Raw genomic sequence first — 115,343 nt, forward strand, 5'->3', positions numbered from 1 at the left:
CCCGCGATCTTTAGTTGGTTCAGCCATAGCGACCACGGCAGACCCCGTTCTGCGATCAGCGGGACATTCAGCACGTCGGCAGGGCTCTTGATGCGATGGGCTTTTGCGAAATCCGGGCTACACCAGGGCTCGAGCGTGATGTCGCACAGTCGCTCGATCGACCAGCCGTCACCGGGCGGCGGGCCCAGCGAGATGACGAGGTTGCTCTCGTCGGTCGTCTCGGCGTTCAGCGCGGTGCGGACTTCGATCGTGATGTCAGGAAAAGCCGCCGACAGCCGGGGCAGGCGTGGCGAGAACCATAGCCTTCCGAAGGCGGGCGGCATGGCTATGACGAGACGATCCGCCGGTGGCAGTTTGGCGACCCGCTCGAGTGACCGGCTCAGCACCACCGCCGCGTCGGCATAGGCTTCGGCGAGCTGGAGCGCGGCGGAGGAAGGCTCCATCGCGCTTCCGCGTCGTTCGAAGAGTTTGGTGCCGAGCTCGCCTTCTAGCCGCTTGACCGCTTGGCTGATGGCGCTGTGCGTTATCGCTAATTCCTTCGCCGCCCAAGTATAGCTGCGATGCCGGACAGCGGCCTCGATCGCGCGCAGGGCGGTGAAAGGAGGGGTCGGCTTGGCACTCATGACGATTGTCGCGGGAACTCCGGTCGGGCGTGCGGCACCCTGCTTCCCGCCTATAGCACGGTGGCAGCATATTCCACCTGTTCCTTCCGCAATCACGCGGACTGTGAATCGTCATCGCATCGAAAGCATGTAACCCAGAGGCGGCTTCGTGATAATCGGGTCACCCACACCTAACGTTGCAAGGGCGCGGCGCAACAGGCGGACGTGTTTGTAGAGCGAGCGCGAAGTAGCGATTCGCGTGCTTCTCGCCAGCAGTTCGCTGCGCGAGAGAATCTGTTCGGGGCGTTCCAGGAAAGAGCGCAAAACTTGAAATGTTGTCGGCTGAAGGTCGAGTGTCGCCCCGCAGGCATGGACCTTATGTTCGTCGATCGACATTTCGATCGGGCCATAGCGCAGGATACGCGTTTCTCTCGTGCGGCTGAGCGGAGCCCCAAGCGCACGAATACGTGCCGTCAACAGATCGATGGGCATATCCTCGTCGAGGATGTCGTCGGCGCCGTCTTCCAGGCAGCGTATCCGGGTGAGCCGGGTCGCTTGCGGGGCCAGGACGATGATCGCGGTGCTGCTTGCCGGCGCGGCCCGGCGGAGAAGAGCGCACATTTCATGGCGAAAAATATCGGTCGGCAACCGCCCCACCAGGATAGTGGCAGGGCGGTTGAGCTTGACGAAATCCGAGACGAGTTCGCTCCGTTCGATATGGGTCACCGCATATCCGGCCTTCGCCAGGGCGGAGGAAAGGCCCACGCTATCCCGCGGGCGGCGATCGATCAGAAGGAGGCTCGGCATCAGATGCTCGTTAGAAGCGCAATTGGCCGAACAGGCCGATTTCGCTGTATTTGCCGCCGATGGTCGCGGCACCGATCGTGCCATTGCTCGTGCCGATCGCGCCGTTTCGGGCACGGTCATGCTTGTAGACAAGCGCGAGGTCTACGATCTTCACCGGCTCCCACTGGATGCCGAAGTTGAAATATTGGTCCTTCACTGTCGGGTTCAGGATCTTGCTGGGCTTCACCCAGTCGTAACGGCCGAAAGCGCTCCAGGTCTTGGCGAAGTTGATGCTTCCGAACACCGAATAGCCATCGGTCTTGTCGGTTGCGACGGTCGTTACATTGTTCCAGTTCTTAGCGTGAAAATATTCGCCGCCGACGGTGAACAGCTTGTTCTTATAACCAATCAGCCCGTCGATCCGGGATGCGGTGTGCAGGTCATTACCGTTCGAAAGGACTGCGCCCTGGACGTCGTTGGCACGCTTGCCGGCATAGCCGCCGCCCGCCGCATAAAAGCCCTTATACGCGACTGAAACGCGACCTTCGACGTCCACCGACTTGGTAAGCTTCACGTTGCGATAGCCGCCACCGTCGATCACCGAAATCTGGTAGCTGAACAGCCCGCCGGCAAGATCGCCCAGAACATGGACGCCCCAGTCGGATGAGGTGCCGAAGCTCAGGCGATCGGCGACCGTGTTCTCGATATGGCGGTACCCATATTGATTTTCGACGTAGGGAATCCAGGGCAGATCGGCCGCGCCGAAGCGGATGATGAGCGCCGGATTGATCTTCGCCTGGAGATAGGCCTTCTTAATATAGAAGCCCCGTCCGACCAGAGCGACGTTGTTGACATTGGTGGTGGCGCCGGCCGCCGCGCCAGTGGTCGCAGTCGGGGTCTGGAAATTGCTGTTTGCCGTCTGGCCGATGACGTTGTTCACATCCATCGTCACATTGCCCGAGAAGACGTCGCTGAATTTGTGATCGACGCCCAGGTAGAAGCGCTTGATGTTGAAGCCCGCGCCATTCAGCGAGCCGGCGCCGATGGTCTTCACGCCGCCATTCTTCGCGGAGATCGACGAGATGTTGAAATACATCCGTCCGCTGATCGACGTGCCGTCGAGACCGGGGAGCTTCGGCTTCCAGGAAGCGAGCTGCGATTTGACCTCGGCGGGGGCGGCCTTGGCGGCGGCATCGGCGGCAGCTTGTGCGGCGAGGGCGCGCTCGCTGGCCGCGGCGGCGGCGGCCTGCGCCTGTGCGGCCTGCTCGGTGGCATTGCGCTGAGCGCCATCCTGCGCGTCGAGGCGCGCGGTTAAACGGTCGACCTGCGCCTTAAGCGCCTCGAATTCCGCATCGGTATGATGGACCGGCTTCGCTTCAGCGGCCGTTCCGGCACCCAGCATCGCCAGCGCTGCCAGCCCCGCCCCGCCGAGGAAAGACATCTGCTTCTTCATTTGGTGAAAACCCCTTTCCGTCCCGGCGGTCATCACCGGGCCCGGCGTGCTGTTAGATTTAGTTTATGACACATTGATGTAAGTTTTAATTACATCAATGTGATCTATCGCCAGTGCGCCGAACATCATCACCCGCATCACAGTGATACCTAGTGGAACTGAAGCGGCGAGATCATCAGAGACATCAATCTCCTGTCACAATGATGTAATATGAACTTACTAATCCCCGGGTCTCGCCGGGGGTTCTTCCGGCATCTGGGAGATTCCAAAATGAAGAAGATGTTCGCGACCGCCCTTGGCGCGGTCGTTTGCTTTGCCAGTCAGGCCCAGGCGGCCGACATCTCAGGCGCGGGTGCGACCTTCCCGGCGCCGGTCTACGCGAAATGGGCGGAAACCTATAAGGCGACGACAGGCGTCGGCCTCAACTATCAGGCGATCGGCTCGGGTGGCGGCATCAAGCAGATCAAAGCCAAGACCGTTGACTTCGGTGCGTCGGACAAGCCGCTCAAGCCGGAGGAGCTCAATGCGGCAGGTCTATATCAGTTCCCGACCGTGATGGGCGGCGTCGTGCCGGTTGTGAACCTGCCGGGGATCAAGCCAGGGCAGATCAAGCTGAACGGCGCTCTACTGGCCGACATTTTCATGGGTACGGTTACCAAGTGGAATGATCCGCGCATTGCGGGGCTGAACAAGGGCGTCAAGCTGCCCAACCTGCCGATCACCGTCGTACATCGCTCGGACGGCTCGGGCACCTCGTTCCTCTTTACCTCCTACCTGTCGATGAAAAACCCGACCTGGGCGTCAAAGGTCGGCGCGTCGGACGCGGTGTCGTGGCCGACTGGCCTGGGCGGCAAGGGCAATGACGGCGTCTCGGCATTCGTCAAACAGACGATGGGGTCGATCGGTTATGTCGAATATGCCTATGCCAAACAGAACAAGGCCACCTATGTGATGGTCCAGAATAAGGCCGGCCACTATCCAGCCCCGAGCGCCGCTAACTTCGCCGCCGCCGCCGCGGGGGCGCAGTGGGCCAAGGCTCCGGGCAATTATATCTTGCTGCTCGACCAGCCCGGTGCCGCCGCTTGGCCGATCACCGGAGCCACCTTCATCCTCGTCTACAAGAATCAGGACAATGCCGCGACCGGCGCCAGCGTCCTGAAATTCTTCGACTGGGCCTACAAAGCGGGCGACGCCGCAGCTGCCGCACTCGACTATGTGCCGCTGCCAGCCGCGGTCAAAGGCTTGATGCGCAAGCAGTGGGTCATGAACGTCAAAGCCGGCGGCAAGCCCGTCTACGTTTCGAAGTGAGCGGGAAGCGGGGCCTGATGGCTTCGCTTCTCAACCTTGTCTTACCACTGCGCCGGCGGGAGCCTAACAGCTCCCGTCCACGCCGGATCCGATCCCATGGCCGACGCCGTCACCACGAACAATAGCCGTTTCGATTCACCCAGTTCGACCGGAGGCGCGATCTTTCGATCGGCCTGCTGCGCAGCGGCGACGTTGCTGCTGATCACGCTGGGTGGTGTGGTCATCAGCCTCGCGATCGGCGGATGGCCAGCGTTCGAGAGGTTCGGCCTCCGATTCCTGACCTCGACCGAATGGAACCCGGTCACCGATGTCTATGGCGCCGCCGGGCCGATAGTCGGAACCTTGGTTACTGCCTTTCTGTCACTGGCCATCGCGCTTCCCATGGCGGTCGGCGTTGCCGTATTCCTCGTCGAGTTCTGCCCCCGCGCGGTCGCGCGTCCCATCGCTATTGCGGTCGAGCTGCTCGCGGGCATCCCCTCAATTGTCTATGGCATGTGGGGACTGTTTGTGCTGGCGCCGTGGTTCGCCGAACATGTCCAGCTGCCGCTGATCATGAATGCCGAGCCGGATTCGTGGCAGGACAAGCTTTTCTCGGGCGTTCCGAACGGCGCGAACATCTTTACCGCATCGCTGATCCTTGCGGTGATGATCCTGCCCTATATGGCGGCCGTCTTCCGCGAACTGTTCCTTTCCGTGCCGCCCGCGCTCCGCGAGGCCGCCTATGGCCTCGGCTGCACGCCCTTCGAGGTGATCCGGTCAGTCGTCGTTCCCTATGTCCGACGAGGCATGGTGGGAGTCGTCATGCTCGGCCTGGGCCGTGCGCTCGGCGAAACGATGGCGGTCACCTTCATCATCGGCAACGCCCACGGCTTTCCCGATTCGTTGTTCGCTTCGGGATCGACGATCGCATCGACGATCGCGAACGAGTTCGCCGAGGCTACCAGCGACATGCACAGCGCCGCCCTGGTGGCGCTCGGCCTTGTCCTATTCGTCATAACCTTCGGGGTGCTCGCGATCGCCCGCCTGCTCCTTGGCGGGCAGAAATATTGAGGGTCCACGCCATGAACCGCGCGCTCTATCGCCGTCTCGCCAATCTGTTCTTTGTCGCGATAACGATCGTCGCGACACTGATCGCGCTCGGCGCGCTCGTGCTGATCCTCTGGTCGCTCGTCGGCAAAGGCTTTGGCGGGATCGATCTCCAGATCTTTACGATGAGCCAGCCCGCGCCCGGTTCGGAGGGCGGGCTGGCCAACGCGATCTCCGGCTCGATCGTCATGTGCGCGCTCGGCATGGCGATGGCGCTGGCCGTTGGCATCCTAGCCGGCACCTGGCTTTCGGAATATGGCCGCAACACGCCCTATGGCCATGTCGTCCGATTTCTCAACGACGTCCTGCTGTCGGCACCATCGATCCTGATCGGCCTGTTCGTCTACGAGTTGCTTGTGCGCCCGTTCCACGGCTTTTCCGCCTGGGCCGGCGCGGTCGCACTTGCGATCCTCGCGACGCCGATCGTTACCCGCACCACCGAGGACATATTGACGCTGCAACCGAGCGCGCTGCGCGAGGCGGGCATGGCGCTCGGCGCGAGCCAAGCCTTCGTCATCCGCAAGATCGTCTGGAAGGCGGCGCGCGCCGGCCTTGTCACCGGTGGCCTGCTGGGCTTCGCCCGGATCAGCGGCGAGACCGCGCCGCTGCTCTTCACCGCGCTCGGCAACCAGTTCTTCTCGACCAGTCTGACCCAGCCGATGGCCAGCCTTCCCACCACTATCTTCCAGTTCGCGCTGTCGGCTTATGACGACTGGCAGCGTCTCGCCTGGGTTGGCGCGCTGCTGATCGCTACCGCCGTCCTGACCATCAACATCATCGGGCGGATCATCGCCCGCGAGGCCCGATACTGATGAGCGACATGCAACATCTCGGCGAGCAGACTTATCTCGCCTTCCCGCCGCGCGACAATCTCGCAATCGAAGTGCGCAAGCTCGACTTCTTCTACGGCAAGGTCCAGGCGCTCCATGGCGTCGACCTGCCTGTCGAGCGTAACGCCATCACCGCACTGATCGGGCCTTCAGGCTGCGGTAAGTCGACACTCTTGCGCGCGCTCAACAGAATCTACAACCTTTATCCCAAGCAGCATGCGGTTGGCCGCATCCTGCTCGATGGGCATGACGTGCTCGCCGATCGCACGAGCGTCCAGCGGCTCAAAGAGCGCGACGGCGATAACGACACCGCGATGCTTCGTTCGCCGCTCGATCTGGCGGGGCTTCGCGCCCGGGTTGGCATGGTGTTTCAGAAGCCGACGCCCTTCCCCATGTCGATCTATGATAATGTCGCCTTCGGTGTCAGGCTCTACCAACGCAGGAGTCGGGCGGAGATGGACGACATTGTCGAGAAGGCGTTGCGTCGTGCCGCGCTGTGGGACGAGGTGAAGAGCAAGCTCCACACGTCAGGCCTCGGCCTGTCGGGTGGTCAGCAGCAGCGGCTATGTGTGGCCCGGGGCATCGCGGTGGAGCCCGACGTTCTGCTCCTCGACGAGCCTGCCTCGGCGCTCGACCCGGTATCGACGGCGAAGCTTGAGGAAACGCTAGTCGAACTGCGGCGCGACTTCACGATCGTCATCGTCACCCACAACCTTCAACAGGCAGCACGCATCTCGAACTATACGGGCTTCATGTATCTCGGGAAGATGATGGAGTTTCAGCCGACGGGCGACATTTTCTCGAACCCGCGCAGTCAGCGTACCACCGACTACATCACTGGCCGATTCGGCTGACACAGACGTTGCGGTCACCCTTGAGCATATAAGCATCGTTACATCGGTGGCAGTCGGCATACGCACTGCCCGCTGCAAAGCATAGCGCCCAGACAGGCTTACCACATTAGGCGACCGCATTCAGGACGCCTTCTTTGACGATCTGGGACTGCGTCCAACCCCTTGGACATGCGAGTCCCTTTATCTAACGGCTGACCGCCTGACATCGGGTAGAATCATCGGGCGGGACTGAAGCCTTGTTTGTGGGTAACGTAGGCCGATCTGCACGACGATATCCTGGTGACGTTGCCGGATGTGGTTGAGAAATAGGCTCTACGCTAGAAATGCTGCCCCAGGAGCAGGCTCGGATGGGCTCGAATCCCTGCTGGATCTTGCGCGATGACCGGCCCTTGGCGCGACGGACAAAATCGCTGGCCGAGACGAACGGCGGATTCCAACGAACATGTGAACGCGGTCGCTCGACAAGGTACCGTTCGTGATCGTCGCGCCCGTACCCGCGCATAGCTAGCGGATGATCTCGCGAGCTCGCAGGCGAACCTCGCTCGCGTGACATGACCTCCATCATCGAGCGGCTGCGCATAGGGCATTAGCGGCCTTATCCAGACTGCGGCCAGAGCGTGCGCAGGCGCTCGAACCTGCCATCGGTCTTCACCCAGTGGACAAGCGGGACATCAACCTTATCACTGCCGAACCAGAGCGGGTATGATCCTGACGATGCGCTATCTCCGCCATGACCGATCGGAAGAAATGAGACGAACTTGAATAGGCCAAGCTCCATTCAGCAAAGCGTCGTCGCTCGATCCTGCCGTCCCACAAGGTTTTGACGTCTGCGTGCCGAGCATCGGCCAAGATCCTTTGTTGGATCTTGATCACGCTCGCTTGCGGTCCCTCGATCACCTGCGCGAACGTGCGCTCGGCGAGCATCAGGGCACCCGAAAGATCTAACCGCGCATTATTCCTGCGCGACACTTCCACGATCGCGCGAATCTCCGCGTCCGTGTCAGATGGGCTGAGAAGGCTCCGGCTAATATATATCCAGCTGTAAAGCTGTGGTTCGGCACTGCGCTCGAACTTTATTTTATGTGCGTCGCCTTGTGCGAGAACGCGGGCGTCGAGCAGCAGGAGATCGAGGGCTGCGAGTAGCTCCGCTCTACAATGCGGCTTTTGCAAAACGATGCCCTCTGGCACCGCATGCGCGACGGCGAGCGCGGCGCTGTCTCCCGTCATATAGATTACCGGCAGCGCCGGGTTCAGCCCACGCGCCACCTTGGCGACCTGCCACCCGTCGGGGCCGTCACCCAACCTGATGTCGGTAATGACCGCATCGAATGACGAGGCCGACTGCTGGAGGATGGAAATTGCCTGAGATCCGCTCGCGGCCATCTCAACAGCATATCCCGCCTCCTCGAGGTCCTCGGCCACGAGCATTCTGATGAGAGGCTCATCCTCCACGTGAAGAACCCTCTGCGCACGATCCATCGCTGTTCCTTCATCGAAGCGCCCGCGAAGCGACGCCGGATCGACACATTCCCGAATCCTGGGCGGCGCTCATGCAGGCGAATGCATTACGTCGCATCGTGAACATTGGGAAGGATTTCGCTGGAACATAGTCGAATGTTCGGGCTTGCCGAGCGATGGCTAGCTGTTCACATCGGCCCAGGCTCGAAACCCGCTGACGCAGCTGGACGCTGATAAGCCGTGCCTCCTATGCTGATCTCGCTGCCATCATGAGCCTCTTCATCGGCGGGCTCTCATTTCGCGCCCGGTGTTCGTTGGAAATTCGAGACCGGTGCTGGATGGATCGCTGCTGTCGGGTCTTGCGGGATATATCGTCCCGCGGGCAACGGGCCGCCGCCGATTATCGCGCTGTGTTGCCCGGGTTATACGGAAGATGGTTAAACGGCTGCGTCGGGCCGGTCGGTCAGTCGACCCGGACCAAGGGCTCGTGGAACCGGCCAAAGTCTGGACCTGCGACGGCATCTAGCGCCACCAGCAGCAGGATCGCCAGCGCCAGCAGCAATATCTCGAGCAATATCCGTTGCTTTGGGCTGGCGTGTGCCCCTGTAAAAAGCAGGGCGAACATAGCAACCGCCCCGCCGCCGAAAATGGCGAAATCTCTTATACCCGACATCGAATCATCCTCTTTGCCGATTGATGATATCGGCTCGAACACCGCCCTTGGCCGGTCTTAACGAGACAGGGTCAGGCTGTTCTCATTGTCCTTATCGAGCGGCCCGGGCATCACCCGAGAGCAACCGAGAGCCTGCGAAGATCCTGAACGAAACAGTTTGCGCTCAGACGGCCAGCCATACACAGCACCGTTGATGCAGGCGATGCGAATGTCCGGATTAGGCATCCGAGCCTGGCGTGCCGGCTCCAACCGGACGTCCCATTCGTTCAGTTCGATGTCGGTGAGCACACCCGCCAGTCTCGTCGCCTCGCCGGCAGCACGCGCCATCACGGTTTGCGCCGTATCAGCTGTAAGCGAACGAAGGCCGCTTCCTTCCAATATATCTAGCCTAGGGATGGGTAGCTCGTGTTTCGCAACCAAGGATGGGCCTCACCGTTCTTGAAATCCGTTTGTTGTTACGAGCCCGTGTCAGACCGGGACTCGACACGCCCCCTTTTGATGGGCGCGCCGCTGCGAATAGCGAACGAGAGAAAATATCGTATTGCGATATATATGACAAGCCTTATGCTTGCTTTGCGCCTATCCACATTCGAGCAGGAGGTGGCATCCGTGATACGTCGGCGTGTCGGAAACCCTTTCCCCGACGCAATAGCCTCGCGCCTGCGCTCCGGCTGCACGCCCCGCCGAGACGAGTTGAGATCGTTCGCAGCGAGAATCGAATGCGAAGCTCGCCTCCGTTCGGTGCCGCGCGGAAGTTCCCAGGTGAAATATAGGCGTATTTTGCAAGCTGCGCACCGCGCTATCGATATATCCAGTGATTGCAGGACCCCATGACATTACGAACCTTCGTGATGATGGCAGCGGCCGCCGCCGTACTCCTCTATATCTGGTGGAGAGGCCATCGAATCCGACGGGACAGCGAAATCAGGGTGGGCACAGAGCTTCTCGACGAAGCAGCCAAGGCTGATAAAGACGTCGCAAACCACGTCATGTCGGCCAACAACGAAGCGGGCACGGATGGGCCTGCTCTACGTAGGGATGCGAATCCCAACCAAAATACAAGAGATACTTGACGCCGTCCCGGCGAAGGCGTTGATGCGCTCGTGGTTGGGAGCATCTGATGGTTCGCGGCAAGGACAGGGGCCCAGCGGTCAGCCAGGCCGATTACGAGACGCTCGCAGCGTTCCGCTATGAGCTGCGGCGCTTCCTGAACTTCAGCGCCCAGGCCGCCAAGGCGCTCGGCATGACGCCGCATCAACATCAGAGCCTGCTGGCCATCCGCGCCGCGCCCGATCGCACCATGACCATCGGCGACTTGGCAGAACAGCTTTTCATCCAGCCTCATACCGCGAGCGAACTCGCCGAACGCATGATCGCGCTAGGGTGGCTCGAACGTCGCGCCTCGCTGCAGGATCGGCGCCGGGTGATGCTCGCGCTGACACCGCAATCGGAAGATATCCTCGCGAAGATGTCCGAGACGCATCGCAACGAGGTACTGCGGATCCGGTCGACGCTGACGGGCTTGCTAGCGCGCCTCGGCAACAGCTGACCACCCCAATAGGGGGTGGGAAAGCCAGCGGCCGGCGATGTAGGCGGCGCCGACCACGGCTGTCGCTCCGCGAGCCCCCTGGACACAGGCTTTCGGGCGAATTCACCACCGCATCCAAGGCAACGCGGTTCCAGAATCCGGTCGACATCCTGACCTATGGTGCGCAGCGCTCGCGCGAAATCATCGTCGGCCAATCCCACCACACCGATCTCGACCACGCAGCCGCAGTTCTCGTTGCAAGGAACAGCTTCGAGAAAGAGCTACTGATCGGTCGCCAACGGTGTGGCGACGAGCGATCAGCCCGCCTCCTGACGTGCGCCTGGGTCGCCGGTAGGGCCCAGCGCGAAGCGCTTCGACAGCCCATGATACAGCCTTTCCTTGCAGACCAGCTGGCCGGCGAAGTCCGCGACGAGTGCAGACGCGAGTAACGGCATCATCAGTCCGCGGCTCGCGGTCGTTTCCGAGATGATGATCACAGCGGTGAGCGGCGCCCGCACTACACCTGTGAAATATGCGACCATGCCCAGCAGCACGATTGCGCCCGGCGGATAGTCGGGAAAGATACTGCGCAACATGTCACCGATACCCGCGCCGACCGAGAGCGAGGGCGCGAAAATACCACCTGGCAGGCCGGATACCGCCGTTGCCAGCGTTGAGACGAACTTTGCCGCGCCGAACCACAGAGGCACGTCGGCCCCCGCGATCACCGCATGAGCGGTCCGATAACCCGTGCCCCAGGTCAATCCCGTCACCGTGCCGAGGATCGCGATGACCATCCCGCACCCGCCGGCCAACAGGATCGGTCGCGCGCGCAGCCATTGAATCGGCGCGAAGGCCGTCGTCGCTATGCCGAGCATCATGCGCGCGAACAGGCCGCCTGCCATTCCTCCAAGCACTCCCGCGACCGGCGCCGCGATGAGCGCCTGTGACACGCCGAGCGTCTGCCGCATGACGCCGAAATAGACATAGTCGCCCGCCAGTCCCAGGCTGACCATGCCGGCGATCAGGACCGCCGCCATGACGAGCAGGGTCATGCGCTGTTCATAGGCTGAGGCGAGTTCCTCGATTGCGAAGGACACGCCCGCCAGCGGCGTGTTGAAGGCGGCGGCCACGCCGGCAGCGCCGCCCGCGATAAATACCGAGGCGCGCAGCGGGATCGCCATCCACCGATGCACATAACCCATTATCGATGCCGCGATCTGAACCGTCGGTCCCTCGCGCCCCACCGATGCCCCGCACAGCAGCGCGCCGATGGTCAGCATGAGCTTGGCGATCACGGTTCGTGCCGAGACCAACGCCGTCATCCCGCGCTCGGGATCGCGCGACGCTGCAATGACCTGTGGTATTCCGGAGCCGCTCGCGGCCGGGGCCATCCTGCGCGTCAGCCACACAAGGCTCGCAAAGCCAAGCGGTGTCGCGACCAACGGCATCCACCACCACTGACGGGCCATCTGCAGAAATAGCATACCCGCCCAGTCCGATAGTCTTGCGAATAGCAGCGCGATCAGTCCGATCACAATCGCGCCACCCAGGATCGCGATACGCCGCCGCCAGACCATAGCTTCGGGACCATGGCGGCGCAGCAGCGCCCGCAAGCGGATCGGCGTAAGGTTACGAAAACGCATCGTCATCGCTCGATCGGGACGCGAATAAGCATAGGGGTCAGACCGACCAATCCGACGATGACGAAGCCGCCCTTCTGGGCCGCGGTACCGACCAACATGCAACTCGCCATTGCAAGCGCAAGCGCGCGTCGCATCCCGCAAAAGAACATGGATGCGCCCGACAGCCGGACCTCGGCGCCGTTCGGAGCGGATTTAGCGGCCTGCATGGCGCGCTCGCCCGGCCTTCGGCGCACATTGGAGCCATCTGCGGACCGATAACGGATGGGGTAGGCCGAATGACGCCGCTGTCGCGCGACAGCCACCGACCAGGATACCGAGACCACCGAGTTCCCGCGCCGCCTTGAAGCCCGCTTCGTCGGTCAGGTCATCGCCGATGAAGATGGGACGCGAGCCACGCATATCCCCACTGTCCATGTAGCGGCGAACGGCTGATCCCTTATTGCCGCCGGGCGCGCGGACCTCGACCACGCTCTTTCCCATTTGGAGCGTCAGGCCAAGGGCCGTGGCCAGTCCGCTGGCGATGATCGGTGCGAGCCGCCTCAACCCTGGTGCCGACCTATAATGAAGTGCAACGCCCAAGCTCTTTTCCTCAACCAGAGCCCCGGCGTGGCTCGCTGCCGCGCAATGAAACGCCTCGGCGACGACGTCGAGCGACGCAGGTCGATCAGGCTGGACCAAATGCCCGTCGGTGCGATGTTCTATGCCGTGACTTGCGGATATCGCGATCTGGCCGGCGATGGGGCCGAGCAGGCTATCCAACTGAGCAAGCGAGCGGCCGCTGACGATCGCAAGCCGACCTTCGAAGGACCGCGCCAGTTCGCGAAGAAGGGCAGTCAACCCCGGTTCGACGATCACCGCCTCAGGTCGCATGGCGATGTCGACAAGCGTGCCATCAAAATCAAGAAAGAGGCTGGCGTCGGTGAGCAAGTCAACCGGCGGCTCGGGAAGGCAGGTAATGGGGCACTCCATCGATGTGAATCGCTGCCGGACAGGGACACCTCTCTGAAACAAAAGCGCGATTGTATCGTAACGCGATATATTTGAGTTCTTTCCGCGTCAACCGGATGACGCGAAGAAACAGGGAGCGGTCGGGGTGGACGACGCGTTGTGGAAATATGGATGCTGCTGCTTTCTCCCCGATGTATTTTAGCTGGCTGGACGTGCTTGCGCGCCTGGGGGCCGCAAGCTTGTTATCGCTTGCCATCGGCATCGAGCGCTTCGTGCGCCGCAAGCCAGTCGACTTCCGCCCGTTTTTGATCGTCTCGCTGGCGTCGAGCGCGCTCATTATCGGCCTCATCGAGGCGAGCTTCGCCATTCGGGATCCGCGGCTGTCGATCGATCCTGGCAGAGTTATGAGTGGCGTGATGACCGGGGTCGGCTTCCTTGGGGCGGGCGCGTTGTTTCGCGAAAAGCATATCGTCCAGGGCGCGGGATCAGCCGCCGCGTTCTGGGCGGCTGGTGCGATCGGGATCGTTTGCGGCCTTGGCCTGCTTTGGCTGGGGGCGCTTCTCGCCGGTGGCATCCTCCTACTGTTTCTCGCGGGACGGCCTTTCACGGAGACCTATGATGCCCGGATGAGCGATGAGGCGCGCGGTGATAACGGACATTGAGCGTGACGCGGGCGTTGCAACGCTCAGGAGCAGCAGCAATCCGCCGAGCCCGGATGTTTATCGAAGCCATGGCCTCCCGGCTGCCGTCGCGGTGAACGGCAAGCAGGCTGGACACGAAGTCAGAGGCGGATGTCGGCTGTGCTGGCCATGCCGCGCCAATTCGGCAAGCATCGCCACATGCATGGCCGCGATATCGCTTGCTGTCCCAACTTTGTGACCGCGCATGGAAATGCAAGGATCGATCTTTATGTTAGCGAACGATCACTTAGTTCTAATGCGATTGAACGCTCTCTTTTTCTGATTGCGATCGAACGGTAACATAGATAAAAAGTGATCGTTCGGTAGCGGGAGGGCATTGTGCAGGTTCGCACGGCGAAAGAGATCGGCACGTTCATTCGCGACCAGCGCAGGAGACAGCAGCTCGATCAGGCAACGCTGGCGTCGCGTATCGGCGTCAACCGCCGCTGGGTCATGGAAGTCGAACGCGGCAAGCCACGAGCCGAGATCGACCTGGTGTTGAAGGCGCTGGAGGCGTTGGGCCTCAGTTTGTCCGTTGATCGAACCAACCTACCCGGCCCGAGCGCGGACGCGCTCGATATCGTCGATATCGATGCGATCGTGCGCAAGGCGAAGGGGCCTGCAACATGAATACGGAACTCTTCGTTTTGCTTTCCGACCGCGTGATCGGCCGCGTGGTCCAGGACGACCGGGCCAAATTATCGTTCATCTATGACGAAGCCTGGCGCGATATTCGGGGCGCATATCCATTGTCGCTTTCGATGCCGCTTGCAGCGCTTGAGCACAGGCATAACGAAATCAGCGCCTATATCTGGGGCCTGCTCCCCGATAATGAACTCGTGCTCGATCGCTGGGCGAAGCGGTTCCAGGTCTCGGCCCGCAACCCGTTCGCGCTGATCGCCAATGTCGGTGAAGATTGCGCCGGCGCCGTGCAGTTCGTCCGCCCCGAGCGTCTCGACGCCATTCTCCAAAGCGGCGCCGGCGACGTCGCCTGGCTCGAAGAAGCGGAGATCGCAGCGCGCATCCGGCAGCTTCGTGAGGATCAGTCCGCCTGGCGCCGGCCCGGCGACACCGGGCAGTTCAGCCTGGCCGGCGCACAACCGAAAACCGCGCTTCTCCTTCAGAAGGATCGCTGGGGCGTGCCGTCCGGCCGCATTCCGACGACCCACATCCTCAAGCCACCGAGCGCCGATTTCGATGGCCATGCCGAGAACGAGCATTTCTGCCTGGTGCTCGCGCGCGCGCTTGGCCTCCCTGTGGCAACGTCGACCGTCATGCGGTTCGGCGACGAGGTGGTGTTCGTCGTGGAGCGCTACGATCGGCAAGCGACCGATCGCGGCGTCATCCGCATCCATCAGGAGGATATGTGCCAAGCGCTGGGCGTACTTCCAACGCACAAATATGAAAATGAAGGCGGTCCGGGCGTATCGATGATCGCCGGCCTGTTGAGAGAAAATTCTCGGACACCGGTGGAGGACGTCCAGACATTCCTCGATGCCATCGCGCTCAACTGGCTCATCGGTGGCACCGATGCCCATGCCAAGAATTATTCCATCTTAATCGGCGCCGCCGGCCGGGTCCGACTGGCACCGCTCTACGACGTGGCGAGCATCTTGCCCTATGACGACTTCGATCCGATGCGCGCCAAGCTCGCCATGAAGATCGGCGGAAAATACCGCCTCCGCGACATTTCCCCGCGCGGCTGGGACAAGGTCGCCGCCGAGCTGGAACTGGATCCAGCGGCCCTATCTGAACGCGTTCGCGCGATGGCCGATGCACTGCCGGCTGCAGCCGAAAGCGTTCAACGAGATATGCGCGATGCTGGGATGACACATGCCATCGTAACCCGGCTGGTGGAACGCTTGAAAGCACAGGCGGCAACGAGTTCGAAGCAGTTTGCGCTGGCAGAAAGCGTCACGGCGGCGACGGGCAATGCAGCTGGCGGCATCGCCGACGAATAGAAGTGTCAGGCTGACATATTTTTCTGCCCCCGCAGCCGGGCCTCACGCTCGCGGACGAAGACGCGGTCGCTTTCAAGGAAGGTGACAAGCATGGCCGGGATCAAGTCGGCGACCGGCTCGTCGCGCCCATAGGTTTGCGCATAGAGCGCGGCATAGTCGGTCAGCGCCTGGTGCAGATCGGGCATTACCGAGATACTGAGTTTGATCGGCGTTCGATCGGGCAACTGTGTAAGTTTGAGGCCCGCCATTCAATCTCTCCTGCCTGCCGGCGGCGCGAATATGAGATCCTTGTGCACCACGAGCCGAACCGGCGCGCCGGGACGTATGGCGATCGTCGGCTGGATGCCTAGATTGCGCTGGGTGATCTGATCGCCAGCTCGCGCGACGTTGTCCTGCGTCGACATCCGGATCGCCTGTACGAGGTCGCTCTGCCCGGAGAGCGCCAGTTCTGAGCTGACGCCGAGCAGCGTGGACAGGACAACACCCTTCAGAAGCTGCCAGGTGTGCAAGTCGACCTTGTCGGCGAGGCCGGCATAGCCGGACGGGTCGGTCGCCGGGACATTGTCGATGCGCAGCGAACTTCCGTCCGGCATGATGATGCGCTGCCAGACGATCAGCGCCCGCTTCTGACCGAACGCGACGACACTGTCATAGCTGCCCACCAACCGGGCGCCCTGCGGCACGAGCAGCAATCGGCCGGTGGCGCTGTCGTAAGTGTTCTCGGTCACCTGTGCCGTGACCAGTCCCGGCAGGTCGGACCGTAGGCCCGTGATCAGACTGGCCGAGATCACGCTGCCCGCCGACAGTGTGTAGGGCGACGGCAGTGCCGTGAGCGCATGCGGATTCACGTTGGCCTTCGGATCCAGCGCAGCCACGAACGCGGTCTTGCGCCCCTGGGCATTGGGATCGCTTGTCGGATCGAGAGTAACCTTACCAGGCTCGCTTGCGGGCGTTGCTGCGGGCGCGGCGATGGACGCTTCGCCGGTCGACTGGGTCTGACGGTTCTGCACCAGAACTCCAGACTCGCGGGCCGCTTTCAGTTCGGCGAGCCTGCGTTCCCGTTCTGCCGCTTCCGCCTTCTGAAACTGCTGGTCAGTCGGATTGATCGCCGTCGCAAGCTGCTGCTGCCGTTCTAGGATCGGCTTGCCAAGGTCACCCGGGAGCGGTGGGCCGAGACGTGGCACGTCGCCGTAGGTGGCCGGTGCGCCGCTCAAGTCATCACTCGTCGGTCGCACATTGGGTTGCGACAATTCCTGCTGGGTGTCCCCGCGCTGGAAGAACCGCGGTTTCAACGCCATCCAGGTCACGGCGATCAGGCTCACCGAGCCGATTGCCGCGATCGCGATGATCACGCCGCGCTTGAAGCGGATCGCGCGCGGCGGCCGCGCCCGGATCGCTAGCGTCTCCGGGTCAAGCTTGGCGCCCGACTGCGCTAGGGCTTCAGTCACGACGCCCTCCGCCGATTGTCGGCCTGGCCGGATCGGGTGATCCGCACGATGTCCTGACGCTTCAGCCCAAGTCGCAGCTCTGCGGTCTCGAACAGCCGGTCGACGACATAATAGCGCCCCTGCACCCGATAATTGACCAGCTGCGCAGCCCCCTTGCCATCGACAAGGAAGAGCGGCGGCGCTTCGCCGGTGCCCAGACTGGCCGGGAACTCGATAAAGGTCTGCCGACCATCGTCGAATGCGCGGAGTGGCCGCCACGCAGGCTGGTCGCCAGAGATGACATAGTCGAAATGGAGCTGGTCGACCGAGAGCCCGATCGCGATGGGCTGCACGGCGCGGGCTCGATCCTCCGCCGCCTTCAGCGCGATGATCTGGTCCTGCGGATAGGTCCATGACAGGGCCACCATCGCCGAGCGTTCGGCGCTCGAAAGCGCGAGATGGTAGGTTCGCCGGTCGGTGGTGATGATGATGTTGGTGACGAGCCCGGGGGCAAATGGCTTCACCAGGACATGCGTCCGCTTGGCGTCCCCGCTGCCGCTGGTCGTGTCGCCGATCGCCCATCGAACTGTATCGCCGGCGGCCACAGCGCCCAGCGCTTCTCCCGGCTGCAGCGCAATGTCAGTAACCTGCCCGGGTGCCGTGAGTACGCGGAAAACCGCGCCATCGCTGAACGGGTAGACCTGAACCGCGTTGATATATCCAGCCGCGACCGGTTCAAGCGTCGCCGCGCGGTTGGCGGCGCGGACGCGCAATTCCGCCGGCGAAGGTGGCACCCGCCGATGCAGTTTCGTCCGCGGCCTCGCCGTTGGGCTGGGCTGGGCGACGACCGGTGCGGCCACCACCGCTGGGGGCACCGGCGGCGACGGGAGGGGCGCGGTCTGGGCCGCCGCGATGCTGGCGCTGGCGAGAAGGCCGATGACGACAAGCGATTTCATTGGCGGGTCTCCGCTTGCGGTTGCTGGGGCTGGGCGAGGTTCGGATCGAGCGGCGATCCGAGCGGGAGGTTCGGATCCGGGGCCATGGCCGGCCTTGCGGAGGGCGATAGCGCTGCGGGCGCCGTCACCCCCGGTTCCAATTCCCGGCTCCAGTCGACGGCATCGACATAGAGTCCGAGCGGATTGCGGCGCAGCGCATCCGCGCTCGCTGGCGCCTTGAGGACGACGGTCAGGATACCGGTCCAATGTGCTGACCCGGCCTGCGCTCCGCGTTCGTAGCTGGTCTCGATCCATTTCACCTGAAACGACCGATCGGAGGCGCGGACGACGCTCGTGACCTGTACCGATACCGTTCGCTCTCCGACACGGCCAAACGGATCGGCCGCGCGGACATAGTCGCCAAGAAAGACCGCGCCGCGCTTGGTGGTGAAGTCATAGGCCGACAGCCAGTCCTGGCGCATGAGCACCGGATCGAGCGAAACCGACCGGACGCTGGTAACGAAGCGGCCGAGGAACCATGCGATCTGCGGATCGGTCGGATGATACCCGGCTTCGGCCTCCGTCACCGCGCGCGGCTCGCCGAGCCTGTCGACCTCGACGACGTAGGGAACGACCCGGCTCTGGACCGACTGCCAGAGCAGTCCGCCCGACAGTGCCGCTGTCAGTCCGAGGCATCCGAACGCCATCAGCCGCCAGTTCCGTGCCTGCACCCGGGCCGAGCCGATCCGGTCGTCCCAGAGCTGGCCGGCTCGCTGGAATGGGGTTTCGGGGACGGGCGACCGCCCATAGCGTTGCACGGCTCTCTTGAAGATCATCAGTCTTCCCTTTCTTTGATGTCGGGGGTGGCACCGGCGGCGCCGCGATCGCCTTGACCGATCGCGTGGATGGCCGCCTGGCGGTAGTGTCGGGCGGATGCCTGATCCTTCATCGCGCGCGCCCAGCCGGGCATGCCGCGGGCCTCGTCGGCCCCGGCGGCTCCGCCGGGCGACGTTCTGCCGACCATGGCGTTGAACGCGCCCTGCCGGCCGGCCTCGGCGGCCTCGCCAAGACCGAGCGCGGCAGACATGCGTGAGCGGGCCGCGCTCGAAGCAGCGGAGGCCACGCCCTTCATACCGGCGCCGACCGACGCCGAGCCACTCGCTTCCTGACCCAGCTTAAAGGCGGTCCCCGCGGCGGATCCCATCGTGGTGCCGGCGCGAACGGCACCGAGGCCGGCGGCTGCCAGGCCACGTGCGGCGTCGGCGGCCCCTGCTGCGCCGAGCACGACGATTCCACCGGCTCCCAGAGCCGTGCCGAAGGCCGATCCGGCGCCGAGCTGCGGCGCACCGGAGACGAGACCCGAAGCGATGCCGGGGCCGAAGATGCCGAGACCGAACAGTGCGAGGCTGGCAAGCACCAGGCTCAATGCCTGACCGATGTCGGGTTCCTGACTCTGTAGGGCGGTGGTAAACTGGGAAAAATAGTTGGAGCCGATACCGACGATCACGGCCAGCACCATCACCTTGATGCCCGAGCTGACCACATGGCCGAGCACGCGTTCGGCGAGGAAGCTCGTCCGGTTCCAGAGAGCGAACGGCACGAGAATGAAGCCGGCCAGCGAGCTCAGCTTGAACTCGAGGATCGTGACGAACATCTGCACGGCGAGGATGAAGAAGGCGAGGATGACGAGCAGCCAGGCGATGAGCAGGACCATGATCGTCAGGAAATTGTCGAAGAAGCTCGTGAACCCTATCATCTGAGATGCCTGCTCGAGCAGCGGCCAGGCAGCGGAAAATCCGGTTCCGGCGAGGCGGCCCGGCTTGAGCAGGTCGGCGGCGGCCAGGCCACCACCGCCGGCGGTCAGTCCGGCCTGCGCGAACGAACGGAAGATGATGTCGGCGAGCGTGGAGAAGCTGTTCAGGATGAACGCGAACGCGCCGATGTAGAGGATCTTGCGGATGAGGCGTCCGAGGACATTGTCCTCGCCGCCGAGCGCCCAGAACAGGCCGGCCAGTGTGATGTCGAGCGCGATCAGCGTGCGGCTGAGAAAGCTCACGTCGCCACCGAGGAGGCCGAACCCACTGTCGATGTATGTGATGAAGGCCTGCATGAACTGGTCGATGACGTTGAGGTCGTTCACGGTGTTGCTGTCCTGACGAGCTGAGACGGATGCCGCGGGGCGCGCCTGGGGGAGCTGCGACGCGCCCCGCGGCGACGTCGGCGGAAGGGCGAGGCCCGCCGACGCCGTGCGGCGCCTACCGGGGGGTGTAGGCTGTGCCGGAACCGAGGAATTTCTTGGTCGCGCCCTGCGCATCGGACTGGGCCTGTGCGCGACTGGCCCGTTCGATCGCGTCGGCGCGATACTGCGCCGCCATCAGCGTCTGGAGCTGGAACTGTTGCTTGGCGACGAGGGCGAGCAGCTGGTTCGTGGCCTGCTGCGCCTGCAGCGCGCCCTGCGCACCCTGGCTGCGCTGGACGATACCGTTGAGCGTGCTCGCATCGGCAGCGACGTTCTCGACGACCTGCGCCTGGACGGTCATCGCCTGCTTGTACGCATCCATCGCGGCATCGAGCCTGGCGCGAGCATCGATGACGTGCTGGTTGCCGGTCAGCGCCTGGTTGAAGCTCCTCGGGAACATCGACTGAAACTGCTGGTCGAGGCCGGCGACGCGGAACCGTATGGCCTGCGCCTGCCCCATCAGCTGGTCGATCTGCTGGATCGTCTGGGTGATCGCCTGCAGCTCGGGGAAAGTGATCGTGCTCAGGTTACGCGCCTGATTGATCAGGCTCTGCGCCTGGTTCTGCAGCATCTGGATTTGATTATTGATCTGCTGGAGCGTGCGCGCCGCGGTCAGGATGTTCTGGCTGTAGTTGCCCGGGTCGAACACCGTGAGCTGCGCCCTCGCCGGCGTGGTCGTCGTGGTCACCCCCATCACGATTGATCCGATGGCGCATGCGGTCAGCGCGCCGGGGATCATTTCTTTCCGTAGCTTAATCCGACTCCATCTACTCATCTCAGGCTCCTTATGATTGGGGAGCCTGCAGATTCTATCAGACGCGCTTCAGGCGGCAGAGCCTATCGGGAGACCCCGAGCGTCGTTTCGAGGACCGTTGGCTCAATCCCGACTGCCCTAGCCTGAGGGACCAACGATGCTTTTGCAGAGGGCGCTACAACCCAATGCTTCGGTGGATTGATGGGTAGCGCTTTTGAGTAGCGTCCCAAAACCGACGGAATGTCCGGTATTGAAGCGCGAAGCCGCGAGCACCTATCAGCGCGAGAGGATTGGTCACAACGCTTCCAAGTCCCACCGGTTCGTTTCAGACCGGTGGATCAATGACGAGGTAGAACGTGGCAAGCGCAACTGCGCCGAGCAGGAGTGTCGCTGAAACATTTCCAGCCCACACGGTGGAGCGGTCACGTATTGCTACTGCCCACCATATGAGAGCGCCAGATCCAGCACCAATGAGGCTATTTGCTAACGCGCTCGATACGATGCTCTGGGGCTCCATGGCCCAGTTTTGACCGGTCCACAGCCAATAGGCGAAGACAGCAAATATAGCCAAGGCTGGTTCCGGCCCACCATCTGGTTAGCCCGATCTTTCTCATCGTCCACCAAATTGGAAAGCAGATCGCGGCGACAGCGACCATTTCTACCATGATCAAAGCCGCGATAAATTCCATGGGAAACAGGAAAGTCGCCCCGGACCCGCGCGACGCGCTCCACCGCCAAGGCCACCGATCAAGCGCAGCTTTGCCTACCTGCAATAAAGTGGCTCCAACGACGCCCACCGAGAAAGCACGCAGCTGTACGAGGCCGGCCGCGATCACCGACGCTAGACTCGATTTCTGATTGATTGAATCGGAGGGGGATTCCCTTTTTGCCTGAGGTCTGATTCAACCTTGTAGTGGTTGAGGAGGGAGCGATGGCGAGGCCCTATTCGAATGATCTTCGTGACCGGGTGGCGGCGGCAGTGATTGCGGGCCGTTCGTGCCGCGAGGTGGCGCAGACCTTTGGCGTGAGCGTGGCGAGTGCAGTGAAATGGTCCCAGCGCTTGCGGGCGACGGGAACGGCCGCCTCCGGCAAGATGGGCGGCCATCGCAAGATGCTGCTTGAGCCGCATCGCGATCTTGTTCTGGCGCGGCTGGCGGCGTCACCTGACATGACGATGCGTATGCTGGTAGCCGATCTGGCGGAGCACGGGGTGGTGACGAGCACGGTGTCGGTATGGCGCCTGGTCCGTTCGGCCGGGATCACGTTCAAAAAAAACTCTGTTCGCCGTCGAGCAAGAGCGGCCTGCGATAGCGCGAAGGCGGGCGCAGTGGCGAAAATATCAAGGCCTGCTTGATCCCCGGCGCCTCGTCTTCATCGACGAAACATGGGCGAAGACCAACATGACCCCAATCCGGGGTTGGAGCGAGCGCGGCCAAAAGCTGGTTGGCAGCGCCCCCTTCGGGAAATGGTCGACCCTGACCTTCGTCGCCGCGCTTCGATCAGACCGCATCGATGCGCCCTGTGTGCTCGACGGCCCTATCAATGGCCAAAGCTTCACCGGCTGGATCGAACAGTTCCTCGTGCCGACACTCGCACCCGGCGATATCGTCATCATGGATAATCTGGGCAGCCACAAAGGACCCGGCGTCAGAAAAGCGATCCGGGCAGCAGGAGCAAAGCTTCTCTTCCTGCCGCCATACTCGCCGGACCTGAACCCCATCGAACAGGTCTTCGCCAAGCTCAAACTCATGCTCCGAAGGGCCGCCGAGCGGACCACCGACGATACCTGGAGACGCATCGGCTCCCTGCTCAACCACTTCCCGCCAAACGAATGCGCCAATTATCTCCGAAACTCCGGATACGCTTCCGCCTAAATGAAATCGACTCTAGAGAGCCTTTCCGGTGCTGCTCGCATGATCTTCTTCCTCCCAAGCGTGCTTCGTCACCAAGAGCAATCCTGAGGATTTGGTCAAGTTGAACGCCCAACGGGCGGCACCCAATGCGCGACCAATCGTTATCCAAAGCGGTGGCGGCGGCGTCCCTCGCAAGCTTGCCGTGTGAGGCTTCCTGTTTGGGTGCATACGATGGCCAGTTTTCATCCGGGCGACAGCGTTGTGGCTGTGCCGATCAGCGAGTGCAGGTTAGGTCATCCGGAATGGCATGAGGACTTTGCCCATCCCGAGATGGATCGGCGCACGTATCTCGTTACCTGGGCTGGGATGTCGGCCTACTGGAAACGACCAGTAATCTCAGTAGCGGGACGGCAGGGTCACTTTTGCGCCGGCTGCTTTGCAAAGCGGGCCGATATCCAGCGAGTTGCCCTCCAGCAAGAATCCGTGCGGCGGCCTGAAGTTGCGATCTAATCGCCGTATCGCTTGTGGCCACCGCGCGTATTGCAGTAGCGACCGCCCCGAGGACCGACGTACACATCCCCGCCATTGCAAGGGCAATCGCCGTTGGTGGTGCCGCGAGGCGTAGAAAAGCCCGACCAACCTCGATAGCGTCGCCGGTTCTGAGTACAACGTGACCGCCGAGCAAAGCGTATCTATTTCGCAATTCTTAGGTCGCACGATCTGAGCTTCCCGCACGCAGCGAACAGGTGCAAAATCATAAGGTCGAGTCAAGGAGAAGGTAGCTATGAAAATCTTCACGTTCGCGGTGGCAGCCTTGCTCATGGTCTCTATGGCAGAGCCTTCGATCGCGGCCCCCTGTCGAGACGCGAAAGGCAAATTCGTGAAATGCCCGGAAAAAGCGCCCGCCAAGAAACAGGTTTGCAAAGATGCCAAAGGCAAATTTGCAAAATGTGGGACGCCGGGCGCCAAGCCAGCATAAAAGGAGGTCCGCTCTCCTAGGAGCAGGTCAGCTAAGCATATTCAAGCAACTTCGGCATCTCGTCATTGTAGCGAACTTTGAGGGTCGAGGTCCTCTAGATTCTCTATCCGCTTCAAGATGCGCAGCCATGTCAGATGCCCGTCCATATCATTGGCGGCGAAGAGATCGTCCGCGCGTTGGGCCGCATGGAATGAAGCCGCGTCGCCATATTGCTGCATGAGTTGATTGGCGCAGGCCCAAATCTCCCATTCATCGATCACAAAACACTCTTCAAATGTAGGGATTCGCATGCAATCTAAACGGGATGCGACGCGACTCGGATCTCATCCGCGCGATCCTCTTGGCCATCGAAAAAGACGATCGCTGCGAAGTTTTACGCCTGCCCGACATTGATGGCTACAGCGATGAAGCCGTGCATTTTCATGCGCGCCTGCTCGTCGAGAAGGGCTTCCTGAAGACCTTCTTTCCGGATCGGACCGGCAGGCAACCATGGTGCTGCATCAGGCTGACCTGGGAGGGTTATGACTTTCTCGACGCCATCCGCGATCCCGTGCTTTGGAGATCGGTGAAGCGTGCAGCAGCTAAGGTCGGAAGCTGGTCAATCGAGACGCTGGCGGCCATCGCCAAGTCTATGATCCTGGCAAGGGTGGAGGCGATCGGCCTAGCCGCCTGATCGCGCTCCGCCGTTAGCGACGGAGAAAGTGATGACGAGCCCGCCGATGAAGGCCGCCCAATATGTGCGGATGTCGACCGAAGACCAGGTCTATTCCACGGCCAATCAGATCGACGCGATCACGCGTTATGCGGGCCGCCACCATTTCGAGATAATCCGGACCTATGCCGACGAGGGACGTAGCGGTGTCCAGCTCAAAGGCCGTCCGGCCCTGCAAGAGATGCTACGAGACGTCCTCTCCGGCGACCCAGGCTATCAAGCCATATTGGTCTTCGATGTCAGCCGGTGGGGTCGCTTTCAAGATAGCGACGAGAGCGCGCACTATGAGTTCATATGTCGGCGGGCCGGGGTCCACATACATTATTGTGCAGAATCTTTTCTCAATGACGGCAGCGTCGCCAGCGCGATCATGAAGAATGTTCGTCGGATCATGGCTGGCGAGTTCAGCCGTGATCTGTCGGCTAAGACTTGGGCCGGTCAGAGCCGTCTCGTCTCATTGGGCTACAGGATGGGGGGCAAGGCCGGTTACGGCTTGCGGCGTCTCCTGATCGACCGTGACGGCGTTCCGAAACAGATTTTGGAAGAGGGTCAGCATAAAAGCATCACCACCGACCGCGTGATACTAGTCCCAGGTCCGCCCGAGGAAGTTGCCGTCATTCGCCGAATTTTCGATCTCGCGAAGGCGGGAGAAAATTATCAAAAGATCGCCGACGCGCTCAATGCCGACGGTGTCGCCGCTCCCCTGGTAGCCCAATGGTGCAACGGCTCGATCCGGGCGATCGTCAAGGCGGAACGCTATATGGGCGTGAACATATACAACAAGCGGTCCATGAGGCTCGGATCGCCCTTCGTGTATAATCCTGAAAGCGAGTGGGTCCGCTGCGAGGGTGCTTTTGAGCCGATCGTTTCAGCCGAGACATTTTACGCTGTCCAGGCGCAGGATCGGTACCGCCGCCCCTCCTATACCGACGACCAATTGCTGACGCATTTGCAGCGAGTGTTCGACGAACATGGATATCTGAGCAAAGACCTGATTATCGCGGCAGCACCTCCGACCGCCAAAACCTATCGGGAGCGGTTTGGCGGACTTCGTAGCGCCTATCTTCGGGTCGGCTATGATCCGTGGACGCGGGACAGATATCGTGGCCTGGGCCCCTTGGTGGACTCGTTCATCGACGAAACCAGGAAGGCATTAGAGATTGGTCGGCATCGCGTCTCGCCGACCATGATCAGCAGGCTTCTTACCGTAGATGGCCGGATTGTGATCGCCCCCCGGCTCTACCAACTACACTCGAGCGGATTGTGGAGGTTAAAGTTCTCGCCGTCACCAGACGTTGATCTGGTTCTCGCCGGGCTGATGGACGGCGATACGCGCAAGTCGATGTATCTGATACCGGTTCGAAAATTCGCGAAGTCGCGAACCATAAACATCAAGCCCGATGGGCGGAGCCTTGAGACCTTCAAGCTCTGGGATTTCTCATGGCTGTCAGAAATGATTTCGTGGATCATACCCTAGCATCGCCCCCATCCTCCGACGAATCTAGCTCTTCGCGAGCTTCTGCTCGATCTCGTCTAGCCGCTCTTTCTGAGCTGCAGCGTCAGCGCGCGCGGCCGCAGCCATTGCCTTGACCACTTCAAATTCTTCGCGGCTGACCAAATCAAGCCCGCCGATCCATCCCTTGACCCGTTCCTTGAACGCGTCCTCGGCCTCCCGACCCACGCCCGCGAGCGTGCCCGCCGCGCCATTCATCATCTTCACAAAGTCGTCGAACAGTCGGTTTTCGGACTGCATGGCGTGCTCCTCGATTATTGGATGATAATCGTCGTTCCGCCGGCCGCTTGGATCACGGCTGCGCCGCGCGGATTAAGCTCGTGGATTTGCCAGTTCAACACCGACGCGAAGATTAGCCAGGCAAGATAGGGCAGCATGAGCTTTCCGGCGATCGGTCGGATGCGCCAAAACGCAATGGTCGTGACCGATGCCCAAAGCAGAATTGCGAGAATGAGGCCGAAGGCCAGCATGATCCGGTGCATCGCGAAAAAAACCGGCGACCAGGCAAGGTTCATTGCGAGTTGAATCAGGAAAAGGACGATCGCGATGCCACGCCCCTTCGCGCCGCGCGCGTTGAGAACAACCGCGAGCGCGAGCCCCATCAGGATATAGAGGATCGACCACACCGTCCCGAAAGCCCATCCGGGTGGCATGATCGCCGGCTTTTCGAGCGCGTCAAACCACGGGTTCCCATAGCCTGAATTGGCCAAGCGGCCCGACAGCAGACCGAGCAGCAGAATACCCGGCACCGTGATGAGGGCCCAACGAAGGTAGCTCGTGCGCTGCTGTCGGGGAGATGCAATCTCAGCCATTCCGATCATCTTCCGTTGCCGATGGAGCCAGGGTAGCACCGATCAGGAACTCTATATTCCCTTCGGGCCCAGTGATCGGGCTCGCGGTGATGCCAGCAACGCTCCAGCCTTGCCCGGATATCCAAGCCGCGACCTCGCCGCAAACACGCTCATGCACCGCTGGGTCGCGCACGACGCCACCTTTTCCGACTTCGCCGCGGCCCGCTTCGAATTGCGGCTTGATCAGTGCGATCAGGTGAGCACCGGATTTGGCGAAGGTGATGGGAGCAGAAAGAACCTTGGCTAAGGAGATGAAGCTGGCATCGCACACGATCATGTCCACAAGCTCGGGAATCTCGGCGGCGGTCAGGTTCCGGGCGTTGGTCTGCTCATATACCACCACGCGCGGGTCTTGCCGCAGTTTCCATGCAAGTTGGTTGGTTCCGGAATCGACTGCATAGACGCGGGTGGCTCCATTGGAGAGCAGCACATCGGTGAAGCCGCCTGTCGAAGAGCCGACGTCGATCGCAACGGCGCCATCCACCGACCAGCCAAAATGATTGAGGCCGTGGGCCAGCTTGACCCCGCCGCGCGACACCCAGGGATGGTCCTTGCCCTTCACCTCGAGCGGAGCGTCCAGCTTGAGCGCCTGGCCCGCCTTCTCAACTTTCCTGTCGCCGGAGTAAACCAGCCCGGCCAGTATCAGCGCCTGGCCCTTGGCGCGGCTCTCGACCAAACCGCGTTCGACAAGCAACTGATCGGCACGGACACCCGCTGCCATGACGGCTCCGTATCCAATGGTGGGCGCTGACGGGCTCGAACCGCCGACCCTCTCGGTGTAAACGAGATGCTCTACCAACTGAGCTAAGCGCCCTCGCCTTTTCCCTAGCGGCTCGCGCGCCGGTTGCAAGAAGTGTCTGTCTCACCGGCTCTTGGGCAAATCGTCTCAGCTTCCACGCCCCGAAGGTCAATTCGAAGATGCCAACGATGTCACACAGCCCTTACGGGCCGCAGCGCCGCACAGGCCACCGGCCCGCGCAGAACTCGCAACATTACGTCCAGACCTAATCTCGCTACATCCGTTGAACTCTTCCGACTCAGCCGGCCACAAAAAGCGCGCGTCTCCAATGCAGTCTGATTGCAACCGAAAGTGGCCAATCACGATTAGTGTCCCCGATAGCTCGTCAGCAGGTCGGCGGCCCAGCCAAGATTCATGGAGTGCAGGTAATGCGTCGCGAAGTCTCGCGTGCCGTGGTGAGCGAGGATGGTCTCGATCCGACGCTGGCTCGCCGGATCGGAGGCACCGCAGAGCGCAAGCGCGATCGGTCCGAGCGCCAGCTCGAACAGGCGGTTCCCGCGCGCGGATTGCAAGTAATAGTGACGCTTGGGCGTAGCCCGGCTGACCAGCTCGATTTGGCGGGCGTTGAGGCCGAAGCGAGCATAGGCTTCCCGGCCCTGCGGCTCGATCGCACGATCGTTGGGCAGGAGAATGCGCTGCGGGCAGCTCTCGATGATGGCTGGCGCGATGCTGCTGCCGGCGATGTCGGCTAGGCTCTGCGTCGCGAACAGGACCGCGACGTTCTTCTTGCGCAGGGTCTTCAGCCACTCGCGGATGCGTGCGGCGAAGAGCGGATGATCGAGGAAGATCCAGGCCTCGTCGAGGATCAGCAATGTCGGCCGGCCATCGAACCGTTCTTCGAGGCGGTGGAACAGATAGGTGAGGACCGGCGCCACGACGCTCGCCTGTCCGAGCAGCGCCTCGGTCTCGAAGCATTGGACGTCGGCGAACGCCAGACCGCTCTCGCTCGCGTCGAGAAGCCGGCCGTGCGGGCCGTCGAGCGTGTAAGGCTGGATCGCGGTGCGCAGCGCATGGGACTGGAGCAGCAGGGCCAGCCCCGTCATCGTCCGCTCGGCGGGCGGTGCCGACGCCAGACTCCCGAGCGCAGACCATATTGCGTCCTTCACCTCGGGCGTTACGGTGACCCGCTCGGCATTGAGCAGCGCGGCAATCCACTCCGCCGCCCAGCTCCGCTCGGTCGGGTCGTCGATCCGGAGCAGCGGCTGAAAGGCGAGCGCTCCGTCCGATCCGGTATCCGCGCCGAGCGCGTGATGGGCGCCGCCCATCGCAAGCACTGCGGCTCGCGCCGAGAAGCCCTTGTCGAAGATGTAGACCTGAGCATCGGGGTAGCGGCGGAACTGCAGCGCGATCAGGGCCAGCAGCACCGATTTGCCGGCCCCGGTCGGTCCGACGACCATCATGTGGCCGACGTCATCTACATGCGTCGATAACCGAAATGGCGTTGATCCGCTGGTCTGGGCCACAAGCAAGGGTGGCCCCTCGAGATGACCGTTCGCGATCGGACCCGCCCAGACCGACGACAGCGGCATGAGATGGGCCAGGTTGAGCGTGTGGACGATCGGCTGCCGGACATTGGCGTAGACGTGCCCGGGAACCGATGACAGCCACGCCTCGACCGCGTTCACGCCCTCGCGAATGGTCGTGAAGCCGAGACCACCGACGATCCGCTCGACCTGCCGGATCTTGGCGTCGACCGCTGCGCGATCCTCGTCGGCGACCGTGATCGTCGTCGTCAGATAGCCGAAGGAGACGTGATCACCGCCGAGCGCCTGGAGAGCGAGATCGGCGTCGGCGACCTTGTTGTCGGCATCGCTGTCGAGTAGCTGGACGGGCTGGTTGTACAGCACCTCGCGAAGCAGCGCGGTGATCGACTTGCGCTTGTTGAACCACTGGCGGCGCAGCTTCGTGAGGAGCTTGGTCGCGTCGGTCTTGTCGAGCGCGATGAAGCGCGTGACCCAGCGATAGGCGAAATCCGCCTCGTTGAGCACATCGAGGATTCCGGGCCGGCTAACGTTCGGGAAGCCGACGACGGTCAACGTGCGAAGGTGCCGAGCCCCAAGCATCGGCTCGAGGCCGCCGACGAGCGGCGTGTCCGCCAGCAGCGCGTCGAGGTACATCGGCGTCTCGGGCACCGCGACCGGGTGGTGCCGGCTCGAGACCGCGCCATGAAGGTAGGTCAGCACCTCGGCTGAGGAGAGCGCCCGCACCTCAGGCATGAACGCTGCGAACAGATCGAGCGCGCGATCGGTCTCGGCGATGAAGGTCGCCAAGGCGGCGCGCCAGTCGCGCCCTTCCACCGCATCAGGCCGATCGACAAGCGAGCGCCTGGCGGCGTCCGCGCCGTCTGCGACAGGAAGCCAGACGAGCGTCAGATGGTAGCGGCTCTCGAAATGGCCGCCTTCGGCCTCGAAGCCCGCCCGCCGCTCCCCATCGACGAGCCAGGACGCGGGATCGGGAAAGTTGGCCACCGGATAGCCGAGTGCGTCGCGTCGCTCGGCACCGAAGAACAGCGCCCAGCCGGAACCGAACCGCTTGAGGACATTGTTCGCCCGCGCGCAGGCAGACACGAGCTCGGCCTCGGTTGCGCTCTCGAGATCGGGGCCGCGAAACAAGAGCGTCCTTTGAAAGCTGCCGTCCTTGTTGAGGATGACGCCTTCATCGACCAGTGCCGCCCACGGCAGGTGGTCGGCGAGGCGGTCGGCACTCCGGCGATATTCACCCAGCCGCATCATGATGAATGCCTCAGCATGCGAGATAGCCCTTCTGTCGGAGATGACGGATCAGAACGAGCGCGAAGGACGGGTCGCGACGGGTCGCGAACACCGCGATGCTGTGCCCGACGGCCCAGACGACGATCCCCGCGATCCATTGCTGAAGACCCAGACCAATCGCAGCCGCCAGCGTCCCGTTGACGATCGCGAGGCCGCGCGGTGCTCCGCCGAGGAGGATCGCGCTTCCGAGGCTCGCGTGGATGGGGACCTCGAAGCCTTCGATATGCTCGCTCACGCGATCAGCGCTCCGCCGCCGAAACTGAAGAAGCTCAGGAAGAAGCTCGACGCCGCGAACGCGATCGAGAGGCCGAAGATGATCTGGATCAGGCGCCGAAAGCCGCCGGCCGTCTCACCGAACGCGAGGGTCAGGCCGGTGACGATGATGATGATCACCGCGACGATCTTGGCAACCGGTCCCTGCACGGAATCGAGGACTTGCTGGAGCGGCTCTTCCCACGGCATGCCGGTGCCGGCGGCGTGCGCCTTGCTGGCGAGAGCCAGTCCAAGGCCGATCACGGCTCCGGCGAGGAACGTGGTGCGGCGGCCGGGAATCAGATGAGCAGTCATGATCAATCTCCTTGCTTGGGTGGGACGAGAAGTTCGGTGAGGGTGTAGGCGCCGGCGTCCGGGTCGAGCGGGCCGACGCGGGAGATGCTGGCGATCCGGCGTTGCGTGCCGCGGCCGGCGATGAAGACGACGATGTCGATGGCCTCGGCGATCAGCCGGCGCGGCACGGTGACCACCGCTTCCTGCACCAGCTGCTCGATCCGGTAGAGCGCGGCGGCCGCGCTGTTGGCGTGGACGGTGGCGATTCCGCCTGGGTGGCCGGTGTTCCAGGCCTTGAGCATGTCGAGCGCCTCGGGACCGCGGACTTCGCCGACGATGATGCGGTCGGGGCGCAGGCGCATCGTCGAACGCACCAGATCAGTCATCGTCGCGACGCCGGGCCGCGTGCGCAGGGCGACGCTATCGGGCAGCGGGCACTGTAACTCGCGCGTGTCCTCGATCAGGATCACGCGAGCATCGAGCGCTGATGATTCTGAGCCCATCTCCGCCAGCAGTGCGTTGGCGAGCGTGGTCTTGCCCGAGCTCGTGCCGCCGGCGACCAGGATGTTGAAGCGTTGGGTGACGGCGGCACGCAGGGCATCCGCCGTCGCCGCGGTCATGATCCCGTCCGCGACATAGTCGTCCAGCGTGTGGAGCCGTTCGGCCGGCTTGCGGATCGAGAAGCAGGGCGCCGGCGATACCGGAGGTAGGACACCCTCGAATCGCTCCCCGGCTCGGCCCTCGGCATGCGGCGGCAGCTCGGCCGACACGATCGGCGAGCCGTCATGGACCTCGGTGCGCGCATGGCTGGCGACGAGGCGAATAATCCGTTCGACCTGGTCCCGATCGAGCCGGATGCCCGTGTCCGTGCGTCCTTCGCCGAGGCGATCGAGCCGCAGCGCGCCGTCCGGGTTGACCATGATCTCCACGACCTGCGCGTCGGCGAGCGCCAACGCGATGTCCGGCCCCATCGCCGTGCGCAGCATCGCGCGGCGCCGCTCCCGGGCGAGCGCGCCGTTCATCGGTCCTGCTCCGCACCAATCGTACGCTTGCCCGCCGCGACCTGACGGCCAACCTGGGTGACGAACGCCTCGAACCGCTTGGCAGCCATCGCGCGCCCGGCCTGATCGCCGTCGGCGAGCGGTGCCTGGATCGAAAGCTCGAACCGGATGAAGAGCGCGAGCGTCTCGAGGAGGACATGGCTATCGCGCTCGATGCGCGACAACGCACCTGTCATGCGATCGAGCCGCAGGCCGAACCGATCGTCGAGTTCGGACGAACCGCGGCGATTGAGCCACACCGTCAGCGCATCGGCGAGGATGGCGGACTTCGTCGCACCAGGCTTCGCGGCGAGCGCTTCCAGCCGATCGCTAAGCGGCTTGGGCAAGAACAGCTGATGGCGAACCTTGTCGACCATGGTCAGAAGTCCAACTGGAGATCGTCGGGACGAGCCGACGCGGAATCGATGGCGTAGGCGGCGCGGGAAGCCGCCGCCGAACGGGTCTGGTCCATCACCCGCTTGTCGCTGGCGGCATCGGCATCATCATCGCCGAGACCGAGGACATCGGCGGGAGCGAGGTCCGCCGGCACCGGTGGTTCGGGCTCGTGCGCGGGATGGCGGATATGCTCCGGGCCGCCGCTGCTGTCCGGATCGCGGCCTTGGACTTCGACGTCGCCGAGCCGGGAGTCGGTGCCACGCACATGGTCGCGCCAGTCGTCAGTGCGCGCCTTGGGAAGATCCGCGTAACCGTCGGCTGCCAGTGCTGGAGCCGGCAGAACGCGGGCCTTAAAGGTCCGGTCCTCATAGTAGCGCAGCTTCTTCGCACGCACCGGCGCATACCCCGCGACAAGGACCAACTCGTCCACCGGCGGCAACTGCATGACCTCGCCGGGCGTCAGCAGTGCGCGCGCCGTCTCCTGCCGGCTGACCATGACATGGGCGAGCCAGGGTGCGAGCCGGTGGCCGGCATAGTTGCGCATCGCGCGCTGCTCGGTGGCCGTGCCCAGCGCGTCCGAGATGCGCTTGGCAGTGCGCTCGTCATTGGTCGCGAAGGCGACGCGGACATGGCAGTTGTCGAGGATCGCGTTGTGCTCGCCATAGGCCTTCTCGATCTGATTGAGGCTCTGGGCGATCAGGAAGGCACGCACCCCGTAGCCCGCGAGAAAGGCCAGGCTGGTCTCGAAGAAATCGAGGCGCCCGAGTGCCGGAAACTCGTCCAGCATCATCAGCAGGCGATGGCGACCCGGCTTGGCGCTTTGATTGGGGTTTGGGGCGTGGAGATGTTCGGTGAGGCGACGTCCAATCTGGTTGAGAATCAGTCGGATCAGCGGCTTCGTGCGGCTGATGTCGGAGGGCGGTACCACGAGGTAGAGCGACAGGGGATGGTCGCCCTCGACCAAGTCGGCGATGCGCCAGTCGGATGCGGCGGTCACCGCCGCGACGGTCGGATCGCGGTAGAGGCCGAGGAACGACATCGCCGTGGAGAGCACGCCCGAACGCTCGTTCTCGCTCTTGTTGAGCAGCTCGCGCGCTGCCGATGCAACGACCGGATGGACTGTCGGCGCGTCGGTCGTCCCGAGATGGTTGGTCGTCATCATGACGCGCAACGTCGCGACGAACGGCCGTTGTGGGTCGGACAGGAAGGTGGCTACACGTGCCAGCGTCTTGTCGGCTTCGGCATAGAGGATGTGCAGGATCGCGCCGACGAGAAGGGAGTGGCTCGTCTTTTCCCAGTGGTTACGCCGGTCCAGCGCCCCCTCCGGATCGACGAGGATGTCGGCAATGTTCTGGACGTCACGCACTTCATCGGCGCCACGACGGACCTCGAGCAGCGGATTGTAACGCGCGGAGCGGGCGTCGGTGGGGTTGAAGAGCAGGCAATGCGAGAAGCGCGCGCGCCAGCCAGCGGTCAGTTGCCAGTTCTCGCCCTTGATATCGTGGATGATGGCCGAGCCCGACCAGCCGAGCAGGGTCGGGACGACGAGACCGACACCCTTGCCGGATCGCGTCGGCGCGAACGCCATGATATGCTCAGGCCCGTCGTGCCGAAGGTAGCGTTCGCTCAGCCGGCCGAGAAAGATGCCGCGATCGCTGAACAGACCTGCCGATGCCGCTTCTCGCGCAGAGGCCCAATGCGCCGAACCGTAGGTGGTGACGTTCCGCCGCTGCCGCGCACGCCAGAGCGAGCCCGCAATCGCGGCGGCGCATCCGATGAAACCACTCGCCCCGGCGATCGCCCCAGCCTGATCGAACACCTGCGGCGCATAGGCATCGAAATGATACCACCATAGGAAGATCGCCCACGGATGGTAGATCGGCACACCACCAATGATCGCCCAAGGCGATCCAAGCTCGGGCTGATGGGCGAGCGCTGCGGCCGCCCATTGCGTCGCGGCCCAGATGCCCGCGAGCACGATGGCGAACACGACAAAGATCTGGCCGATGAGCAGCTTGGTTGGGGTCATGCCGGTCTCCGCCCGCATCAACTGCGGCACCCGCCATCATCGATCCATTCGACGCTTCCGGTCAGACCGGTTCGAGTGTCGCCCCGAACCTTTCTGGGGCCTCTGGCTATTCGCGCGGAAGAAAGCTTGAGTTCCCGCATCTTCTCACGGCCGCAGTACCAACTCGCTGCGCGGAAGCGCCGATCGAGACAAAGTTGGAGCAGTACGCGGCAGCCTGAAGTTGCAGCGCGCGTCCCCACCGGACAGTGCCCACGGATGAAGTAGATGCAGGGGCCTTGTTCGCAATTGCAGTCGGGGGCCGTAACGGCTAAATCTTACGACAAGCCAAGCAGGAGGCCGCTATGAAGAATTTCGATAAGGTCGCTGCTTCGCTTGCGATTGCGATGCTGTGGGTTGCGCCTGTCGCTGCCACCACCGCGAAGCCTGCGGGCACGGCGCTCCGCCCTGCCGCGATCAAGGCGATCGCCAAGAATCTGCGCGCGAGCAAGAAGCTGGTTCGGAAGAATCTTCAGGTCGCCGAGGGGGCCGCTGGCGCGGGAGCCGCCGGTGGCGGCGGCGCAGCCGGGGCGGGCGCAGCCGCGGGTGCAGGCGCTGCGGGCGCTGGTGCGGGTGCAGCAGGCGCTGCAGCTGGTGCCGCTGCGGCGGGCGGGCTTGGCGTGGCAGGCGCGGTTGCGGGCGTTGCCGCGGCGGCCGGTGTCGCAACAGCGGCTTCAAGCGGCGGCGACAGCAACTCATAAGCGCGACGGAGAGTAACCGGGGGCGTAACGGTTACAAGACCGTTCCGCCCTTTATCTAGGCGCGAAAGAGGTGGTCAGTCGGCGGAACTCCTCCGTCCGGTGTGTGCCATGTCATCCTATCCTCGAAATCGTCTGAGCTGCGCTATATCCGGTCTGTTGGGACTGTTCGCGATGCCGGCCATGGCACAGACTTATACTGTCAGAACCATCAACCGCGCACCGCAATTCGGCGACGTCGCCGCATCGCGCTCGGGCGTAACGATATTCCAGAATATTAACGGGAATGTGACCGTCCAGTCAGGCGGAGGTCAACCGATCAGAGGCCCGGTCCGGCAGGGCTTGGTTACCATACGCTGTCAAGGCTCGGGAACTCCGAACAGCTGCAGCGTGGCTGGCAATCATGCACGCGTGATCGTCGGCAGCCTGGGAGCAACGGGCCGCGCTCTACCGATCACCCGGTTCATTGCGAACAGCGGCACCGGCACGATCTTATCGGGCACGACAACTGGTCCAGCGCTCGACTTCCTGCTCACCGGCTGGTCGGGATCGGGCAATCTGAACTTCACGCTTGATGCCGTGCTGCCGGTTTTGGGCGACGACCAAAGCGTCGATAATGCCGGAACCGCCGGATTTTATATCTATGCCGACAAGGACCCCGCATTTCCCTCAAGCGGCCTTTCGGACGTCGCCACGATAGCCGTCCGGCGAGCGATACGCCTCGTGAAGATCCGGAACCTTCGGTTCGGCGCCATCGTCAAAAATCCCGGCGGCGCGGGACAGGTCACGGTTGATGAGAATAGTGACAATAGCCGAGCGGTAGGCGGCACCTACCCGCCAACCGCTCTGCCTAGTCCCACCTTCGGCAGGGGCCTCCTGTCGGTTGCCGGCGAACCGGGGACGAATTTCAACCTCTCATTTTCTCCGGCCAACAGCCTCGCGATGAGCAACGGGACGGATATATTGAATGTGTCGCTGGTGAAGTCGGCATCGGGAAATATCACGCTTCCACTGAGCGGGGAGCTCGAAGTCGGCTTGGGCGGCACGATAAATATCCCGAAAGCCAAACCGACTGGTGACTATGAGGGCGCCGTGCTGGTTTCAGCGGTCTATAATTAGCGTGTTCGCTCGGCTGATGTCGCCTGATGCCGGAAAGGCTTAGCCGAAGCATAATCAAAGCCCCGACATCCCGACGAAACGGTGTAGGTACGGTTACGTTACGGTCTCACCGACCGGCTCGTTAGGACTACCCTGCTATTCATATCCGTGCCTGCCGTGACAATGCGGCGAGTCGCCAGGGGATAGGTTGCGTGATGCGTAGACTGGGCATGGGTTTAGTGCTGCTCTTGACCATGGGATCCACAGCGCCGCTGTCGGCGGCGGAATATTATCCGATGGACTGGAGTGAGGCAGTGACCGTCGACAAAGACGATATCGGCATGAACTTCACCATTGATTTTTCAGGGAAGGCCGGCGGCGATTACACGAACAAGCTGAGTGCGGCAGGCGATTTCACCTTCACCGGCGTCACCAATGCCGGACGCACCTTCAACTTCGATTATTCCCTCACCAACACGTCCTCGCGCACGTCGAGGATTCGAGCGTTCGGGTTCGACACGTCGGGTACCCTGGACAGCCTCAACGCAACGGGCGCATTCACCTGGGAATATAAAGATGTCGCGTTCCCCGAGCAGGTCGGCACGATGGACGCCTGTTTCGCCGCCGGCAGTGGCTGCACCAATCACGCGTCTGGCGGCGTCACCCGAAACAACACAGGCAGCGGCTCCTTCGCCCTCACATTCGCAACGGCGATGGAGAGCGTCGATCTCGAACGCTTCTCCTTGAAGTTTGTCGGTCTCAGCCAGAATATCAATGGCCAGAACTGGGGCGTCGGCCTCGGCTCGATAGGCGCGATTACCGCCGGCGCCGGGCCGGGCGATCCGATCACCGCGCCCGAGCCAGCGACATGGCTGATGATGATCCTCGGTTTTGGCCTGATCGGATATCGCCAGCGCAAGCAGGATGACATCCGGGGGCAGTTCTCCTTTCTAACACGCGCCAGCCTTCACATCCGGCGAGGTGAACGAGCTCGGACCAAGGATTGGGGTACCCACACACTTGGGGACAGAAGGGGCGGTATCGTTGGCCATGAGCCAACCGCGGGGCGGACTGAGCAAGACGCCGCCACCGGCGCTAGATTGCGCGGCCTGCTTCCGTTACAGCCACGCGGGGGGTGATCGCGTTCCTACCCGCTCACCTGAAATGAGACCCATTTGAGTAGATGATCTGCCCCCACCGATTAGAGTCTTATTGGATTAAGCCCATCGCCGCCATATCCGGGTGGAGGCGGAGCGGAGCGGAACCGGAGGCCAGATATAGCATAAGTTATAATACGATCGAACTACATATTTACCCTGGTGAGTTTTTAGATCACTTGAGGAGCGGCATGTAATGATTGCGAATCAATATTCTTTATTCGAACTCAACCATGTTTAATATCGATTTTCTAAAAAAATTAAGGATGCGCGAGCTCGATCTCGTCCGATGTGAACTCCGGCCTCGAGCACGAATTTTAGAGTTCGGAGCTGGTACAGGCATACAAGCGCTGGCCCTGCAGCAGATGGGATACGACGTTGTCGCTATAGATTTAGCATCGTCTTCCTATTCTCCAGATAGAGTTTTTCCAGTTATTAATTATGACGGCTACAACCTACCTTTCGATGATAAGGCATTTGATATAATTTTTTCTTCCAACGTATTAGAACATGTAAGCGATGTTCCATACCTTCTATCAGAATTTAAACGTTTACTGTCGCCTGGTGGTTACTGCGTACATTTAATGCCCTCTGTCACATGGCGGGCTTGGACGTTTATTTCTGGAGTTCCGACAGCTGCAGTTGGTAGTTGGAAGATGCTAAACGAGTTGATTGCCCCCCCCTCCATCGGACGAGGTCCCGCGCTAAGGCAGAATTTGAAAACTATTATCGGGGGTCTTCTACCTTTAGGCCACGGCACATCTATGGAAGGAATGTCTGAGCTATGGACCTTTTCCGCTCGCGCCTGGCGCGGCATCTTCAGCAAGGCTGGTTTCACAGTCGAAAAGGTACGTCCGATAGGCATATTCCACACCGGCCACATGCTCGCTGGTGCTCGATTATCACTCAACTATCGCGAGCATCTCAGCCGCTACCTGGGTAGTGCCGCGACGGCATTCATCGTCCGACCGACGCCAACATAATTCGCTCGAGGCGACCAGCCAGGATTCTTGAAATGTGCGGAATTGCAGGTTTAATAACTGCCGCTCCAATGACGGACGCAGCACCCCTGATCGCAAGCATGACTGCCACACTGCAAAGCCGCGGGCCTGACGCCCAAGGCATCTGGGTTCATAAAGATGATCTCGTCGCTTTTGGTCATAGACGGCTTGCAGTTCTCGATCTGTCCGAAACCGGCCATCAGCCTATGCATTCTGCATCAGGGCGCTTCACTATAGCGTTCAATGGCGAAATCTATAATCACGGGGATATAAAGTTAGAACTTGGGGCGAGGGGCGTTGCGCCCATTTGGCGCGGCCACTCCGATACTGAAGTACTCTTGGCAGCCATTGAATATTGGGGATTGGAAGCGGCCCTTCATAGGGTAGTTGGCATGTTCGCACTAAGCCTGTGGGACCACGCGACGCAGCAACTACATCTCGCGAGGGACCGCTTCGGTGAAAAGCCGCTTTACTATGGATGGGCTGGGACTAATTTTTTCTTTGCTTCTGAATTAAAAGCGATTTCCGTTGTTCCGGATTTCGCGCGGGTTATTGATCGCGATGCCCTCGCCATGTTCATGCGATTTTTGATGATCCCAGCGCCACATAGTATCTTTAGAGGAATCTATAAGCTCGAACCAGGTTGCTTGCTTACGCTGAACGGCGCTGCGCCTGAGCAACCGCCACGGGCGGCTCCTGTCGCGGGCATGAACCATGAAACGATGACGATTCGGCGCTGGTGGTCCGTTGCTGAACAGTTTGCTGCTGGTCTCAGCGAGCCTTTCCAAGAAGAGGATGAGGCATTACGAATACTGCAAATTAAGCTTGAGAAGGCAGTGGCTATCCAAGCGCGCGCCGATGTGCCGCTTGGCGTGTTTTTGAGTGGGGGCGTAGACTCTTCGCTCATCGCAGCTCTAATTCAGAAGCACTCCAGCCAACGAATCCGAAGCTTTACGCTAGGATCAGAAGATCGCGCCTACGACGAACGGGCTCATGCCCGCGCCGTAGCCGAACATCTTGGCACTGACCATTCCGAACTTCTTGTGACCGATGCGGACGCACAGGCCGTAATACCCATGCTCGCTACCATATATGATGAGCCGTTTGCCGACCCATCTCAAATTCCAACTCATCTCATCAGCCGAGCGGCTCGACAACATGTCACGGTAGCGCTCTCAGGGGACGGAGGAGACGAACTGTTTGGCGGCTACAATCGCTACCTGCACGGACCGTCTATTTGGAGCAAAGCTTCGTTGATACCTCTTGAGCTGCGACGTATCATAGCAAATGCAGCGGCCCGCGTGCCGAGCGGAGCATGGGACCGCCTGCTGGCCGGCATCGACGCGCGCAACACGGGAGATAAAGTTCATAAGTTGGCGAACGCTATCGCTCGGTCCCGTACGTTTGACGAATTCTACAACCATCTAGTTGGAGAATGGCCCATCCGGGACTTAGTGCTCGGCCAGACAGGCCGAATCAATTACCATATCACGATGCCAGAGTGCGACAATGCCGCGCGAATGATGTTAGCCGATGCCATGCGCTATCTGCCTGACGACATTCTTTGCAAGGTAGACCGCGCCGCCATGTCGGTCGGCCTTGAGACGCGCGCGCCGTTCCTAGATCATCGTGTGGCAGAAACGGCTTGGCATTTGCCGATGCAAATGAGGATCCGCGATGGAAAAGGCAAATGGGCATTAAGACAAATTCTCTATCGCCACGTACCCAAGGCGTTAATCGAGCGCCCCAAGACGGGATTTGCGATTCCAATCGGAGAATGGTTGCGCGGGTCACTGCGCGACTGGGCTGAAGCATTGCTTGACGAGCACCGCATACGAACCGAGGGATATTTTCGGCCCGAGCCTATTCGCGCCGCGTGGACTGCTCATCTGACAGGGCGGCGCAATCTCGTGCGAGGGTTGTGGCCTGTCTTGATGTTCCAGATGTGGCACGATCGTTGGCTATCGTGATAATGAGTGGATCCTGCCTCCCCCCGCAGCATAACCTCGGACGCCACCGCCTATTTCGGTCGCCGCCTCGAAACTTTGTTTAAGGAGCTTGTAGATCCTCGCAGGATACCTAAACGATATCATAGCTCTACCAAGCGCGAGGTAGCCATGGTCCTATTTGACCCCCGAAAGAATGCAAAAACGACATTAAGCAAATGCCAGAGGGCGCCTATCGCATTCTTAGGTCGGATCGCTCGCGAGGCCGCCATAATGAGCACCGTGCGCCGGCTGCCCGCCGCCGCCCCGCTCGCATGCCCATGGATAACTCACCGGAGATGACTTGCCCTACCGCAAACGCCCCCCTCGGGCATGCGAAATCAGAGCCTCGGAGCATCGTTGCAAAGTTTATCGATCTCCTAACAGCCCAAGAGCGACGGCGCGGCGTTTTTCTCTTGGGCATGGCCGCTATCATGGCTCTGTTCGAAACGCTGGGGGTGGCGTCGATCATGCCGTTTCTGGCTGTGTTAAGCGACCCTACGCTGGTTGACTCCAATGCTCAACTAGCAACCATCTACGGCTATTTGGGCAGACCGCCGAAAAGCGAGTTTCTCGTCCAATTGGGCGCCGTTTCCTTTATGGTGGTTTTGGTTTCTGCCAGCTTTCGAATTGTGACGAATTATTTTTTAAACGAATACACCGAGATGATGCGTCACAGTCTAAGCCACCGCCTTCTTGATACTTATCTACGGCAACCGTATGAGTTTTTCACTAGAAACAATAGTTCAGATCTCGCGAAAAGTATACTTTCTGAGGTTGACCAGGTAACTCAGAATTTCATTCGCCCATTAATACAGTTAGTATCATATAGCGTAGTGGGATTATGCATACTTGCATTTTTATTTTCTCTTAATTTCAAAGTTGCCATCAGTGCTCTTGTCGTCATAGGGGGGTCCTATGCGGGCATATTTCTCTCTGTTAAGCGGGTTTTGACCCGTGTCGGCCGTGAGCGCCTGGCCGCCAACCGTGAGCGTTACTCGGCAGCCAGCGAGGCGCTTGGGGGCATAAAGGCAATTAAATTACTAGGACGCGAAGATGCCTATTTAAGTCGGTTCCGGACACCCTCAATCCGCCAGTCAAAAACCCAGGCGATTAATACCACGATAGCGCAATTACCGAAATTCCTTATCGAAGCGATCGGGTTTGGTGGCGTTGTTGCCTTGGCGCTGGTCTTACTGATCATGAACGGCGGCACGTCCCCCGCAAGCTTGGGGCAGGTGCTTCCGATGCTAGGGGCCTATGCCTTCGCTGGCCTGAGACTGCTGCCTGCGGCGCAGAATATCTACGGTTCCGTTGCGAACATGCGCTTTGGAGTTGCCGCGGTCGACGAGGTTCATGCCGACATTCTCTGTCGTCGGCGACTCGCCGAGAACCCTAAGGCCATAGCACCGAAAATTGCTCTGACAAATCTGATCACGCTCGACAATATTAGCTATCGCTATCCAGAGGCGGCGCGAAATGCATTGGCGGATGTCAGCCTAGCAATCCCGAAAGGATCTAAAATCGGCCTCGTTGGCGGCACAGGAAGCGGAAAGACGACACTAGTAGATATACTCCTGGGCTTGCTGCAGCCTTCAAGTGGACACGTTTTAGTCGATGGCGTTCCAATTTCAGCCGAAAATTGTCAAGAATGGCAGAAAATTCTTGGCTATGTGCAGCAGGATGCCTTCCTCGCTGACGGCAGCTTCATTAATAATATTGCGTTAGGCGTTCCGCCAAATGAAATAGATCAGGCCCACGCAATACGTTGCGCAAAGTTAGCCGCTTTAGACGCGCTTGTGACGGATGGTATGCACACCTTGGTCGGCGAGCGCGGAATTCGCCTTTCTGGTGGCGAGCGTCAGCGGATCGGCATTGCACGGGCTCTATATCGCGAACCAAAAGTCCTTATTCTTGACGAAGCAACCAGCGCTCTCGATAGTCAAACCGAGCAAGTGGTGATGGAGGGCATTTATAACTTTGGGCATTCGATAACCGCTGTCATCATCGCGCATCGTTTGTCCACTATTCGCGGCTGCGACAGGATATACATGTTGGAGGAGGGTCGCATCTGCGCACAAGGAAAATATGAGGAGTTGATGGAAACTAGTCCACAATTTCGTCGCTTGGCACAGCATGTCCAATAATCGCCGTTCTTTGCCAGAAGTGTAGCGAATTTCGACTGTTCAAGAGGACCGAGTAGATGACTGGGAGCGACGCATTAGCCAATCGCCAGCTGCGAACGCATCTTCCGGCCACGGTACCCTCGTGGTTACGCGCCTGGTGGCACCGCGCTCGCGGTGCGCACCTGGGGGCCGGTGCGATAATTTTTCCTCGTGCACAATTGCTACGCTATCCCAGCAATATTCGTATTGGCGCCGAGGCAATCATCAAGTCAGACACGCATCTGTGTCCTTGCCAGCCGAGTGCTACGCTCTCGGTCGGCGCGCGCACGACTATCGGCTTTCACACATTTATATATGCATCTGAACGCGTCGAAATCGGCACTGACTGCATGATCGCCCCTTTCGTGTATATTGTTGACAGTGATCACGGCACTGCACCTAGTTCAAACATGAATCTTCAGCCAAACGTCACAAACCCAATTTGCATAGGCGATGATGTGTGGATTGGAGCCAAAGCGGTGATTTTGTCCGGCAGCACTATTGGCTCCGGGTCTGTTATTGCGGCAGGATCGGTTTTGCGAGGCGCGGTCCCACCTGGGGCTATATACGGGGGCGTCCCCGCTAGAGAGATTGGGCGGCGGTGGTGAAAACGGGTATTATTGTCCTCTGTAGGTATAACTCTGAGAGACTCCCAGGCAAAGTACTAATGGAACTCGGCGGACGCTCCGTTTTGGGGCTGATCATAGATCGGATTCGCCGAGCTGTGCCAGACCGGCCGGTCATTGTCGCCACATCGAATGAGGTCAGCGATGATCCGATTGCAAGGTATTGTCAGCGAGCGGGGGTGGCTTGTTTTCGCGGTAGCCTTACCGACGTAGCGGGTCGCTTCTTAGCTTGTGCGGAGATGAATGATTGGGACTTTGCCGTTAGGATCAATGGGGACAATGTTTTTGTCGATGGTCGTACACTATGTGAAATGATAGCAATTGCCGACACCGGATTATTTGACCTAGTGACCAACGTTCCCGGACGCTCCTTTCCTTATGGGATGAGCGTAGAGGTGATCCGCGTGTCATTCTACCGTGAGCGAATGGCCGGAGTCGCTGACGCCTCTCACCGCGAGCACGTGACGTCCTGGCTCTATGATCAGCCGGAGATTGGAGATCGGTATCTGTATCAGAATGTCAGATGTCCCGAAGCTACCGGTCTGGACTTCGCGCTTGACGATGCAGACGATCTCAGGCGCATCGGTCGACTCGTTGAGCTTGCTGGACACGACGTACTCGCCCTCGACATGGCTGCGCTTTCCGGATTAGCTCGGCATGGAGTCACGGCCTCCCCCTGGCAAGGCGCGGCCGGCCCGATGTTGATCGCGGAGGTCGGCGGAAACCACGAAGGAGATTTTGAAGCCGCCAAAGCGCTTGCACAGGCGGCAATTGAGGCTGGTGCCGATGTGGTTAAGTTCCAAATCTATACTGGCGCATCGCTGGTTAGCCCGGTGGAAAGCCCGGACCGACACGCTCATTTTAAACGATTTGAAATGGAGCCAGAACAGCACATCGCGCTTGCTAAAATGTGTCGAGCGGCGGGCGTAGGCTATGCCTCATCCGTGTGGGATTTAGAAAGCCTCGAATGGATCGATCAATATTTGGATTTCTACAAGATCGGGTCAGGAGATCTTACGGCCTGGCCGCTATTGCGAGAGTTCGCTCGGCGAGGCAAGCCGATCTTGCTGTCGACCGGCTTGGCCACACTGGAGGAAGTTCTGCAGACTGTGGCTGTGATTCAGGCGGTCGACAACCGTTACTCTCGACCGGAATGGTTGTGTTTAATGCAATGCACATCCATGTATCCAATTCCCGATGAGGACGCCAATCTAAGCGTGATGGACACGCTTCGAGTGATGACGGGACTATCAGTGGGCTATTCGGATCATACTACAGGACTGATGGCGCTGAGGGCCGCGGCAGCAATGGGCGCAAACGCATTAGAATTTCACTTTACGCTGCGCCGGGAGGGCCAGACATTTCGCGACCATCTCGTTTCGCTGACGGCTGAGGAAGTCAGCGCGCTGAAGGAGGATGTCGCTCAAATCACAGCTCTGCGAGGCCGAGGTGTCAAGGTCCCGCAGCCCAGCGAGCTATCAGCTGGGCATACCACCTCGTTCCGTCGTGCAGCCTATGCCCGGCGCACGATTGCTGCGGGAGCCACAATCGGGGCTGAGGACATTTGCCTGCTTCGCCCGGCGCATGGCACCGACGCACGGGATCTAGACCAGATTCTCGGTACACGCGCGCTCCGAGAGCTTCATCCATTCCAAGCCCTTCATTCTGTCCTGGACTACGAAAAGCACCCCAGGCGCGAAGACTCAGATCATGGGTGACAGCTTTGTTAATGTTGGCCCACTGGTCACCGTCTACGTACCCTGCCGCAACTATGGCCGCTTTCTTCGCCAAGCGGTAGAAAGCGTACAGCGGCAGCTCTACGCCAACTGGGAGATGATCATCTTCGATGAAGCGTCGGACGACGAAACCTGGGAAATCGCTTGCGAGTTGCAGCAAAGCGATCCTCGTAGAATTAGGTTGATCCGAAACGCTGAGCCACGCGGTCTGCAGTGGATCGCGAACCGTTCGCTGGAGGCCGCCAACGGGAAGTACATCGTCCGCCTCGATGCCGACGACTGGCTCGATGAAAGCGCCTTGCTCAGCATGGTCGCAAAGCTAGAGTCCGATACCGATCTGGGCCTGGTATATGGCAACTACTATTATACCGATGCCGACGGACAGCTTCTAGGTATCGAGCGCGGCTACGACATTGCGGCGGAAAAAAGATCGGGTCATTTACCTCCGCACGGAGCATGCACCATGGTGCGGACCCGCGCACTCAAGGCGGTTGGTGGCTATTCGGAGGACATTAACGCTCAGGATGGATGGGAGTTGTGGTACAAGCTCTGTCGCCGGGTTAAGGCTGCAAACCTTGACACGCCACTGTTTTTTTATCGGCAGCATCCTACGTCGCTAAGCCGCGATTCACAGCGACTGTTGACCGCCCGCTCCAAGATACTCTCACGTCTTTGCGATACACTAGAGGGGAGTTACAAGCCCACCTGCCTCGCGGTAATTGGCGCACGAGAGTCTTACCCTGAGTTCCCCGGTGTTCCATACCATGAGGTCGATGGGAAAAGTCTGATTGAAAGAGCAATTTGGTCCGCAGCGGACGCAGTTCGGGTTACCGACATCGTGGTTACATCTGACAGTGAAGCCGTGCTGGCCTTTGCAGAGCGGCTACAATCTGAGGGCCGCGTTCCGGCCCACCGACGGCAGTTGCGAACGGGTCCGGCGGCGAACGTCGCCGTACCACTGCGTGACATTCTGTTGGGAGCCTCGGCCGATTACCGGCGCCTACGCGGGAGCAGCCCCGATTGCATCGCCTTCTTGAGCATTCACGCGTTCAATCGACGAGCAGAGCACGTTGACAAAGCATTGAGCGTGCTTCGCTTGACTGAATGCGACTCGGTGGTTTCTGTCCAGGAGGAACGCGAACCAATGTTCACCCACGGGCAGCAAGGCCTTCGTATTCTCAATCCAGGTCGTCTGAAAGAATTATCATATGTTCGTGAGCAGCTTTACCGATTTAACGGAGCAGTTCTCGCTCTATGGCACGACGTAGTTAGTTCTGGAGAGCTACTGGGAGAAACTATTTCCTACATAGAGATGTCAGCGAAGGATTCTGTTCAGATAAAAGCTGATGCATTTTCCGCATTTTCGTTGTGAGATCGTTCTTGACCAGGCTACCTGACCACCTTGATCCGGAATTTATACCATATTCGATCCATGGTTTGCGTAGCAAGGTCCGACCTTCTATTCTATTCCAACGTTTATTATTGGCCGTTTTGTGTGCCTACGCAGGATATTTCTTAGCCGATATTCTGCTAGTTGATTATGTTCAGGATGCAAATCAATACCGGCTGAACCTAGACAACGGCGTTTATCACGACGACTATAATGTAACGCTGTTTGCCTTATCGGTACGGACAATCGTAGCACTACTACCCAACGGCGATCCCTTTCTCGTCCTTGGTTCCTTTACCTGCGCCACATATATATATCTAGCACTTCGGTCGAGCGCACCTTGGTATAAAATTGCTATTTTTCTTATCTTTCTTCCGCTCCCGCTGATGGAATTCAATTATACTCAAGTAATACGGCAAGGTGTTGCTACCGCGTTATTGCTAATTGCGCTTTTCTCGAATAACATGATAGCTTCATCTATTCTATTCGCGTTAGGCGGAGCAATGCACCTTTCATATGCTCCGTTCGCGGCCATTGCCTTTGTCCGCACGGTACTAACCAACTCTGTTGATCCATTGGCAAGCCATAGGACGAAGCGCGAAACCCGATTTGATCGTGCGATTTTCTTCGCGATCCCGGCAATTTGGATCATATTGGCACTATACCAAGACATATTATTTTCCGCGGATAGGGTAGATATCTATATCAGCTATAATCTGGATTTATTTAAGCGCCTTTCTGCCTCCATAATGATGATTGGCATTGCGTGGCTAATTTATCCAAAATCCGACCGCGCCATTGGAAGCTTCATGGCTTATGTGACGGTATCGGTGGCAATTATTTTGCCGTTCACGTATGATTTTCTTCGAATGCAGACTTACAATATGCCATTCATCTTGTTTGCAGCGCTCACTTGTCGAGATAGCCGACGATCGATTATAGCGTTAATTATCTGCCTGATACTATCAATATATATTAGGCCAGAACTGTGAACCGCGCCATACCAGCTCGGGGCATGTATCAAAGAGAGCCGTCGGATCGGGTACTATGTTTGTTGCAGAAACCCTATGACCTCATCAACGCGATGGAATATTTAAATGCCTACCGGCCGCGTGGAACTCTCCATGCCATGATCATCGGTAGTCATATAAATGCGGTCGCAGTCGCAGAAATCTGCCGACAGCGCCATATTCCTTTTACAAATACCCTAGATCCCGATCTATATGCCTACTTCTCCGCCCGTTTGAATACTAAATTGGACTGGCCCAGATCTTTACTGTTATTTATGAAGGCCGCTCTTCGGCCAATTTGCTATATGTACTGGCTGTTTGCATTTTTATATCTTTTTTTAAGACTGCGCTCAGTTCGATACGACCTAGTCTTGTTCGATGCGTGGCGATCCAAATGCCTTTATATAAGCGCCCTACCTCCTGGCACTTCGTTTGTCATTGTTGACGGCGGATTTTCCACTCTTCATTATGGCTTATGCGCGGCGTTTGACCGTGGCGGGGCAGAGGAACTTGTTCGTGTTGCGCTGCAGAAACAACGCCCCGTAATGCCGCTAGTGCTACGATGGCTCGCTGCCCAACGATGCTCTAATAAGACGCCATTTTTCACGTGCTACCAGGATCAGATCTCTGCAAGCTGCCGCCACCCTGTGCTGGCGAATGAATACCGATACTGTAGCGCCACGCTCGGCGAGAAAACGGTTCGGCCGGGTGTGATGATTTTAGGCATTCCTATGCTGAAGCATATTGATATTTATATAGAACGCGCTCTCGACGCACAGACGGAAGCAGGAATAGATCGCGATGTCAAAACCATAGAGTATCGATTCCACCCAACAGATCGCCACAGGGCGAATATCGATCCAAGCTATTGCTTTGCTATAGAGCAGGGCGTCGCTGAGCGCGGTTTGAATTTCAGCTATCCGCAGTTTAGTCTCGAAATTGATTTCCTGCAGCAGCGGGAAGTTCCCGCCATTATCGTAGCCTATCCTTCCTCGAGTCTGCGATGGATAGAGGAGGTGCTACAGTCCAGGGTACGCATCATCACGATGATGGAGCGATAATTGCAGCTGGTTTTTGTGATCAGCAGCCTTGACATGGGCGGCGCGCAGCGTGTGGCGATCAACCTTATCCGTAAGTGGCGTGAGCGAGGTTGGGACATTACGATTGTCGTGACTTATTCCGGTCGTGGATCGTGCTATTTCGAAATCCCAGCAGGCGTTGAGGTAATTTATTTAGCCGATCTCATTGGGGGTTGGCGAGGGCGCCTTATGGACCGGTTGCGGCGGGCGCTTGCTCTGCGTCGTTTACTCAAGCAAAGGCAACCTCAACGGGTTGTGTCGTTCCTTTGGGACGCGAATATTTTCACGCTCGTTGCCGCTCGAGGCCTGGAGATCCAAGTCGTTGTGAGCGAGCGTAATTATCCTTACGCTGATGCCGTTCCCTGGCTTCACGCTAAGGCACGACTCTTACTTTACCCGTATTCAGCCTGCGTCGTTCTCCAGACCAGCCGAGGCCTTGACTGGGCTGCCCAGACGATGCCCCGAGCACGGGGCAAGGTGATTCCTAATCCGATTGCCCTTCCACTTCCTGTTACCAGCCCAACGGTAGATCCGGCTACCAGCTTCGATGCTGCAACCAAAATAATCCTCGGCGTCGGTCGCCTTACCCACGCCAAAGGGTTCGATGTATTGATAGATGCCTTCGCCAGCGTGGCCGATCAAAACCAAGAGTGGCAACTTGCGATCCTGGGCGAGGGTCCCGAACGAACGTCGCTGGAGCGACAAGTTCGACACTTAGGTCTCGAAGGGCGCATCCACCTTAAGGGCGCAGCGGGGAACGTTAGCGACTGGTATCAGCGCGCCGACATTTTCGTCATGGCGTCGCGATATGAAGGCTTTCCTAACGCGCTGCTGGAAGCCATGGCTCATGGGTGCCCGGTGATCAGTTTTGACTGTGATACCGGCCCCGCGGACATGATCAGTTCACAGGAATATGGAGTGCTACTAGGGCGGTCACCAGACGCAACACAATTAGCAGCTGCGCTCGCTTCCCTAATAAGCGACGAGCAGCGTCGGAAGCGGTTGGGTAATGCCGCGTTAGAAGTGCGTGAACGGTACTCAATCGATGCTATCATCGCAGATTGGGATCAAGCCTTGGCTCTTCCCGCGTCAGGAGGGAACGGCTCGTGGGCCGGCTGAAAGTTCTTCAAATACTGACAAGCCTCGGTCCGGGAGGTGCGGAGCGGCTCGTGCTGGACATGATGTCCCGCTTAGATCCCGATGAATTTGATGTCCGTCTAGCGATACTCGTTGATGACATACGTGCTTTAGAGCTTTATGGATATAGGAGCCTTCCGGTCGATGTTTTCGATATGCGCGGATGGATGGCTCCGAGGGCTCTAATAAGGCTTCGCCACTACGTGAATGGCTTTGGGCCCAATGTTATACACGCCCATATGTTCCACCCCCTAGTTGCCGCGATGGTTGCAACTTTTGCATCTACGCAACCTGCGAGCGTTTGCTTTACAAGCCACTGTAATGAGCGCGCATTTACACCGCTGCGTACGGTTATTGTCCGCTTATTACGATCGCGCCGACTGGCCGATATTCTGCTCTCCAAAGGACAGCATCCGTTCCTCAATGCCGACAATACCGTGGTTATCCCAAATGGGGTGAACATACCAAACCCGGCACCGACTAGGAGACACTGGGATCCACACGGTCCCATTAAACTCGTGGCGATCGGGCGATTGGTCGATCAGAAGGATCCGTTGGGGTTGATCCGTGTCGTCGCCTCTCTTGGTCATCAAGGGATTTCTCTGGATTTCTACGGAGAGGGCCCCCTAGAAGCTGAGATGCGCACACTGATTGCGAGCCTAAACCTGGAAGGACGGATACAGCTCAAAGGTGTGACGAGCGATGTAAGGTCCGTTCTACATCAAGCTGATATTATGGTCATGTCGTCCAAGTACGAGGGAATGCCGATCGTAATACTAGAAGCGGGAAGTGAAGCTATGCCGGTGGTCGCAACACCTGCAGGCGCAATTTCGGAAATTTTAGGCACGGACCGCGGAGTCGTTGCTGGCATAGAAACGATCGGAATAGCGCTAATGCGGATGATTTCTGACCCGGAAACCGCCTTGGCGGCGGGACAGCGGCTACGTCAATACGTCGAAAATCATCACTCCATCACCGCAACCGCAAGAACGCATGAGGCCGTCTATCGGCAGATCGCATCCGTACCCCATTCGCGCCGTTTGTTAAAGTTTAAGGATAGAAAATATTCCGCTTAAGATAGATTTACCGATCGATCGGACAACCCGCGTTACTCGACGTCAAGATATGCGGACGCATCGGCTATGAAATTTATTGCACGTCTTTATCAGGCATGGCTTCGAAGGTTCGCTCCTGCTTATTACTCTCGAATATTTCGGATTTTGTACGGTTCGAACAGTGTTTGTATTGGCCCTGGTTTGCTTTGCGACGGCTTACCGCGGTGCCTTCTCGATTCCAGTGCACGCCTCGACATCGGCAGCAACGTCGAGTTCCGAAGTGGCGTAGAATTGAGAATTCACGGTAATGCTCACTTGGTTATCGAGGATGGTGTGCGTGTAGACCGTGGGGTTCGTATTCTAGTCACAAATGGGGCGCTTGTTCGTATTGGTGCGGGTACTCGAATTGGCCTCTATTCAGTAATTAATGGCGGGGCTTCAATCGATATTGGCCACAAGTCGTTGATTTCAGGCTTCGTTTATCTTCAATCTAGCATGCACAGCTTTTCGAACAGCAACACCGCGATCAGTGATCAAGGCTATAAGCATGCACCGGTGATTCTAAAGGAAGGGGTGTGGCTGGGTAGCCATGTCGTAATTATGCCAGGACGAACCGTGGGTGCGTACGCCGTCGTTGGAAGTAATGCGGTGGTAACCAAAGATGTTGCTCCGGGGGCCGTTGTCGGTGGCGTACCCGCGAGTCAGCTAAATAGCGAACGTGATAGCACTCAACCATAGTTTTTATGAGCTGTTTAATCCCATGAAACATCGGCTTACTGTTATATTATATATTTCTACAAGAATGGCAATATTAAGGGGAGCACGTCACTCCTCATCTAAGCAGAATTTTTGGAAGTTGCTATGCACATTATTCTCACTGGCAATACTGCCTTCAAGCTAGCGAATTTCAGATTAGGACTCATAGATAAGTTGATCGAAGAAGGTCATCGGGTCACAGTGGTAGCGCCACCCGATAAATACGTAGACACCCTTTGCAAAAGGGGATGCAGCTTCGTCCCGCTCTGGATGGACCGCAACGGTACCTCCCCGTTAGCCGAGTTTCGTCTCTTCGTTTCGCTTTTCTGGGTAATTTTTATTCGGCGCCCAGATTTTGTTTTTAGTTTCACTATCAAGAATAACATCTATTCTGGAATCGCATGTCGCATTCTCAAAATTCCTTTCGCGCCAAATGTCACCGGACTTGGGCCAGCCTTCAGCATGGGCGGCGTTTTAGGCCGCACGATCCGCATCCTGTACCGATACGCCTTTCGGCGCTCAGTTGCAGTATTTTTCCAGAACGAAAGTGATCGTCGAATATTCCTAGAAGGTGGCCTGGTGCCGGCCAAGCGCGCGTACCAGCTCCCTGGCTCAGGGGTGGATCTAGCTCATTTCACTTTTAGCGCTATGCCGTCGTTCGCCCAAGAAGTTAGATTTTTGCTTGTTGCGCGAATGCTCTGGGACAAGGGAATCGGCTTGTTTGCTGAGGCTGCGCGACAGGTCCGTCTAGCCTACCCCTACGCGCGGTTTCAGCTGCTGGGGCCCCTTGACGCTGCTAGCAAAACCGGCATCCCGCTTAGTCAAATTGAATCTTGGGCAACTGAGGGAGTGGTAGAGTATCTTGGATCGACGCAAGACGTCCGGGCGGCCCTGCAACAGGCGCATTTTGTGGTGCTGCCGTCATATTATCGAGAGGGCACTCCTCGATCGCTGCTAGAGGCAGCAGCCACCGGCCGTCCTATTATTACGACAGATATGCCAGGTTGCCGGGATGCGATCGTGCCTGGCCTTTCGGGATTATTGGTGCGGCCGCAGAATGTCGCAGATCTCTCACGTGCGTGCATCGAACTGCTTCGGAAAACGGTAGTGGAGTGCTCTGAGATGGGCACTATAGCCCGCAGGCATATGGAACGCCATTTTGATGAGCGCATTGTAGTCCAGGTCTATATGGAGCTACTGGTCGGTGAAGCCGTTAGGTCGCAGTCCGCGTAGCATCCGGCGCTAACTAGGCGGCGTGGACAAATTGGCTACTGCGCCAACTTCCAGATCAAGTGGCCCATGATGAAGTAAGTTGCGATGATGCCGATAGCCGCAAGAAAGCCTGTAAATCCGGAAACGACTGTGCTGCGGAACCATCCACGCCCTGAAGCGAGCAGGCGCCTTTGCACAATTGCGTTTGTCATGGCTGCCGAGAGCACCGCGACGATCGCGCTCTTGGCCGCTCGCGGGGCGGGTTCACCAGTAAGCTTCACTGCCTGGCTGATGCCCTAGGACGACCGCTCGCCTTCCACCTAACGGTCGGGGAAGCAGCGGACTGCAAGGCATATGACGCGCTCATAAGTCTACCCGAGCGCACGCCCGATGCCCTGCTTGCCGACAAGGGCTACGACGCCGATGCCATCCGTGCCGACCTCGCCGAGCGGAAAATCGAGGCTGTCATCCCCGGCAAATCAAACCGCCGCGTGAAGATCGAACACGACCGCGCGCTCTACAAGCAGCGCAATCACATCGAGCGCATGTTCGGACAGCTCAAAATCAACCGCGCCGTAGCCACCCGATACGACCAACTGGCCAACAGCTTCCTCGGAATGGTCCATCTCGCCACCGCCAGATACTGGCTCAAATTTGTCCACGCCGCCTAGCACCGGCCCGAGTGCGTCTCTGTTCGGCCTGTCCCTTGGCTCACCGCATAAAGGCTGGCTCTGATGACGTCGCGGAGCGCTTTCCTGATCATGGTGTCACCCGCTGAAATGTGACCGATTTTGAAGTAGGATCTGACGCAAAGGAGTCGGACGAGAATGAGGAAGAGCAGGTTCAGCGACGAGTAGACCGTAGGGGTTGAAGGAGCAGGAAGAAGAATGCCAACGGCGGAGGTAGTGCAACCATCACGGATTAGTTTGCCGCCTTTGACAGTTGAAAGGCCAAATTTGGTGGTCTGGAGGTTTCTGGGTCTCCATCACGTAGGTGCTGCACGAACAGGTCACATAGGCTTGTCCCCTCATACGCGGTCCGAGAAGTTCACCCCATAGCGTCGCGCGCGCCAATCCCTTGCAAAGCGAGAAGCGTGCCGTGTAGTGGTGACTGGCCAGCTGTTTGCTCTCCTCTAACGATAGCTTCTAGCCATCTTCCCAAAGACTCTAGAGTCGCGTCAGATGCGTTAATCAGAATAGGTTTCCGGAGAGTCTCTTTGCTTCATACATCAGATGCTTTTGTTACCTGCCCGCGCCATGTTGGTGAACCACTTGTTCGCAATGGCGAGTCTTGGGGATGTAGAAATGCTAACTGTGCATATTCCCTTCGCATGGGCGGATTTCAAACCTATCTTGGAATTCCGGTTTTAATCGACTTCTCCAGCGATACCCTTTGTCGTAGCGAAGCCTACGTAGAGGTCTCCCCGCAACAAAAATTCTATCTATCTCGCTATTCAAACAAATTCGCACGCCTGATTCGACGAATAGTAGGGGGATCAAATAAGCTTACGATAGCCAATTGCGAGCGTTTTATTTTAGAGTTAAAAAAGGGAAGTCATAGTCCGCGAGTGCTGATCATCGGATCTGGAGAAATGGGGCAAGGTACTGATATTTTATGGGCAGATAATTCAGTCCAGAGAGTCGGAATCGATATTTATCCGAGCGAGACCACGACTTTCGTAGCTGACGCACATCAGCTTCCGTTTCTAGAGGGCAGTTTTGACGGTGTCTGGATCCAAGCGGTGCTTGAGCATGTTGCGGAACCGCTAAGGGTCGCCGCAGAGATAGACCGGGTTTTGAAGGATGGGGGGATCGTATATTCTGAGACACCCTTCATGCAGCAAGTCCATGAGGGAGCGTATGATTTTCAACGCTTTACGGTAACAGGACATCGATTCCTTTTTAGGCGCTTTGAGACCTTAGCGATCGGCGGATTAGGCGGGCCTGGAGTCGTGTTAGCTTGGGCAATACGCTATTTTATTTGGGGCCTGTTTCGGAATCGAAGTTTAGCAACTATTGTGTTTTACTCTTTCCTATTATGGCTGCGCTTTTTTGATCGAGCAACGGACCAACGCGCCCTTTGGGATGGCCCATCGGGGACCTTTTTCCTGGGAAGGAAAAATGACGCCAATTTCTTGACTCAAAGGGCGTTACCGACCTTGTACAGGGGTTTTCAAGTCTGATCAGCTGGTTTGATATTTTACGGAAAATGGTATCAAAGAGGTTTCTGGCACTGATGCGATCACGGCACGTTCGACAGGACCGATAGCATCTTAGCGCATCGGCGATTGCCGCCGGCACGCTGTCCACGCAACTGCGGCGACCTTGCGCCCGTCCGAGTCGATGATGCAAATGTGCGACGTTTCCATCGATCGGTCTATTCCGGCACAGTGCTTCATGGCCGCTTCCTTCTTCCATGTCCGACAATCAGGACGTGCGCCCTAATCCGGGCTGAGGAAGCAGCCACAAATTGCAAGATGACTCATTTAGCCCACTCAGCGACGACGATGACGAGCGCGATGGCGGCGAGATAGTTTTGTGCGTGTCGCTCATATTTGGTTGCGGCGTCCGAAGAACCTCTCGATGACGTTTCTTCTGCGATAGATGCGCCGATCGAGACGGTAAAATGTGCGACGTGAGGCGCTGAGGAGATGACGGCTTTGACGTTTCGCGCTGCCAGCCAATTGCGCAGACTATCTTCATCATAGACTTTGTCCGCGAGCAGGTGCCTGGTGGAACGACGGCGCCCAACAGCGGGATAGCGATGAAGATATCGGCGTGTTGCCCGGTGTCAGGGTGATGGCGACCGGCCGGCAGCGATCATCGGCCAAGCGGTGGATCTTGCACGCCCGGCCACCGCGCGAGCGGCCGGTCACTTCTTCATACTCCTCCGCCGAGCCGGGCGCTTTGAGTTGGCTGCTGTCGATCGACAGTTCCTTGGACACCGGCCCGGCGCAGCGATCTTCTCGAATAGCCGTTGCCAGAGGAACCGCTGCGACCAGCGGTTGTAGATAGTGGTCAGCGGACCGTAGACGTCCGGCGCACATCGCGCCAGCGCCAACCGGCCTTGAGCACGTGCAAGATGCCCGAGATCACCGTCCGATCGTCCACTCTCGGCTTGTCTGGCTTCCCTTTCGGCAGATGCGGCTCAACGCTGCCCATGCATCATCCGGAAGCCAGAACAGTGCCGCGACATAGCCACCCCGCACAAACTCACGGAAATGGCATATTTTTCACGACTTCTCAGTGAGATGCATAGGCTCTCAACCTAGCGCCTTACGAGCTTAATAGCAGATAGCGCTAACTCTACATCGCCTTGGTCTGACCCGCCACCAGCCGTCAGAATCAGTTGCTGAGCCGGACAGGCGGTCACTGGAACGAAGATATCCGACTTGTCGATTGATTTAGCCTCACCGGAAGACACTGTCTTTTCCCAAAGCGTTGTCTCGCGTGGACCGGCCAAGCAAGTCATCTTCCAGTACAGGCCGACCTTTACAAAACCGCCCGGAGCTCGCAACCACTGGACCAAGCGATATCCGCCCGGCGACAGCAACAATATCCGCCGTGCGACTTCCGTCCGATGGTCCGCTGATATGCGGATTCGCAGGCCGGTCGCACCGTCTGAATGCGCCCCCCCCTCCTCATTGTCGCTCAGTTTCCAGGCGAAGGGACCGAAGCCGTCGTCAGTAGTGGCGGGGGTGAAGCCGATCTCTGACAATAGAGTTTCGCCGCCCGACAAGCCGTGCCGAAGATAGGCGCGCGCCAATTCGAAGTTGCCTTCCGTCGCGACCGCACCCAAGATACTGGCATCAATACCGTCGTACGCGGGATTGCGCGGAAGCCCCCTGGCGGCCATTACCATGTATGCCGTATAACTACCAGTTGCTGGCGAAGACACCGCTGCGAAACGTAAGAAGCTCGGCATCCATGGCCGCTGTTCGCGAAGGTAGGGAATCAGGGCAGCGCGCAAGCCCGGATCAAAAAGCCCCTCGGCAAACGCCGGATACATAAGATCCCGCCCCACTTGGCTGGTCGCCGCAGCCTCGTCAAAGGATCGCATCAACAGACTTACATCACCGCGGGCGAGAGCTTCGGTAACGAACAGCCAACTCGTCCCGAGATCTCGCCTCGAGACATCATGAGCGAGCTCGAGCAGCCGCCGCGACGATCCGGCCCGGCCTTCGATCGCCTCGGCCACTGCCAACTGGCGTAGCGCTGGCGCAGTCAGCGGTTCCGACAGCAATGCCTTGCGCGCGACCTCAGCAGTTTGCCGTGCGCGCGCAATATCGATCAAACCCTCAGCCTGTCGCTGGTCGGCAAGCAGGGTCAGCGCGACTGCATCGTCTTTGCGCCAACGCAGGGCCGTTTCCGGATTTTGCATGCGCCAGTGATTGGCGGCGGCATTTATGCCAGATGCCAGAGCTAGCGCGAGTGCGCCTGCGGCTATGGGAAACCGGAAGGCGCTACGGATGAGAAGGCGCCGCTCCATTCAGACCATCATCCGGCTCGGTTTTCGACCGTATCGCCATAGCCATAGCCATAGCCATATCCATAGCCATAGGCCAAATCGCTGGCCTTCAGCTTCGTCAGGATGGTACCGAAGATATGGGTATTGACCATGCGTAGACGGTTGATCGAAGCGCGAATGCCGCGCACCGCAGCGCCTTCTGCCTGCACGACGAGCACCGCCCCCTCGACCGCGCGACCAAGCAAGGGTGCGTCACTGAGACCGAGGATCGGCGGCGCGTCGACGACGACATGGTCGAACATCCCTTGAAGTTCGTTAATCACCTGCCGAATGCGGTCGCTGCTGAGCAGTTCGGCGGCGCTCGGCGGCTTCGGGCCGGAGGTGAGCACCGAGACGCCCTTATGCGCGGTGGGCCGGACGAGTGCTTGGATATTATCGTCGCCCGCCAGCGCGTTGCTCAGCCCCGCCTGGTTGTCCAAACCGAGCAGATGATGGATGTCTGGGGACCGCATGTCGCCATCGACCAGGACGACGCGCCGGCCGGTGCGGCCAATGATCCGCGCCAGCGAATAGGATGTCGTCGATTTTCCTTCACCCGGCCGGGTGCTGGTGACGATGAACGACCGCGGTAAGCCGTGGTCGGTGGTAAAGGCCAGATTGGACCGAATCGTGAAATATGCCTCCGAAAAATAGGATTTCGGATCCTCGATACTTTCGGTGACATCGGTATCGGTCAGCGGCACATGGCCGAGCAACGGCAGATGGAACATCTGCTGAATCTGGCCAGGGTTGCTGACCCCCTCGTCAATCTGTTCGAGGCCAACGGTGGCCGCTATCGCGAGACCAAGACCGATAACAAGCGCCAGCGCCATATTCCGCGGCAGACTTGGCGCCGACGGGGTCTGTGGAACTTCTGCGTTGTCGACAACCACGATGTTACTCACGCCCACCATGCCGGCGACGCCGATTTCCTTGTAGCGCTGGAGCAGCGCGTCATAGAGTTGGCGATTGGTATCTGCTTCACGCTGGTAGATATTATACTGGATCGCATCATGCTGCTGGCGATCGAGACGGCCCTTGAGCGCGGCGACCTGCGCTTTCAGATCATTCTCACGCTTAAGCGCTTCACGATAGTTGAGCGAACGGCTTGTCATCACCCGCCGAGTCTCACGCGCGATCGATTGATCCAAATCCTGGATCTGTACCATCAAGGCCTTGGCTGACGGATAGTTTGGCTCGAAACGGACAACGAGCTTCGCATATTCTGCCGCCAGATCGGCGCGGCGCTGCCGCAGCTGCGCGATCGTCTGGTTGGCAAGTACTTCGGCATTATCGCTTCCGCCGGCCCCGCTCGTCGCGCGGCTCTCCGCTGCTATCCGATCCGCGGTAGCTGTATTCAGGGCATTGTTCAGCGCCTCTAAGTCGCTGGCAACCATCGTCCGCTGGATTTGCGTCTTGCCTTCAGCATCGCGCGTCGTGCTGAGCGTGACGATGTCGTTCTTCGACGCATAGGAGACCACTTCGCGCTCCGACTGCTCGAGCCGGACGCGGAGGTTCGCCAGCCGCTCCTCCAGGAACCGCCGAGCATCGGCGGTCGATGCCAGCTGCCGGTCCATACTCGCCGCGATGAACTGCCGCGTCCACGCGTTGGCAATCTCAGCCGAGGTGGCGGCCGAGCGTGATGTGTAGCTGATATTGACCAAGCGGGACCGGCGCACTGGCACGATCTCTATATTCTCCAACAGCAAGTCGATCGCCAGCTTTTGCCGTGCCTGGAGCTGGGCAGCTGTGAGGCTGCCCTGCCCGCTGACACCGAACCTATCGGAATCAAGGTCTATGCCATGGGCCGCGAAAAATGCGTCCCGGCGTGCGAGGTGAAGCGCCTTGGCGACTCGGTCGGCCAGCGATTGCGCGCGCAAAAGCGTATATTGGGTTTCGTAAAACTCCAGATCCCGATCCGCGCCATCGGAATCCAGGCCTTCGACCTTGGTCACCTTCTTCTGTTCGCGGCTGATCTCGATCTGGGCCTTAGCGGTGTAGCGCGCAGGAGACAGGAGCGTGATTATGAGTCCGATGGCAAGAGCCGCAGCGATAATCGCGGCAATCAGCCAGCGCCAGCGCGTCGCTGTGTGCCAATATTGCTTCAGGATCGGCGGCAGCGTGTAGCTGTCATCATAGGGGTTTTTGGGCCGCCCGCTGGCGCTCGGCATTGCGAGCGTCTGGATGGCGCCCGGTACATCAGCATCACGCATGGAAAATACTCACGATGGAGAGCCGCATTCCGTTTCTCACCGGAACCGGTCGACCGCGACGATCAAAGGCGTCGTCAGCAGCGGGACGACCTGGAGAATATCCTTGAAGGTCCGGCGCGCCCTGGACTCACCAACGACAATGACATCATTGGCATAAACGTCGGGATCGGGATAGGCGCCGAGGCGAATCGCCTTCAAACTATAGAGCGCCGCGAATTTCTCGCCGCGGACGGTCCGGAATATCACGACCTCGTTGAGCTTGGCGAACTCGTCGGTGCCGCCTGACAAGGCAACGGCGCGCAGCAGCGTCATACGTCCGACGACAGGAAATAGCCCAGGTTTCCTAACCTGGCCTTCGACAGTCACGACCTGGCTGACTGTCTCCTCGAGGTTGACCGTTACCTGGGGGTTGCGGACATAATTAGCGGCAAGCCGTTTCTCCAGCAGATGTTCGATTTCGCCCGGCGTGTTGCCGGCAACCGTCAAAACCCCAACGAGCGGGAAGGAGATGCGGCCGCTGGCATCGACCTGAACTTTGCGCTTTGACAGTTCGTCGATCCCGAACACGTCAATCATGAGCTTGTCGAACGGCCCGACAATATAGGGGCGATCGACTTCGGTCAGGTCGCTCCGGTCAGGCACGGGGAGCTCCGTCGCGTCCATGACCTGGAGATTCGGCGCGCCACCGACCTTTGGGGTCGAGGCGCAACCCGCCAAGGCGAGCGCCGCCGCGATCGTGGCCAGACCTTTGCGCATTACACCAAAACCCCCGTTCGATATTTTTCGTTGTAAAATCAGAAACAAGCCCGTCAATTCATTTTATCCGGGAAACCGCTGGTCCGAGTGGCACCATCCACACGACCGAGACACAAAAAAGGCAGGCGAGAGCCGGCGTTCGCAGCGGATAATCGCCGACGCTGGCCAATCCCAGGATCAACAGGCTCCAAAGACCTGCGCCCGCAAGATCGGCGTCGACGCGAATAGCCTTTCTCGCCCGCCACCATCGCCTTGAGGCCACACCATAAGCCGCTATCGCCGCGACAAGCAGGAGCACGGCCGGCAGCCCGCCCGTCACCAGCAGTTCGAGCGGGTCATTATGGGCGTGACCGAAAGCTGTCAGGTCGAGCAACGCACGGGGCTCGTGCACGCGGTATATTTCGCGGAACGAGCCGATGCCCGAACCGATGGGGAAATATTCGGCCGCCATGCGCAAGATGGGGCCCCACGCCTTGAATCGAACCTCCTCCGTCTCAGCACCGCGCACCAATCGATCGAAGGCCAAAGCGCGGCCCATCACAACCGTTACCAGTACGATGGCGATCATTGCCACCACCACGCCCCCCCATAAGAGGCGGCGCGGCAGTCGCCGCCCGGAGGCCGGCGCTGGCAAACGATAGAGAAAGGGTATCGAGAGAAGGCCTACGGCCAGCGCCATGATGCCCGCACGCGACCCCGCGACAAGGATAAGCGGCACCAGAAACAGGCCGATTGCCAAGGCAAGTCCGGCGCGGAGCCGCGCGTCGAGGCGATCCCGACGAGACGCCGAGGCATATGCCGCCAGCATCGGGAACATCGTGGCAAGAAACGCCGCATGGTGATTGCGATTGGCGAAAAGGCCGTCGACCCCCTTGCTGGCGAACGCGTAGAAATAGAGCGGACTGGCGGGACCGCCGCTTATCTGGGCCAGCCCGAGCAGCGCGCTCGCCATTCCCAGCAAGATGAGCAGCATAAGCGTCGCCTCCTGTTCGCGCCGGTTCAACCTGATCATCAGCAGCAGGCACGCGACCGGCGGGAGCATGGCGAACAGCGCGTTCCATGTGCCCGAAGGCACGAGGCTAATCGGACGCCATAGGCCGTGCAGCCCGGCCGCGGCGTCGATCGCCACAACCAGGCCGCGTCCGGGCAGCCCCGTCCAGAGCAGCGGCGGCATTGGAATCAGATGGATAGCAACGAGCCCGATCATCGCGGCGGCCATGATCAGCAGGAAGCGATGCGCTCTCAAAGGTTCAGCGGTCATCCCCCAGATCGCGTAACCCAATGCCAGGGCGGCAAGCGGCCTGAGTATGATGAGCGATTCGATATCGGGCCGTGATCCACCGCCCAGCGCAAATGCCGCCAGGAGCATGATACACAGGACCCAAAAGGGTGCCCCTAGCCGCGCTGGCGTGGCGGTGACCGATGACTTCACGCGCCGTGCTGCAGGAGGGTTGGTGCTATCCACATCACCTCGAGATCAAAGATCGCTCGCTGGCAGGCCCTTGTGCGATCCTGCGGCCTGTAGCCGACTTCCCGCCAGGATCAATAGCATTGAATCTCCCGGCCGTTGTGTCTCAGCGCACAGCCGCGCGCTGGAAAAATGCCATCATCTGGCATCGCGCGCCGTCGCTCGCGCTATCTCACCATGCTGGTGCCATGCGATCGGCGTCCGTAAGGGAAACTTACAGGGTTGATCTCCCGGACGATCTGGGCGACGGCTTTCTGGCGCCGGGGCAGAAATGAGAAAACTGCGGCCTTCGGCCTGTTTGTGCCATGGATCACTGCTGCATTTAGCCATTCGATCTACATGTTTGGGCGCTGTGCAGGGGTAAGCGGGGGATTGCGGCGTGCTCATGATTCGTGAGCCTAAGATGCGGCAGATGCGGGTGAGCGCGCTCAACGCGCTATCCGCTCAATTCCTCATCGGCTTCTGCGGCGCCATTTTGTTCCCCGCCTTTATCCGCTACGGCGATTTCGATACCGCGCTGAAATCCTCGGGATTTCCCTGCAGCTTCGTCGGCGCGTCGGTCGCGATAGCATTGGCTATCCTGATGTTGCGGCGGGTGACGGCCTATCCGGGCACACGCACCTTCGGCTATATCCTCCCCTCCTTCATCGGCGCTTTCGGGCTCGTGCTGGCCGTCCTGTTCGCGCTCCGGCTCGAATATGGCCGCATCTATTTCGCATCCACCTTCGTGGCCTCGATCGCGATCTTCTTCATCCTGAGCATCTACCTCAATCCTCGCACGCGGCGGAGGTTCTACGTCGTGCCGGGATTCGACATGGAAGGCCTGACCCTCCCCGACGATGTCGAGTGGCTCCGCATGCGCAGCCCCGCCGTTCCCGAAGACCGCTCGGCGTTCATCGTCGCCGATTTCCGCCGGGATCATCCGGCCGATTGGGAGCGAATGCTGGCTGAGGCCGCGGTTCAGGGCCACACTGTATTCCATAGCAAGCAGGTCCTGGAGTCGCTCACCGGGCGGGTGTCTATCGAACATCTGTCGGAGAATAATTTCGGGTCGCTGCTGCCAAATCTCGCATGGCGCAAGGCGAAGCGCGTCATCGATCTTCTCAGCGCGATCCTGATCCTCCCGCTTCTCTGCCCGCTCTTCCTCATCGTGGGGCTATGGATCAAGCTGGACTCGCCCGGTCCAATATTTTTCTGCCAGACCCGGATCGGCGCGGGCGGCCAACGCTTCCGCATCGTCAAATTCCGGACGATGCGCCAAGCAGCACAAAAGAGCGAAACCGATCCCGAGGCTGCGATGACGCGCGACAATGACGAGCGTATCACCCGCGCCGGACGATGGCTGCGGCGCAACCGAATCGACGAATTGCCGCAGATCTTCAACATCATCCGCGGTGAGATGAGCTGGATCGGCCCCCGTCCGGAAGTCGAATCGCTGTCAAAATGGTATGATGCGGAGATACCCTTTTACATCTACCGCCATATCGTACGCCCCGGCATCACCGGCTGGGCTCAGGTCAACCAGGGCCATGTCACCGACATCCCCGCCGTCGATCGCAAGCTTCAATATGATTTCTATTATATCAAGAATTTCTCGCTATGGATCGATATCCTGATCGCGTTGCGAACGGCGAAAATCGCTGTTACCGGATTTGGCGCCAGATAGCCGCGACGCGGCAGCACATCGCGTCTGACGGAGGTGATGCCTTGCCAGGCTTCCCGCGACCTGCAATCGGATTTCAATCGTGGGCGTAACCGATCTTCTCTGCTTTTGGCGCCGGCCTCGAGGATCCTTTGCGGTGCCGGCCCATCAACGCTGGTATGCAATCGGCGACATCCATGGCTGCTATGCCGAACTCAACCGGCTGATAAAGTCGATCGACGAAGATGATGCACGCCGGGGACCGACCGATACGCGCTTGCTGTTCGTCGGCGATTACATCGACCGGGGACCTGCCTCCCGCGAGGTGATCGACCTCATGATGCGCCTCGACATCGGCGGAGAGCGTGTGATTTTTCTGATGGGCAATCATGAGGAAACTCTGCTGTCGGCGGCCGATGGCAATCGCCGCGCCGCCGCGCTGTTCCACAAGATGGGCGGGCGGGAAACGCTGTTGAGCTACGGSATATCGGCGCRGGACTATGACAATGCCGATCCTGCGGGAATTATCGACATGATCCGCACGGCCATCCCGTCCGAACATCTCGACTGGATGCGCAATCTTCGCATGTCCCAAGGACTATGACAATGCCGATCCTGCGGGAATTATCGACATGATCCGCACGGCCATCCCGTCCGAACATCTCGACTGGATGCGCAATCTTCGCATGTCCCATGCGGTGGGAGATTATCTGTTCGTCCATGCGGGCATCCGCCCCGGCGTGGCCCTGAACAGCCAGCTGTCGTCCGACCTGCGCTGGATCCGGAAGGAGTTTCTCGAATCTTCCRTCAGCCACGGGATGATGGTCGTGCACGGCCATTCGGTTTCGGAGCAGATCGACATAAGATCGAACCGGATCGGGATCGACACCGGCGCCTATGCCACGGGCAGACTCACAGCGATCGGCCTGCAAGCCGGGAGATCGGAAGAGCAGCCACGGGATGATGGTCGTGCACGGCCATTCGGTTTCGGAGCAGATCGACATAAGATCGAACCGGATCGGGATCGACACCGGCGCCTATGCCACGGGCAGACTCACAGCGATCGGCCTGCAAGCCGGGGATCGCTGGTTCCTACAGAGCTGACCGGCAAACGGGCAACGAAGGTCGCGCTCGGACTTGATACGCGACAGCAAAGACTGAACTTCGGCGCATGTTCCCCCTCATCCTCTGCGTTCAGAATATATTGCGAGAAAATTCATTGATCGTTGACCCAGGACGGGCGCGCTGCTCCAAATCGGCCGAAGTCGCGAACCAAGCCCGGCTGCTCTTCCCGCCAAGATCCGAGCCCGCGCCAGCCGTTCGCGCCGGGCCGATGAACATTTGAAGCCCCTGAAAAGCGGAGCCCAGGTGGCTCACAGCTGTCGAGGCGCGAAAACTGGGATCAGACCGGGCCTAGGAATCGTCAGCGGGGCCGCTGGCGCGCAGCAGCTCGGTGGCGTCGACCTCCAGCACCGCGGCGATTCGTTCGAGAACGTCGATGCTTACGCCATAAACACATCGCTCGAGCGCGCTCACATAGGTGCGGTCGATGTCGGCGCGATGCGCGAGCTCCTCCTGTGAAAGTCCCCGTGCCCGCCGCAGGTCTCGCATATTCCGCGCGAAAATTTGCCGAATCCCCATCGCGCGAGTGATTGACCGTTGCAGAGTATACCACCACGGAGTATTCAATACATATGAGACCAACGCTGAGCGAAGGGATGCCGTCAACCGCGCGCCATGAATTGGAACCTAGCGCTGTCACCGGCATTTTCCTGCGCTGCGGGCTTTGAATGACGTCGGAAGCTCTGGGTGGTGCTTGGCCGCTCTCGCTGCGGCAGGCCGATCCGCATGGCCGCGGCGAGGCGGCCGTACCTGATGGCACTGAAAAATCCGCGCGGCCAGCGCGGGTACAGGCTGTTCAATATCTGCGGATGTCGACCGAACGCCAGGTCTATTCAACCGCCTATCAGGCCGAACGTATTGCCCGATATGCCGCCGAATGCGGGTTCGAGATTACGAAAACCTTCGCCGATGAAGGGCGCAGCGGACTGACATTACGCGGACGCCCGGCACTACAGCAAATGCTGTCGGAGGTGCTGTCGGGCAAGGCTGGGTTTCAGGCGATCCTGGTCTATGACGTCAGCCGATGGGGCCGTTTTCAAGACAGCGACGAGAGCGCGCATTATGAGTTTCTATGCCGGAAGGCGAATATCGCGGTCCATTACTGCGCTGAGCTTTTCGACAATGACGGCAGTGTGACGGCTTCGCTTCTCAAACATCTTAAGCGCGTAATGGCGGGAGAGTATAGCCGAGAGCTGTCGAGCCGGATCTTCGCCAGTCAAGCCCGGCTAGCCCGGATGGGCTACCGTGTCGGCGGGCGCGCGCCTCTCGGGCTGCGCCGGCTCCTGCTGGACAGCGCTAACAGTCCCAAGACGATTCTGGAGGAAGGAGAACATAAGTTCCTCCGATCGGACAAGATCGTGCTGGTGCCGGGACCGGATGACGAAATCGAGACGGTCAGGCTGATCTTTGCGCTTGCCAGCGAGGGCAAAACTGACCGCCACATTGCCCGGGAACTTGACCGCCGCAACATTGGCCCGCCGCGCACCGACCGGTGGAGCCCTTATACAATCGGCGCCATCGTCAGGAACGAAATCTATATCGGGACGCTAATCTATAATAAGCGATCCTATAAGCTGAAAGGCGCTGTTAAGCCCAATCCCCGCTCTGAATGGATACGACATGAAAACCACCTAATACCCTTAATAGATAAGGATTTATTTCAGCGCGCACAGTTGACCAGACGGCAACCCGCGCCATCCTTTGACCGTGCCGGGTTACTCCATGAACTGAAACATCTTCTATCAAAATATGGCTATCTGTCGCTCAGCCTGATCAGGCGTGAATCGCCGATCAAAAGCGCAGACTGGTTTCGGGAATATTTCGGCTCGCTGCGCGCAGCCTATGCTGCCCTTGACTACGATCCGGGAGCAGGCCGCAATATTCCGCACCGCAAGCGATCGGAATTGGCTGCGCTGATGAACCGGACCCAAACCGCGTTGCGCCGCGAAGGCGCCGTGGTCGAGCGGCCTGACGCAGGGCCCGTGCTGGTGGTGGACGGCAAGGTCCGCTTGGGCGTGCTTCTGTCCTGGTGCCAGCCCGCGACGCGCCACTGCGCTCGCCACACGCGCCTCCTCAAAAATCTCAAAGCCGACCTGGTCGTCATCAAGCTTCCCAAACATATGGGCAGCTATTTCCTCTGCCCCACCGACGCCTTTCCAGAGAAGGGGGAGCTTCGTATCGGACCAACGACGCTCGAGCGGCTGTCGGCCTATCAAATGGCGCACCTCCAGCAAGCCTATGCGCGTATCCTCGCGTTCCGCTCGAACGCCGGACAGGCCGGAGGCTAGAATCAGGCCGCTTCTTGACCGTGAAAATGCCGGCCAGCGGTACCCGGGTCGCTATCGGATATGCTGACCAAGCGATCGAAAGGGATCGCTTGCCCACTGTGGATGTCGATATCCGAGAGGGCGCACCCTCTAATGCCGAGCCGCGCGCAACCGCTTACGATATCGCCGGACCATCCCGATACCGGCCCAGCCGCCAATTTATCCCGTCCGACCGCATCAGCCCCGCGACTTTGGCCCCCATCTGCCGTTCAAGCATCGGCCGCCACGGCACCAGCGTGAACTCCATCGACTTCTCGACCAGCGCGAACCGCCCGCCGGCCAGGTCGACGCGCCGTGCCAGCCGACCTTCGATGGCGCTGCCGATCCGTGCCTCGACGAAGGGCTTACCGAGTTCTGCAGCGAGCCGCTCGCCCGCGCCACGCAGTTCCCGACGTTGCAGCAGCAGGACCGCATTGGCGCGCAGCCGCACCTTGCCACCATCGATGTCGGCCAGTTCCTGTTCAATCAGCCATTGTCGCCGCGCATCGAGCGCGGAACGGACCTCGCGGCCGAACCCGGCATCGCGCACGGGCATCGGCGTCGCGGCGCCGATCTCCCGGTCGAGCCAGGTCGCGGCATCAATTGTCTTGAGCCGCGCGATAGGCAACGCCGAGAACGTCTCGATCTCGACGGGTCGGTCGCGCAGGCCGCGCGCCTCATAGGCAGCAGCCTGGTCGAGATGATCGGCGCCGATCGTCCAGCTGCCGTCCGCCATCCGCTCCACCGTCATGCCCGCGCGCCGCATCGCCTCGAGCCGCCGGACATGGGCCTCGGCGAAGCCCTGGGTCGCGCCAGCGTCGTGCCGCAGATGCGCGTCGATCGAGTAGCGTCCGCCATTGCCCTGCGCGACCGCGGCGACGGTCCGGTCGACCTCGCGCACGGCAGCGCTGCGCGGTGCGATGCGGACGATCGACTCCTCCGGCATGGGCTCGGTCAGGTCGCCGCGGCCGATGTCGAGATAGTGTACCCGCCCGTCGATCCCGTCGACGATCAGATAATGGCGGTCGTGATGCTCGTCCGATAGGCCGCGATGCACGATCCGCCCGACAATCGGCTGATCGAGCTGGTCGTGGATGCGCCGATCGACGCCGGCGCGATCGAGCTTGCGCGCGGTCAGTTCGCGCTGCATGGTCCTAATGATATCACCGCGCTCACCCATGTGGCGCAGCGTGTCTTCGATACCATCGGCGAGCCGCCACCGCCCGCTGCCGAGATCTTCCGCCAGGCCCATCGCGCCGAGCTTGCGCAACCGGCCGGCCGCGACCGACTGCTGGAACGGGTCATTGCTCGCAGCGGTCACCTTCCGTTCGTCGTCCATCCGCCGGATCAACCGCCGGTCGATCGCGGTCAGCCGTTCCTGCTCGACGTCATGGCGCAGCCGACGCTCGATTTCGCGATCGGTGCGGGGGCCGAGATCTATCGTCGCCAGCTCGGCCGCGCGCTGGCGTAAGCCATGGGCGATATACTCGCGCGCGATGATCAGATTTTGACCGCGATCATCGACGCCGCGCAGCATGATGTGGGTATGTGGCTGGTCGGTGTTGAAATGGTCGACCGCGACCCAGTCGAGCTTGGTGCCGAGATCATGCTCGGCCTGGGTCATGAGGCGGCGGACATAGGGCTTGAGATCGGCATATTCGGCGCCGTCCTCGGCGGACACAATGAAGCGGAACTGATGACGGTCGCCGTCGCAGCGTTCGAGGAAAGCCTTGCCGTCGGCTTGGCCGGCCTCCGGGCCGTAGAGCTCGCCGGGCGCGCCCTCACGCGTGACGCCGTCGCGCTGGATGTAGCGCAGGTGCGCGCGAGCGCCGGACAGACCGCGTGCGCCCAGCCTGACGAGGCGCGTCTTCACGATCGCGCGGCGGCTGCGCAGGCCGGCGAACCGGTCACGGCTGGACAACAGCCGGCCGATGCTGGCGCCGCGGCCGATCCGGCTGCCGTCGAACCGCCGGCTGGCCACCCCGGTCTTCGCCCCGGCGAGCCGGGCCGCGACGGCGATCCGGCTGGTAAAGCGCAGGGTCTCGTTGCCGTCCTTGCCCTTGGCGCGGCCGAGCTTGGGCGTGAACCCGTCATTATCGTCCATGACCATGACTCCGACCGCGGGAAATCTCGCTGAGATGGGACAAAAACGTCAGATTTCCGCCATTTTGAGACTGACTGTCTCGCGCGGCCCAGTCCCTGTCTCCTGAAAAAACGATGTGCAGACAATCACTTGAGCAGGGTCGCGAGACACTGCCTTTATCTTGTTTTCCGGATACCCCTTCCCCCTGCCCTTCCCGGCTCAAATAAGGGCGAGAAGCAGCGCCGGTCCGACGCTGCCGCTCCCCCGCAAGCGATGCGCGATCAGTGCGCATCGGCCATCGCTGCACGCGCCGATTTACGCGACCGGCAGAAGCGCTTTCCCATCGCTGCGTGGGCCATTCCGTCGCCATCCACGAGCATCACGCTTGCGAACCAGCGGCCGTCGAACCGGCCGCAGATCGCGATCCGATCGAGCTCCAGGCCATCCTCGTCGCTGCTCTCATAGGATCCGAGCCAGCGCTCATCTATCCGCGCCTCCCAGAGGAAATCGCTCTCCTCGGCCTCGACGAAATGATGTGCCAGAACCTCTGCACCGCGCCCAAATTCGATTTCCAGGCCCGCCATCAGCGTCGCGATCACGCGATCGTTGCTCCTCTCCGACGCCGTTCCGATGCACCGAACCATGCCCATGATGACCTCCCAATCTCGCATTCTCACCATCGAGAACGGCGTTTGCGCGACGGGTGGCGGAGCGGCTGTCAGGGCCGCGGCGCGAAGCGCAGCGCCGCGAAGCGGACGTGGGGGGAGCCGATTTTCGAAGAAAATGGGGGGGCACCCACGGGCCTTGAGAGCCGTTCCGCCACCCGTCATACTGGGTCTGTCGAGACGAGCCTCCCCCCTCTCAGGGGACCGCAACCTCGCCTCATCGGCCGTCATGACGCACCACGAAGAGCGAGGGCGGAGACGGTGCAGGCGCGGACGATTCCGACTGTCTCGGCGCCGGATACCGGACGGCAAACAGGGTTTCGCGCGGCGTCTCTATCGCCCGGCCGCCCGCGGCCGGCGGCACGCCGCCGACCGTCCGGAGATAGGTGGCCGTCTCGCCGGGAAGCGCGCCGCCAGTCGCGAGATGGGCCGCATAGCGCCCAGGCCCGGCATTGTAGGCGGCGAACAGGCCGGGATAGCCGAAGCGATCATACATCTGCCGCAGATAGAAGCTTCCGGCGAGAATATTGTCGCGCGGATCGTCGGGATCGTCGCCCAGGTCGATCCGTTGCCGCATCGCTGCCCATGTGCCCGGCATCAGCTGCATGAGGCCCATCGCGCCCGCGCGGCTGCGGATCGGACGCCCGTTGAGCCTCGTCTGCCCGTTGCTTTCTGCCCGCATGACCCGCTCGATCCAGCTGGCCGGTAGGCCGAAGCGGAGCGACGCCTCGGTGATGTAAGGCCGCCAGTCGGCGACGCGCTCGGCGCTTGCCGGCAGTTCCGCCAGGAGCGCAGCCGCACAGGCTATGTTCCTCAGCGGCGCCACAGCAGCCGTGCCTTTCCGATGACGGCGCGCGCCTCGGTCGCGCCGAAATAGCGGCCGTCAAACGAGGCCGGGTTATCCATGAGCAGAAAGAGCTGGCGGCCGTGCAGGCGGATGCAGCCCGACCATATTGGCATCGCCCGGCCCTGGCGGTCGGTATCGCGGCGGACCGCAACCGGACGGCCGTTCACAAAGATTCGGCCGTCCAGCGCGCAGATCTCGTCGCCGGCCAGAGCCGCGACGCGCTTCACCAGCGGCACGGTCGCCGGCAGATAGCGGCGTTCCGCCGCGAACCGCCGGAAGCGCTCGGGAATCCAAGCGATCACCATGTCGTGACGTTCGATCGGCGCGCCGGACGTGACGCGATAGAACCCCACCGGCGCACTCGCGCTCGCATTCCAGACGAGCCGCGGCGATGGCGGGAACATGATGGTGAGCCCGAGCAGGGCGATGCCGAAGCCGGTGATCGCGATGCGGCGACCGACACGCTGCCGGCGTCTTTTGGTCGCGCGAAGCTGGTCGCCCCAGTCGAGGAGCGGCGTCGCCGAGCGATCCCGGTCACGCCGCGCCATGGCCATCGCCTCCCCCCGACTGGGCTCTCGACCAGGCCTCGAGGTCATCGATATGATATTGGACGAAGCGGCTGTGGCGGCGGAACACCGGGCCCTTGCCCGCCCGCCGCAGCCGTTTCAGCAAGCGACTGGAAAATTTCAGATAGGCCGCCGCCTGGTCGGTGTTGAGATAGGGCGACCCGCGCTTTGCCCGATTCGCGCGGGAAATGTCGTCGTCGCTGTCCATGATGGCCATCCCTGCCTGAAGCCAACGGCGACGTGCCGTTGCTGGCCCCGGGCATGGCGCGCCCGGCACCCGCTGCGCAGGGTCGAAAAAGCTGGCCGTGCTTTTCGACCCGGCAGGCCGCGTCCGGCTTGCGTTCGGCCGGTCCAGCGAGCGGGTGCGACGCGAGTAGCGGTGTGGGTTATGCCGGGCGGCACGGACATTTGCGATCCGTGCGGCGGAAAGCGGACACTGGCAAACGCCCCCGCCTGCCAGGTCCCTCGCGAGCTAGGGCAAATCCGGCGCACCGCGCGTGCCCCGCGCGCGATCGCGCGCGGGGCGTCCGGCTCAGCGCGACCAGATGAGCTTGTGCTCGCCGTCGTCGCCCTGGGTCAGCGTCGCGTAGATGGGCGCCGGGAAGGATGGATCGTCGAGCTTGAGGCTCAGATATTCCGCCCCGGTGTCGCGCGCCGCCTTGGTCCAGCCCGCGCCGAACTCGACGCCGCCTGCGCTCACGCGATGGTCCGGCGCCTTGTCGTGCTCGCGCTCGACCGGCCGGATGCTGGCCTTGACGCGAAGGGTGAGGGTGCGGATCTCGCCCGTATAGACGCCGCCGTCGCCGCGGGTGAAGCTGCCGATCTGTGCCATGATAACCTCCATTCCTTAGGTCGATGCCGCCCGATGCGGCTTCGATGCGGTTGTCAGGCCGCGGGCCTTCCGGCGCGCACCTTAAGGCCGGAGCGCAAGCGGAGGACGGCCGGAGCCGGGCTTCTTGGTGCGCGAGGAGGCGCGGGCTACCCGCGCCGGGGAAGAAGGTCGGCGAAGCCGTTGCGCGTCGAAGGAAGGCATGCGGCAAACCGCGATCGATCAAGGCCGCCGTGGCCGCATCGTCCGGAAAGGAGGTTGGCTGGCCCGCCCGATCGGTCCGCCGATGGCGATCACCAGGCTTCGGCCCCAGGCGGAATAGCCGGCCGTCAGCGAGAAGATTTGGCCTCTGGCCGGTCCCCCGCTAAACGGCGCGCAAAGGATAGAGCGATGACAATATCGGACGAGGTTCGCAGGCTGATCGAGCGGCTGTCGCCGGCGCCGATCTGCGATGACTGCATCAGCGAACGGCTCGGCCTGTCGGTCCGCCAGCACGCCAACCACAAGACCCGCGAACTCGCCGGCACAAAGGGTTTCGAACGCCGCAAGGATGCCTGCGCGATCTGCGGCGTGACCAAGCTCGTGATCCGCCACAGCGGACATTGCTGAGGCCGGATCGCTGCCGCGCTGTCTTCCCAGCTTTCCCGATGGCGCGATGGGCAGCAGGATTCACGCATGTCGTCCAGCATCGGGTTGCGTGACATGGTGTGAGGACGACCAATTTTTCCGCGATGAACGCCCGCGCGCCGATGCCGGAACGGCGGAGGTGCACGGCCGGATTTAAGGGTCCGGAAAAGCCGGGCGGGGTTGCCCCCGCCCGCCTAGGATCACGCCGCCCGGACGAAATGATCGGGCTCGCTCGCGGGGGCGGGTACGATCCGCGAATCGCACGCGGCGACGGCCCTGGCATGGGCCGCGACGGTGCCGACACCGCCGCGCATGGTATAGGCGCTCGGCGGAAACCGCATCCAGCGCGGCACCCAGCGCTCGACCTTGGCGCGACCATCGGCCCCGGCCAGATGATCGCCGATGATCCGCTTCAACGTCTTCGACGGTTCGCTCGCATTGGCGGCGGCGACCGTCTCGCCTGCCACATCGGCGACGATCCGGCCCAGCAGTTCGCGGTCGCGGATCAGCCCGAACAGGGCATCGTCGGCCTGCCACCAGTCGGCCATGTCGATGCCGATCTCGGTGCCGACCGCCTCGACAGCGGCGCTGCCCGCCGCCAGCGTCTCGCCGATCACGACCGCAATGACGTCCATGACAGCGGGGTCCGGAAGCGCGAGCAGGCGCAGGAAGATCGCCGAAAGGCGATCTTCCGCCAAAGCGTAATCGCCCCCGCTGCCGCCGGTGACAGTCGGTTCCTCGGATGGGAAGCCGAGCAGGTCGAGCACGGCGCGGCGACGTTCGTCGAACACCGTCTCGCCGCGCGCGGTTTCGACGCTTTCGCGCACCGCGTCGTTGCGGGTGGTCTGCGGCTCGGGCCTTATGGTCCAGAGGTGCGAGCCGACGACGGCGTGGGCGACCATCAGGCGCAGCGCCACCTCGGGGCGGGTCAGCAGCGCGGCGCGGACGGCGGCATGACGGTGCAGATCGACATAGGTCTGCAAGGCCGAGGTCAGTTCGGGGCGCTGCGGCTTCGGCCCTTCGGGAGCCTCGCCGCTCGCCGTGCGCCGCGCTTCCTTGCGGGTCAGATAGCCTTCGTGGAAGGTCACTTCGCCGGTCGAACGGACATCGATATAGATGCGCCCGCCCTTGCGCTTCGGGGCCTTTTCATATTCCCATGTATGGAAATGCTCGGACGCGGGCACGATCACGACATCGCTCCAACCATGCTCCAGATAGGCTGCGCGCCGCGCCTCAATGGCGGCATATTGCGCGGTCCAGAAGGCGTCGGGATCCGCGAAATAGCGATCCTCGCCGAACAGGTCGGCGACGGTCGCACCGGGGTAAGCATCGAGGTCGAACAGCGCATGCCTTGCCGCGATCGGCTGCCCGCCAAGGACCCAAGCCTTTACCTGATGGCCGGTCGGCGCATAGGCGTCGGGGTCATCGTGAAGCGCCAGCCATGCACGTTGCTGGCGCTTGCTGGCAAGCGTCAGGTGGCGAACGGTGGTGCGGTCGATCTTCTCTTGCGTGTAGAGGGTGCGGATGCGCGGCAGCAGGTTGCCGAGCGCCAGCACGCGGCGGATGGTAAGATCGGGAAGCCCGAAGGTGGCGGCGATGTCGTCCACCGCGCGGCCTTCCTTGACCAGCCGGGTGAAGGTTTCCCACTGGGTCACCTCGTCGGGGTCGAGCCGCGCGATGTTCTCGATCAGCGAGGCTTCCAGCGCGGCGGCATCGTCGCCCGCCTCCATGATCGCGGACGGCACGCGGCCAAGCTCAGGGTCCGCGCCCTCGTCGGCCCGCGCGAGCCGCGCGGCATGAACGCGTCGTCTGCCCGCGACCAGTTCGAATCGACCCTCGGCGAGGCCGGGGCGCAGGATGACGGGAACGATGATCCCGCGCCTGCGCACGGTCGGCAGGATATCCGAGACATCCGGGGCCTTCTTCCCGTGCCGCATGTTCACGGTGCTGTCGTCGATATTGCCAATGTCGATATATTCGAGTTTCATGACGTCACTCCTTGTGGGTGCCGGTCCGTCGTTCTTTGTGGGAGGGCGGACCGGCTTAGGGATCGGCGGCAAACGGCCGCCCGCGTCATCCGGCCCCGTCAGGACTTGGGGGCGGAAGCTGGTTGGCTCCGGCGCGGCGGAGTTCCTGTTGGGCTGACAGGATCGATCCGGTTCGGCGGGCGGCATCCGCCCAAACCGACAGCGCGTGCGGCGTCTTGAAAGCGATATCGCGCTCGATGCCGAGGTCAAACGGCAGGCGAACCGAGGCGATCTCGGACAGGCTGAAATAACCAAGTTCTGGGCAGCCGAAACCGAGGTCGGCAAGGCCGAACAGGGTGTCGTCGTCCTCGTCCAATTCGGTCGCCAGCCATGTCGCTGCGCCCACCGGATTGAACAGTTTGAGTACCGGCAGCGGATCGGGCTCGGGCTTGTCGTCGCGCTGGGCGGCGCGATGATTGATCGCGTTCGCGCGCAGCGCGGAGCGAAGCTCGGGGGTCAGGAGGTTCATGCCGCGAGCCTCCCTGCGATGCGCGCTTCCTGGGCTTGCGCGTAGCGGGCGAGCAGCCATTTAACGGCCTTTGTCGCGGCGCTGGCGGCGCGGAAGATGGCGCTTCCTCGCGCCCCATCGGTCCCCCGGACCGCCGGGTTTCCGTTCAAGTCCTGCTGATCCTGCGCCGCCAAGCGGCGGGCGCTGCGCTTCGATGCTCTGGGCACACCTGTCCTCCTCGCCACCCCAAAAAAGCACAGGGCCTCCCCGCGACGGCGGGGGTGGGCAGCGAGACGCGACCAAAAGGCCCGGCTCAAGCGGGCGAAGACACCGTAAGGGCGGAACGACAGTGGAGCACCCCGAAGGGGTTGGCTTCGCCCGGGGCGGGCCTAGCCGGGCGCGCCGCCCGCACCCGCCGTAATGGGAGCCCCCAAAAGCGCCGCCGCATACGCGGCGACCGCGCGCGGGCCTGATCCGCGCCTGCGGCCATGTGCGGAAGCGAGCGGCGGCGCAGGAGGCGCTCGCATCTGTTGCCGCCTATCGGCCAACGCGCCGGAACATTAAGCCCGTTCAGCGATTAGTGCACTTAGCGACATATTGGGGTCGGGGGACCACATGGAAACCGAGGAACTGCTCGCGAAGATGCGCGGGCGCGTGGAGCAGTGCCGCAGGCTTGCGAGAGCCATAACCGATCAGAAGGCGGTCGACGTCCTAAACCAGATGGCCGATGAAGGCGAAGCCGACATTGCGCGCCTCATCGCAGAAAATGGCCCGCGCGCACGGTCCGGGGACGCCAACTGAGGCTGCTCGCCGAGGCCGGCCGTCCCTGGCGAAGGACCGACAGCACCCATCGCACCGCGATCATTGCGCTCGCTCACGCCTTAGCGGCACCCGCTTTGGCCTGCCACGGCTATCTTCCCGGCGCATGAGCGGGTCACATGGACGATGCGCTGACATATAGGCCCACCGCGATCACGACAGCGGCAAAGCCGCGCTCCAGCAGCCCCTTGCAGGCGCCAAGCGCCTTGCCCAAGGCGATCCCCGCGATCGTGCCGCCGACCCCGCCTGCGACCAGCAAGGCGGTGACGGCCCAATCGACCAGCCCCGATGCGGCATAGGACAGGGCAGTCGTCAGTCCCAGCGCGCTGACGACGACCAGCGAGGTGCCGATCGCATAGGGCAGCGGCATCGCCGTGGCCGTAATCAGTCCCGGTACGATGAGGAACCCCCCGCCAATCCCGAAGAAACCGGCGGCAAGGCCGACGCCGAGGCCAATCGGCACGAGACGCGGCAGTAGGGCCGCCGCGCTGCCCAAGGTCAGGCGGACATCCGGGGCCTCCGCCGTCCGGCGCCGGCGCAGCATCGACAGACCGACGCCGATCATCAGCAGTCCGAACAGGACGAGTAGCCGCCTGCCGTCGAACGCCTTGCCCAGTTCCGCGCCGAGCGCCGCGCCGATCATGCCTGCCGCCGCGAACACGCTGGCGCAGCGCCACTTGACCCGGCCGGCGCGCGCGTGGCCGACGAGGCTGGCGAGCGCGTTGACGGTGACGGCAACCGCCGCCGTGCCGATCGCGGCGTGCGGCGATCCGACCCCGACGACATAAATCAGCAGCGGTACGGCGAGGATCGACCCGCCGCCGCCCACCAATCCGAGGATCAGTCCGATCACCCCGCCCGAGGCGAGCGCGGCAACGATGGTGGCACCGTCCATGGCCGTCGCCTCAGGCCGCCGCGCGCCGATTCCACGGCATCGTCCGCAGCAGGCTCGCCATGCCACACCATCCGGTCGCGCCGGCGAAGATCAGCCCGGCGCCGACGAACGCCGACAGCCCGAAGAAGCCGGGCGTGACGAACAGGCCGAGCAGCACCCCGGCCAGCACCAGCGCGCCGGCGGCGATCTGCACCTGCCGCATGATCTCCAGAGGCTGCGACCGATCGGCGATGGTGGCCTGTCCCGCGCCGCGCCACCCATCGATTCCGCCCGACAGGATATAGGCCGGCGCGCCGCGCGCCGCCGCCGCAAGCCGTGCGGCGTTGGCCGAGGTGCGCATTCCCGACCTGCAATGGAAGACCAGCGGGCGGCCATCGCCCAGCAGATCGCCTATCCTGTCGAGCGGCAGGTTCACCGCGCCGGGGATATGTTCGCGCGCATGTTCGTCGGCGCCGCGGATATCGATCAGCCGCGCGCCGGCGTCGATCGCGGCGCGCGCATCAACAGGCGAAAGGGTCACAAGCGTCATCGCGTCAGTCCTTGCAATAGAGTTGATAGAGGGTGGCGAGCAGCGCTTCGACACGGGGATCGGCGATCGCATACCACAGGGTCTGGCTTTCGCGCCGATAGGCGACGAGCTTCTCGTCCCGCATCCTGGCCAGATGCTGCGAGCAGGCGGATTGCGACAGGCCGACATCGCGGGCGAGGTCGGTGACCGTCATCTCGCCATGCTCGACCAGCTTGCACAGCAGCATCAGGCGCCGGGCATTGCCGATCGCCTTCAGCGTGTCGGCGACGTGGGTCGCCTTTGTTTCAAACGTCGCCAGGTCCATCGGTGGCTTGAGCATGTTGCGCTTCCATTAGGTATTGCTAATATAGCATAAGCTAATATATTTGCAAGGCACAATGGAGACGATCATGGCGCAGCCGTTCATCGAGGCCTTTTTCGACGAGCCCACCAACACGATCAGCTATCTCGTCGGCGATCCGGCGACGCGGACGGCAGCGGTGATCGACCCGGTGCTCGACTTCGACATGGCGAGCGGAGTCGCCGACACAGGCTCGGCGGAACGGATCATCGCGTTCGCGCAGGCGCATGACTGGCGGATCGCCATGGTGCTGGAAACGCATGCCCATGCCGACCACCTGTCGGCGGCGCCGTTCATCAAGGCGCATAGCGGTGCATGGATCGGCATCGGCGCGCATATCCGCGACGTGCAGAAGATATTCCGTCCGGTGTTCGCGATGGACGACCTAAAGACCGACGGCTCGGACTTCGACCGGCTGTTCGCGGATGGCGAGCGCTTCGCGATCGGCGGATTGGACGTCGAGGTGCTGCATGTCCCGGGGCACACCCCCGCCGATGTCGCCTATCTGATCGGCGATGCCGCGTTCGTCGGCGACACCCTGTTCATGCCCGACTATGGCACGGCGCGCGCCGACTTCCCCGGAGGCGACGCGCGCACATTATATCGTTCGATCCGCCGTCTGCTGGCCCTGCCCGACAAGACGCGGCTGTTTCTGTGCCACGACTATAAGGCGCCGGGACGGGACGATTATCGATGGGAGACGACGGTGGGCGAACAGCGCCGCGACAGCGTGCACGTCCATGACGGCGTCAGCGAGGATGATTTCGTGGCGATGCGCCAGCAGCGCGACGCGGGCCTGTCGGTCCCCAAGCTGCTGCTGCCCTCGATACAGGTCAACATCCGCGCCGGCCGTTTCGCCGAGGCGGAAGCGAACGGCGTCAGCTTTCTGCGCATTCCGCTGAAGTGGAAGAACGGCGGGGATCGCCAAAGCTGACGCGCTCCAGGCGAGCAGCCCGGTCGATCGCCGGTTCCACGACAGCCGGGAGCACCACGTCATCAGCCCGCGCCAGCGATCGTTCTTTAACAGCGGGGTTTAGGTCAAGGGTAGAATCGACACGCCTTGCCTATTGGGTTCTGGTGGCAGGCCTCGACCCAATTCGGTCATCATGCCGCGTGATAGCGAAGCCTATTATCTGCTATGAAACCCTCCAAATTGGACAGTTCTCATTCCAAATCGGTTGCTGCACGCTGGGAAAGCCATTAGCTTTAATCAAACAATCGAGCGATGATGAGGACCATGAACTGGCAAAACCTTACTGCACTCGCAGTTTGCGTTATAAATGTCGGGATGGTCGCTGCGGCCCCACCTACATCATTCATTTTCTCAGATAACCGAATCGCAGGTGAAGATCGGCCGAGGACGCTGTCTCTTCTTATAACTTCCTGCCAATATGGTATCCGCGTCCTAAGTGATGAGGGTCGATCCCGAGATCGGATAACCGCCCTCAAAACTGCACTAGCAGAGGAACTTGGGACCGCGCTCGACGGACATACATTGAATATCCTATCGTATCAGATTTACTTCAACAACGCGGCGGTTGCAGCGAATTCTGCCGCCGGTGTTGTTGGTGGTGTTGCTGGAGCGCTTTTGACAAAAGATTCGACCCACGCAAAATGCAGTCATGAGAAAACGCCGGAAGGCTGGTTCGAAGCTGCAGAAACCACCAACGGCAATACCCCATTCGTGATACAGATCAGGGCTCAGTTCGATGAAGTTTTGGTCGAAACACGCAGTGTGTACTCCCCTTCAATCCTTCTTCGCCTGCCGCCGACGGCCTTTGCTAGCAGAGCGAAGGTCAATTTCGCGGATGCCGTGGCCGCTCCAGAAGTCGATGCGGCTATCAACAAAGCTAATCTTGATCTTATCAAAAAACTTCGAGTGCGCCTTTAGCAGTCTGGAAAACCCCTGCCAGTAGCGAAGATGTCCACGGAACTGAGCCTCTCCATCGCAGCCCTTTGATAAGGTTACGGCAGCACTGCGTCCAACGACAACAAAAGTGGACGGCCATCTATCCAGTACAAATCGCCATCCTGATCGAGATCATCGTTGCCGGGCTCGTCGTTCTTTCCGAGGTCGGCTGCCGCCGCCTCACTATGGGCTACGTCGGTTAGATGCCTCATCGTTACCCGCGTGGTCCAAGGCCACAACGATCGCTGCGAGGTCATCAGCCCCATCGTCCCGGCCGGACGATCTGCTCAGGCGAGCAGAACTGGGAGGATCAATGGTCTCAAGCTTCGGCGGTTTGGGCTGCCCATTCGAACTCCGTGCCATCAACCCAAATACAATGGAGGATTACCGCAATCTTTCGTGCGACGGCAATCCTGGCCTTTTTTTAAACCGACTCGTTTGGTCAATCGCACGCCCCACGCCTTCAGGGCGGACCATCGCTCGATGCGCCCTACGAGCACTGACGCCGCCTCGAACAGATACGTCCGCGCGAGACCGTCCCCCAATCTCGATATGCGGCCAGACCAGTCCATCTCTCCAGACTGGTGTCGACGCGGCGTAAGGCCGAGATAGGCGCCGACATCGGTAGATCGCTTGAACCGCGCCGGATCGTCGATCGCGCTCATGAATGCGAGAGAGGTAAGGGCACCGACACCCGGCACCGTCATAAGCCGCTTAGCGGTCTCGTCCCTCCGCGCAATGCCGAGTAGCAATCGGTCATATTCCTTGATCTGATCGCGGATCGTGGCGACGACCTTCAGGAGTGGCATGCACATCGCCGCCAAAACTTCGTTCCGCTCGCACGCGGCTCGAACACGATTGCTGAAGCCCCGCCCGGCCGTGCTGCCCAACATTGTGCCAGTCGTCTTCATGATATTGCGCGCCTGGTTTTCGAGGTCTCGCCGCATATTGATAAGCCGCTGCCGCGCAAGGAGAAGGGATCCGCGGCGATGCGCCTCGACCGATTTCGCATGGGCGGCTTTATACCATCCGACCCGCATCAGCTCCGCAAGCCCCCTTGCATCGTTCCGATCTGTCTTGTTGATGTGCATGGAGAGAGCACGGTGCGCATGCCGGGCCTCCATATGAACCACCCGCAAGCCTTGGCTCCGCAGTTCTCGACATAACCAGCTGCTCGACCCACCAGCTTCCAGCCCAATGCGCTCGGCATCCCGCGCATGCTTCGCTAGGTAACGCCCGATCGCCTCTGGATCGGTTTGGACCTTCCCCTCCCGTACAAGACCGCCGTCTCGATCCATAATACAAACGCTGGTCTCGGCTACCGAGACGTCCAATCCCACAAAGAGCATGACCTGACCTCCAATTACAGAAGAAGATTATGCTCCGCTCCGGTGAGTCGGCGACGCCCCGCTGTCACCGGATGGCCGAGACCCGGCGCGGGACTCGGCGGAGACCGCCTACAGCGGTCGGAGTAGAGCGCGGCCGGCCGCTACCAGCGGCCGGGGCGCCCGGCTGCTCAGGCGGCTTCCGCCAGCCTCTCCAATCGCGCCTCGCAGAGACCTCGGACCAGCTCGCCGAGCAGACCGACCCGCTCGGCCAGCCAGGCAAGCTCTTCGGCCGAAATCCGATATTCGTCGGAATAGCGCGCCTTCACATAGGCGGCGCGGAGCAGCTCATAACAGCGGCGCTCGAACTTGGCGCCATTAGGCCAGACCTGCTTGAGGCCCGGTTCGATCTCCTCGGAGAGGTTACGCAGCCGGTTGAGATTATGGGTCTTGGGACTGTAGAGCGTCCGGACCAGGAACAGGCAGTGATAGAAGCGCTCTGCGGCTTGGTGAAGCAGGAAAGCAGCCTCCTTCTCCCACCCGCGAGCAATATTGTCCTGAGCGTTCACGTAAAAGCGTGAAGCACTCTCAAACCACTCGTCAAAATAGCCGCGCGTCTCCTGCAGCGCCGCCTCGGCCGACAGGGACGTCGGCCGCACGAAAGGGTGGCCGGGCTCGGCGTGGAGCAGGATACCTTCGCGCAGGATGTCGAGGAAGAAATAGCGGCCGCGCGCGAGCTTGTCGTTCACGGTCGCGAGACTGTCGACGATGAAGTTGACCGGGGTGCGCAGCACATCGCCGGCGGCCAGGTCCGCCAATAGCCGGGCGTCGGTGTCGAGCCAGAATTCGGGAATGTCGGCAAGGTCGTCATGGTTGACGACGATGAGGATGTCATAGTCGGAGAAATAGCGGCCGATCGGATCGTCGACCCAGTCACCGCGCGCATAGGATCCGAACAGGATGATCTTGAGGATCTGGCCATCGCGGAAGCGATCGGCGCGGCGACCCGCGATCGCCTCGGCGAAACCGCTGCGCAGCCGCTCGACGACATGCGCGATTTCACGCCGCTTGGCTTCGGGCAGATGATCGAGACGCCGCTTCATAAACTCAAGACTCGCGCGAAAGCACGCCGATGCCAAGCCGAAACTGCTCCGCGATCGTATCGCCGGTCATTCCCGGCGCAGCAGCGCGCGGTAGCCACCGGCGGCGAGACGGCGGGCCTCGCGCACCAGCCGGCGGACCTTGAGGCGCATATGATCGGAAAGGCCGCGCCATTCGGCGGCGACCCGCCCGGCGCCGAACAGCGCCACGGCGAGGTCGCGCTGCGACGCCCCGGCGCGAAGCCCGTCGAGCAGCTGGACCATCTGCGCCAAGCGCGCCGCGCGCCGGGATCGCGGGCGCAACGCCGGCGGCAGCACGCCACGATGCGACAGGCCGGCGAGACGGCGCAGGGTCAGTAGTGGGGGCGCGAGGCCATCGATACCCAGCAGGATGACGCGCGGCACGACCGGACCTTCGAGGACGGTGCCCATGGCGACGTCGAGCCGCAACTGCACGCCGTCCCGCCGCAGCAACACCCGTTCGCCGCCGGTGCCATCAGGCTGAACGAAGAGGTCGCCGCCGAGCCGTGTGAAATCGATCGCGGGCACCCCCGGCATGGTGCCTGGCAGCGCTTCGAGCGACACGACATGCGGGTCGGCCGCCGCGGTCCAGAAGAGGCGCGCCTGGTCGGCGCGCCGCCGTGGATCCTCAGCGAAAGGACAGCCCCCAGGGTTCGCCGCCGGGAAAGCCGCCGGGCAGGATGTTGGTCCCGGCCCGCGTGTCCCCCGAAACGGTGCCAAGCTTCATCGCCGCCGCACGATAGTCGGCATTGCGCCGCACGAACTCCCAGGCGAGCCCGGCATGGTCGAAGCCGGTGAGCGGCTGATAGAGGCGGCTGTCCTGCCAGTTGGGCGTCACATCGGAATCGGTCATGGCGTCTCCTGTCTCCCCCGCCCCGATGGTGCGCGCGGCAGCCGAAAAAGCCGCGCATGACGGCGCTACATGCGGCGCTAGCCGGAACCTCCGATGAGCTTTTCCGAGTCGGCGGCGGGACATGGCGAGCGTTCGGCAGAATCTGGCGGAGTTCGCACGAGAAACTGGTGCGTTGCCCCCGCTGCACCGCGCGTGCCGGCGACTCGCCGCCCGGCCGTCATCGGTACGGGGCATCGCTGCCCCACACGGCATCGCAGCGCCGCGCAGCGGCGCGTTGCCTGACCGGGCAGCTTTGCCCTAGGGAAAGCATCGTCGGGCGCCGCAGCATAGGAGCGTGGCTGGAGCCAGGGGACGCGGTCGACACCGCGTCGGCAGCGCCACCCTCCCAAATCGCGGGCCTTTGCACAAAGGTTCCAACGCCCGACCCCTTGCCCTGTCGTCCGGTCGGGCCCAGTCTTGCCCATGTCGCCGGCGCCGGCCGGCGGCAGGGGCGTGGAAACCCCTGTGCAGGCGAGCAGGCATGTCGCGGACATGGCTGCCTTACCCGTTCGTTTCGGCGACATGGCCGCTTCATGGCAAGCGGATCTGACAGGTTCCAGCCCTTCGCACTGAGCGGAGGCGACGGTGGAAGACGAGGATGAGGATGACGGCCGGAATGCGGTGGGAGTCGGGACACGCGTCGATGCGCTCTTTCGCCGGCATGCGGGTTGGCTGCAGCGGACCTTGCGCCACCGCTTCGGCGCCGCCGCCGATGAAGCCGAGGATCTCGTACAGGAGGCCTATCTGCGCATCGCGCGCTATGCCGAGGCTGGGCGCGATCATCATCCCAGGGCGCTGCTGCTGGCGATCGCGCGCAACCTGCTGCGCGACACGCGCCGCAGCGCAGCGCACCGCCATCGCTGGACACCGGCCTGGCGCGCGGTCGAGCCCGGCGAACTGCTGCCGGTCGAACCCGACCAGGCCGAGCAACTGCTGCTCAAGCAGGTCATCCTCGGCATGCCGCCGGCCTATCGCGACGTCTTCATCCTCTCGCGGTTCACGCCGATGAGCTATGCGGATATCGCCCGCCATTATGGCCTCTCGATCAAGACGGTCGAATGGCGAATGCGCAAGGCGCTCGAACATTGCGCGGCGCAGCTGCGCTATTAGGACGGACCGCGATGCGCGAAGAGAATGACCAGGACGATCCGGAAGCGCAGGCCGCCTTATGGCTGAGCCGGCTCAACGAGATGTCGGTGTCGACCGAGCTGCTCGAGCAATTCTATGTGTGGCGCCGCGATCCGGTGAACGGCGAGGCGTTCGGGCGGATCGAATATCTCTGGGATCGCGCGGCGGCGCTGGGCGGCGATCCCGACATCGCCACGGCGGTGCAGGCGGCGCTGACGCGCGAGCCGCCACGGCGACGCCTGGCCCCCTGGCTGACGACGCGCCGCGCGGTGATCGCCGGCGGCATCGGGCTGGCGGGTGCGGCCGGGCTCGGCTGGGGGCTGTACGATCCCCGTTACGCCACCGCGGTCGGCGAACAGCGCACGGTCATGCTCGACGACGGCAGCAAGGTCATCCTCAACACCGACAGCGCGGTCAGCGTCGCGATGAGCACCCGCGCGCGGCGGGTCCGGCTGGAGCGCGGCGAGGCCTGGTTCGAGGTCGCGCACGACCGCGACCGGCCCTTTTCGGTCGAGGCCGACGGCGCGGTCGTCACCGCGCTCGGCACGAGCTTCTCGGTCCGCCGCCAGGGAAACCTGCAGCGGATCGTGCTCGCCGAAGGCCAGGTCTCGGTGGCAGGCGCCGCCGCGCCAGCGCAACGGCTCGCGCCCGGGCAGAGCATCGAGGTCCGCGACGGCCGGCCCGGACCGATCCGGCCGGTCGATATCGGCGCCGAGCTGGCATGGCGCGCAGGGCGGCTTTCGTTCAAGGACGTGCCGCTCGGGGCGGCGATCGCCGAGGTCAATCGCTATGCCCGCCGGCCGGTGCGGCTCGAGGTCCCGGCGCTCAGCCAGGTTCCGGTCAACGGCACCTTCGACACCGGCGACGCCCAGAGCTTCGCGTCGGCGGTGACCGCGCTGTTCCCCCTGGAGGCCCGCACCGGCGATGACGGCGAGATCATTCTCACCGAACGTTAGCCGCCCCACCCCCGCGGCCCGAAAATATTTTCGATGCCACCAGGGTGGCGGTCACCCTGCTCCGTTTCCCGTCCCATCGCCACGCAGGCGCGCAAGCGCCGTGGCCCAGGGACAGTAACCGGGACAGGGGAACATCATCATGACCGACCAGCAACAACGCCATGGCAGCACGCGTCTAAAGCTGCCGGCGATCGCGCTCGCCGCGGCGCTCGCCGCGATGCCGGCCGAAGGCGCCGGGCCCCGCCTCGCCTTCCACCAGGCCGCCGCACCGCTCGACGATGCGCTGCAACTCTACGCCGCGCAGACGGGCCGACAGATGCTCTATACCAGCGCGCTGGTCGCGGGACTGCGCGCGCCGGCGATCGAGGGCCGGCTCGATGCCGATACCGCGCTGCGCCGCCTCCTGGCCGGAACGCCGGTCACGATCGTGCGGCGCGAAGGCCGGCTGGTCGTGCTCGGCGAACGCGCGAAGCCGGTTGCGAGGCGGCCGAAGCCGGTGCCGCGCGCGGACCGCAAGGCGCCGGCCAAGCCAGTGGTGCCCGACGCGACGCCCGATGCCGCCGAAATCATCGTGACCGGCTCGAACATCCGCGGCCAAGCGGCGATCGCACCGGTGCTCAAGCTCGACGCCACGGACATCGCGCGGTCGGGCTTTGGCACGGTCAGCGAGGCGATCGCGGCCTTGCCGCAGAATTTCGGCGGCACCGCCACCGAGGACAGCGTCGCGACGGCGTCAGATCGCAGCTTCCCCAACACCGGCTTCGGCGCGGGGGTCAACCTGCGCGGGCTGGGATCGGATGCGACACTGGTGCTCGTCAATGGCCGACGTGTCGCGGGGGCGGGCGGGCGCGGCGACTTTACCGACCTGTCATCGATCCCGGTCGGCGCGATCGCGCGAATCGAGATACTCACCGACGGCGCCTCGGCGATCTACGGCTCAGACGCGGTGGGCGGCGTGGTCAACATGATCCTGAAGAAGGACTATGAGGGCGCCGAGACCCGGCTCAGGCTCGGCGGGGTCACCAAGGGCGGTGCGCGCGACTATCAGTTCGGCCAGCTCGCCGGACTGCGCTGGCCGACCGGCCATGTCTTCGCGTCCTATGAGTTCTCGCGACGCGAGGCGCTGCCCAGCGCGGCGCGGCGCTATACCGCGACCTCCGACCTGCGCGCGCTCGGCGGCAACGACTATCGGGTGCCCTATGCGATGCCCGGCAATGTGCTGCGGTTCGACGCGGCGCTCGGTACCTATGTGGCCGCCTTCGCGATCCCCGACGGGCAGGACGGAACCGGGCTGACCGCGGCGAGCTTCCGGCCCGGCGGCAATCTCAACAATCAGCGCGCCGGCACCGACATCCTGCCGCGCCAGACCCGCCATATCGGCTATGCCTATGCCGAGCAGCAGGCGGGCGACGATGTCACGCTGTTCGCGGAAGGGCGCTATGCCCGCCGCCGCTTCCATCTGCTGCTCGCCTCGACCTACACCGCCTTTCCGATCAGCGCCACCAACCCCTATTTCGTCAGCCCGACCGGGGCGGCCTCGGATATCATCGGCTATAGCTTCCTGCGCGAACTCGGCCCGAGCCGCAACGCTGGCACTGTCAGGACCTGGAGCGCCGCGGCCGGCGGCACGGTCAAACTCGGCGGCGACTGGCGGCTCGACGTCTATGGCGCACGCGCGGTCGAACACACCTTCTACCGCAACGACAACACGATCAATTCGACCTATTTCTACGAGGCGCTGGGCGTCACCCCTGACAATGTCGCGACCGCCTATGATCCGCGGCGTGACGGCTATTTCAATCCCTATGGCAGCGGCCACTCGAACAGCGCGGCGCTGCTCGCTTTCATCAACCAGGGCTATAGCGTCGAATATGACGATGCCCGGGTCGACGATATCGTCGCCAAGGCCGACGGCGCGCTCGTCGACCTGCCCGGCGGCACGGTGCGGCTGGCGGTCGGAGCGGGCCTGCGCTGGGAGCATTTCGCGCGCCATGGCGAGACCTTCTACGACGGGGTAGCGCCGACGCCGCTGATCCCAACCGATGCGACGCGGCGGATCGGGTCGGCCTTCGCCGAATTATCGCTGCCGCTGGTCGGCGCAGACAACGCCGTGTGGGGCGTCCGCCGGCTGCTGCTGACGGCGGCGGTGCGGCACGAACATTATCAGGATGTCGGCAGCACCACCAATCCGAAGCTGGGTCTCGCCTGGGAGCCGGCGAACGGGCTGAGCTTGCGGGGGAGCTGGGGGACCTCGTTCCGCGCGCCCTCGATCAAAGAGGTGACCGATCCGCTGCGGGTTTCGACCGCGCAATATCCCAATGCCAGCGGCGGGCGAACGCCGGTGCTGGCGCTGAGCGGCGGCAATCCCGGCCTCAAGCCGGAGACGGCGCGGACCTGGTCATTGGGCGCGGCCTTGGCCCCGACCGCACTCAAGGGCCTGCGCGTCGAGGCGAACTGGTTTCAGACGCGCTTTCGCGACCGGATCGGGCGGCCCGCTTTCGAGAATCCGACCCGGGCGCTGCGCGACCCGAGCTATGCGCCGTTCATCACCCTGCTCGATCCCGTCAACAATCCGGCCGATGCCGCCCGGCTGCAAGCGCTGCTCGACACGCCCGGCGCGGTCTCCTCGGTGCTGCTGCCGGTCAGCTCACTGCGCGGCATCGTCGATGGGCGTTACGTCAATACCGCGAAGACGGTGGTACAGGGCGTCGACCTGCTGCTCAGCCAGGCGCTCACGCTCGGAACCAGCAGCCTCCAGCTCAGCGCCAACGGCACTTGGCTGATCGACTATAAGAGCCAGGTGACGCCGGCGGCGGCGCTGGTCGAACGGGTCGCGACGGTCGGCAATCCCAGCGATTTCCGCAGCCGGGCGACCATCAGCTGGGACCGCGGGCCGCTCGGCGCAACGCTCACTGCCAATTATGTCCATGGCTATCGCGACGACATCAGCGTGCCGAACCGCCATATCGCCAGCTGGACGACGCTCGACGCGCAGCTGCGCTACAGCCCGCAAGGGCCCGGCTGGGCCAAGGGGCTCACCGTCTCGCTCAGCATCACCAATCTGCTCGCCACCGACCCGCCCTTCGTCAATATGGCGACGGGCTATGGCTATGATCCGGCCAACGCCGATCCGCTCGGCCGCTTCGCGGCGCTCCAGATCAGCAAGAAATGGTGATCGCCGGCCGCTGATCGGACCCGGACGATGCTAACCCTCGCAAAGACGCTCGTACGTGTCTGGCTGCTGCTGTACGCCGGACTGGCGCCGGCCAAGCCCTTCTCGGTCGACGCGATGCTGCGCAATCAGAGCTATGGCCATGTCTGGGTCGATCCGGACGAAAGCTGGGCGGTGGTCGAGCGCCGCGCGCGCTATGATAGCGCAAGCGACTATGGCCTCGGCAGCTTCACCACCCGCCAGCTATCGAAGCTGTGGCGGATCGATCTCGTCCGGGGCGCCGCCGCGACGCCGCTGTTCGACCAGCGCACCGACACCGGCTATTGGGCGGAAGGCTTCTCGCCTTCAGGCCGCTATCTCGCGGTGATGGCGCTCCGCGACCGGCGGCTGCGGCTCGGCCTGTTCGACATGCGCAGCGGCAGCCTGCGCTGGCTCGCCGGCACGCCCGACATGCCTTTCGCGCAGCCGGGACCCTTATGGCTCAGTGACGACCGACTCATTCGCGTGCAGCTCAGCTCGCCGCAGCTGCCGCGGCTGCTCGACGGCACGAGCGGCGCCGCCGACCGGGTCGCCGCCGGCTGGCAGCGTCAGGCGGGCGGGCACGAAAGCTCGCTGAGCTGGCTGTCCTCGACGCATGCCACGGCGGGTGACAGCAGGCGCGAGGTGCGTCTGCAGGATCTTACGAGCGGCAGCGACCGGCTGTTATGGCGCGGTGAGCTCAGCGACGTCGCGCTGTCGGCCGACCGGCGGTTCATCGCCATCGTGTCGCTGACCGGGCTGCGGCGCCCGCGCGGCGACGAACCGCTCGGGCTGGATTTCCAGAGCCGCGGACGGACGCTCACGATCATCGAGGTCGCCAGCGGCCGCAGCTGGCACCCTTGTCTCGCCTGCGATTTCGCGCCCAACCTGCTGCGCTGGTCACCGACCGGCGCGGCGCTGCTGGTCTTCGCGCGCGGCCATAGCGACAGCGGATGGCAGACCGGCCGGCTGCTGCGGCTGGAGCCCGCCGCGCGCCGCATCGTCCGCTGTTCGCCGCCCGGGCTCGACGCGGTGACTGGCGCGGGCGACGCCGGCAGCGGGCTCGTCGTCGCCGCCAGCTGGGCGGGCAGGATGCCCTTGCTGTTCGCCAGACGCGGAAGCGCGCGCGCCGACTGGTATGCGCTGGAACCGGGCAGCCCCCGGCCGCTGACGACAATGATGCGCTCGCCGCCATCGGCGTTGGTCAGCAGCACGGCCGGGGGGATCGCCCTGCTCGGCGACGGCGCCTATTGGCGGATCGGACTCGACGGGGCGGTGCGCGCGCGGACCGCCGGCATCGTCTCGGCCGGATCGACCACGCTTGACCCCTATCATTTCGGCGGACGCGGCATGTTCAACATGCCACCCTTCACGCCGCAGCCGCTGATTCGTCGCCTGTCCGAAGGCGTGGCGACGCTACACGGCCGCGCCCGCGAGGCGCTGCTCGACCTCCCGCCCGGCCGGCAATTGCTGGCATGGGCGCCGCGAAGCCGGCGCGCGGTGCTGCTCATTCGCCACGAGGCCGGCGATGCCGAACTGGCCCTATTGGCGGCGGGCCAGGTGCCCAGGGTGGTCGACCGGATCAACATGCATCTGGCGGGGCTCGATCGCGCCCGGGCCGTGGCGCTCGCGGCGACCGCACCCGACGGAAGCGCGATGACGCACTGGCTGTTGCTCCCGGCGCAGCCGGCGTCGACGCCGCCGCCGCTGGTGGTGGTCCCCTATCCCGGCAGCGTCTTCGGCCGCGACCACGCGCCGTCCCCCGGCGCGGACCGGATCTTCGCCGAGACCAATGGGCTGCTGCTCGCGGCGCACGGCTATGCGGTGCTCTATCCGAGCCTGCCGCTGGCCGCCGACAACCATGAACCCGCCGCCGCCATCGCCGCAGGCGTCGACCGGGCGGTCGACGCCGCGATCGCCAGCGGTCGGATCGACCCGCAGAGGATCGCGCTGTGGGGGCATAGCTATGGCGGCTATGCGGCGCTCGTCGTCGCGGCAAGCAGCCGGCGCTATCGCGCGATCGTCGCGTCGGCGGCGCCAAGCAACCTGCTCGCGCTCCATGGGACGCTGGTGCCGCGCACCGACAGCGACAGCGCTGCGCACTATCTGGCGATGCCCGGCGCGACCGAAGGCGGCCAGTTTCGCATGGGCGCACCGCCCTGGGCGGCGCCCGAGCGCTATCTCCGCAACAGCCCGGCACTGGCGGCCGACAAGATCGAGACACCATTGTTGCTCGTCCAGGGCGATCTCGACTTCATCCCGCTGGCCCAATCGGAGGCGCTGTTCACCGCGCTCTACCGCCGCGACCGTCCGGTCGAGCTGCTCCGCTATCGCGGCGAGAATCATATGCTCGCCTCGCCGGCCAATATCCGCGAGATGCTCGGCCATGTCCTCGCCTGGCTCGACGAAAGGCTTGGCCGATAGGCTCATGACCAGCGGCGCAGCCAGGCCTCGACGCCGGCGTAGAAGATGAGCACCCGCGCATGAGGCTCGGTCATCAGCCGGTCCTCATCGAGCATGGCCGCGAGCCGCGCACGATCGAGCAGCCCGCGCCGCACCAGCTCTCCGGCGAGGAGATGATCGCGCAGGAAGGCGAGATTGGCGACGAGCGCCCGGTTCGAATAGCGGCTGCTCTCGCCCTTGCCGGCGCGCGCGACGATCGCGGCGGGCAGGCGGCCGGAGAAGGCGTCGCGTGCCAGCGAGCGATCGCGCGCATCGGCCGACAGCAGAAAGACCGGCAGTGCGAGGCAATATTCGATCAGCGGCTGCGACAGCAGCGGATGGACCAGCGCGATGCGGCGCCCGCGGGCCGTGGGCGACAGATAGACCAGCGCGTTGACGATCGCCTCGAGCTGGCGCTGCTTGGCCGGCGGCAGCGCTTCGGCGCCATCGAGCCAGGGATGCCGCCCGGCCCGGTCGGCGATCAGTCCGCGCGCATGGTCGGTCAGGAAACCAGCGCCATAGGCCGCCGCCGCGGGTGGGCGATGGCGGTACCCGAGCTGGTCGGCGGCCATCGTCCCCCAGATCCGCCAGATCGAACATTGCGCGCGCCGGGCTATCGTCCACGGGAAGGCCGAAACATAGGCCCTCGCGCCGAGGGCGCGCCGATAATCGACCGCCATTTCGGGATAGGGCATCTGGAAGAAGACCGCGTCGCCGCCCTGTCCGGTCCAGAGCGCGGTGATCCCCTTATCGCGGGCAAAGGCGGCGAGCATCGCCTCCTGCTGGACATCGAGCCCGTAAAGCCGCGGCGCTGCAAGCGCCGCGGCCGGGACCAGCTGCGACATATCCACATTATCGGCGGCGAGTTGACGCTCCGCGAGCCCGACACCATGGCATTCGGCGGCCGCGCGCGCATAGCCGCGCTCGTCGCCCTCGCGGTGACGCACGTGGAGATTGATCGCGAGGATATCTGCAGGTGGTATGGCAGCGGCCAGACTGGAGAGCACGATCGCTGAATCGAGGCCGCCGGACAGTTGCAGCCCGACGCGGGGTAAATCGCTCGCCCAGGCACGGCAGACGCGGTCGACGATATCGACCAGGCCGGCCCCAGCCGCCTCTGCCGAGCCGGACCATGGCTGGGATGCGAAGGCCAGCGGCGACCAGCTTGCGACCGGCGCGGCGAGATTGTCGAGCGCATGGAGGCGGCCAGGCTTAAGCAGGGTCGTCCCGGCGATTGCACTCCTGAACAGCGGCACGATCGGATCAGCGAGCAGGGCGGCGACGCTGGCGTCATCGACGGACAGGCGAAGCGATGCCGCGCCGCAAAGCCAGGCCGGCCAGGAAGGCGACAACAGCACGATCCCATCGGCTTCGGCGGCATAGAGGACGATGCCCCCTATCGGGTCGCGCAGGACGTGGCCAGGCCGCCTGGTTGCCGGATCGCTGAACAGCGCGACATAGCGCCCCCAGGCGAGGCGGGTCAGCGCGGTTGCGCGCGAAGCCGGAGCAGGGCCCGCGCCGGACAGCAGCGCCCCCAGGCGATCCCCCCCGATGCGAAGGCCGTCACGATCGAACAGGTCGCCGATGACGATCGCCTGCCGGTCCGGCGACGATGTCACCGTCATATGCCGCGGGTCACCCCAAAGCGTCCAGTGGGCGCCGGTGGCCAAGCAGGTCAGGCGGTCGCCGCCATGCGCGTCGACCATCGCGCGGAGATGCGCTTCCCGCCGCCGCGTGCCGTCGTCGTCCCGCAAGCGCAGGACGATCAGCAGGTCGAGGTCGGGATCCGGTTCAGGTGACGAGGATCGGGGTGAACCAGCGGACATGTTCGAGTGTGTCGGTAAGGACGATGCCATCATATTCCACCCAGCAATGCGCCTCGAACGGATGGGTCCGGACGCCGAACACCCATTGGGCGTCAGCACCGCACAGGCGCAGATATTCGAGCAGCAGGAAGGAGCGGACCAGACAGCGGCCCGACCGTGGCACGAGCGGCCGCAGCCGATCGACCCGGCGCGCGCACTCGCATAGCATCTCGCGGCCGGCACTTGATCGCCGTGGCCGCCGCGCCCGCCGGGCCTGCCGCTCGGCGAACCAGCGGGCGGGCGATCCCGCCCGCAGCGCGCTGGCGACCCGGCCGGCAGCGACGATCAGCCTGGCGAGGTCGGCTGCGCCGAGCCGCGACGGCGGATCGCGGCCGAGGTCGGCCTGCGCGGTCTCGGCGACCCGCCCCGCCCAGGGTGCCGGGTTGGCCTGTTCGACAAGCAGACGCTCGGCGATCAGCGCATCGAGGATCTCGTGCGAGTCGGTGCAGGAAGCGTCCATTGCCAGTGCCGCCAACACGGCGGCGCCGTGGCGGCGCGCGACGCACAGATATTGGTCCGAGGCGGCATCAAGGAAGACGAGATCGCCATCGACGACGGCAAGATGGACGTCGGGCGCGAGGCTGACAGCGCGCATATGGAAATAGGAGCGGCGGCCGAAGCCGCCGCTCCCTTCACGATCAGCCGACGGGACGGAACAGCGGCGAGCTGTCGAGCTCGTCGGCGCCGATCGGGCTGACGCCACGGGTCTCGGCCTTGACCGACCCCAGCCGGGTCACCCGGGTTTTGGTCTTCGTCATCGATTGTCTCCTCGTCAAAGCTGCCACTGTGCAGCCTCGCCAAGGTCCATCCCGCGCCGACGATATTCCACCTATACTCACAATATATTATCGCCCGCAGCGCAGCGAACAATCTGCTCGCAGCGCTGAATCCGGCGGCGGATGTGCTGGCCGGCGATGCGGCGGATCTGCGCGGTGGCGTCGGCATCGATCGCGGCGAGGAGCGCGCGCAGCGCCGCATGTTCGGCCATGTCGGGCGCAGCCTCGCAACGCCGATAGGGCAGCAGCCGATGGTCGCTATAGGCCCATATCGCCGCGAGCGCGCCGTCGCCGGCCGCGTTGACGAGGCTGGCGAGCAGCGGATCGATCGCGTGCCAAGGGCCGATCGGCGCCCGACGCGCGGGGACGGACGCCGCCGGACCGACTGGAGACGTGACCGCCGCGCTGACCAGCAGCAGCCGCAGCCGATAGATTTCAGTCAGCTGATGGGCGTGAAGCCTCGGCACGAAATAGCCGGCGCCCGGCCGCTCGGCGAGCAGCCCCTCGCCGGCGAGCCGCGACAAGGTCTCGCGGACCGGAATCGGGCTGATCCGCAGACGCTCCGCCAGCGGCGCGATCCTGAGTGGCGCCCCCGGCGAGGCCGCGCCCGAGCGGATGGCGGTGACCACCAGGCGCCGGACATCGTCAGCGTGGCCGGTCATCGTCCTTCCTCTTCGGCCTGCACGTGCTGAAGTCCACGCTACGCGCGACGCCGCGGAGCCGGATATATTCGTCGGATTTGGAGTAATGCGGGGTCGACATCCGCGATTTTTTGGCGGCATCTTACACTGTTATGCCAACTTACGGCGGATTTTGCGGGCTTGGCCCCATTGCTTTGCGGCTTCACCACCAAGCGGGCGGGCAACGCGCCCAAAGCGCCGTGCGAGGTTGGTTCGCCATTGCGCGCCGATCCTCTGCACGGGATGGCGCAATGATTGCCGGGCGCTGGATCGCCTGGGACCACGCCCGGTGAGTCCGCCATGAACGTAACTGGCACCGACAAGAGCGAGGAACGCGCGCAGGCGGCGCTGATCGCGAAGGCGTTGCGGTCAATACGCAAGGCGCGACGCATGAAACCGTCGGAAGTCGCCGCGGCGATGGGGATGCCGGTGAGGACCTATGAGCATTTCGAAGCCGGAACCGGTCGGATCACCTATGCCCGGCTGGCCCGGTTCGCCCAGGCGACCGACAGCGATCCGGTCGCCATTCTTGCCGTGATTCCCCTTCGCTCAGCGGAGTTCGCCTTGCGCTGTGCCGACAACAAGCTGATGACGATCGTGACGGCGGCGCTGCGGGAGCTCAACGAAGAACTTGGTCCCGATCTCGAATATCTGAACGTCAGGACGTTGATCGGCGCGATGGACAAGCTCGGCAAGGAGCTCACCGAGCATGTTCGGCGGCGTGACCTGTTCGCCGAACGCTGGATGGAGGAAAAAGCCTCCAAGGTGGAGGGCGTGACGATACCGCCCAAGCGCAAATTCCCCTGAGCAGCTCGGAGCGTTCCAGGCCATCGGGAAGGGGACCATGCCGCGCCGGTCGAGGTGCGCCGGCACGGGCGCGACACAAGGGCGGATGGCCTCGTCGTTTCCCGTCACACGAGCCGCTGCAATTGCCAGGCTGCGAAGCTGGGGGAATCCGTCAGCTAATGCGTCCAGCACGAGATCTGGTTGATGCGGTGATCGGCACCGGTTCGCCTCATGAGACGCTATCCACGTTGCCAAGGCACCGCAATGCTCGCGAGATGGACGCCCGCTCGACGTCGCGCGCGATGGCCCGGCAAGGCTGGATCGAACAGGGCCGGAACCTTTGCGCCGGCCGACGCGTCACGATAGGGTAGGCGATGAAAACAGGTCCAAATAGTTCATTATCCGCGGCCGCCAGCCATCGATCGAGGCCCGCTGCAAGCCACCTCGTGGTGGCTGTGAGCGGTGGACGCGAGACGGCCGGGTTGCTGGACCATGCAGAGCGGCTTGCGACCGCCTTGGGCATCGGCTGGGAAGCCCTCCACGTGGAGACGCCGGAACAGGAGCATGACCCGGATCGCGTTAGGGGCGTCGCCGAGGCCCTGAGCAGGGCCGCTGCATTGGGTGCATCGATCGCGACGATAGCAGCGGCGACGGTCGGCGATGGGCTAAGCGCGCATCTCCGATCGTCACGGGCGGATCATCTCGTCATCGGCGCTGCGCGCTCCGATGGATCATGGCGTCGGTCCAGCGACAAGCTGGCTGCTACCGTGTCCAGGGACATAGCCGATATAGCTTTGCACATTTATCCGACGGCCGGCGCGAAGCCGGCGCGACGCAGTTTGGCAGCCCCCTCGCCGGCGCTGACGGTCTGCCCCCGTCACGTCGCCCTGGCGAGCCTTGCGGTCGCTGCCACCTTGCTCATCGCCGAAGGCCTGCAGCTGTGGATGAGCAGCCGCTCGCTCGATCTGCTCTTTCTCTTTCCCGTCATCGCAATGTCGGCGCGCTACGGCTTCATTCCCGGGCTGACCGCCGCGTTCCTGTCCGTGCTGTGCTACAATTTCTTCCTACTGAGACCGGCATTCAGTTTTGATCCGGCGGCGCCGCAAAATGTGGTGATGGGCGTCGTGCTCGCGGTGGTCAGCGTGTATACAGGGGTGATGACCCATCGCCTGCGGAGCAGGCTGGTGCTGAGCGACCGCAGCGCCCAGGAGAATGCGAGCCTCGCGGCCTTTGCACAACGATTGACCGGCGATGCGAGTTGGGAAGCGACGGCGGCAACGGTATGCGAGCATGTTCATCGCCTTTTGAACGTCCACACGGTGCTGTTGCGTGAAGTTGGAGGCGAGTTGGAGGTCGCCGCCGCAGCGCCCGCGTTCGAGGAGATCGGTCCGGTCGACCGTGCAGCGCTCGACTGGGCGTGGCAGCATGGCACGGCAACCGGTGCGGGAACCGCGACATTGGCTTCGGCCAACTGGCAGTTCCAGCCACTCAAGACATCTCTCGGCATTCTGGCCGTCCTGGGACTGGCGCGCGCCGATGGTCGCGACCCCACGCCGCCACATCAACAGCTAATGCTGTCCACCATCCTGGCCCAGGCCGCGCTGGCGCATGAACGCCTGAGGCTTGAGGACGACATGAAAGCATCTCGTCCGCCGGCCGACGAGCAGCGAGACTGAGCCAGGGACGCGGAGGCGACCGGCAGTGGCGCAACGCGCTACACGCGCCGCCGCCGGCGGATCGGGGGCAATGCCGAGCGCCGACTCAGGCGGAGCTGCCGGCGACCCCGCCCTCACCCACCGGACCCAGGCTTTCATGATATGGCCGCGCGACGCCAAACCGGAGTGGGTCACGAACGTCCAGGCCATTGTTCCGGCGGATCAGGACGTGAAGACCAAGCCGAACATGTCCGGTCCGATCTGCCGCGGCCAGCTCAATCGAGATCAAGAGCCGTGACCAGAATATGTGGCAGATCGCGGTCGCCACCTGCTTCGAAAGACTGATCGTCGAACAGCCGTTCGGCGGCTTCGGCGATCGCGCCATAATGGTCGTCGACGATATTTTGGTGGTTCGAGACCGAACCCCGACCCGCCAGTTTCATGCAAGCCGCATTGTCAACCTCGACCAGAACCGGCTCCGTTCCGATCATCCCGAACAGAATCAAATGGTGCGGATCCCGGCTTTGATGTTCCAACACTATGCGATCGGCCATTCTGCACAATCTCCTCACTGGGGGGCGGTTCGGGCCCCGCACGTTTCGGGTCGACATGGTCGGGGCTTGCCGCGGATCGAAACACCGGAGCAATCATCCATTTCGGAGGCGGCAGCTTACCGCGCTGGCGGTCTGGAGATCGAGGGCTCGGAAATATCCTGCTCGACACCGTCACATCCTTCCGAGGAAGAAGCCGACATTTTACATCGTAACACGATATTTTCAACCCCGCGGATGCAAGATATGGGCTGCTTGCAGCCCGGACACCGGCAGGCCGGCGACCGGAGTCATCGCGCGGTCCCGGGCGATCGGGCCGGAGAATATCGGTCCGTCAGCGAGTCGGCGCACCGTCAGCCGGCGATGAGCAACGTGCCGATCCTAGCGGTCATGAGCCTCATCGCAGCGCAAAAGGGAGGGCCGGATCAGCTCCGTCATCGGCGCCAACCGCGACACCGCCGCGAGATATTCGGTCAAAAGGGAAAAGCATAACCGATCGCCATAATTGCGACGGCGAAGGTGATGATGTTCAGTGGCAACCCGATCCGGACAAAGTCCATGTAGCGATAGCCGCCCATCTGATACACGATCACGTTGGTCTGATAGCCAAAGGGGGTGGCGAAGGCGGCGCTTGCCGCCATCATCACCGCCACCAGAAACGGTCGCGGGCTGACCCCAAGGCTCTCGGCAAGCGCGACCGCCACCGGCGTCACGAGCACCGCGACCGTCGCGTTAGAGAGCAATTCGGTCAACACCATCGTCAGGAGGTAGAGCACGGCCAGGGCTGCCATCGGACTCAAGCCATGGACACTGGCGATGAGCAACCTGGACGCGCTCGCGGCAAGCCCGCTTTCATCCATCGCTATGCCGATGACGACCATGCCGGCGATGAGGATAAGGATCTCGGGCTTAAGGCCGCTATAGGCCTCGTCGGCACTGATCACGCGTAACAATATAAGTAGCACCGCGCCGGCGAACGCCGTCGCCGCGATCGGTGCAACGCCGATCGTGGCAAGCGCCACGGCCCCGAGAAAGATCGTCAACGCACTGATCGCCTTGCGCCAGACAAGCGGCCGCCTCTCGGCAAAGACGGCAGCATCGCCTACTTGGGCGCTGTGTATCTGGAGCGGTTCGATCGCCGCGATGGCGCCTTCCGGCATCTGATCCTCATGGCGACCACCCAGAAGCCGGCCGCTGACCAGAAACAGATAGACGCCCCCGGCTATGGCCATGGGAAGACCCACCGGCGTAACCTCGAACATGCCGAAGCGCGGCTGCCCGGAAACGCTCGCCATGTCGTCGACGAGAAGATTTGTCGACGTCCCGATCAGCGTGCAGCAGCCGGTCAGGATGGTCACATAGGACAAGGGGATCAGGAATCGCCTTGGCGACAGCTTCAACGTGGTGGCGACGTCGCGCACCACCGGGGCCCCCAGCACCACGATCGGTGTCGAGTTGAGGAAACAGGAAACCGATCCGATCATCGCCAGCAGCATCCAAATTCCGATGGCGCCGAAACGGCGACACATCGACACCGCCGCCGCAATGGCACGGTCGAGCAGACCGGAAAGCTCCAAGGCATAGGCAATGACGAAAAGCGATGCGAGGGCGATGATGGCGGGACTCGCGAACGCGCCCTGGACATCGACCGGCCGCACGACACCGGTCATCAACAGGACCGCCGCGCCACTGAGCGCGACGACGTCAGCGCGAATCCTGTCCCAGATGAGCGCCGCGACAACCGCGGCAAGAACAACCAAGGTAAGAATCTGGTCGACCGTCATCGCCGTGCTGCGTCGGCTGCTATCGCCGGAGTGTCAACGCTCGATAAGAAATTTCTCTTTGGGACTGGAGGATAGGCGCGATCTTGCTATCTATCGGTAATGCGCGAACCCAGCATCAGGACCAGCCGGATCGCCATTGCGGCTGGACTGGCGGCCGTGCTCGCCGTCGGCGGCGGCGGCTTCTTTCTCGGTCGCGCGTCGGCCCCGCGCGTCGAGCAAGCGCTGCCTGAACCAACGCCTCAAGCGCCGACCGTGACCCGCACCGAACCAGCCAAGCCCCTGGGAAGAGCCGACCTCATAGGGTTGGCACAGCAGGCATCGGACGCGCAAGCGTCTGGAACCCCGCTGCCGCCGACTGTCACAGGCGCAGCCGGCAGTCGATTCGATGTCGTGCTTCCCTTTGGCTGCGCCGGTCCCTCGGAGGACGGCAGCACCCCGTCCATGCGGTGGCGCTACGACGCGGCGACCGAGGCACTGCGCATTTCGGTGACGCCCGTCCTATGGAAGGCTCAGGATTGGGGTTTCGAAGAAGGAAAGGGCCCTCGAGCGGAAGGGTTCTGGATTGCCAGGCCCTGGACTTCAAGCGAGCGTTGCCCCCCGTCTCCCGTCCCGGCCGGCCCATCGGGTATCGAACCAGTGACCCTTCCCGGGCAGACCTTGGCGATTACGCAGTTTTCCGACGACGCCAAGGCCGGGCTGTCGCGCGACGGCAAGCCGTTCAACATCGTCAAACGCGTCAGGTCCGACGACTTCGACGGGTCACAGGGCTTCCGTCTGCGGATCAAAGGCCGCGTCGATCGGGATTATGGACCGGTTCGCTGCATTCAGCCCGCGGGCGTGGAGCAGCGCCCGATCTGTGCCGTCAGCGCTCGCATCGATGAAATCAGGATCGAGAATCCCGCAACTGACGAAGTGCTCGCCAGCTGGCCCATCCGCTAGACCGATGTCGAGCGGTCGGTGTTGATGGTCCTAACGCGTCACTGCGCAGGGCGACGCCGATCGGTGGCTGGGGCTCAATCTGGACAGGTTCCAAGGGCTTAGCCGCCCATGTCACGATATGTCCGGCGCACCGCCGACCGCCTTGGCCGTCCGGCTGCCGTGGCAATGGGACGCCGTTGATCACGCCGGTGCTGGTGGCCGGCTCCGCCGCGCCGCTGCGTCGTACCGAGCGCCTCCATCATGGCGGCTATCAGACGCCCGCCGATCGAGTGTGGCCAGCGGCTTTCAATTCGCAAGCGGCCGGATCCGGGCGTTCCCAGAACGATGGCCGCGGCGGCGTTTAAAATGGCAATGTTCGCGGCGTCCTGGAGAATGCGCGATACCCGACATTTACGCCGAGGCGCCAGCCGACTCCGAGGCGTATCGGAATCAGTACCACATCCCCTCGGCGCAAATAGGTGGCCGTAAAGCCGCCAACGACATAGGCCGCGCCCTCCGCAGCTGGATAGCGTTCGAAGATATCGGCTGTGTCGTACAGATTATAGACCAGCACGAAGCTCTTGGCGCCGTTCGCACCGATGTCGAACCCGAGCGACGGGCCCGTCCAATAAATCGGCTGCTGCCCCTCGACCTTATGAAAAAGCGTCCCCGACCCATAGCGAAGACCGACGATGAACGCTCCGCCCGCCTCCCTCCCAGCGATATAGGCATTGGGCCGCCCCTGTTTGGCGAGGATCTTCTCGATAATATCCGCTAGTCCAGCGGCACCCTTCCCAAAGACCCCCTCCGCCGCACTGAGCACATCGTCCTCGGCATAGCTGTTGTCGATGACGGCGGCGGTCGCATCCTCGCGAGGGCTCGACGCTGGAGCAGCGATCTCGTTCGGCGGCGATGCGGGCCCGTCTGCGTCGCTCGTCGATGGTGGGGACGGTATGTTCGGCAGCGACCCTGTTGTCGGTGGCGAGTCCGTCCCGTGCAGCGCTCCCGATGACGCGGCGATGTCGCCAGCGCGGTTCGGATCGATGGTGCGCGTTTGGGCAAAAGCAACGCGCCCCATCGAAATCTCGATCAAAGCCACACCAGCTATGAGATATCCCAACCGCATAGTACCTCTCCTGGATCCCGCTGAAAGCCTGGCCCCGTCGAGCCGCTATTGCGGAGGACCTGCTACAATATATCGTAGAACGATATATATCTGTCGAACGTAAGCGCGCAACTCGGTGAACATCGGTCTATCGCAAGGTCGAGTGAGATCAGCGTTGACCGGCGCTTCCAGCGCGCGGTCGGCCGTTTGACCCAGGGGTGATCGGGCGCCGGCCATGCTGCTCGGCCTGCAAGGAGGTCGCCGCAAAGGGTGACGGATTTCCACGGCATCGGTCGGGCTTAGACCGTTTTCGCAGCATTCCCGCAGACAGGAACCGGCGACAACGAAAGCGGCATCCAATTCGTTGACGGCGGCCGCCGGCTCTTTCCGATGTGTTTGGGGCTGGGCCAGAACCTACCAGTCCGATCATCCTCGCGAGGGAGTGCGCGATCGCGCAAATTCGTCCTCGCTTGAACAGACTTATGTCGGACCTCCTCAATGCGCTTCGGCGTGAGAGATATCACCACCGGCATAGGCATTGAGGCGGAGTCGCACAATCGCTTCGGGCATTTCGCGTGCGATGAAGCCGACCAGTGCCTCGCGCACGTCACAGCGAAGGTCGAACGCCTTCGAGGCGTCGGCGGCGGTGACCAGAACACGTAGCTCGACACTGTCCGGTTTGGTGTCCGTGACTTGGAGGTTCCAGAACCGGCGATCCCATTTCTCATTTGCTTCGACGATAGCCTTGGCCGCGGTTCGGATGCGCGATACATCGGTTGCAGGATCGACGAACAGGAAAACCGAACCGAGCAATTGCGACGAGGCACGGGTCCAGTTCTGGAAGCTTTCCTCCAGAAATTTGCTTACCGGCACGACCAGCCGTCGATCGTCCCAGATGCGGATCACCACGAAGGTCAGCCGGATATCTTCGATCCTGCCCCACTCGCCGTCGACAATGACCACGTCATCGATGCGGATCGGCTCGGTAAAGGCGAGTTGGGCACCTGCGATCAGGTTTTTCAGGGCTGGCTGCGCAGCGGCGCCGACCGCGAGGCCGGCCAAGCCCGCTGACGCCATCAGGGTCACCCCGACGCTGCGGATGCCGGGTATGCTGAGCAGCATCATGCAGACTGTCAGGAAAACCGCGAGGAAGATGGCGATGCGCGTCAATATGGTGACGCGTGTGCGACGGCGCCGTGCCTGCAGATTGTCGGCTACGCTGATGTCGCTTCTCGCGATGGTGATGTCACTCATGGCATGAATGATGGCGATCGCCAGCCAGCCGATGAGCCCCGGCAGGATGAACCCTGCCGCCTGTTGCCAAAGGCCTTCGACCCAATTGCTGAGCGCGAGGCTGCGCTGGCTGAAACTGAGCGCGATAGCGATCGCGATCCATCGGGTCGGCGACGCGATCCGGGATAGGATGACATCGTCAGAGCGGCCAGCGGTCCGTTGTGCGAGGCGCCTGAGCGCGGCCAGAGCCATTGCGTGTAGGCCTAGTGCGATCGCCGCAGCGATGGCAATAGCGATCGCTGCGGCGAATAGCTGACCAAGGCCTGGGGTGATGCCCATTGACCCGAAGACATTTTCTATCATCGCGTCTCTCTGAAATTAAGCTTTGCTTGCCGCGCAACCGGACTTGAAATCGCTTCGAGCCGCTCAGGGATGCTGAAAGATCAAATGCCGGGTGAAGAGCAGCGCGATGCCAGCGACGGCGGGAAGGAGCGACAGCAGGATGAGCAGGATGAGGGTCCGAGAGCGTTGAAGACGTCCGCTGTCCATCAGCAGGACGATCAGCCGGATGAGAATCGCGCTCAGCGCAAGCAGGATTATGGCACCGAGGTAAATCATCGCGATTCTCGCCGTGTCGACATTTCCCGCTGGCCGGCAGTGAATGGTTCACGACGAGGGCGGTTCCGGTTACAGGTCGAGACTTTCGCGCATGACGAGGTCCCGCACGCGTCTTCGCAAGTCGGGCGTCCGCTCGATGGCGGCACTGATCTGATTGAAGCTGGCAGGAGTGAACCCGTGCCGCGCGAGCACCTCATAGATAGCACGTTGCGATTGGACCTTGAGGCCTGCTCGTTCGGTCGGCCCCGCTGTCTTCCAGGCGCGATCAGCAACTTGGCGGATCTCGAGCACCTTCACGAGCGTGCTGGCATAATTGCGGATGTCCCGCTGAAAGACATGGTCAGGCAGGGGCGTGACCGGCGCCGCCCCGGAGGCCGCAGAGCCAAAAGCCAGCAGAGCCGCCAACCCGATGATCGCGCCAGTTCGACGAAGCCGCATTGCCGTTTCCTATTGCGTTGACTTCACGGCCGCTTCGAACTCCGCGGCGGTCATACCCACGATCAATCCTTTCGGACCGCTTCCGATAGATGCGATGGGCAGGCGCGCGTCACCATGCCCGGACGCAAGCACGACGAGGTCGCCATCAATGGCCTTCACCGTGCCGAGCGGATTGCCTTGCGCGCCGCTGATCATCACGCCAGGGATGATCTGCGCGCGCAACGCCGCAGCAGCGTTTTCGGCGGCCTTAGCAGCGGCGGCATCGAGCTCGGTTTTCGTCAGTCCGATCACGGCGCCCTTGTCGTTCTTGGCAAAGGAGGCAAGCGGCAGCGCCACTTTATGGGTGCCCGTGGCGACGACGGCGGTCTCGCCTGTCACGCTGTCGATCGTGCCGACCGCGCCTCCGGCCGGATCGGAAACGGTCATCCCTGCTGTAAGCGCAGGCGGGGCACCGATCGCCTGACCGCCGGCGAGTGCCAGAACGCCGACGCTGAGGGCACGCATGAACCGGGGTTGCTTCAAGGGTAACTCTCCTGATTCCGAAGACAACTATATCGTTATCCGATATATATGCGGGAACAGGAGATTCGCAATGCCGCGGACCGAAAAGATTGAACTTCTCGCAGGATTGGCGCTGTTTGCAGCGATAGTGGCAGCCGTAACGATTGGCGTCAGGTGGTTGCTCCACCTGTTGATCTGACCGATCCTACCCTGTCCGAGACGTGAAAGCAGATCGGTCAGCGTGAACCGCATACGCCGCACTTCGCCGAGATGGGTTTTGGACATTTTGCCGAGCGCGGTCCTCGATTGGGGCGTCAAACCTGGTCGCACGCGACGTCGATCGGTTAGCGAGGACCGCCGCTTCAGCCATCCAACAGCGATCATGCGATCGGCATCGCGCTTGGCGCGACCCGTTTTGGTGCGGTTGTGCGGATGGCACCGGCATAAGCGTTGCCTTTCATGTCGTAACCCGATACTTCGAGAGGGTCGGACGCTGGGGGGCGGTTAGCGGCATTTCACAGGGGGGCGGCCCGTGCCGAGCGAGGCTCGGCACGGGTTTTGCCGCAGCACAGGAGTGTTTCAGGACGGTGAAGTCCATCCTGATCGTAGAAGATGATCCTCTCATCCGTATGATGTTGGAAGACGGACTGAGGCGTGCCGGCTTCGACGTGCTTCTGGCGGCATCGTCTGAAGCTGCGGTTGCCGCCATTTCTGCTCGTGCCGAGCAGTTATGCGCCTTGGTTACGGATATCCAGCTCGGCGATCGGACATCGGGCTGGGAACTTGCCCGCTTTGCTCGCGAGTGCAACCCAGAGATCCCGATCGTGTACACGAGCGGCACATGCGGTACCAACTGGCCGGCGCAGGGCGTGCCCGCAAGCCAGTTTGTCGGAAAACCCTTCACGAATGACGATATATTGGGCGCCCTCACAGCGCTCCTGAACGATCCGGGGAAGCACGCCGCGTGATGGATTCGGCCGGCCCGGCTTGTGCGGTGACGTCCACGCCTGCGTTACGGATTACGAGCCGAGCTCCGTTTCCAACTGGATAAAGAGCATGCCGCAAGGGGGGCGGCTGGCCTGACCACCACAGCCGCGCTACCGATATGTCCCTTGGCATCTTTTCAAGCTGGACGTGCAATGGAATTTTTCCTGCTGCCGGGACTCGGCGACCGTGCCGTCCAGCAAGCGCTGGCTGTCGCGCTAATCAGCCTGGCATCCTTCGCGCTCGCCGAGCTGATCGCACGGCGGCTGACCCCGCCCCTCATCGCGCGCTGGCCTTCACCGGATAACGGACAGAGCGCGCAGGGAACGCCCGGGATTTGCGCCCTCCTCCGTTGGGCCGTCGCGCTCATGCTTCTCGTAGCGGCGAGTATGATAGGATTTGAGGCGCTCGCGGCCCAACTCATCCTGTCGGCCGCCATGGGGTCGGCCGCCGGACTTTTCGTCCACCGTCTCGCGCGCACTGCCGGTGCTGGCCCCTTGGCCATACCGCTCGGCATTACCGCCTTTACCGGAACGGTGGTGGGCGCGCTGCAAGGCCTGGAGCCCTTGCTCGCAGGATTGAACGCAGCGAGTGTTTCTGTCGGTTCCCGCCAGATAAGCTTGCTCGGTGTGTTGAACGGCGTCGTCGTTATCGCACTCCTCTTCATGGGGACCCGCATCGCCATCCGCCTCATCGGGCGCTCGATCGATCAGGTCGGCGGTCTCGACCGCTATCAACGCGTCCTGATCCAGAAACTCGTCGCTGTCGCGTTCGTCGTCATCGCCGCGCTGATGGGCATCGACCTTCTCGGAATCGATCTGACCGCGCTCGCAGTCTTCTCGGGCGCCTTCGGATTGGCGGTCGGCTTTGGCCTGCAAAAGACGTTCGGTAACCTGCTGTCGGGCCTGATCCTGCTCATGGATCGGTCGGTCAAACCCGGCGACGTCATCGTCGTGGGCGACACATTTGGCTGGGTCAACAAGATCGGTGTGCGCGCGGTATCCGTGGTCACGCGGGATGGAAAGGAGCATCTCATTCCCAATGAGTTGCTGATGACGGAACGAGTCGAAAACTGGTCATTTTCAAGCCGCGACGTCCGGATTCGCATGCCATTAGCCGTTGCCTATGACAGCGACCTCGAGCTTGCGGAGCGCCTGATGATCCAAGCCGCCACCGAATGTCCGCGGGTCTTGTCGACACCGCAGCCCAATGTCTGGTTGCGCAGCTTCGGCGAACGTGGTGTCGAATATGACATTCTGGTGTGGATCAGCGATCCCGAACAGGGCGTCGGCAACGTTCAATCTGACATTCTGGGGCGGATCTGGCGATTGTTTCGCGATCACAATGTCGAGATTCCGCTGCCGCAGCGCGACATTCACATCAAATCCTGGCCGCTGAGAGGTCGTGACAGAAGCACAGGGTGAACCAGATAAGCGACATGCGTCTGCCTTGACCACGGCCTCCGGGTTGTGCGCTGCCCTACCGTCTGCGATAGGAAAAAGCTCGGGTGCTCGCTTCCCGACTGCAGCGAGCAGGTATCTGTGCTGGTCGGGCCGCCAGCAGGGCTTATCGACACCCGGGATCCCGTGATGAATCCCTTGCGCGTTCTTCATCCTAGCGCCATCCGCCGCTTTCTCGACAGCCAATCTTCTGCCGGACTCGTGCTGATCGGGGCAGCCGCCCTTGCCATGATCCTGGCCAACTCTCCGGGGCAGACCGCTTATGAGAGTGTCCTCCATGCCAGTCTAGGCCCGCTCTCGCTTCAGCACTGGATCAATGACGGCCTCATGGCAGTTTTTTTCCTGCTCGTGGGGCTGGAAATAAAAAGGGAGGTGCTGGACGGGCGGCTATCAACCTGGCCTCGCCGCATCTTACCAGGAGTCGCCGCGCTGGGCGGGATGGTCGTACCAGCACTCCTGTACCTGGCCTTCAATCACGGTCCGACGGCGGCTGGCTGGGCCATCCCGGCAGCAACCGATATCGCTTTTGCTCTGGGGATCATGGGGTTGCTCGGAGACCGCGTGCCGGCGTCGCTGCGGGTTTTCCTCGCCGCACTCGCGATCATCGACGACCTCGGGGCCGTGGTGATCATCGCGATCTTCTACACCGCCAAACTTTCGCTGCCTGATGCCGGCGGAGCAGTGGCCGTGATCGGCCTGCTGATCGCGCTCAATCGCGCGGGAGTCCGCAAGCTGGCTCCCTATCTCTTGATGGCGCCATTGCTCTGGATTCTGGTCTATCGATCCGGCATCCATGCGACGCTGGCCGGTGTCGCGTTCGCGCTGACCATCCCTATGGATCGTACACCAAGCCGACCAGATGCCAACATCGACAGTCCGCTGCACCGGCTTGAACATGCCTTATATCTGCCCGTTGGCTTTTTGATCGTCCCGATATTCGGTCTGGCGAACGCAGGCGTCTCCGTCGTCTCGCTGACTATGCAGGCGTTTGTGGCGCCGGTTACCCTCGGCGTAGCGCTGGGTTTGCTTATCGGAAAGGTGACAGGCGTGCTGGGCTTCGCGATGCTTGCGATCCGTCTCGGCTTTGCCGACATGCCTTCGCACGCTACCAGGCATCATATGGTCGGCGTCGCCCTCCTCTGCGGCATCGGTTTCACCATGAGCATCTTCATTGCCCTGCTCGCTTTTCCAAGCGATCCGATCTTGCAAAGGGAAGCGAAGCTCGGGGTGATGGCCGGCTCCCTGCTGGCAGGACTTCTCGGTTATGCGGTGCTCGCCAAAGCCGCCCAAAGCCGCCATAAAAGAGGGGACAGCTAACACCGAGTAGGCTGCGCTGAGTTCGGAGAAAAAGATCGATCATAGCTGCCCACTGGTTCCAAATGTCGATCCGAGACGGCTTGGTAGGCCGCGAGTCACCTTTCGTTCAGGCCAGTGTCTTCACTCCCCGTCGGCCTCCACTTCGGCCGCGCTTCACAGGAGGGCCAGTATCGACCGTTCCGAAATTCTGCTGTTCGTAAAACTGATCGGACTAGCCGCGGCCCTGCTGGTGTCGATCAGTATAGCGACCCGGGCTCAGTCGGGTCTGATGGCCGCGCTGTCGATTGCTTCATCGGTTTTACTGTTAGCCATTCTGGGGCAGCTGATCGCGCGACAGGACTGACCGATATGCTTTCGACCGATACCTGCAGATGCTGAGGCCTACCTCGCTCCTTCGTCTCACTCGACGGCGCCTGCGCTCGAGCGAGGGCTTTTTCATTCTTCTCGCGGTAGGCGTGGGCATTGCTGCCGGTCTTATCGCTGCGGCGCTCAGCGGCCTGACCCATCTCCTGCAGTCCATGCTTTATGATCTGAATTCCGATGCCCGTCTGAGCGGCCTCGCCACCTTATCACCCATGCGATTGCTCGCTCTGCCGCTAGGCGGCGCGCTATTGGGGGGAACCATCCTGATTGTGGGCAAGCGCAAGCGCACCGCAATCGACGTGGTCGAAGCTAACGCTCTGCACGGCGGTCGAATCCCATTTCGCGACACGCTGCTGGTGTCCGGTCAGACTCTGATTTCCAACGGCTGTGGGGCATCGGTCGGCTTGGAGGCGGCTTATGCGCAGGCCGGCGGCGGGATGGCTTCACTGATCGGACAATGGTTCAACCTGCGTCGCAGCGATCTACGCGTGCTACTGGGCGCTGGAGCGGGCGCGGCGGTCGGCGCGGCCTTCGGCGCTCCGCTCGCTGGTGCCTTCTATGCTTTCGAGATCGTCATCGGGGCTTATACTCCAGCCAGCATCGCGCCCGTCGTAGCCGCTACCATTGCCGCTGTGATCACTGCTCGAACGCTGGGCGCGACACCCTATCTGATCGCCGCGACCAGCAGCCAGAACCTCGCCACGGTCGATTACCTTCTCTACGCCACACTGGGGTTGATCGCGGCCGAGATTGGTATCGCGCTCATGCGTCTCGTTTCGGTGGCCGAGACAGTCGTTCGGCGAAGCAGGTTACCGGAATGGTCGCGACCTATTTTAGGTGGCGCCATCCTTATTCCTATCGCTTTTGTCTCGCCACATGCGCTGTCCGCCGGCCATGGCGCGCTGCATCTGACCATTGGGAGCTCGCTTGCTCTCAGTGCGCTCGTCTTGATTTTCCTCCTCAAATCACTCGCATCGATCGTCTCGCTGGGATTCGGCTTTCGTGGCGGACTGTTCTTTGCATCCCTGTTCCTCGGAGCTCTGCTCGGCGAAATTCTTGCCGGTCTATGGGCTCTTCTGCCAAGCGCCATCATACTCTCACCCGTCGATGCCGCGTTGGTCGGCATGGCGGCGCTCGCGGTTGCCGTTGTCGGCGGTCCGATGACCATGTCGCTGCTGGTACTTGAGGCTACCCATGATTTTGGGATCACGGCGGTCGTTTTGACCGCCACCTTATGTTCCAGCGCGCTGGTTCGGGAACGTTTCGGCTATTCTTTCTCGACGTGGCGTCTGCATCTGCGCGGTGAGGTGATCAAGAGCGCCCGCGATGTCGGATGGGTACGCCTGCTTACAGCGCGGCGGATGATGCGTCCCGCGCCAGCCACCGCCTCGCCAGCCTTGACCCTGTCGGCATTCAAAGCGCTTTTTCCTCTCGGCTCCACGAGTCGTGTGCTGCTGGAGGATGAAGCCGGACATTATGCCGGCCTGGTACCCACCGCCGCCGTCTACGCCGACACCGGTGCCGATGACCGTCTCATCGCCGAATTGTCGATCCTAAAGGATGTCACCTTGTCTCCGGACATGCCGATCAGCGCGATCATGGTGCGCTTCGACAAGAGCGAGGCGGACGATCTAGCGGTTGTCGATGCGGAGGGCCGGATTCTCGGCATGCTCACCGAGAAATATGTCCGTAAACGCTACGCTGACGAGGTCGACCGGTCCCAGCGCGAGCTTTACGGAGAGGATTAGCGTCCAATTCTCTGACGCGCGAGCGAATGCAATTGCCGCTGCCTGCCCGACCATCGGCGACCCCTTAGCTCTACGCAGGGCCTGCGGAGGCCGTTAATGATCGGTTCCATCGACCTGCATATCGACCGTCTCAGGCTGAAGCCGTCAATTTTAAATCGCCCGGCTAATGACGCCAATCTTGCCATCAAGCGCGCCAGCAATTTCCTCGGAAACTTGATCGGCGGCAAGAACCAGCGCTCGATCGAGATGGATATAGCGCTGAGTCACCCCGCGACCTGCATGACCGAGAAGGCCAGCAATTGTGAGCTCAGAAAAGCCCATGTCTCCGGCAACGCTCGCGAAAGTGTGCCGCAGGACATGCGGAGTGACGCCTTCTATCCTTGCGATCGCACATAGGCGGTCTAGCACTCGCACCACCCCGACGAAATGTCCGTCGCTAATCTCGCTCGGGAACATGAATGGATTGCCGCGCCGCGCGACCTGCGCGGCGAGCACGCGCACCGCAGCCGATCCGATAGCGCGAACCTGCTTGCCCGATTTTGTCATTGGGAAATCGACTGAAGAGTGGTCGAGTTGCGCCCAAGAGCGATGAAGCCCTAACGCTTCCATCCGCCGGAAGCCCGTCAGGAGCATAAACCGTATCGCGTCTAGTGCGACCGGCGGCTCTTCGGTCGCCGCACGCAATGCGACGCCCAGACGACCGATTTCCTCGAGGGAGAGGCGACGCTCTCGTTTGTTATCAACCGAAATTTTGCGCACGCCTCGCGCGGGATTGCGCTCGACAATCCCCCAGCGCGCAGCTTGCTCGAAAATAGTGTGCAGCATACCAACGGCGCGTCCAGCGACCCCGGCGCCGCCCGTCGTTTTACCGCCGCGCCCCTTCCAGGCCTTTGCCGTCTTGCCCGACGATACATCGGCCTGAAACTTCTCTAGGTCGGCGATCGTCAGGCTGTCGACGCGACGATTGCCGATCAGTGGTTTCACATGGATGTCGATGCGGCTTTTGTCGAGCGCGAGCGTCGCCTTAGCGATCGGCCGCCGGCGACGACCAAGCAGTTCTCCACTCTCCGACGCGTCAATGTACCAATCGCAAACTTCTGAGACGGTAGGCTTGCGGCGAGCGGCCTGCCTCACTTCCGCCGGGTCACCACCTTGCGTTATCTCAGCGAGCTTTTGGATGGCGAGTTTACGCGCAGCATCGGGGGTAAGGACTGATGCTGACCCGAGGGTCAGTCGCCGACTGCGGCCTTCCGCATTACGATACTGCAGAACAAATGCTCGAGCGCCTGACGGCTTTATTCGTACACCGAAGCCTCGAAGCTCGCCGTCCCACGCCATCACGTCCCGCCCGGCGATGGGTCTGAGCTGATCGAGTATTTGCTTAGTGAGCTTCGCCACCGTCACTCTCCTGCTTACCCGAGCCCAACATAGCAGTCGGGTAAGCAATGGGTAAGCAGATAATAGCAATCTCAGGCGTCCGCAGTGGTAAAGCGGACCCGTAACGTTTTACGTAAGCAGTTGTTTTATAATGTTTCTTATTAGTCTATCGCAGCCAGGCGAAATTCCCGGAGCCAATTGCCAAGGTTGGGGTCGAGGGTTCGAATCCCTTCGCCCGCTCCAGTTTTCCGGACTGAATTTGGGTAGCTTCGTGCTCACCCAGCCGGATTGCGTTAGCCGGATAAGCGAGGCTAAGCTCCGTCGATCCAGCTCGGGCGTGCGGATGAAGTTCGCGCCCTACCCGCTGGCGGTCGAATTGCCCCCTAACATTGCTCGGGTTCCTCGCTACGCCGTGTCACGGCTGCCGTGATCCGCATATCCGTTCCATCGGAGGATACGCGACGATCCATCTGAGGCCGACCCTCACGATTTTGTCCAATGTGCACGTTACGAGCAGTCTTAACCCGTCGCCGCGCACGCTCGAAACGCTTCGTGTAGTGAGCGGAGGGCAGGCTCGCCGACGAGCAGCATATACGCGATCGCTATGTCTGGAACGCCCTTCAGCTTTCCGAGCTATATGCATTCGATAAGAGCGGCAAATGCAGACCGAGGGGACTCGCGTCGCCCGGCGGCCGTGGTCGCGGCTCGAGTGCAGATTGCATTCAGCCGAGCGCGCCACCCGCCCGGTTGTCTAGACGGGCAACTTGATGAAAGCGGCCTTCGACCGGTTCAAATAGCCGGCGAAGAAGTGCTCAAGCAGCTTTCCGCTTGGTTTAGTCATGAAGCGCGCATCAGCCGTTTCCGGCCCATGCTGCGCGTTCTTAAAGCGTGGCGCCCGCTCTGCACGATGCGATCGGCAGAGCGGGCACCCATCCCGCCGGTCAATAATGGAAACGAACGTCCACGCCGACGCGGCGAGGCGTCAGCACGCCGAGGGCGTAATAGCGTTCCACGACATTGGTGCGGACCTGGTTGAACGAGCTCTTGTCGTTGCCGATCGCCGTAACCGCATATTTGTCGAAGATATTGTCGGCGAACAGCATGACCTCGAAGGCCTTGGCCCTGTAGGTCACCGAAGCACGGTGCGTCACATAACCCGGAATGACCTCGCCATTGCCGCGCAGGCCGACCCGCGAATAGATGTTGCCCGTATAGAGCGCGGTCCAGTTCGCCTCGATGCTGCGATCGTCGCCGAGCGGCATGGTGTAGGTCGCCTGCAACGTCCCCGAATTCTTGGTCGAGCCGGGCAGACGATCGCCGTCAAAGGCCGCGAATTTAGTGCCCTGGCTGACGACCAGTCCCGGCGCATCCCGCGTGAGATGGGCGTCATTATAGGCATAGGTGCCTTGCAGGAGAAGGTTCGGAGTGACCTGAAGCGCGGCCGACCCCTCGATGCCGCTTGAGACCGCCTTGCCGGCAGCCGCAGTGATGCCGACGCCGCCGTTCACGGTGCGGCTGGGCACCTGGATGTCGGTCCATGCGATGTCGAACGCGCTCAGCGTGAAGCGGAGCCTGCGATCGAACAGCGCGCCCCTGATGCCAAGCTCCATGTTGCGGGTCTTGTCGGGGCCGAATTCCAGCTCGTCGGGCAGCGCGCAGACATTCTGGCCCGGCGGCAGCGGCTGGACGCAAGGCGCGACCCGATTCACGCCGCCGACGCGATAGCCGGTGCTGTAGGTGAAATAAGCCATCAGGTCGGAGCTGAACTTGTAAGAGGTGTTCAGCTTCCACACCATGCCGTCATCCCGCGTATCGCCCGAGCGGATCTGGCTCGGGTCCACCGCCGTCGACGGATAGGGTGTGCGGGCTATGCCGCCGCCAAACAGCGGAGTATCCGCGCCGCCGGAAACCGAGGCGTCATATTTGAAATAGCGCAGACCGCCGGTCACCTGCCAGGCGTCGGTCAGCTTGTAGCTGAGTTCGCCATAGATCGCCTTTTCCTTGGTCTTGTTGTCGACCACGGTGATATATTCGAGATCGTCCGGCCGGTTGACCCCGGCGAAGGCCGCGAAGCCGGGCGTATATTCGAAATAATCGGCGGCATATTTCAGCTTGTTGTAGAAAGCGCCAACCACCCAGCTGAATGGCCCGCCATGGGTCGAGACCAGCCGGATCTCCTGATCGAACTGCTTATAGTCCTCGTCGAGGTTACTGTAGGACGAGAAGGCCGGGAACGCCTCATAGCCATAGTTCAGGTCGAGCAAATTATCGGTGTTGTCGCGGGTGGTGCGGATATTCTGCCGCGTATAGGCGGTCGTGCTGACCAGCTGCGCCACCTCGCCCAGGTTGATGTAGACTTCGGCCGAATAGAGGCTGGAATCGCGGTTCACCGGCTCGCGATAGCGCCATGGCCCTTCATAGCGCCCGGTGCCGAGAACACCGGCGCCATTGGCCTGGCGCCCATCGGTGTTAGTCTTCTGATAGGCGTAGGTCAGATAGGCTTTGATATCTGGATTGGCCTGAAGCAGCAGCGTGTTGCGCGTGGTGAAGGTATGTTCGAAGTTCAGGTCGCGCCCGCGCTTGAAGTTGGCCGCATAATCGGCCGGCGTTCCGAACGAGCCCTGCGCCGCGGTGGGGCCGCGAACCGGCTGCGGATTGGAAACGCCCGGCTGTTGGAGCAGATAGTTATAATCGATGAAGCCGGGATTGTCGTAATAGCCGACGACCGACCGGAACGCGATGTGGTCCGCGACGATCGGCACGTTGACGGTCGCGTCCCCGGTCAGGCCGATGTCCTTGCTGTGGGACTCGGCGAAGGTGCGGCCATGAAGATCGACGCTGAGCCGATTGGTGTTGGGACGGCCGGGGATATAGCGGACTGCGCCCGCCAGCGTTCCAAGGCCATAGAGCGTGCCCTGCGGCCCCTGCAGCACCTCGACGCGGTCGATATCGATCAGCTTGAAGTCCAGATAGAGCGGGACTTCGCCGAGATAGACGCCCACCGAGGTGTTCGAGCTCGCGCCGCTGACCGAGACGCTGCTGGAATTGGCGGCGGAAATACCGCGAAGGATGATGTTGCCCGTGGAAGACGGACCGGTGTCGACGACGGTTACGCCGGGCGTCAGCGCCGCCAGCGAGCGGACGTCATCGGCGCGCTGCCTGGACAGATCATCGGAGGTCACGGCGGTGATGTTGATCGGCGCATCCTTCAGGGCGACCGAGCGGCGCGTCGCCGTCACGACGATCTCGTCGGGGGCCACGACCTTATCCTGGCTGTCCGCGGCTTGATCCTGGGCCAGCGCGGGCGCAGCGAGCCCGGCGAGGATCGTCGCTCCGAGCAAAGACGCCTTGTAGAAACCGATCATAATTCCCCCTTACCTCCCTTATGGCGGCAGTTCGGCAAGCAGAGCGCCAGCCGTCGCGGCCGAGATCGAATTAAGCCGGCAGCCCGCCCCGTATGACGTTATTGGCTTGGGGTAGACGTGGGCGATCCCGATCAAGGCACAGTCGCAATCGCTACTGTTGGGCAAGGTGTTTGTGTATTCCAGCTTATAATACTAAACCCTATTAAGGAGGGCTAAACCGATGCTGGACTACGCCTCGCTGGCAGCCGTCGCCCGGATCGTGCGGGATGGAAGCTTCGAACGGGCTGCGACCAGCCTGGGCGTCACCACGTCTGCGATATCCCAGCGCGTCCGCGCGCTGGAGGAACGGCTCGGTACGGTGCTGATCGTCCGTGGGCAGCCCTGCAAGGCGACCGAGCTCGGCCGCCGGCTCTGCGCCCATTTCGAACGCGTCAGCCTGCTGGAAGACGAACTGATAACCGACCTGCCCGATCTGTCGAGCTTGTCGCGCCAGGCACCGACGATCAGGATCGCGGTCAATGCTGACAGCCTGGCCGCCTGGTTCCTGCCCGCCGCCGCGGCCTTCTACGGGGCGACCGGGGCTTTGGTCGATCTGGTCAAGGATCGCGAGGAACTCACCGCAGAATATCTTCGCCGGGGCGAGGTCTTCGCGGCGGTCACGAGCGATCAGACGCCGATCCAGGGGTGCAAGCGGTCGGCCCTGGGCGCGTTGCGCTATGTCGCGACGGCGACGCCCGAATTCGTGGACAGATGGTTCGCCGAGGGTGTCAACGAGGCCTCGCTCTCGACCGCGCCGATGTTGCGCTTCGATCCGCGGGACAGGCTGCAATCCCGATGGCTCGGCAAGGGAGCCGGTCTCGACTTCACGGCGCCGACCCACTTCATCTCCTCGCCGCATGGCTATGTCGAAGCCTCGCTGCTGGGCATGGGGTGGGGCATGAATCCGCTGGAGCTCGTCCGGGATCACCTTAGCGAAGGCCGGTTGGTCGAACTGACGCCGGGCCGATATATCGACATCGATCTATATTGGCATTGGGCGCGCGTGGGCGGGCGGCTGCTCGACGAACTGACCGAAAAGGTCCGCCAGCGCGCCGGCAAGTCGCTGATCCCGCCCAAGCGCAGCTGAACGATCCGTCCGACAGGGCGGCTATTCGACAGCTATGCCCTGCTGCTCGAAGAAACGCCTGACCGGTTCCAACGCGGCCGCGTGACGGCGCCACTTGCCCATCGAGTCGCGATAGATGGGCCGCCGCACCTGGGCGGCGCTCGGCGTCGAGACGGCCGCGCTGTTGGCATGGAAGGACAGGCAGGCGTCCGACCAGGGAAGTTCGCAATGCTCCAGGAGACGCCGGGTTTCGCTTTCCTGATCG

At 62.1% G+C, this 115,343-nt stretch carries 111 protein-coding genes, 1 tRNA gene and 2 pseudogenes (2 of these 114 cut by a window edge); 53 read left to right on the forward strand and 61 right to left on the reverse strand.

From position 1 onward, the window contains the following. The 3 genes from ASE00_RS13650 to ASE00_RS13660 form a co-directional block, all read right to left on the reverse strand. Positions 1-623 carry the 5' portion of a LysR substrate-binding domain-containing protein gene (locus ASE00_RS13650; protein WP_056381086.1) on the reverse strand. It extends 256 nt beyond the left edge of the window, so 623 of the gene's 879 nt are visible here — the first part of the coding sequence; the start codon lies at positions 621-623; the stop codon falls past the left edge of the window. Positions 624-734: 111 nt separating this feature from the next. Beyond that, positions 735-1,409, reverse strand: coding sequence for a response regulator transcription factor (locus ASE00_RS13655; RefSeq protein ID WP_056381088.1), 675 nt, complete (start codon positions 1,407-1,409; stop codon positions 735-737). Positions 1,410-1,419: 10 nt separating this feature from the next. Then, a complete protein-coding gene (locus ASE00_RS13660) occupies positions 1,420-2,841 on the reverse strand; it encodes a hypothetical protein (RefSeq protein ID WP_056381089.1) in 1,422 nt (473 codons plus the stop codon). 270 nt (positions 2,842-3,111) lie between these two features. Between ASE00_RS13660 and pstS the strand changes: the two genes are divergently transcribed. From pstS to ASE00_RS13680, 4 genes are all read left to right on the forward strand, one after another. Beyond that, entirely contained in the window at positions 3,112-4,149 is a 1,038-nt protein-coding gene (gene pstS, locus ASE00_RS13665) for a phosphate ABC transporter substrate-binding protein PstS (RefSeq protein ID WP_056381092.1), read from the forward strand. A 96-nt stretch (positions 4,150-4,245) separates the two neighbouring features. Then, the gene (gene pstC / locus ASE00_RS13670; RefSeq protein WP_056381094.1) at positions 4,246-5,199 is read left to right on the forward strand and encodes a phosphate ABC transporter permease subunit PstC; all 954 of its coding nucleotides are present in this window, start codon (positions 4,246-4,248) and stop codon (positions 5,197-5,199) included. 11 nt (positions 5,200-5,210) lie between these two features. After that, positions 5,211-6,047: a phosphate ABC transporter permease PstA gene (gene pstA, locus ASE00_RS13675; protein WP_056381095.1), complete on the forward strand. Its 837-nt coding sequence runs from the start codon at positions 5,211-5,213 to the stop codon at positions 6,045-6,047. Further along, a complete protein-coding gene (locus tag ASE00_RS13680; protein ID WP_056381097.1) occupies positions 6,047-6,919 on the forward strand; it encodes a phosphate ABC transporter ATP-binding protein in 873 nt (290 codons plus the stop codon). The genes pstA and ASE00_RS13680 overlap by 1 nt, the downstream gene beginning before the upstream one ends. A 648-nt stretch (positions 6,920-7,567) precedes the next feature. On the opposite strand, the gene ASE00_RS13685 is transcribed toward ASE00_RS13680, so the two are convergent. From ASE00_RS13685 to ASE00_RS13695, 3 genes are all read right to left on the reverse strand, one after another. Continuing rightward, a complete protein-coding gene (locus ASE00_RS13685; RefSeq protein WP_056381099.1) occupies positions 7,568-8,398 on the reverse strand; it encodes a BLUF domain-containing protein in 831 nt (276 codons plus the stop codon). A gap of 442 nt (positions 8,399-8,840) precedes the next feature. Then, complete coding sequence (locus ASE00_RS13690) at positions 8,841-9,050, reverse strand: hypothetical protein (RefSeq protein WP_056381101.1); 210 nt, start codon at positions 9,048-9,050, stop codon at positions 8,841-8,843. 57 nt (positions 9,051-9,107) lie between these two features. Further along, positions 9,108-9,377, reverse strand: coding sequence for a hypothetical protein (locus ASE00_RS13695; protein WP_056381103.1), 270 nt, complete (start codon positions 9,375-9,377; stop codon positions 9,108-9,110). A gap of 793 nt (positions 9,378-10,170) precedes the next feature. On the opposite strand from ASE00_RS13695, the gene ASE00_RS13700 reads away from it, so the two are divergent. Next, entirely contained in the window at positions 10,171-10,599 is a 429-nt protein-coding gene (locus tag ASE00_RS13700; RefSeq protein WP_056381105.1) for a MarR family winged helix-turn-helix transcriptional regulator, read from the forward strand. A 296-nt stretch (positions 10,600-10,895) separates the two neighbouring features. Here the strand turns inward: ASE00_RS13700 and ASE00_RS13705 are convergent, their stop codons facing one another. The 3 genes from ASE00_RS13705 to otsB are packed head-to-tail and all read right to left on the reverse strand — an operon-like array spanning position 10,896 to position 13,151. Then, positions 10,896-12,230, reverse strand: coding sequence for a chloride channel protein (locus tag ASE00_RS13705; protein ID WP_056381107.1), 1,335 nt, complete (start codon positions 12,228-12,230; stop codon positions 10,896-10,898). Continuing rightward, a complete protein-coding gene (locus ASE00_RS13710; protein ID WP_056381108.1) occupies positions 12,227-12,430 on the reverse strand; it encodes a hypothetical protein in 204 nt (67 codons plus the stop codon). Before ASE00_RS13710 ends, ASE00_RS13705 begins: the two co-directional genes overlap by 4 nt. Then, a complete protein-coding gene (gene otsB / locus ASE00_RS13715) occupies positions 12,417-13,151 on the reverse strand; it encodes a trehalose-phosphatase (protein WP_235538664.1) in 735 nt (244 codons plus the stop codon). The genes ASE00_RS13710 and otsB overlap by 14 nt, the downstream gene beginning before the upstream one ends. 212 nt (positions 13,152-13,363) lie before the next feature. Between otsB and ASE00_RS13720 the strand changes: the two genes are divergently transcribed. The 4 genes and pseudogenes from ASE00_RS13720 (at position 13,364) to ASE00_RS13730 (ending at position 15,813) form a co-directional block, all read left to right on the forward strand. Then, complete coding sequence (locus tag ASE00_RS13720; RefSeq protein ID WP_235538665.1) at positions 13,364-13,834, forward strand: MgtC/SapB family protein; 471 nt, start codon at positions 13,364-13,366, stop codon at positions 13,832-13,834. 357 nt (positions 13,835-14,191) lie between these two features. Next, positions 14,192-14,482 (forward strand): helix-turn-helix domain-containing protein, encoded by a 291-nt coding sequence (locus ASE00_RS13725; protein ID WP_056381115.1) that lies wholly within the window; start codon positions 14,192-14,194, stop codon positions 14,480-14,482. Next, a pseudogene (locus ASE00_RS24070) lies at positions 14,479-14,781 on the forward strand (HipA N-terminal domain-containing protein); the annotation flags it as partial. The gene ASE00_RS13725 and the pseudogene ASE00_RS24070, both read left to right, overlap by 4 nt. Further along, the gene (locus ASE00_RS13730; RefSeq protein ID WP_200957925.1) at positions 14,782-15,813 is read left to right on the forward strand and encodes a HipA domain-containing protein; all 1,032 of its coding nucleotides are present in this window, start codon (positions 14,782-14,784) and stop codon (positions 15,811-15,813) included. 5 nt (positions 15,814-15,818) lie between these two features. Here ASE00_RS13730 and ASE00_RS13735 read toward each other — a convergent pair whose 3' ends face one another. The 6 genes from ASE00_RS13735 to trbJ all read right to left on the reverse strand — a co-directional run bounded on the left by ASE00_RS13735 (position 15,819) and on the right by trbJ (position 21,189). Then, positions 15,819-16,061, reverse strand: coding sequence for a DUF2274 domain-containing protein (locus ASE00_RS13735; RefSeq protein WP_056381119.1), 243 nt, complete (start codon positions 16,059-16,061; stop codon positions 15,819-15,821). After that, a complete protein-coding gene (locus ASE00_RS13740) occupies positions 16,062-17,261 on the reverse strand; it encodes a TrbI/VirB10 family protein (protein ID WP_056381122.1) in 1,200 nt (399 codons plus the stop codon). It abuts the gene before it with no gap. Then, the gene (trbG, locus tag ASE00_RS13745) at positions 17,258-18,196 is read right to left on the reverse strand and encodes a P-type conjugative transfer protein TrbG (protein WP_082594680.1); all 939 of its coding nucleotides are present in this window, start codon (positions 18,194-18,196) and stop codon (positions 17,258-17,260) included. Before trbG ends, ASE00_RS13740 begins: the two co-directional genes overlap by 4 nt. Continuing rightward, complete coding sequence (trbF, locus tag ASE00_RS13750; RefSeq protein ID WP_056381124.1) at positions 18,193-19,011, reverse strand: conjugal transfer protein TrbF; 819 nt, start codon at positions 19,009-19,011, stop codon at positions 18,193-18,195. Before trbF ends, trbG begins: the two co-directional genes overlap by 4 nt. After that, positions 19,011-20,315, reverse strand: coding sequence for a P-type conjugative transfer protein TrbL (gene trbL / locus ASE00_RS13755; protein ID WP_056381126.1), 1,305 nt, complete (start codon positions 20,313-20,315; stop codon positions 19,011-19,013). Before trbL ends, trbF begins: the two co-directional genes overlap by 1 nt. Before the next feature lie 115 nt (positions 20,316-20,430). Continuing rightward, positions 20,431-21,189, reverse strand: a complete 759-nt coding sequence (gene trbJ / locus ASE00_RS13760) for a P-type conjugative transfer protein TrbJ (RefSeq protein ID WP_056381129.1) — start codon at positions 21,187-21,189, stop codon at positions 20,431-20,433. 910 nt (positions 21,190-22,099) lie between these two features. Here trbJ and ASE00_RS22995 point away from each other — a divergent pair. Both ASE00_RS22995 and ASE00_RS23005 read left to right on the forward strand, forming a co-directional pair. Continuing rightward, a protein-coding gene (locus tag ASE00_RS22995) for an IS630 family transposase (protein ID WP_414819849.1) occupies positions 22,100-23,042 on the forward strand; the annotation gives its coding sequence in 2 pieces (ribosomal slippage) (positions 22,100-22,437 and positions 22,436-23,042; 945 coding nt in all). A 763-nt stretch (positions 23,043-23,805) separates the two neighbouring features. After that, positions 23,806-24,000 (forward strand): hypothetical protein, encoded by a 195-nt coding sequence (locus tag ASE00_RS23005; protein ID WP_082594681.1) that lies wholly within the window; start codon positions 23,806-23,808, stop codon positions 23,998-24,000. 62 nt (positions 24,001-24,062) lie between these two features. On the opposite strand, the gene ASE00_RS13775 is transcribed toward ASE00_RS23005, so the two are convergent. Further along, positions 24,063-24,260 (reverse strand): hypothetical protein, encoded by a 198-nt coding sequence (locus ASE00_RS13775; protein ID WP_156405420.1) that lies wholly within the window; start codon positions 24,258-24,260, stop codon positions 24,063-24,065. Positions 24,261-24,304: 44 nt separating this feature from the next. Between ASE00_RS13775 and ASE00_RS13780 the strand changes: the two genes are divergently transcribed. Further along, complete coding sequence (locus ASE00_RS13780; RefSeq protein ID WP_056381135.1) at positions 24,305-24,673, forward strand: DUF2513 domain-containing protein; 369 nt, start codon at positions 24,305-24,307, stop codon at positions 24,671-24,673. Positions 24,674-24,704: 31 nt separating this feature from the next. Further along, entirely contained in the window at positions 24,705-26,189 is a 1,485-nt protein-coding gene (locus ASE00_RS13785) for a recombinase family protein (RefSeq protein ID WP_056381137.1), read from the forward strand. Between the two features lie 24 nt (positions 26,190-26,213). Here ASE00_RS13785 and ASE00_RS13790 read toward each other — a convergent pair whose 3' ends face one another. The 10 genes from ASE00_RS13790 to ASE00_RS13835 form a co-directional block, all read right to left on the reverse strand. Continuing rightward, on the reverse strand, positions 26,214-26,465 hold the full coding sequence (locus ASE00_RS13790; RefSeq protein WP_056381138.1) for an accessory factor UbiK family protein: 252 nt from the start codon (positions 26,463-26,465) through the stop codon (positions 26,214-26,216). A 14-nt stretch (positions 26,466-26,479) separates the two neighbouring features. Then, positions 26,480-27,037, reverse strand: a complete 558-nt coding sequence (locus ASE00_RS13795) for a TspO/MBR family protein (protein WP_056381140.1) — start codon at positions 27,035-27,037, stop codon at positions 26,480-26,482. Further along, positions 27,030-27,797: a TlyA family RNA methyltransferase gene (locus ASE00_RS13800; RefSeq protein ID WP_056381142.1), complete on the reverse strand. Its 768-nt coding sequence runs from the start codon at positions 27,795-27,797 to the stop codon at positions 27,030-27,032. Before ASE00_RS13800 ends, ASE00_RS13795 begins: the two co-directional genes overlap by 8 nt. A 17-nt stretch (positions 27,798-27,814) precedes the next feature. Then, a tRNA-Val gene (locus ASE00_RS13805) sits at positions 27,815-27,890 on the reverse strand. 290 nt (positions 27,891-28,180) lie between these two features. Further along, positions 28,181-30,607: a conjugal transfer protein TrbE gene (gene trbE, locus ASE00_RS13810; protein ID WP_056381145.1), complete on the reverse strand. Its 2,427-nt coding sequence runs from the start codon at positions 30,605-30,607 to the stop codon at positions 28,181-28,183. Between the two features lie 10 nt (positions 30,608-30,617). After that, on the reverse strand, positions 30,618-30,881 hold the full coding sequence (locus ASE00_RS13815) for a VirB3 family type IV secretion system protein (RefSeq protein ID WP_056381146.1): 264 nt from the start codon (positions 30,879-30,881) through the stop codon (positions 30,618-30,620). Beyond that, positions 30,878-31,213 (reverse strand): TrbC/VirB2 family protein, encoded by a 336-nt coding sequence (locus ASE00_RS13820; protein WP_056381149.1) that lies wholly within the window; start codon positions 31,211-31,213, stop codon positions 30,878-30,880. The genes ASE00_RS13815 and ASE00_RS13820 overlap by 4 nt, the downstream gene beginning before the upstream one ends. Before the next feature lie 2 nt (positions 31,214-31,215). Next, positions 31,216-32,214 carry a P-type conjugative transfer ATPase TrbB gene (gene trbB / locus ASE00_RS13825; protein ID WP_056381151.1) on the reverse strand — a complete coding sequence of 333 codons (999 nt, stop codon included), beginning with the start codon at positions 32,212-32,214 and terminating at the stop codon, positions 31,216-31,218. Beyond that, positions 32,211-32,609, reverse strand: a complete 399-nt coding sequence (locus ASE00_RS13830; RefSeq protein ID WP_056381153.1) for a hypothetical protein — start codon at positions 32,607-32,609, stop codon at positions 32,211-32,213. The genes trbB and ASE00_RS13830 overlap by 4 nt, the downstream gene beginning before the upstream one ends. A gap of 2 nt (positions 32,610-32,611) precedes the next feature. Beyond that, a complete protein-coding gene (locus ASE00_RS13835) occupies positions 32,612-34,657 on the reverse strand; it encodes a conjugal transfer protein TraG (protein ID WP_056381693.1) in 2,046 nt (681 codons plus the stop codon). Positions 34,658-34,998: 341 nt separating this feature from the next. Here ASE00_RS13835 and ASE00_RS23870 point away from each other — a divergent pair, with 341 nt between their 5' ends. The 17 genes from ASE00_RS23870 (at position 34,999) to ASE00_RS23045 (ending at position 54,980) form a co-directional block, all read left to right on the forward strand. Further along, entirely contained in the window at positions 34,999-35,394 is a 396-nt protein-coding gene (locus tag ASE00_RS23870) for a hypothetical protein (protein WP_056381156.1), read from the forward strand. Positions 35,395-35,802: 408 nt separating this feature from the next. Continuing rightward, the gene (locus ASE00_RS13845; RefSeq protein ID WP_056381158.1) at positions 35,803-36,510 is read left to right on the forward strand and encodes a DUF4402 domain-containing protein; all 708 of its coding nucleotides are present in this window, start codon (positions 35,803-35,805) and stop codon (positions 36,508-36,510) included. Positions 36,511-36,719: 209 nt separating this feature from the next. Next, a complete protein-coding gene (locus ASE00_RS13850) occupies positions 36,720-37,628 on the forward strand; it encodes a cistern family PEP-CTERM protein (protein WP_162256455.1) in 909 nt (302 codons plus the stop codon). Positions 37,629-37,879: 251 nt separating this feature from the next. Continuing rightward, positions 37,880-38,629, forward strand: a complete 750-nt coding sequence (locus tag ASE00_RS23015) for a class I SAM-dependent methyltransferase (RefSeq protein WP_082594684.1) — start codon at positions 37,880-37,882, stop codon at positions 38,627-38,629. 32 nt (positions 38,630-38,661) lie between these two features. After that, the gene (gene asnB / locus ASE00_RS13860) at positions 38,662-40,617 is read left to right on the forward strand and encodes an asparagine synthase (glutamine-hydrolyzing) (protein WP_082594685.1); all 1,956 of its coding nucleotides are present in this window, start codon (positions 38,662-38,664) and stop codon (positions 40,615-40,617) included. Positions 40,618-41,054: 437 nt separating this feature from the next. Next, positions 41,055-42,779 carry an ABC transporter ATP-binding protein gene (locus ASE00_RS13865; protein WP_200957926.1) on the forward strand — a complete coding sequence of 575 codons (1,725 nt, stop codon included), beginning with the start codon at positions 41,055-41,057 and terminating at the stop codon, positions 42,777-42,779. Between the two features lie 428 nt (positions 42,780-43,207). Then, on the forward strand, positions 43,208-43,405 hold the full coding sequence (locus tag ASE00_RS24470; RefSeq protein WP_414819858.1) for an acyltransferase: 198 nt from the start codon (positions 43,208-43,210) through the stop codon (positions 43,403-43,405). Then, positions 43,402-45,141, forward strand: a complete 1,740-nt coding sequence (locus tag ASE00_RS23025; RefSeq protein ID WP_162256457.1) for an N-acetylneuraminate synthase family protein — start codon at positions 43,402-43,404, stop codon at positions 45,139-45,141. The genes ASE00_RS24470 and ASE00_RS23025 overlap by 4 nt, the downstream gene beginning before the upstream one ends. Then, positions 45,134-46,531, forward strand: coding sequence for a glycosyltransferase family 2 protein (locus ASE00_RS13875; RefSeq protein WP_056381164.1), 1,398 nt, complete (start codon positions 45,134-45,136; stop codon positions 46,529-46,531). Before ASE00_RS23025 ends, ASE00_RS13875 begins: the two co-directional genes overlap by 8 nt. A 65-nt stretch (positions 46,532-46,596) precedes the next feature. After that, entirely contained in the window at positions 46,597-47,541 is a 945-nt protein-coding gene (locus ASE00_RS23510; RefSeq protein ID WP_162256458.1) for a hypothetical protein, read from the forward strand. 62 nt (positions 47,542-47,603) lie between these two features. Next, the gene (locus ASE00_RS23515) at positions 47,604-48,620 is read left to right on the forward strand and encodes a hypothetical protein (protein WP_162256459.1); all 1,017 of its coding nucleotides are present in this window, start codon (positions 47,604-47,606) and stop codon (positions 48,618-48,620) included. Beyond that, positions 48,621-49,757 (forward strand): glycosyltransferase family 4 protein, encoded by a 1,137-nt coding sequence (locus ASE00_RS13890; protein WP_056381170.1) that lies wholly within the window; start codon positions 48,621-48,623, stop codon positions 49,755-49,757. After that, positions 49,745-50,851 (forward strand): glycosyltransferase, encoded by a 1,107-nt coding sequence (locus ASE00_RS23030; protein ID WP_082594688.1) that lies wholly within the window; start codon positions 49,745-49,747, stop codon positions 50,849-50,851. Before ASE00_RS13890 ends, ASE00_RS23030 begins: the two co-directional genes overlap by 13 nt. Positions 50,852-50,917: 66 nt before the next feature. Beyond that, on the forward strand, positions 50,918-51,568 hold the full coding sequence (locus tag ASE00_RS23035; protein ID WP_082594689.1) for an acyltransferase: 651 nt from the start codon (positions 50,918-50,920) through the stop codon (positions 51,566-51,568). Positions 51,569-51,691: 123 nt separating this feature from the next. Then, complete coding sequence (locus ASE00_RS13900) at positions 51,692-52,819, forward strand: glycosyltransferase family 4 protein (protein ID WP_082594690.1); 1,128 nt, start codon at positions 51,692-51,694, stop codon at positions 52,817-52,819. A 170-nt stretch (positions 52,820-52,989) separates the two neighbouring features. Beyond that, entirely contained in the window at positions 52,990-53,469 is a 480-nt protein-coding gene (locus ASE00_RS23040) for an IS5 family transposase (RefSeq protein WP_082594691.1), read from the forward strand. Positions 53,470-54,128: 659 nt separating this feature from the next. Then, positions 54,129-54,980, forward strand: coding sequence for a class I SAM-dependent methyltransferase (locus tag ASE00_RS23045; RefSeq protein ID WP_082594692.1), 852 nt, complete (start codon positions 54,129-54,131; stop codon positions 54,978-54,980). A gap of 519 nt (positions 54,981-55,499) precedes the next feature. On the opposite strand, the gene ASE00_RS24475 is transcribed toward ASE00_RS23045, so the two are convergent. The 6 genes from ASE00_RS24475 to ASE00_RS13925 all read right to left on the reverse strand — a co-directional run bounded on the left by ASE00_RS24475 (position 55,500) and on the right by ASE00_RS13925 (position 61,642). Then, on the reverse strand, positions 55,500-55,742 hold the full coding sequence (locus ASE00_RS24475; protein ID WP_414819850.1) for a hypothetical protein: 243 nt from the start codon (positions 55,740-55,742) through the stop codon (positions 55,500-55,502). Positions 55,743-55,815: 73 nt separating this feature from the next. Next, on the reverse strand, positions 55,816-55,959 hold the full coding sequence (locus ASE00_RS24480; protein ID WP_082594693.1) for a transposase: 144 nt from the start codon (positions 55,957-55,959) through the stop codon (positions 55,816-55,818). 106 nt (positions 55,960-56,065) lie between these two features. Then, on the reverse strand, positions 56,066-57,178 hold the full coding sequence (locus tag ASE00_RS13910; protein WP_156405425.1) for a hypothetical protein: 1,113 nt from the start codon (positions 57,176-57,178) through the stop codon (positions 56,066-56,068). A 116-nt stretch (positions 57,179-57,294) separates the two neighbouring features. Beyond that, entirely contained in the window at positions 57,295-59,517 is a 2,223-nt protein-coding gene (locus ASE00_RS13915) for a GumC family protein (RefSeq protein ID WP_235538667.1), read from the reverse strand. A 36-nt stretch (positions 59,518-59,553) separates the two neighbouring features. Next, positions 59,554-60,330 carry a polysaccharide biosynthesis/export family protein gene (locus ASE00_RS13920; protein WP_235538668.1) on the reverse strand — a complete coding sequence of 259 codons (777 nt, stop codon included), beginning with the start codon at positions 60,328-60,330 and terminating at the stop codon, positions 59,554-59,556. 1 nt (position 60,331) lies between these two features. Next, positions 60,332-61,642: an O-antigen ligase family protein gene (locus ASE00_RS13925; protein WP_056381179.1), complete on the reverse strand. Its 1,311-nt coding sequence runs from the start codon at positions 61,640-61,642 to the stop codon at positions 60,332-60,334. 484 nt (positions 61,643-62,126) lie between these two features. Between ASE00_RS13925 and ASE00_RS13930 the strand changes: the two genes are divergently transcribed. From ASE00_RS13930 to ASE00_RS24485, 3 genes and pseudogenes are all read left to right on the forward strand, one after another. After that, positions 62,127-63,407: a sugar transferase gene (locus ASE00_RS13930; RefSeq protein ID WP_056381181.1), complete on the forward strand. Its 1,281-nt coding sequence runs from the start codon at positions 62,127-62,129 to the stop codon at positions 63,405-63,407. 133 nt (positions 63,408-63,540) lie between these two features. After that, complete coding sequence (locus tag ASE00_RS23525) at positions 63,541-63,987, forward strand: metallophosphoesterase family protein (protein ID WP_235538669.1); 447 nt, start codon at positions 63,541-63,543, stop codon at positions 63,985-63,987. 109 nt (positions 63,988-64,096) lie between these two features. Further along, a pseudogene (locus ASE00_RS24485) lies at positions 64,097-64,487 on the forward strand (hypothetical protein); the annotation flags it as partial. 309 nt (positions 64,488-64,796) lie between these two features. On the opposite strand, the gene ASE00_RS13940 reads toward ASE00_RS24485, so the two are convergent. Beyond that, complete coding sequence (locus ASE00_RS13940; protein WP_235538670.1) at positions 64,797-64,994, reverse strand: helix-turn-helix domain-containing protein; 198 nt, start codon at positions 64,992-64,994, stop codon at positions 64,797-64,799. Between the two features lie 179 nt (positions 64,995-65,173). On the opposite strand from ASE00_RS13940, the gene ASE00_RS13945 reads away from it, so the two are divergent. Further along, positions 65,174-66,793 carry a recombinase family protein gene (locus ASE00_RS13945; RefSeq protein WP_056381185.1) on the forward strand — a complete coding sequence of 540 codons (1,620 nt, stop codon included), beginning with the start codon at positions 65,174-65,176 and terminating at the stop codon, positions 66,791-66,793. A 154-nt stretch (positions 66,794-66,947) separates the two neighbouring features. Here the strand turns inward: ASE00_RS13945 and rlxS are convergent, their stop codons facing one another. From rlxS to ASE00_RS13975, 6 genes are all read right to left on the reverse strand, one after another. Beyond that, on the reverse strand, positions 66,948-68,915 hold the full coding sequence (gene rlxS, locus ASE00_RS13950) for a relaxase/mobilization nuclease RlxS (protein ID WP_056381707.1): 1,968 nt from the start codon (positions 68,913-68,915) through the stop codon (positions 66,948-66,950). 260 nt (positions 68,916-69,175) lie between these two features. After that, positions 69,176-69,544, reverse strand: coding sequence for a hypothetical protein (locus ASE00_RS13955; RefSeq protein ID WP_235538671.1), 369 nt, complete (start codon positions 69,542-69,544; stop codon positions 69,176-69,178). Between the two features lie 232 nt (positions 69,545-69,776). Then, entirely contained in the window at positions 69,777-70,385 is a 609-nt protein-coding gene (locus tag ASE00_RS13960) for a lytic transglycosylase domain-containing protein (RefSeq protein ID WP_056381189.1), read from the reverse strand. Continuing rightward, the gene (locus ASE00_RS13965) at positions 70,373-70,954 is read right to left on the reverse strand and encodes a S26 family signal peptidase (RefSeq protein WP_056381190.1); all 582 of its coding nucleotides are present in this window, start codon (positions 70,952-70,954) and stop codon (positions 70,373-70,375) included. Before ASE00_RS13965 ends, ASE00_RS13960 begins: the two co-directional genes overlap by 13 nt. Beyond that, positions 70,941-71,180, reverse strand: coding sequence for a helix-turn-helix domain-containing protein (locus ASE00_RS13970; RefSeq protein WP_056381709.1), 240 nt, complete (start codon positions 71,178-71,180; stop codon positions 70,941-70,943). Before ASE00_RS13970 ends, ASE00_RS13965 begins: the two co-directional genes overlap by 14 nt. Positions 71,181-71,504: 324 nt before the next feature. Continuing rightward, positions 71,505-71,804 carry a DUF736 domain-containing protein gene (locus ASE00_RS13975; protein WP_056381711.1) on the reverse strand — a complete coding sequence of 100 codons (300 nt, stop codon included), beginning with the start codon at positions 71,802-71,804 and terminating at the stop codon, positions 71,505-71,507. A 387-nt stretch (positions 71,805-72,191) separates the two neighbouring features. On the opposite strand from ASE00_RS13975, the gene ASE00_RS13980 reads away from it, so the two are divergent. Continuing rightward, complete coding sequence (locus ASE00_RS13980; protein ID WP_056381193.1) at positions 72,192-72,410, forward strand: hypothetical protein; 219 nt, start codon at positions 72,192-72,194, stop codon at positions 72,408-72,410. Positions 72,411-72,628: 218 nt separating this feature from the next. Here ASE00_RS13980 and ASE00_RS13985 read toward each other — a convergent pair whose 3' ends face one another. The 3 genes from ASE00_RS13985 to ASE00_RS24080 form a co-directional block, all read right to left on the reverse strand. Next, complete coding sequence (locus ASE00_RS13985) at positions 72,629-74,416, reverse strand: ParB/RepB/Spo0J family partition protein (protein ID WP_056381196.1); 1,788 nt, start codon at positions 74,414-74,416, stop codon at positions 72,629-72,631. 85 nt (positions 74,417-74,501) lie between these two features. After that, positions 74,502-74,924 carry a DUF2958 domain-containing protein gene (locus ASE00_RS13990; protein ID WP_056381198.1) on the reverse strand — a complete coding sequence of 141 codons (423 nt, stop codon included), beginning with the start codon at positions 74,922-74,924 and terminating at the stop codon, positions 74,502-74,504. Continuing rightward, positions 74,921-75,130: a hypothetical protein gene (locus tag ASE00_RS24080; protein ID WP_235538672.1), complete on the reverse strand. Its 210-nt coding sequence runs from the start codon at positions 75,128-75,130 to the stop codon at positions 74,921-74,923. Before ASE00_RS24080 ends, ASE00_RS13990 begins: the two co-directional genes overlap by 4 nt. Before the next feature lie 388 nt (positions 75,131-75,518). Between ASE00_RS24080 and ASE00_RS13995 the strand changes: the two genes are divergently transcribed. Continuing rightward, positions 75,519-75,704, forward strand: coding sequence for a hypothetical protein (locus ASE00_RS13995; protein WP_056381200.1), 186 nt, complete (start codon positions 75,519-75,521; stop codon positions 75,702-75,704). Positions 75,705-75,837: 133 nt separating this feature from the next. On the opposite strand, the gene ASE00_RS14000 is transcribed toward ASE00_RS13995, so the two are convergent. The 3 genes from ASE00_RS14000 to ASE00_RS14010 are packed head-to-tail and all read right to left on the reverse strand — an operon-like array spanning position 75,838 to position 77,465. Beyond that, positions 75,838-76,617, reverse strand: a complete 780-nt coding sequence (locus tag ASE00_RS14000) for a sulfite exporter TauE/SafE family protein (protein ID WP_056381202.1) — start codon at positions 76,615-76,617, stop codon at positions 75,838-75,840. 10 nt (positions 76,618-76,627) lie between these two features. Beyond that, positions 76,628-77,146, reverse strand: coding sequence for a rhodanese family protein (locus tag ASE00_RS14005; protein WP_056381204.1), 519 nt, complete (start codon positions 77,144-77,146; stop codon positions 76,628-76,630). 4 nt (positions 77,147-77,150) lie between these two features. Further along, entirely contained in the window at positions 77,151-77,465 is a 315-nt protein-coding gene (locus tag ASE00_RS14010; protein WP_056381206.1) for an ArsR/SmtB family transcription factor, read from the reverse strand. A 70-nt stretch (positions 77,466-77,535) separates the two neighbouring features. Between ASE00_RS14010 and ASE00_RS14015 the strand changes: the two genes are divergently transcribed. Both ASE00_RS14015 and ASE00_RS23535 read left to right on the forward strand, forming a co-directional pair. Further along, on the forward strand, positions 77,536-78,420 hold the full coding sequence (locus ASE00_RS14015; protein ID WP_056381713.1) for an MBL fold metallo-hydrolase: 885 nt from the start codon (positions 77,536-77,538) through the stop codon (positions 78,418-78,420). 303 nt (positions 78,421-78,723) lie between these two features. Further along, positions 78,724-79,377, forward strand: a complete 654-nt coding sequence (locus ASE00_RS23535) for a hypothetical protein (protein ID WP_156405428.1) — start codon at positions 78,724-78,726, stop codon at positions 79,375-79,377. 380 nt (positions 79,378-79,757) lie between these two features. Here ASE00_RS23535 and ASE00_RS14025 read toward each other — a convergent pair whose 3' ends face one another. The 4 genes from ASE00_RS14025 to ASE00_RS14040 form a co-directional block, all read right to left on the reverse strand. After that, on the reverse strand, positions 79,758-80,744 hold the full coding sequence (locus ASE00_RS14025) for an IS110 family transposase (RefSeq protein WP_200957927.1): 987 nt from the start codon (positions 80,742-80,744) through the stop codon (positions 79,758-79,760). Positions 80,745-80,911: 167 nt separating this feature from the next. Next, positions 80,912-81,823 (reverse strand): HEPN domain-containing protein, encoded by a 912-nt coding sequence (locus ASE00_RS14030; protein WP_056381209.1) that lies wholly within the window; start codon positions 81,821-81,823, stop codon positions 80,912-80,914. 66 nt (positions 81,824-81,889) lie between these two features. Further along, the gene (locus ASE00_RS14035; protein WP_056381211.1) at positions 81,890-82,405 is read right to left on the reverse strand and encodes a DUF2285 domain-containing protein; all 516 of its coding nucleotides are present in this window, start codon (positions 82,403-82,405) and stop codon (positions 81,890-81,892) included. A gap of 64 nt (positions 82,406-82,469) precedes the next feature. Beyond that, positions 82,470-82,694, reverse strand: coding sequence for a transcriptional regulator domain-containing protein (locus ASE00_RS14040; RefSeq protein WP_056381214.1), 225 nt, complete (start codon positions 82,692-82,694; stop codon positions 82,470-82,472). Between the two features lie 624 nt (positions 82,695-83,318). Here ASE00_RS14040 and ASE00_RS14045 point away from each other — a divergent pair. The 4 genes from ASE00_RS14045 (at position 83,319) to ASE00_RS14060 (ending at position 90,431) form a co-directional block, all read left to right on the forward strand. Further along, on the forward strand, positions 83,319-83,843 hold the full coding sequence (locus ASE00_RS14045; RefSeq protein WP_200957928.1) for an RNA polymerase sigma factor: 525 nt from the start codon (positions 83,319-83,321) through the stop codon (positions 83,841-83,843). Between the two features lie 11 nt (positions 83,844-83,854). Then, positions 83,855-84,817, forward strand: a complete 963-nt coding sequence (locus ASE00_RS14050; protein WP_056381217.1) for a FecR family protein — start codon at positions 83,855-83,857, stop codon at positions 84,815-84,817. A gap of 139 nt (positions 84,818-84,956) precedes the next feature. Beyond that, positions 84,957-87,992: a TonB-dependent receptor gene (locus ASE00_RS14055; protein WP_056381218.1), complete on the forward strand. Its 3,036-nt coding sequence runs from the start codon at positions 84,957-84,959 to the stop codon at positions 87,990-87,992. A gap of 27 nt (positions 87,993-88,019) precedes the next feature. After that, positions 88,020-90,431: an alpha/beta hydrolase family protein gene (locus tag ASE00_RS14060; protein ID WP_056381220.1), complete on the forward strand. Its 2,412-nt coding sequence runs from the start codon at positions 88,020-88,022 to the stop codon at positions 90,429-90,431. Positions 90,432-90,433: 2 nt separating this feature from the next. Here the strand turns inward: ASE00_RS14060 and ASE00_RS14065 are convergent, their stop codons facing one another. From ASE00_RS14065 to ASE00_RS14075, 3 genes are all read right to left on the reverse strand, one after another. Beyond that, positions 90,434-92,275 (reverse strand): asparagine synthase-related protein, encoded by a 1,842-nt coding sequence (locus ASE00_RS14065; protein ID WP_056381222.1) that lies wholly within the window; start codon positions 92,273-92,275, stop codon positions 90,434-90,436. Continuing rightward, positions 92,241-92,909 carry a lasso peptide biosynthesis B2 protein gene (locus tag ASE00_RS14070; protein ID WP_056381224.1) on the reverse strand — a complete coding sequence of 223 codons (669 nt, stop codon included), beginning with the start codon at positions 92,907-92,909 and terminating at the stop codon, positions 92,241-92,243. Before ASE00_RS14070 ends, ASE00_RS14065 begins: the two co-directional genes overlap by 35 nt. Before the next feature lie 240 nt (positions 92,910-93,149). Further along, positions 93,150-93,752: a GntR family transcriptional regulator gene (locus ASE00_RS14075; RefSeq protein WP_056381227.1), complete on the reverse strand. Its 603-nt coding sequence runs from the start codon at positions 93,750-93,752 to the stop codon at positions 93,150-93,152. A 318-nt stretch (positions 93,753-94,070) separates the two neighbouring features. On the opposite strand from ASE00_RS14075, the gene ASE00_RS14080 reads away from it, so the two are divergent. The 4 genes from ASE00_RS14080 (at position 94,071) to ASE00_RS23540 (ending at position 97,254) form a co-directional block, all read left to right on the forward strand. Then, on the forward strand, positions 94,071-94,577 hold the full coding sequence (locus ASE00_RS14080) for a helix-turn-helix domain-containing protein (RefSeq protein ID WP_056381229.1): 507 nt from the start codon (positions 94,071-94,073) through the stop codon (positions 94,575-94,577). Between the two features lie 461 nt (positions 94,578-95,038). After that, entirely contained in the window at positions 95,039-96,232 is a 1,194-nt protein-coding gene (locus ASE00_RS14085) for a DUF4118 domain-containing protein (RefSeq protein ID WP_235538673.1), read from the forward strand. Between the two features lie 70 nt (positions 96,233-96,302). Continuing rightward, the gene (locus ASE00_RS14090) at positions 96,303-96,509 is read left to right on the forward strand and encodes a hypothetical protein (protein ID WP_056381234.1); all 207 of its coding nucleotides are present in this window, start codon (positions 96,303-96,305) and stop codon (positions 96,507-96,509) included. A 7-nt stretch (positions 96,510-96,516) separates the two neighbouring features. Further along, the gene (locus ASE00_RS23540; RefSeq protein WP_156405429.1) at positions 96,517-97,254 is read left to right on the forward strand and encodes a hypothetical protein; all 738 of its coding nucleotides are present in this window, start codon (positions 96,517-96,519) and stop codon (positions 97,252-97,254) included. On the opposite strand, the gene ASE00_RS14100 is transcribed toward ASE00_RS23540, so the two are convergent. Next, entirely contained in the window at positions 97,236-98,546 is a 1,311-nt protein-coding gene (locus tag ASE00_RS14100) for an SLC13 family permease (RefSeq protein WP_056381238.1), read from the reverse strand. The genes ASE00_RS23540 and ASE00_RS14100 overlap by 19 nt on opposite strands. Before the next feature lie 99 nt (positions 98,547-98,645). On the opposite strand from ASE00_RS14100, the gene ASE00_RS14105 reads away from it, so the two are divergent. Both ASE00_RS14105 and ASE00_RS23755 read left to right on the forward strand, forming a co-directional pair. Further along, a complete protein-coding gene (locus ASE00_RS14105) occupies positions 98,646-99,485 on the forward strand; it encodes a hypothetical protein (RefSeq protein WP_056381240.1) in 840 nt (279 codons plus the stop codon). A 176-nt stretch (positions 99,486-99,661) separates the two neighbouring features. Further along, entirely contained in the window at positions 99,662-99,829 is a 168-nt protein-coding gene (locus tag ASE00_RS23755; protein ID WP_162256460.1) for a hypothetical protein, read from the forward strand. Here ASE00_RS23755 and ASE00_RS14110 read toward each other — a convergent pair. The 5 genes from ASE00_RS14110 to ASE00_RS14130 all read right to left on the reverse strand — a co-directional run bounded on the left by ASE00_RS14110 (position 99,826) and on the right by ASE00_RS14130 (position 103,380). After that, positions 99,826-100,590, reverse strand: a complete 765-nt coding sequence (locus ASE00_RS14110) for a DUF1134 domain-containing protein (protein WP_056381242.1) — start codon at positions 100,588-100,590, stop codon at positions 99,826-99,828. The two genes, ASE00_RS23755 and ASE00_RS14110, sit on opposite strands and share 4 nt — an antisense overlap. Positions 100,591-101,064: 474 nt before the next feature. Continuing rightward, a complete protein-coding gene (locus tag ASE00_RS14115; protein WP_321164027.1) occupies positions 101,065-102,054 on the reverse strand; it encodes a mechanosensitive ion channel family protein in 990 nt (329 codons plus the stop codon). Between the two features lie 174 nt (positions 102,055-102,228). Then, positions 102,229-102,420, reverse strand: a complete 192-nt coding sequence (locus tag ASE00_RS14120; RefSeq protein ID WP_056381246.1) for a hypothetical protein — start codon at positions 102,418-102,420, stop codon at positions 102,229-102,231. Positions 102,421-102,489: 69 nt separating this feature from the next. Next, positions 102,490-102,858: a DUF4168 domain-containing protein gene (locus ASE00_RS14125; protein WP_082594699.1), complete on the reverse strand. Its 369-nt coding sequence runs from the start codon at positions 102,856-102,858 to the stop codon at positions 102,490-102,492. A gap of 9 nt (positions 102,859-102,867) precedes the next feature. Continuing rightward, entirely contained in the window at positions 102,868-103,380 is a 513-nt protein-coding gene (locus ASE00_RS14130; RefSeq protein WP_162256461.1) for a hypothetical protein, read from the reverse strand. A 566-nt stretch (positions 103,381-103,946) separates the two neighbouring features. Here ASE00_RS14130 and ASE00_RS14135 point away from each other — a divergent pair. The 4 genes from ASE00_RS14135 to ASE00_RS14150 all read left to right on the forward strand — a co-directional run bounded on the left by ASE00_RS14135 (position 103,947) and on the right by ASE00_RS14150 (position 109,231). Then, entirely contained in the window at positions 103,947-104,327 is a 381-nt protein-coding gene (locus tag ASE00_RS14135) for a response regulator (protein ID WP_156405430.1), read from the forward strand. A gap of 171 nt (positions 104,328-104,498) precedes the next feature. Next, positions 104,499-105,767 (forward strand): mechanosensitive ion channel family protein, encoded by a 1,269-nt coding sequence (locus ASE00_RS14140; RefSeq protein ID WP_056381255.1) that lies wholly within the window; start codon positions 104,499-104,501, stop codon positions 105,765-105,767. Positions 105,768-105,932: 165 nt separating this feature from the next. Next, a complete protein-coding gene (nhaA, locus tag ASE00_RS14145) occupies positions 105,933-107,120 on the forward strand; it encodes a Na+/H+ antiporter NhaA (protein ID WP_056381256.1) in 1,188 nt (395 codons plus the stop codon). 371 nt (positions 107,121-107,491) lie between these two features. Next, complete coding sequence (locus ASE00_RS14150; RefSeq protein ID WP_056381258.1) at positions 107,492-109,231, forward strand: chloride channel protein; 1,740 nt, start codon at positions 107,492-107,494, stop codon at positions 109,229-109,231. A 150-nt stretch (positions 109,232-109,381) separates the two neighbouring features. On the opposite strand, the gene ASE00_RS14155 is transcribed toward ASE00_RS14150, so the two are convergent. Both ASE00_RS14155 and ASE00_RS14160 read right to left on the reverse strand, forming a co-directional pair. Then, positions 109,382-110,629 carry a tyrosine-type recombinase/integrase gene (locus tag ASE00_RS14155; RefSeq protein WP_056381717.1) on the reverse strand — a complete coding sequence of 416 codons (1,248 nt, stop codon included), beginning with the start codon at positions 110,627-110,629 and terminating at the stop codon, positions 109,382-109,384. 920 nt (positions 110,630-111,549) lie between these two features. Then, positions 111,550-113,973 carry a TonB-dependent receptor gene (locus ASE00_RS14160; protein ID WP_056381261.1) on the reverse strand — a complete coding sequence of 808 codons (2,424 nt, stop codon included), beginning with the start codon at positions 113,971-113,973 and terminating at the stop codon, positions 111,550-111,552. A 220-nt stretch (positions 113,974-114,193) separates the two neighbouring features. Here ASE00_RS14160 and ASE00_RS14165 point away from each other — a divergent pair, with 220 nt between their 5' ends. Beyond that, positions 114,194-115,099, forward strand: coding sequence for a LysR family transcriptional regulator ArgP (locus ASE00_RS14165; RefSeq protein WP_056381263.1), 906 nt, complete (start codon positions 114,194-114,196; stop codon positions 115,097-115,099). Between the two features lie 21 nt (positions 115,100-115,120). On the opposite strand, the gene ASE00_RS14170 is transcribed toward ASE00_RS14165, so the two are convergent. Beyond that, positions 115,121-115,343: the final stretch of a sulfotransferase gene (locus ASE00_RS14170; protein WP_414819859.1), read on the reverse strand. Its footprint extends 1,346 nt past the window's final position; 223 of the gene's 1,569 nt are visible here — the last part of the coding sequence; the start codon falls outside the window, past its right edge; it ends in the stop codon at positions 115,121-115,123.

The organism is Sphingomonas sp. Root710 (assembly GCF_001429065.1).
Taxonomy (GTDB): Bacteria; Pseudomonadota; Alphaproteobacteria; order Sphingomonadales; family Sphingomonadaceae; genus Rhizorhabdus.

Bases quoted from the DNA above. Each gene is read 5' to 3' on its own strand.
- ASE00_RS13655 (WP_056381088.1), bottom strand. From the start codon at position 1,409: ATGCCGAGCCTCCTTCTGATCGATCGCCGCCCGCGGGATAGCGTGGGC.
- ASE00_RS13660 (WP_056381089.1), bottom strand. From the start codon at position 2,841: ATGAAGAAGCAGATGTCTTTCCTCGGCGGGGCGGGGCTGGCAGCGCTG.
- pstS (WP_056381092.1), top strand. From the start codon at position 3,112: ATGAAGAAGATGTTCGCGACCGCCCTTGGCGCGGTCGTTTGCTTTGCC.
- pstC (WP_056381094.1), top strand. From the start codon at position 4,246: ATGGCCGACGCCGTCACCACGAACAATAGCCGTTTCGATTCACCCAGT.
- pstA (WP_056381095.1), top strand. From the start codon at position 5,211: ATGAACCGCGCGCTCTATCGCCGTCTCGCCAATCTGTTCTTTGTCGCG.
- ASE00_RS13680 (WP_056381097.1), top strand. From the start codon at position 6,047: ATGAGCGACATGCAACATCTCGGCGAGCAGACTTATCTCGCCTTCCCG.
- ASE00_RS13685 (WP_056381099.1), bottom strand. From the start codon at position 8,398: ATGGATCGTGCGCAGAGGGTTCTTCACGTGGAGGATGAGCCTCTCATC.
- ASE00_RS13690 (WP_056381101.1), bottom strand. From the start codon at position 9,050: ATGTCGGGTATAAGAGATTTCGCCATTTTCGGCGGCGGGGCGGTTGCT.
- ASE00_RS13695 (WP_056381103.1), bottom strand. From the start codon at position 9,377: ATGGCGCGTGCTGCCGGCGAGGCGACGAGACTGGCGGGTGTGCTCACC.
- ASE00_RS13700 (WP_056381105.1), top strand. From the start codon at position 10,171: ATGGTTCGCGGCAAGGACAGGGGCCCAGCGGTCAGCCAGGCCGATTAC.
- ASE00_RS13705 (WP_056381107.1), bottom strand. From the start codon at position 12,230: ATGACGATGCGTTTTCGTAACCTTACGCCGATCCGCTTGCGGGCGCTG.
- ASE00_RS13710 (WP_056381108.1), bottom strand. From the start codon at position 12,430: ATGCAGGCCGCTAAATCCGCTCCGAACGGCGCCGAGGTCCGGCTGTCG.
- ASE00_RS13720 (WP_235538665.1), top strand. From the start codon at position 13,364: ATGTATTTTAGCTGGCTGGACGTGCTTGCGCGCCTGGGGGCCGCAAGC.
- ASE00_RS13735 (WP_056381119.1), bottom strand. From the start codon at position 16,061: ATGGCGGGCCTCAAACTTACACAGTTGCCCGATCGAACGCCGATCAAA.
- trbG (WP_082594680.1), bottom strand. From the start codon at position 18,196: ATGAAATCGCTTGTCGTCATCGGCCTTCTCGCCAGCGCCAGCATCGCG.
- trbF (WP_056381124.1), bottom strand. From the start codon at position 19,011: ATGATCTTCAAGAGAGCCGTGCAACGCTATGGGCGGTCGCCCGTCCCC.
- trbJ (WP_056381129.1), bottom strand. From the start codon at position 21,189: ATGAGTAGATGGAGTCGGATTAAGCTACGGAAAGAAATGATCCCCGGC.
- ASE00_RS23005 (WP_082594681.1), top strand. From the start codon at position 23,806: ATGAAAATCTTCACGTTCGCGGTGGCAGCCTTGCTCATGGTCTCTATG.
- ASE00_RS13780 (WP_056381135.1), top strand. From the start codon at position 24,305: ATGCGACGCGACTCGGATCTCATCCGCGCGATCCTCTTGGCCATCGAA.
- ASE00_RS13785 (WP_056381137.1), top strand. From the start codon at position 24,705: ATGACGAGCCCGCCGATGAAGGCCGCCCAATATGTGCGGATGTCGACC.
- ASE00_RS13790 (WP_056381138.1), bottom strand. From the start codon at position 26,465: ATGCAGTCCGAAAACCGACTGTTCGACGACTTTGTGAAGATGATGAAT.
- ASE00_RS13795 (WP_056381140.1), bottom strand. From the start codon at position 27,037: ATGGCTGAGATTGCATCTCCCCGACAGCAGCGCACGAGCTACCTTCGT.
- ASE00_RS13800 (WP_056381142.1), bottom strand. From the start codon at position 27,797: ATGGCAGCGGGTGTCCGTGCCGATCAGTTGCTTGTCGAACGCGGTTTG.
- trbE (WP_056381145.1), bottom strand. From the start codon at position 30,607: ATGATGCGGCTGGGTGAATATCGCCGGAGTGCCGACCGCCTCGCCGAC.
- ASE00_RS13820 (WP_056381149.1), bottom strand. From the start codon at position 31,213: ATGACTGCTCATCTGATTCCCGGCCGCCGCACCACGTTCCTCGCCGGA.
- trbB (WP_056381151.1), bottom strand. From the start codon at position 32,214: ATGAACGGCGCGCTCGCCCGGGAGCGGCGCCGCGCGATGCTGCGCACG.
- ASE00_RS13830 (WP_056381153.1), bottom strand. From the start codon at position 32,609: ATGGTCGACAAGGTTCGCCATCAGCTGTTCTTGCCCAAGCCGCTTAGC.
- ASE00_RS13835 (WP_056381693.1), bottom strand. From the start codon at position 34,657: ATGACCCCAACCAAGCTGCTCATCGGCCAGATCTTTGTCGTGTTCGCC.
- ASE00_RS23870 (WP_056381156.1), top strand. From the start codon at position 34,999: ATGAAGAATTTCGATAAGGTCGCTGCTTCGCTTGCGATTGCGATGCTG.
- ASE00_RS13850 (WP_162256455.1), top strand. From the start codon at position 36,720: ATGGGTTTAGTGCTGCTCTTGACCATGGGATCCACAGCGCCGCTGTCG.
- ASE00_RS23015 (WP_082594684.1), top strand. From the start codon at position 37,880: ATGTTTAATATCGATTTTCTAAAAAAATTAAGGATGCGCGAGCTCGAT.
- asnB (WP_082594685.1), top strand. From the start codon at position 38,662: ATGTGCGGAATTGCAGGTTTAATAACTGCCGCTCCAATGACGGACGCA.
- ASE00_RS13865 (WP_200957926.1), top strand. From the start codon at position 41,055: ATGGCCGCTATCATGGCTCTGTTCGAAACGCTGGGGGTGGCGTCGATC.
- ASE00_RS24470 (WP_414819858.1), top strand. From the start codon at position 43,208: ATGAATCTTCAGCCAAACGTCACAAACCCAATTTGCATAGGCGATGAT.
- ASE00_RS13875 (WP_056381164.1), top strand. From the start codon at position 45,134: ATGGGTGACAGCTTTGTTAATGTTGGCCCACTGGTCACCGTCTACGTA.
- ASE00_RS23035 (WP_082594689.1), top strand. From the start codon at position 50,918: ATGAAATTTATTGCACGTCTTTATCAGGCATGGCTTCGAAGGTTCGCT.
- ASE00_RS13900 (WP_082594690.1), top strand. From the start codon at position 51,692: ATGCACATTATTCTCACTGGCAATACTGCCTTCAAGCTAGCGAATTTC.
- ASE00_RS23045 (WP_082594692.1), top strand. From the start codon at position 54,129: ATGGGCGGATTTCAAACCTATCTTGGAATTCCGGTTTTAATCGACTTC.
- ASE00_RS24480 (WP_082594693.1), bottom strand. From the start codon at position 55,959: ATGGGCAGCGTTGAGCCGCATCTGCCGAAAGGGAAGCCAGACAAGCCG.
- ASE00_RS13910 (WP_156405425.1), bottom strand. From the start codon at position 57,178: ATGCAAAATCCGGAAACGGCCCTGCGTTGGCGCAAAGACGATGCAGTC.
- ASE00_RS13915 (WP_235538667.1), bottom strand. From the start codon at position 59,517: ATGCGTGATGCTGATGTACCGGGCGCCATCCAGACGCTCGCAATGCCG.
- ASE00_RS13925 (WP_056381179.1), bottom strand. From the start codon at position 61,642: ATGCTCCTGGCGGCATTTGCGCTGGGCGGTGGATCACGGCCCGATATC.
- ASE00_RS13930 (WP_056381181.1), top strand. From the start codon at position 62,127: ATGATTCGTGAGCCTAAGATGCGGCAGATGCGGGTGAGCGCGCTCAAC.
- ASE00_RS13940 (WP_235538670.1), bottom strand. From the start codon at position 64,994: ATGCGAGACCTGCGGCGGGCACGGGGACTTTCACAGGAGGAGCTCGCG.
- ASE00_RS13945 (WP_056381185.1), top strand. From the start codon at position 65,174: ATGACGTCGGAAGCTCTGGGTGGTGCTTGGCCGCTCTCGCTGCGGCAG.
- rlxS (WP_056381707.1), bottom strand. From the start codon at position 68,915: ATGGACGATAATGACGGGTTCACGCCCAAGCTCGGCCGCGCCAAGGGC.
- ASE00_RS13955 (WP_235538671.1), bottom strand. From the start codon at position 69,544: ATGGGCATGGTTCGGTGCATCGGAACGGCGTCGGAGAGGAGCAACGAT.
- ASE00_RS13965 (WP_056381190.1), bottom strand. From the start codon at position 70,954: ATGGCGCGGCGTGACCGGGATCGCTCGGCGACGCCGCTCCTCGACTGG.
- ASE00_RS13970 (WP_056381709.1), bottom strand. From the start codon at position 71,180: ATGGACAGCGACGACGACATTTCCCGCGCGAATCGGGCAAAGCGCGGG.
- ASE00_RS13975 (WP_056381711.1), bottom strand. From the start codon at position 71,804: ATGGCACAGATCGGCAGCTTCACCCGCGGCGACGGCGGCGTCTATACG.
- ASE00_RS13980 (WP_056381193.1), top strand. From the start codon at position 72,192: ATGACAATATCGGACGAGGTTCGCAGGCTGATCGAGCGGCTGTCGCCG.
- ASE00_RS13985 (WP_056381196.1), bottom strand. From the start codon at position 74,416: ATGAAACTCGAATATATCGACATTGGCAATATCGACGACAGCACCGTG.
- ASE00_RS13990 (WP_056381198.1), bottom strand. From the start codon at position 74,924: ATGAACCTCCTGACCCCCGAGCTTCGCTCCGCGCTGCGCGCGAACGCG.
- ASE00_RS13995 (WP_056381200.1), top strand. From the start codon at position 75,519: ATGGAAACCGAGGAACTGCTCGCGAAGATGCGCGGGCGCGTGGAGCAG.
- ASE00_RS14000 (WP_056381202.1), bottom strand. From the start codon at position 76,617: ATGGACGGTGCCACCATCGTTGCCGCGCTCGCCTCGGGCGGGGTGATC.
- ASE00_RS14005 (WP_056381204.1), bottom strand. From the start codon at position 77,146: ATGACGCTTGTGACCCTTTCGCCTGTTGATGCGCGCGCCGCGATCGAC.
- ASE00_RS14010 (WP_056381206.1), bottom strand. From the start codon at position 77,465: ATGCTCAAGCCACCGATGGACCTGGCGACGTTTGAAACAAAGGCGACC.
- ASE00_RS14015 (WP_056381713.1), top strand. From the start codon at position 77,536: ATGGCGCAGCCGTTCATCGAGGCCTTTTTCGACGAGCCCACCAACACG.
- ASE00_RS23535 (WP_156405428.1), top strand. From the start codon at position 78,724: ATGAACTGGCAAAACCTTACTGCACTCGCAGTTTGCGTTATAAATGTC.
- ASE00_RS14025 (WP_200957927.1), bottom strand. From the start codon at position 80,744: ATGCTCTTTGTGGGATTGGACGTCTCGGTAGCCGAGACCAGCGTTTGT.
- ASE00_RS14030 (WP_056381209.1), bottom strand. From the start codon at position 81,823: ATGAAGCGGCGTCTCGATCATCTGCCCGAAGCCAAGCGGCGTGAAATC.
- ASE00_RS14040 (WP_056381214.1), bottom strand. From the start codon at position 82,694: ATGACCGATTCCGATGTGACGCCCAACTGGCAGGACAGCCGCCTCTAT.
- ASE00_RS14050 (WP_056381217.1), top strand. From the start codon at position 83,855: ATGCGCGAAGAGAATGACCAGGACGATCCGGAAGCGCAGGCCGCCTTA.
- ASE00_RS14055 (WP_056381218.1), top strand. From the start codon at position 84,957: ATGACCGACCAGCAACAACGCCATGGCAGCACGCGTCTAAAGCTGCCG.
- ASE00_RS14060 (WP_056381220.1), top strand. From the start codon at position 88,020: ATGCTAACCCTCGCAAAGACGCTCGTACGTGTCTGGCTGCTGCTGTAC.
- ASE00_RS14065 (WP_056381222.1), bottom strand. From the start codon at position 92,275: ATGTCCGCTGGTTCACCCCGATCCTCGTCACCTGAACCGGATCCCGAC.
- ASE00_RS14070 (WP_056381224.1), bottom strand. From the start codon at position 92,909: ATGCGCGCTGTCAGCCTCGCGCCCGACGTCCATCTTGCCGTCGTCGAT.
- ASE00_RS14075 (WP_056381227.1), bottom strand. From the start codon at position 93,752: ATGACCGGCCACGCTGACGATGTCCGGCGCCTGGTGGTCACCGCCATC.
- ASE00_RS14080 (WP_056381229.1), top strand. From the start codon at position 94,071: ATGAACGTAACTGGCACCGACAAGAGCGAGGAACGCGCGCAGGCGGCG.
- ASE00_RS14090 (WP_056381234.1), top strand. From the start codon at position 96,303: ATGCCGAGCGCCGACTCAGGCGGAGCTGCCGGCGACCCCGCCCTCACC.
- ASE00_RS23540 (WP_156405429.1), top strand. From the start codon at position 96,517: ATGTGGCAGATCGCGGTCGCCACCTGCTTCGAAAGACTGATCGTCGAA.
- ASE00_RS14100 (WP_056381238.1), bottom strand. From the start codon at position 98,546: ATGACGGTCGACCAGATTCTTACCTTGGTTGTTCTTGCCGCGGTTGTC.
- ASE00_RS14105 (WP_056381240.1), top strand. From the start codon at position 98,646: ATGCGCGAACCCAGCATCAGGACCAGCCGGATCGCCATTGCGGCTGGA.
- ASE00_RS14110 (WP_056381242.1), bottom strand. From the start codon at position 100,590: ATGCGGTTGGGATATCTCATAGCTGGTGTGGCTTTGATCGAGATTTCG.
- ASE00_RS14115 (WP_321164027.1), bottom strand. From the start codon at position 102,054: ATGGCTCTGGCCGCGCTCAGGCGCCTCGCACAACGGACCGCTGGCCGC.
- ASE00_RS14120 (WP_056381246.1), bottom strand. From the start codon at position 102,420: ATGATTTACCTCGGTGCCATAATCCTGCTTGCGCTGAGCGCGATTCTC.
- ASE00_RS14125 (WP_082594699.1), bottom strand. From the start codon at position 102,858: ATGCGGCTTCGTCGAACTGGCGCGATCATCGGGTTGGCGGCTCTGCTG.
- ASE00_RS14140 (WP_056381255.1), top strand. From the start codon at position 104,499: ATGGAATTTTTCCTGCTGCCGGGACTCGGCGACCGTGCCGTCCAGCAA.
- nhaA (WP_056381256.1), top strand. From the start codon at position 105,933: ATGAATCCCTTGCGCGTTCTTCATCCTAGCGCCATCCGCCGCTTTCTC.
- ASE00_RS14150 (WP_056381258.1), top strand. From the start codon at position 107,492: ATGCTGAGGCCTACCTCGCTCCTTCGTCTCACTCGACGGCGCCTGCGC.
- ASE00_RS14160 (WP_056381261.1), bottom strand. From the start codon at position 113,973: ATGATCGGTTTCTACAAGGCGTCTTTGCTCGGAGCGACGATCCTCGCC.
- ASE00_RS14165 (WP_056381263.1), top strand. From the start codon at position 114,194: ATGCTGGACTACGCCTCGCTGGCAGCCGTCGCCCGGATCGTGCGGGAT.